The 114338-nt window shown below is 73.0% G+C and carries 104 protein-coding genes, 1 tRNA gene, 4 pseudogenes and 1 riboswitch (1 of these 110 running past the window's edge); of the genes and pseudogenes, 59 read left to right on the forward strand and 50 right to left on the reverse strand.

Annotation, left to right across the window (positions count from 1 at the left end; all coding sequences use genetic code 11):
- Positions 1-329 precede the first annotated feature (329 nt).
- The 4 genes from IG64_RS09500 to IG64_RS09515 all read left to right on the forward strand — a co-directional run bounded on the left by IG64_RS09500 (position 330) and on the right by IG64_RS09515 (position 4821).
- Entirely contained in the window at positions 330-2069 is a 1740-nt protein-coding gene (locus IG64_RS09500) for an MFS transporter (RefSeq protein ID WP_037854109.1), read from the forward strand.
- 162 nt (positions 2070-2231) lie between these two features.
- Entirely contained in the window at positions 2232-2894 is a 663-nt protein-coding gene (locus tag IG64_RS09505) for a class I SAM-dependent methyltransferase (protein WP_037854110.1), read from the forward strand.
- Positions 2895-2904: 10 nt separating this feature from the next.
- Positions 2905-3894, forward strand: coding sequence for an N-acetylmuramoyl-L-alanine amidase (locus tag IG64_RS09510; protein WP_078883911.1), 990 nt, complete (start codon positions 2905-2907; stop codon positions 3892-3894).
- Between the two features lie 156 nt (positions 3895-4050).
- Entirely contained in the window at positions 4051-4821 is a 771-nt protein-coding gene (locus IG64_RS09515) for a hypothetical protein (protein WP_199811554.1), read from the forward strand.
- Positions 4822-4908: 87 nt separating this feature from the next.
- Here the strand turns inward: IG64_RS09515 and IG64_RS09520 are convergent, their stop codons facing one another.
- Positions 4909-5490, reverse strand: a complete 582-nt coding sequence (locus IG64_RS09520) for a hypothetical protein (RefSeq protein WP_037854113.1) — start codon at positions 5488-5490, stop codon at positions 4909-4911.
- Between the two features lie 171 nt (positions 5491-5661).
- Between IG64_RS09520 and IG64_RS09525 the strand changes: the two genes are divergently transcribed.
- The gene (locus IG64_RS09525) at positions 5662-5955 is read left to right on the forward strand and encodes a hypothetical protein (RefSeq protein WP_037854114.1); all 294 of its coding nucleotides are present in this window, start codon (positions 5662-5664) and stop codon (positions 5953-5955) included.
- 19 nt (positions 5956-5974) lie between these two features.
- Here IG64_RS09525 and IG64_RS09530 read toward each other — a convergent pair whose 3' ends face one another.
- Genes IG64_RS09530 through IG64_RS09540 form a run of 3 tightly spaced genes read right to left on the reverse strand, consistent with a single transcriptional unit; the run spans position 5975 to position 9254 of the window.
- Positions 5975-7060: a prenyltransferase/squalene oxidase repeat-containing protein gene (locus tag IG64_RS09530; protein ID WP_037854117.1), complete on the reverse strand. Its 1086-nt coding sequence runs from the start codon at positions 7058-7060 to the stop codon at positions 5975-5977.
- Positions 7057-7791 (reverse strand): class I SAM-dependent methyltransferase, encoded by a 735-nt coding sequence (locus IG64_RS09535; protein ID WP_037854118.1) that lies wholly within the window; start codon positions 7789-7791, stop codon positions 7057-7059. The genes IG64_RS09530 and IG64_RS09535 overlap by 4 nt, the downstream gene beginning before the upstream one ends.
- Positions 7785-9254 carry a glycosyltransferase family 4 protein gene (locus IG64_RS09540; protein WP_037854120.1) on the reverse strand — a complete coding sequence of 490 codons (1470 nt, stop codon included), beginning with the start codon at positions 9252-9254 and terminating at the stop codon, positions 7785-7787. Before IG64_RS09540 ends, IG64_RS09535 begins: the two co-directional genes overlap by 7 nt.
- 450 nt (positions 9255-9704) lie before the next feature.
- Here IG64_RS09540 and IG64_RS09545 point away from each other — a divergent pair, with 450 nt between their 5' ends.
- The 8 genes and pseudogenes from IG64_RS09545 (at position 9705) to IG64_RS09580 (ending at position 18063) form a co-directional block, all read left to right on the forward strand.
- Positions 9705-10343: a TetR family transcriptional regulator gene (locus IG64_RS09545; RefSeq protein ID WP_037854123.1), complete on the forward strand. Its 639-nt coding sequence runs from the start codon at positions 9705-9707 to the stop codon at positions 10341-10343.
- Between the two features lie 400 nt (positions 10344-10743).
- Positions 10744-11204: pseudogene (locus IG64_RS09550) on the forward strand (nuclear transport factor 2 family protein).
- A gap of 29 nt (positions 11205-11233) precedes the next feature.
- Positions 11234-11305: riboswitch (cobalamin riboswitch) on the forward strand.
- A gap of 131 nt (positions 11306-11436) precedes the next feature.
- A complete protein-coding gene (locus tag IG64_RS09555; RefSeq protein WP_037854124.1) occupies positions 11437-12729 on the forward strand; it encodes a prenyltransferase/squalene oxidase repeat-containing protein in 1293 nt (430 codons plus the stop codon).
- 53 nt (positions 12730-12782) lie between these two features.
- Positions 12783-13460 (forward strand): SCO2322 family protein, encoded by a 678-nt coding sequence (locus IG64_RS09560; protein ID WP_037854498.1) that lies wholly within the window; start codon positions 12783-12785, stop codon positions 13458-13460.
- Positions 13453-14670 carry a CbiQ family ECF transporter T component gene (locus tag IG64_RS09565; protein WP_234438455.1) on the forward strand — a complete coding sequence of 406 codons (1218 nt, stop codon included), beginning with the start codon at positions 13453-13455 and terminating at the stop codon, positions 14668-14670. The genes IG64_RS09560 and IG64_RS09565 overlap by 8 nt, the downstream gene beginning before the upstream one ends.
- Positions 14667-16430, forward strand: a complete 1764-nt coding sequence (locus tag IG64_RS09570; protein WP_037854126.1) for an ABC transporter ATP-binding protein — start codon at positions 14667-14669, stop codon at positions 16428-16430. Before IG64_RS09565 ends, IG64_RS09570 begins: the two co-directional genes overlap by 4 nt.
- Complete coding sequence (locus tag IG64_RS09575; protein ID WP_037854128.1) at positions 16427-17284, forward strand: ECF transporter S component; 858 nt, start codon at positions 16427-16429, stop codon at positions 17282-17284. The genes IG64_RS09570 and IG64_RS09575 overlap by 4 nt, the downstream gene beginning before the upstream one ends.
- A gap of 362 nt (positions 17285-17646) precedes the next feature.
- Complete coding sequence (locus tag IG64_RS09580) at positions 17647-18063, forward strand: transglycosylase SLT domain-containing protein (protein WP_037854129.1); 417 nt, start codon at positions 17647-17649, stop codon at positions 18061-18063.
- A 123-nt stretch (positions 18064-18186) separates the two neighbouring features.
- Here the strand turns inward: IG64_RS09580 and IG64_RS09585 are convergent, their stop codons facing one another.
- Positions 18187-19479 (reverse strand): alpha/beta hydrolase, encoded by a 1293-nt coding sequence (locus tag IG64_RS09585; RefSeq protein WP_234438456.1) that lies wholly within the window; start codon positions 19477-19479, stop codon positions 18187-18189.
- Between the two features lie 104 nt (positions 19480-19583).
- On the opposite strand from IG64_RS09585, the gene IG64_RS09590 reads away from it, so the two are divergent.
- A complete protein-coding gene (locus IG64_RS09590; protein ID WP_037854131.1) occupies positions 19584-20285 on the forward strand; it encodes a YoaK family protein in 702 nt (233 codons plus the stop codon).
- Between the two features lie 484 nt (positions 20286-20769).
- On the opposite strand, the gene IG64_RS41530 is transcribed toward IG64_RS09590, so the two are convergent.
- The 4 genes from IG64_RS41530 to IG64_RS09610 form a co-directional block, all read right to left on the reverse strand.
- On the reverse strand, positions 20770-21558 hold the full coding sequence (locus IG64_RS41530) for a hypothetical protein (protein ID WP_037854132.1): 789 nt from the start codon (positions 21556-21558) through the stop codon (positions 20770-20772).
- Positions 21559-21762: 204 nt separating this feature from the next.
- Positions 21763-22332 (reverse strand): isochorismatase family protein, encoded by a 570-nt coding sequence (locus tag IG64_RS09600; protein WP_037854133.1) that lies wholly within the window; start codon positions 22330-22332, stop codon positions 21763-21765.
- A complete protein-coding gene (locus tag IG64_RS09605) occupies positions 22329-22589 on the reverse strand; it encodes a DUF397 domain-containing protein (RefSeq protein ID WP_037854135.1) in 261 nt (86 codons plus the stop codon). The genes IG64_RS09600 and IG64_RS09605 overlap by 4 nt, the downstream gene beginning before the upstream one ends.
- Positions 22570-23397: a helix-turn-helix domain-containing protein gene (locus IG64_RS09610; protein WP_037854137.1), complete on the reverse strand. Its 828-nt coding sequence runs from the start codon at positions 23395-23397 to the stop codon at positions 22570-22572. Before IG64_RS09610 ends, IG64_RS09605 begins: the two co-directional genes overlap by 20 nt.
- A 90-nt stretch (positions 23398-23487) precedes the next feature.
- On the opposite strand from IG64_RS09610, the gene IG64_RS09615 reads away from it, so the two are divergent.
- Positions 23488-23934 carry an ATP-binding protein gene (locus IG64_RS09615; protein WP_037854139.1) on the forward strand — a complete coding sequence of 149 codons (447 nt, stop codon included), beginning with the start codon at positions 23488-23490 and terminating at the stop codon, positions 23932-23934.
- Between the two features lie 62 nt (positions 23935-23996).
- On the opposite strand, the gene IG64_RS09620 is transcribed toward IG64_RS09615, so the two are convergent.
- Entirely contained in the window at positions 23997-25016 is a 1020-nt protein-coding gene (locus IG64_RS09620; protein ID WP_037854140.1) for an aldo/keto reductase, read from the reverse strand.
- Between the two features lie 167 nt (positions 25017-25183).
- On the opposite strand from IG64_RS09620, the gene IG64_RS09625 reads away from it, so the two are divergent.
- Positions 25184-25864 carry a TetR/AcrR family transcriptional regulator gene (locus tag IG64_RS09625; RefSeq protein WP_078883912.1) on the forward strand — a complete coding sequence of 227 codons (681 nt, stop codon included), beginning with the start codon at positions 25184-25186 and terminating at the stop codon, positions 25862-25864.
- A 45-nt stretch (positions 25865-25909) separates the two neighbouring features.
- On the opposite strand, the gene IG64_RS42070 is transcribed toward IG64_RS09625, so the two are convergent.
- Positions 25910-27523 carry a glycosyltransferase family 39 protein gene (locus IG64_RS42070; RefSeq protein ID WP_078883913.1) on the reverse strand — a complete coding sequence of 538 codons (1614 nt, stop codon included), beginning with the start codon at positions 27521-27523 and terminating at the stop codon, positions 25910-25912.
- Position 27524: 1 nt separating this feature from the next.
- A complete protein-coding gene (locus IG64_RS09635) occupies positions 27525-29558 on the reverse strand; it encodes a bifunctional glycosyltransferase 87/phosphatase PAP2 family protein (protein WP_037854142.1) in 2034 nt (677 codons plus the stop codon).
- Positions 29559-30304: 746 nt separating this feature from the next.
- Here IG64_RS09635 and proP point away from each other — a divergent pair.
- Both proP and IG64_RS09645 read left to right on the forward strand, forming a co-directional pair.
- Positions 30305-31681, forward strand: coding sequence for a glycine betaine/L-proline transporter ProP (gene proP, locus IG64_RS09640; RefSeq protein WP_037854144.1), 1377 nt, complete (start codon positions 30305-30307; stop codon positions 31679-31681).
- Between the two features lie 231 nt (positions 31682-31912).
- Positions 31913-32584 (forward strand): O-methyltransferase, encoded by a 672-nt coding sequence (locus IG64_RS09645; protein WP_037854146.1) that lies wholly within the window; start codon positions 31913-31915, stop codon positions 32582-32584.
- Positions 32585-32643: 59 nt separating this feature from the next.
- Here the strand turns inward: IG64_RS09645 and IG64_RS09650 are convergent, their stop codons facing one another.
- Positions 32644-33036, reverse strand: coding sequence for an FHA domain-containing protein (locus tag IG64_RS09650; RefSeq protein WP_037854148.1), 393 nt, complete (start codon positions 33034-33036; stop codon positions 32644-32646).
- Positions 33037-33186: 150 nt separating this feature from the next.
- Between IG64_RS09650 and IG64_RS09655 the strand changes: the two genes are divergently transcribed.
- Together IG64_RS09655 and IG64_RS09660 are read left to right on the forward strand one after the other, a co-directional pair.
- Entirely contained in the window at positions 33187-33609 is a 423-nt protein-coding gene (locus IG64_RS09655; RefSeq protein ID WP_037854150.1) for a DUF1992 domain-containing protein, read from the forward strand.
- Between the two features lie 218 nt (positions 33610-33827).
- On the forward strand, positions 33828-34532 hold the full coding sequence (locus tag IG64_RS09660; protein WP_078883914.1) for a GNAT family N-acetyltransferase: 705 nt from the start codon (positions 33828-33830) through the stop codon (positions 34530-34532).
- Here the strand turns inward: IG64_RS09660 and IG64_RS09665 are convergent.
- Positions 34523-36682 (reverse strand): MDR family MFS transporter, encoded by a 2160-nt coding sequence (locus IG64_RS09665; protein WP_107474210.1) that lies wholly within the window; start codon positions 36680-36682, stop codon positions 34523-34525. The genes IG64_RS09660 and IG64_RS09665 overlap by 10 nt on opposite strands.
- A 163-nt stretch (positions 36683-36845) precedes the next feature.
- Here IG64_RS09665 and IG64_RS41535 point away from each other — a divergent pair, with 163 nt between their 5' ends.
- The 3 genes and pseudogenes from IG64_RS41535 to IG64_RS38605 form a co-directional block, all read left to right on the forward strand.
- On the forward strand, positions 36846-38180 hold the full coding sequence (locus IG64_RS41535) for a peptidoglycan-binding domain-containing protein (protein WP_234438457.1): 1335 nt from the start codon (positions 36846-36848) through the stop codon (positions 38178-38180).
- A gap of 261 nt (positions 38181-38441) precedes the next feature.
- On the forward strand, positions 38442-38966 hold the full coding sequence (locus IG64_RS09675; RefSeq protein ID WP_037854152.1) for a hypothetical protein: 525 nt from the start codon (positions 38442-38444) through the stop codon (positions 38964-38966).
- A 2-nt stretch (positions 38967-38968) separates the two neighbouring features.
- Positions 38969-40064 (forward strand): annotated as a pseudogene (locus IG64_RS38605) (sensor histidine kinase); the annotation flags it as partial.
- A gap of 7 nt (positions 40065-40071) precedes the next feature.
- Here the strand turns inward: IG64_RS38605 and IG64_RS09685 are convergent.
- Positions 40072-40731, reverse strand: coding sequence for an HAD-IA family hydrolase (locus IG64_RS09685; RefSeq protein WP_037854153.1), 660 nt, complete (start codon positions 40729-40731; stop codon positions 40072-40074).
- Positions 40732-41143: 412 nt separating this feature from the next.
- Positions 41144-41686: pseudogene (locus IG64_RS09690) on the reverse strand (TMEM165/GDT1 family protein); the annotation flags it as partial.
- 384 nt (positions 41687-42070) lie between these two features.
- On the opposite strand from IG64_RS09690, the gene IG64_RS09695 reads away from it, so the two are divergent.
- The 3 genes from IG64_RS09695 to IG64_RS09705 all read left to right on the forward strand — a co-directional run bounded on the left by IG64_RS09695 (position 42071) and on the right by IG64_RS09705 (position 45216).
- Positions 42071-42742 carry an HNH endonuclease family protein gene (locus IG64_RS09695; RefSeq protein WP_037854154.1) on the forward strand — a complete coding sequence of 224 codons (672 nt, stop codon included), beginning with the start codon at positions 42071-42073 and terminating at the stop codon, positions 42740-42742.
- Between the two features lie 1068 nt (positions 42743-43810).
- Positions 43811-44263, forward strand: a complete 453-nt coding sequence (locus tag IG64_RS09700) for a DoxX family protein (RefSeq protein ID WP_037854513.1) — start codon at positions 43811-43813, stop codon at positions 44261-44263.
- A gap of 314 nt (positions 44264-44577) precedes the next feature.
- On the forward strand, positions 44578-45216 hold the full coding sequence (locus tag IG64_RS09705) for a DedA family protein (protein ID WP_037854155.1): 639 nt from the start codon (positions 44578-44580) through the stop codon (positions 45214-45216).
- A gap of 61 nt (positions 45217-45277) precedes the next feature.
- Here IG64_RS09705 and IG64_RS09710 read toward each other — a convergent pair whose 3' ends face one another.
- Positions 45278-45511 carry a DUF2277 domain-containing protein gene (locus IG64_RS09710; protein WP_037854156.1) on the reverse strand — a complete coding sequence of 78 codons (234 nt, stop codon included), beginning with the start codon at positions 45509-45511 and terminating at the stop codon, positions 45278-45280.
- Positions 45512-45524: 13 nt separating this feature from the next.
- Positions 45525-46073 (reverse strand): GNAT family N-acetyltransferase, encoded by a 549-nt coding sequence (locus tag IG64_RS09715; RefSeq protein WP_037854157.1) that lies wholly within the window; start codon positions 46071-46073, stop codon positions 45525-45527.
- 113 nt (positions 46074-46186) lie between these two features.
- Here IG64_RS09715 and IG64_RS09720 point away from each other — a divergent pair, with 113 nt between their 5' ends.
- The 4 genes from IG64_RS09720 to IG64_RS09735 all read left to right on the forward strand — a co-directional run bounded on the left by IG64_RS09720 (position 46187) and on the right by IG64_RS09735 (position 49510).
- Positions 46187-46549 (forward strand): hypothetical protein, encoded by a 363-nt coding sequence (locus tag IG64_RS09720; RefSeq protein WP_037854159.1) that lies wholly within the window; start codon positions 46187-46189, stop codon positions 46547-46549.
- Positions 46550-46648: 99 nt separating this feature from the next.
- Positions 46649-46720, forward strand: a tRNA-Val gene (locus IG64_RS09725).
- Between the two features lie 236 nt (positions 46721-46956).
- Positions 46957-47727: a DUF4097 family beta strand repeat-containing protein gene (locus tag IG64_RS09730; protein WP_037854161.1), complete on the forward strand. Its 771-nt coding sequence runs from the start codon at positions 46957-46959 to the stop codon at positions 47725-47727.
- Positions 47728-48217: 490 nt separating this feature from the next.
- Positions 48218-49510, forward strand: a complete 1293-nt coding sequence (locus IG64_RS09735; protein ID WP_037854163.1) for a hypothetical protein — start codon at positions 48218-48220, stop codon at positions 49508-49510.
- Between the two features lie 118 nt (positions 49511-49628).
- On the opposite strand, the gene IG64_RS09740 is transcribed toward IG64_RS09735, so the two are convergent.
- The 3 genes from IG64_RS09740 to IG64_RS09750 form a co-directional block, all read right to left on the reverse strand.
- Positions 49629-50762 carry an amidase domain-containing protein gene (locus IG64_RS09740; protein WP_234438467.1) on the reverse strand — a complete coding sequence of 378 codons (1134 nt, stop codon included), beginning with the start codon at positions 50760-50762 and terminating at the stop codon, positions 49629-49631.
- Positions 50763-50937: 175 nt separating this feature from the next.
- A complete protein-coding gene (locus IG64_RS09745; protein ID WP_037854167.1) occupies positions 50938-52233 on the reverse strand; it encodes a lipoprotein in 1296 nt (431 codons plus the stop codon).
- A 95-nt stretch (positions 52234-52328) separates the two neighbouring features.
- Positions 52329-54743, reverse strand: coding sequence for a transglycosylase domain-containing protein (locus IG64_RS09750; RefSeq protein WP_420709907.1), 2415 nt, complete (start codon positions 54741-54743; stop codon positions 52329-52331).
- A gap of 471 nt (positions 54744-55214) precedes the next feature.
- Here IG64_RS09750 and IG64_RS09755 point away from each other — a divergent pair, with 471 nt between their 5' ends.
- Positions 55215-55430: an FmdB family zinc ribbon protein gene (locus tag IG64_RS09755; protein WP_037854168.1), complete on the forward strand. Its 216-nt coding sequence runs from the start codon at positions 55215-55217 to the stop codon at positions 55428-55430.
- A 44-nt stretch (positions 55431-55474) separates the two neighbouring features.
- On the opposite strand, the gene IG64_RS09760 is transcribed toward IG64_RS09755, so the two are convergent.
- From IG64_RS09760 to IG64_RS09770, 3 genes are read right to left on the reverse strand one after another with little or no spacing between them, the layout of a single operon-like run.
- Positions 55475-56287: a hypothetical protein gene (locus IG64_RS09760; protein ID WP_037854169.1), complete on the reverse strand. Its 813-nt coding sequence runs from the start codon at positions 56285-56287 to the stop codon at positions 55475-55477.
- Positions 56287-58788 carry a phosphoribosyltransferase gene (locus tag IG64_RS09765; protein ID WP_037854171.1) on the reverse strand — a complete coding sequence of 834 codons (2502 nt, stop codon included), beginning with the start codon at positions 58786-58788 and terminating at the stop codon, positions 56287-56289. The genes IG64_RS09760 and IG64_RS09765 overlap by 1 nt, the downstream gene beginning before the upstream one ends.
- Positions 58789-58838: 50 nt before the next feature.
- A complete protein-coding gene (locus IG64_RS09770) occupies positions 58839-60023 on the reverse strand; it encodes an HpcH/HpaI aldolase/citrate lyase family protein (protein ID WP_037854172.1) in 1185 nt (394 codons plus the stop codon).
- A gap of 170 nt (positions 60024-60193) precedes the next feature.
- Between IG64_RS09770 and IG64_RS09775 the strand changes: the two genes are divergently transcribed.
- Positions 60194-61033: a TerD family protein gene (locus tag IG64_RS09775; RefSeq protein ID WP_037854174.1), complete on the forward strand. Its 840-nt coding sequence runs from the start codon at positions 60194-60196 to the stop codon at positions 61031-61033.
- A gap of 27 nt (positions 61034-61060) precedes the next feature.
- Here IG64_RS09775 and IG64_RS09780 read toward each other — a convergent pair whose 3' ends face one another.
- From IG64_RS09780 to IG64_RS09815, 8 genes are all read right to left on the reverse strand, one after another.
- Positions 61061-61408, reverse strand: coding sequence for a hypothetical protein (locus tag IG64_RS09780; protein ID WP_037854175.1), 348 nt, complete (start codon positions 61406-61408; stop codon positions 61061-61063).
- Positions 61401-65273: a polymorphic toxin-type HINT domain-containing protein gene (locus IG64_RS09785; RefSeq protein WP_234438459.1), complete on the reverse strand. Its 3873-nt coding sequence runs from the start codon at positions 65271-65273 to the stop codon at positions 61401-61403. The genes IG64_RS09780 and IG64_RS09785 overlap by 8 nt, the downstream gene beginning before the upstream one ends.
- A 542-nt stretch (positions 65274-65815) precedes the next feature.
- Positions 65816-66553 (reverse strand): TerD family protein, encoded by a 738-nt coding sequence (locus tag IG64_RS09790; RefSeq protein ID WP_037854178.1) that lies wholly within the window; start codon positions 66551-66553, stop codon positions 65816-65818.
- Positions 66554-66691: 138 nt separating this feature from the next.
- Positions 66692-67840 carry a DUF475 domain-containing protein gene (locus IG64_RS09795; RefSeq protein WP_037854180.1) on the reverse strand — a complete coding sequence of 383 codons (1149 nt, stop codon included), beginning with the start codon at positions 67838-67840 and terminating at the stop codon, positions 66692-66694.
- Positions 67841-67890: 50 nt separating this feature from the next.
- Positions 67891-68469, reverse strand: a complete 579-nt coding sequence (locus tag IG64_RS09800; RefSeq protein ID WP_037854182.1) for a TerD family protein — start codon at positions 68467-68469, stop codon at positions 67891-67893.
- A gap of 97 nt (positions 68470-68566) precedes the next feature.
- Positions 68567-69142: a TerD family protein gene (locus IG64_RS09805; protein ID WP_037854183.1), complete on the reverse strand. Its 576-nt coding sequence runs from the start codon at positions 69140-69142 to the stop codon at positions 68567-68569.
- Positions 69143-69302: 160 nt separating this feature from the next.
- Complete coding sequence (locus tag IG64_RS09810; RefSeq protein ID WP_037854184.1) at positions 69303-69761, reverse strand: peroxiredoxin; 459 nt, start codon at positions 69759-69761, stop codon at positions 69303-69305.
- 147 nt (positions 69762-69908) lie between these two features.
- Complete coding sequence (locus IG64_RS09815; RefSeq protein WP_037854185.1) at positions 69909-70346, reverse strand: DUF3052 domain-containing protein; 438 nt, start codon at positions 70344-70346, stop codon at positions 69909-69911.
- Between the two features lie 443 nt (positions 70347-70789).
- Between IG64_RS09815 and aceE the strand changes: the two genes are divergently transcribed.
- Positions 70790-73537 carry a pyruvate dehydrogenase (acetyl-transferring), homodimeric type gene (aceE, locus tag IG64_RS09820; protein ID WP_037854186.1) on the forward strand — a complete coding sequence of 916 codons (2748 nt, stop codon included), beginning with the start codon at positions 70790-70792 and terminating at the stop codon, positions 73535-73537.
- A gap of 91 nt (positions 73538-73628) precedes the next feature.
- Here the strand turns inward: aceE and IG64_RS09825 are convergent, their stop codons facing one another.
- Both IG64_RS09825 and IG64_RS09830 read right to left on the reverse strand, forming a co-directional pair.
- On the reverse strand, positions 73629-73937 hold the full coding sequence (locus tag IG64_RS09825; RefSeq protein WP_037854518.1) for a hypothetical protein: 309 nt from the start codon (positions 73935-73937) through the stop codon (positions 73629-73631).
- A 286-nt stretch (positions 73938-74223) separates the two neighbouring features.
- Positions 74224-75840: an MFS transporter gene (locus tag IG64_RS09830; RefSeq protein WP_037854187.1), complete on the reverse strand. Its 1617-nt coding sequence runs from the start codon at positions 75838-75840 to the stop codon at positions 74224-74226.
- Between the two features lie 123 nt (positions 75841-75963).
- Between IG64_RS09830 and IG64_RS09835 the strand changes: the two genes are divergently transcribed.
- From IG64_RS09835 to IG64_RS09845, 3 genes are all read left to right on the forward strand, one after another.
- Positions 75964-76644 carry a TetR family transcriptional regulator gene (locus tag IG64_RS09835; RefSeq protein ID WP_037854189.1) on the forward strand — a complete coding sequence of 227 codons (681 nt, stop codon included), beginning with the start codon at positions 75964-75966 and terminating at the stop codon, positions 76642-76644.
- 139 nt (positions 76645-76783) lie between these two features.
- Positions 76784-78001 (forward strand): alpha/beta hydrolase, encoded by a 1218-nt coding sequence (locus tag IG64_RS09840; protein WP_037854191.1) that lies wholly within the window; start codon positions 76784-76786, stop codon positions 77999-78001.
- Between the two features lie 66 nt (positions 78002-78067).
- Positions 78068-78919, forward strand: a complete 852-nt coding sequence (locus IG64_RS09845) for a DUF4429 domain-containing protein (protein ID WP_037854193.1) — start codon at positions 78068-78070, stop codon at positions 78917-78919.
- 111 nt (positions 78920-79030) lie between these two features.
- Here the strand turns inward: IG64_RS09845 and IG64_RS09850 are convergent, their stop codons facing one another.
- Complete coding sequence (locus IG64_RS09850; protein ID WP_063758781.1) at positions 79031-79531, reverse strand: MerR family transcriptional regulator; 501 nt, start codon at positions 79529-79531, stop codon at positions 79031-79033.
- Positions 79532-79638: 107 nt separating this feature from the next.
- Between IG64_RS09850 and IG64_RS09855 the strand changes: the two genes are divergently transcribed.
- Both IG64_RS09855 and IG64_RS09860 read left to right on the forward strand, forming a co-directional pair.
- Complete coding sequence (locus tag IG64_RS09855; protein WP_037854195.1) at positions 79639-80109, forward strand: GNAT family N-acetyltransferase; 471 nt, start codon at positions 79639-79641, stop codon at positions 80107-80109.
- Positions 80110-80211: 102 nt separating this feature from the next.
- Positions 80212-81036, forward strand: a complete 825-nt coding sequence (locus tag IG64_RS09860) for a serine hydrolase domain-containing protein (RefSeq protein WP_037854196.1) — start codon at positions 80212-80214, stop codon at positions 81034-81036.
- Between the two features lie 155 nt (positions 81037-81191).
- Here the strand turns inward: IG64_RS09860 and IG64_RS09865 are convergent, their stop codons facing one another.
- Complete coding sequence (locus tag IG64_RS09865) at positions 81192-81851, reverse strand: pirin family protein (RefSeq protein WP_037854521.1); 660 nt, start codon at positions 81849-81851, stop codon at positions 81192-81194.
- A gap of 140 nt (positions 81852-81991) precedes the next feature.
- On the opposite strand from IG64_RS09865, the gene fasR reads away from it, so the two are divergent.
- From fasR to IG64_RS09890, 5 genes are all read left to right on the forward strand, one after another.
- The gene (gene fasR / locus IG64_RS09870; protein ID WP_037854197.1) at positions 81992-83197 is read left to right on the forward strand and encodes a fatty acid biosynthesis transcriptional regulator FasR; all 1206 of its coding nucleotides are present in this window, start codon (positions 81992-81994) and stop codon (positions 83195-83197) included.
- A gap of 89 nt (positions 83198-83286) precedes the next feature.
- Positions 83287-84204: an ACP S-malonyltransferase gene (locus tag IG64_RS09875; RefSeq protein ID WP_037854198.1), complete on the forward strand. Its 918-nt coding sequence runs from the start codon at positions 83287-83289 to the stop codon at positions 84202-84204.
- A gap of 28 nt (positions 84205-84232) precedes the next feature.
- Positions 84233-85264, forward strand: coding sequence for a ketoacyl-ACP synthase III (locus IG64_RS09880; protein ID WP_037854523.1), 1032 nt, complete (start codon positions 84233-84235; stop codon positions 85262-85264).
- Positions 85265-85362: 98 nt separating this feature from the next.
- The gene (locus IG64_RS09885) at positions 85363-85611 is read left to right on the forward strand and encodes an acyl carrier protein (RefSeq protein WP_037854199.1); all 249 of its coding nucleotides are present in this window, start codon (positions 85363-85365) and stop codon (positions 85609-85611) included.
- 87 nt (positions 85612-85698) lie between these two features.
- Entirely contained in the window at positions 85699-86979 is a 1281-nt protein-coding gene (locus IG64_RS09890) for a beta-ketoacyl-[acyl-carrier-protein] synthase family protein (protein WP_037854200.1), read from the forward strand.
- A 96-nt stretch (positions 86980-87075) separates the two neighbouring features.
- On the opposite strand, the gene IG64_RS09895 is transcribed toward IG64_RS09890, so the two are convergent.
- The gene (locus IG64_RS09895; protein WP_037854201.1) at positions 87076-87570 is read right to left on the reverse strand and encodes a DUF3145 domain-containing protein; all 495 of its coding nucleotides are present in this window, start codon (positions 87568-87570) and stop codon (positions 87076-87078) included.
- Positions 87571-87818: 248 nt separating this feature from the next.
- Here IG64_RS09895 and IG64_RS09900 point away from each other — a divergent pair, with 248 nt between their 5' ends.
- Complete coding sequence (locus IG64_RS09900; RefSeq protein ID WP_037854202.1) at positions 87819-88715, forward strand: SGNH/GDSL hydrolase family protein; 897 nt, start codon at positions 87819-87821, stop codon at positions 88713-88715.
- Positions 88716-88730: 15 nt separating this feature from the next.
- On the forward strand, positions 88731-89711 hold the full coding sequence (locus tag IG64_RS09905; protein WP_037854203.1) for an aldose epimerase family protein: 981 nt from the start codon (positions 88731-88733) through the stop codon (positions 89709-89711).
- 135 nt (positions 89712-89846) lie between these two features.
- Here the strand turns inward: IG64_RS09905 and IG64_RS09910 are convergent, their stop codons facing one another.
- The 4 genes from IG64_RS09910 to IG64_RS42080 form a co-directional block, all read right to left on the reverse strand.
- Positions 89847-90032, reverse strand: a complete 186-nt coding sequence (locus IG64_RS09910; protein ID WP_037854204.1) for a hypothetical protein — start codon at positions 90030-90032, stop codon at positions 89847-89849.
- Positions 90033-90247: 215 nt separating this feature from the next.
- The gene (locus IG64_RS09915; protein WP_037854206.1) at positions 90248-90637 is read right to left on the reverse strand and encodes a RidA family protein; all 390 of its coding nucleotides are present in this window, start codon (positions 90635-90637) and stop codon (positions 90248-90250) included.
- A 14-nt stretch (positions 90638-90651) separates the two neighbouring features.
- On the reverse strand, positions 90652-90969 hold the full coding sequence (locus IG64_RS42075) for a hypothetical protein (protein ID WP_234438460.1): 318 nt from the start codon (positions 90967-90969) through the stop codon (positions 90652-90654).
- Positions 90966-91484, reverse strand: a complete 519-nt coding sequence (locus IG64_RS42080; protein WP_234438461.1) for an NAD(P)-dependent oxidoreductase — start codon at positions 91482-91484, stop codon at positions 90966-90968. The genes IG64_RS42075 and IG64_RS42080 overlap by 4 nt, the downstream gene beginning before the upstream one ends.
- 49 nt (positions 91485-91533) lie before the next feature.
- On the opposite strand from IG64_RS42080, the gene IG64_RS09925 reads away from it, so the two are divergent.
- The gene (locus IG64_RS09925) at positions 91534-92550 is read left to right on the forward strand and encodes a LysR family transcriptional regulator (RefSeq protein WP_078883916.1); all 1017 of its coding nucleotides are present in this window, start codon (positions 91534-91536) and stop codon (positions 92548-92550) included.
- 229 nt (positions 92551-92779) lie between these two features.
- On the opposite strand, the gene IG64_RS09930 is transcribed toward IG64_RS09925, so the two are convergent.
- The 3 genes from IG64_RS09930 to IG64_RS09940 all read right to left on the reverse strand — a co-directional run bounded on the left by IG64_RS09930 (position 92780) and on the right by IG64_RS09940 (position 95356).
- Complete coding sequence (locus IG64_RS09930) at positions 92780-93649, reverse strand: EI24 domain-containing protein (RefSeq protein WP_078883917.1); 870 nt, start codon at positions 93647-93649, stop codon at positions 92780-92782.
- 139 nt (positions 93650-93788) lie between these two features.
- On the reverse strand, positions 93789-94208 hold the full coding sequence (locus IG64_RS09935; RefSeq protein WP_037854208.1) for an organic hydroperoxide resistance protein: 420 nt from the start codon (positions 94206-94208) through the stop codon (positions 93789-93791).
- 125 nt (positions 94209-94333) lie between these two features.
- Positions 94334-95356 (reverse strand): NADP-dependent oxidoreductase, encoded by a 1023-nt coding sequence (locus IG64_RS09940; RefSeq protein WP_037854209.1) that lies wholly within the window; start codon positions 95354-95356, stop codon positions 94334-94336.
- Between the two features lie 120 nt (positions 95357-95476).
- On the opposite strand from IG64_RS09940, the gene IG64_RS09945 reads away from it, so the two are divergent.
- A complete protein-coding gene (locus IG64_RS09945; RefSeq protein ID WP_037854210.1) occupies positions 95477-95920 on the forward strand; it encodes a MarR family winged helix-turn-helix transcriptional regulator in 444 nt (147 codons plus the stop codon).
- Positions 95921-96163: 243 nt separating this feature from the next.
- On the opposite strand, the gene IG64_RS41540 is transcribed toward IG64_RS09945, so the two are convergent.
- The gene (locus tag IG64_RS41540) at positions 96164-97003 is read right to left on the reverse strand and encodes an SCO2400 family protein (protein WP_037854211.1); all 840 of its coding nucleotides are present in this window, start codon (positions 97001-97003) and stop codon (positions 96164-96166) included.
- A gap of 347 nt (positions 97004-97350) precedes the next feature.
- On the opposite strand from IG64_RS41540, the gene IG64_RS09955 reads away from it, so the two are divergent.
- The 7 genes from IG64_RS09955 to IG64_RS09985 all read left to right on the forward strand — a co-directional run bounded on the left by IG64_RS09955 (position 97351) and on the right by IG64_RS09985 (position 106231).
- Entirely contained in the window at positions 97351-98514 is a 1164-nt protein-coding gene (locus tag IG64_RS09955) for a mandelate racemase/muconate lactonizing enzyme family protein (RefSeq protein ID WP_037854213.1), read from the forward strand.
- Entirely contained in the window at positions 98511-99524 is a 1014-nt protein-coding gene (locus IG64_RS09960; RefSeq protein WP_037854215.1) for a zinc-dependent alcohol dehydrogenase, read from the forward strand. Before IG64_RS09955 ends, IG64_RS09960 begins: the two co-directional genes overlap by 4 nt.
- A gap of 224 nt (positions 99525-99748) precedes the next feature.
- A complete protein-coding gene (locus IG64_RS09965; RefSeq protein WP_037854217.1) occupies positions 99749-100717 on the forward strand; it encodes a hypothetical protein in 969 nt (322 codons plus the stop codon).
- A 325-nt stretch (positions 100718-101042) separates the two neighbouring features.
- Positions 101043-102155 carry a multiple monosaccharide ABC transporter substrate-binding protein gene (gene chvE, locus IG64_RS09970; protein ID WP_037854221.1) on the forward strand — a complete coding sequence of 371 codons (1113 nt, stop codon included), beginning with the start codon at positions 101043-101045 and terminating at the stop codon, positions 102153-102155.
- A gap of 40 nt (positions 102156-102195) precedes the next feature.
- A complete protein-coding gene (mmsA, locus tag IG64_RS09975; RefSeq protein WP_037854222.1) occupies positions 102196-103755 on the forward strand; it encodes a multiple monosaccharide ABC transporter ATP-binding protein in 1560 nt (519 codons plus the stop codon).
- Positions 103752-104993, forward strand: a complete 1242-nt coding sequence (gene mmsB, locus IG64_RS09980; protein ID WP_037854223.1) for a multiple monosaccharide ABC transporter permease — start codon at positions 103752-103754, stop codon at positions 104991-104993. The genes mmsA and mmsB overlap by 4 nt, the downstream gene beginning before the upstream one ends.
- A 71-nt stretch (positions 104994-105064) precedes the next feature.
- A complete protein-coding gene (locus IG64_RS09985) occupies positions 105065-106231 on the forward strand; it encodes an aldose epimerase family protein (protein ID WP_037854224.1) in 1167 nt (388 codons plus the stop codon).
- A 56-nt stretch (positions 106232-106287) separates the two neighbouring features.
- Here IG64_RS09985 and IG64_RS09990 read toward each other — a convergent pair whose 3' ends face one another.
- Together IG64_RS09990 and IG64_RS09995 are read right to left on the reverse strand one after the other, a co-directional pair.
- Positions 106288-106485 carry a hypothetical protein gene (locus IG64_RS09990; protein WP_037854228.1) on the reverse strand — a complete coding sequence of 66 codons (198 nt, stop codon included), beginning with the start codon at positions 106483-106485 and terminating at the stop codon, positions 106288-106290.
- A 61-nt stretch (positions 106486-106546) separates the two neighbouring features.
- Positions 106547-107035: an ATP-binding protein gene (locus tag IG64_RS09995; RefSeq protein ID WP_037854230.1), complete on the reverse strand. Its 489-nt coding sequence runs from the start codon at positions 107033-107035 to the stop codon at positions 106547-106549.
- A 229-nt stretch (positions 107036-107264) separates the two neighbouring features.
- Here IG64_RS09995 and IG64_RS10000 point away from each other — a divergent pair.
- The 4 genes and pseudogenes from IG64_RS10000 to IG64_RS10010 all read left to right on the forward strand — a co-directional run bounded on the left by IG64_RS10000 (position 107265) and on the right by IG64_RS10010 (position 109008).
- Positions 107265-108001: pseudogene (locus IG64_RS10000) on the forward strand (Scr1 family TA system antitoxin-like transcriptional regulator).
- Positions 107998-108180, forward strand: coding sequence for a DUF397 domain-containing protein (locus tag IG64_RS10005; protein WP_037854231.1), 183 nt, complete (start codon positions 107998-108000; stop codon positions 108178-108180). The pseudogene IG64_RS10000 and the gene IG64_RS10005 overlap by 4 nt, the downstream one beginning before the upstream one ends.
- Positions 108181-108369: 189 nt before the next feature.
- A complete protein-coding gene (locus IG64_RS41110) occupies positions 108370-108636 on the forward strand; it encodes a hypothetical protein (protein WP_158771522.1) in 267 nt (88 codons plus the stop codon).
- A 90-nt stretch (positions 108637-108726) separates the two neighbouring features.
- Complete coding sequence (locus tag IG64_RS10010) at positions 108727-109008, forward strand: type II toxin-antitoxin system Phd/YefM family antitoxin (protein WP_037854527.1); 282 nt, start codon at positions 108727-108729, stop codon at positions 109006-109008.
- A 134-nt stretch (positions 109009-109142) separates the two neighbouring features.
- On the opposite strand, the gene IG64_RS10015 is transcribed toward IG64_RS10010, so the two are convergent.
- A complete protein-coding gene (locus IG64_RS10015) occupies positions 109143-109610 on the reverse strand; it encodes an RrF2 family transcriptional regulator (RefSeq protein WP_037854530.1) in 468 nt (155 codons plus the stop codon).
- 78 nt (positions 109611-109688) lie between these two features.
- Between IG64_RS10015 and IG64_RS10020 the strand changes: the two genes are divergently transcribed.
- Complete coding sequence (locus IG64_RS10020; RefSeq protein WP_037854232.1) at positions 109689-112514, forward strand: glycoside hydrolase family 35 protein; 2826 nt, start codon at positions 109689-109691, stop codon at positions 112512-112514.
- Between the two features lie 37 nt (positions 112515-112551).
- On the opposite strand, the gene IG64_RS10025 is transcribed toward IG64_RS10020, so the two are convergent.
- Positions 112552-114057 carry an alpha-N-arabinofuranosidase gene (locus tag IG64_RS10025; RefSeq protein WP_037854233.1) on the reverse strand — a complete coding sequence of 502 codons (1506 nt, stop codon included), beginning with the start codon at positions 114055-114057 and terminating at the stop codon, positions 112552-112554.
- Positions 114058-114098: 41 nt separating this feature from the next.
- A protein-coding gene (locus IG64_RS10030; RefSeq protein ID WP_037854234.1) for a carbohydrate ABC transporter permease crosses the window boundary here: on the reverse strand, positions 114099-114338 show its final stretch. Its footprint extends 618 nt past the window's final position; the window shows 240 of its 858 coding nt (coding positions 619-858); its start codon lies beyond the right edge, outside the window; the stop codon is at positions 114099-114101.

A 114338-nucleotide genomic window follows, 5' to 3' on the forward strand; every position in this document is an offset into this window, starting at 1 on the left:
CCTCCCGGCACCCTGCCCTCCCACCCCGGACACCGCCTGCTCCCCCCGGCACCCTGCCTTCCCACCCCGGACACCGCCTGCCCCCCGGCACCCTGCCTTCCCTCCCCCGGCGCCCGCCGCTCCTGCCTCCGGCGTCCCCCGCCCCTCCTTGGACCCTGCCGTGACCGGCCCTCCACCTGACGTCCAGTCAGATTCTTTCGGAACGGTCAAGAATTCGTTAGTACGCCGAAGCATCGGAATAGGTGCCTCGGCGAACGAGGTTTACCCACCACTTATCCCGCACGGATGATCACCGATCTTCTCGACTCAAGGCCTGGAGGCCGCCCTCAATGACGCTCACGACGACCAACCGGCCCACCCGGAGCGCGAGCGGGGCCGTCGTCCCGGTGCTCGCCTTCGCGGGCATCGTTGTCGCGGTGATGCAGACCCTGCTCGTCCCGGTCATCAAGGACCTGCCGCAACTGCTGGGCACCTCGCCCAGCAACGCCACCTGGGTCCTGACCTCCACCCTCCTCTCGGGCGCCGTGGCCACGCCGATCATGGGCCGCCTCGGCGACCTGTACGGCAAACGCCGGATGCTGATAACCAGCCTCGCCGTCATGGTGGTGGGCGCGCTCGTCAGCGCCTTCACCGACGCCCTGCTCGTCATGATCGTGGGCCGCACGCTCCAAGGCTTCGCCATGGGTGCGATCCCGCTCGGCATCGGTCTGATGCGCGACATGCTGCCCCGCGAGAAGCTGGGCTCGGCGATGGCCCTGATGAGTTCCTCGATCGGCGTCGGCGGCGGTCTCGCGCTGCCCGCCGCCGCCCTGGTCGCCCAGCACACCGACTGGCACGCCCTCTTCTACGGCGCCGCAGGGCTCGGTGTCCTCTCCATCGTCCTCACCCTCCTCACCGTCCCCGAGTCCCCCATGCGCGCCGAGGGCTCCTTCGACCTGCCGGGCGCGCTCGGCCTGTCCGCCGGACTGGTGCTGTTCCTGCTGCCGATCACCAAGGGCAGCGACTGGGGCTGGGCGTCCGCCACCACGCTCGGCCTGTTCGCCGCCGCCGTCGTCGTCCTGCTGCTGTGGGGCCTGATGGAGCTGCGCAGCAAGGCCCCGCTGGTCGACCTGCGCACCACGGCCCGCCGCGAGGTACTGCTCACCAACCTCGCCTCGATCATGGTCGGCGTCGCCTTCTACGTCGTCTCGCTCGTCCTGCCCCAGCTGCTCCAGCTGCCCGCCGCCACCGGCTACGGCCTCGGCCGGTCGATGGTGGTCGCCGGTCTGTGCGTGGCCCCGCTGGGCCTGACGATGATGTTCACCGCGCCCGTCTACGCCCGTCTGTCCGCCCGTTACGGCCCCAAGGTCACCCTGATCACCGGTCTGCTGATCATCGCCGTCGGCTACGGCGGCGGCCTCGGGCTGATGAACGCGGCCTGGCAGACCGTCCTCACCTCGGTGCTGCTGGGCGCCGGCATCGGCCTGGCCTACTCCTCGCTGCCCGCGCTGATCGTCGGCGCGGTCCCGGCGTCCGAGACCGGCGCGGCCAACGGCCTCAACACGCTGATGCGGTCCATCGGCACCTCGGTGTCCAGCGCCGTGATCGGCATGGTGCTGGCCAACACCGCGCACCACGTGAACGGCGTCGCGATCCCGACCATGCACGGTTTCCGCGTCTCCTTCCTGATCGCCACCGCCGCGGTCGCCCTCGGTCTGGTGCTCGCCCTGTGCCTGCCCCGGCCGAACCGTTCCACCACCACGCAGCTGCGCGCCAGCAGCGAGGAGGACGCCAACCTGGCGCACGCCGAGGAGGTGCTGCGGGGCTTCCGCGGCCGGGTGCTGGACGCCGGCGGTGCCCCGGTCGCCCGCGCCAAGGTCACCCTGATCGACCGGCACGGCCGCCAGGCCGGTGCCACGCTCTCCGCGGCGGACGGCCGCTACACCCTCGCGGTGCCGGCCCAGGGCCCCTACGTCCTGGCCGCCCGCGCCGCCGGTCACGGCCCGCATGCCTCCGCGGCGACCCACGCGGGCGACGACCGCCCGGTCGACATCGACCTCGCCCTCCCGGCCGAGACGGTCACGGCCTGACGGACACCGCCCGGCCCGGCGGACACCGCCCGGCCGGGCCGTCCCCGGACCGCCGCGTACGCGCGGCTGAGACGTACGCCACCGCACCCGCTGTCGCCCGCCCGGCAGCGGGTGCGGCAGCATGGGCGCCCTGAACGCCGTACGACCGGAAGGACCCGCTGCATGACCGCGGCACCGAAGCCCGACATCCTGGCCGCCTTCGAGGCCGCGAAGGGGTTCATGCCCACGGACGAGGGGCTGGCGCTGTACGCGGCGGCGGTGGACGCGGGCCGGCTGGGGCTGCCGCTGCTGGAGGTCGGTACGTACTGCGGACGGTCCACGATCCTGCTCGCCGACGCCGCCCGCGGCGCCGGGGTCACCGCACTCACCGTCGACCACCACCGCGGCAGCGAGGAGCAGCAGCCCGGCTGGGAGTACCACGACCCGGAGACGGTCGACCCCGAACTCGGCCTGATGGACACCCTGCCCGCCTTCCGGCGCACGCTGCACCGGGCCGGTCTCGAGGAGCACGTGGTGGCGCTCGTGGGGCGTTCCCCGCAGGTCGCCGCCGTGTGGAACACCCCGCTCGGCCTCGTCTTCGTCGACGGCGGGCACACCGACGAGCACGCGGGCGCGGACTACGCGGGCTGGGCCCCGCACGTCGCCGAGGGCGGCCTGCTGGTCATCCACGACGTGTTCCCCGACCCGGTGGACGAGTTCACCGGACAGGCGCCGTACCGCGTGTACCTGCGGGCGCTGGAGTCCGGCGGGTTCACCGAGGTCTCGGTGACCGGCTCGCTGCGCGTCCTGCGGCGAACCGGCCCGGCCGCCCCGGCCCGCGGTTAGGGTCGCGGTCGTGTCGTACGCAGGCCCCGAATTCGAACCCCCGCGTCCGGACCCCTCCGGACGGTCCGGACGGCCGCGCCGCAGCGCGGCCCTCGCCGTGGCCGCGCTGGTGTGCGGCGGGCTGCTGTGCTGGCTCGGGTACGAGGCGGTGGGCGCCCCGGACGGCGCCGACGCCGCCTCCCCGGGCGCACCGTCCGCCTCCGCTCCGGCGTCCTCCCCGGGGGGCGGGCCGCCGGGGAGGCCGTCCGCGGAACCGTCCGGGAGCACCTCGTCCCCGGCCGCTCCCGGTGACGACGGGAAGCGGCCCGGCGGTGCGGCGGGCCCGCTGGAGGGCAAGGTCGTCGTCATCGACCCGGGCCACAACCCGGGCAACTTCCGGCACACGTCCGAGATCGCCCGCAAGGTGGACATCGGCACCAACTGGAAGGAGTGCGACACCACCGGCACCGCCACGAACGCCGGTTACGCCGAGGCCCGGTTCACCCTGGACGTCGCCCACCGGCTGCGCACCCTGCTGGAACGGCAGGGCGCCACGGTGAAGCTGACCCACGACGACGGCTCCCCCGCCTGGGGCCCGTGCGTGGACGAACGCGCCCGGATCGGCAACACCGCGCACGCCGACGCGGCGATCTCCGTCCACGCCGACGGCGCGGCGCCCGGCGACCGCGGTTTCCACGTGATCCTCCCGGCGGCCGTCCACGAGGGGGCGGCCGACACCCGCGCCGTCGCCGCCGCCTCCCGCGACCTGGGCGAGCGCGTGGCGGGCAACTTCCTGCGGGTCACCGGCGAGCCGCCCTCCAACTACCTCGGCGGCGGCAGCGGACTCGTCACGCGGAAGGACCTGGGTGGTCTCAATCTGTCAACGGTTCCCAAGGTGTTCATCGAGTGCGGCAACATGCGCGACAGCACGGACGCGGCCCTGCTGACCAGCGGAACGTGGCGGCAGAAGGCGGCCGAGGGGATGTCTGAGGGAATCGTGAGTTTCCTGCGCGGGTCCTGACCGGCGCCGCCGTCCCGGCGGACAGGCCGACCGTACGGGCGATAGTGTCACCCGTACGATGAGGGGCCACCCCCGCGCTTCACGCCAGGACCCGGCAACAGCGACCTGGTGACAGCGACGCCTCTACCGACGACGAGACGACCTGAAGGACCTGAAGTGAATATCCGCTCCCTCACTCGGGGCGACGGCGTGGTGATCGGAGCAGCGGTGTTGCTGTTCATCGCGTCGTTCCTCCACACCCACGACTACCTGACTTCCACCGCCTGGGACGGCCTCGGCATGGGGCTCGGCGTCTACGTGGGCGGATTGGCCGGCGCCGCGCTGGTCGTCGTCAACCGGTGCCTGCCCCAGCCGCGCAAGGTGGCCGGGCTGGAACTGGGCACGGTGGGCACGGCGTTCACGGTGCTCGTGGCGTGGATCCTGTTCTGGGACCTGGTGGACCCGGGCATGTACGGCGCGGGTTCGGGCCTGGTCCTCGGCTTCATCGCGGCCCTCGTCCTCGCGGGCGCGGCGGTCGCGACCCCGCTGGTCCCCGCCCTGCAGGCCGCGCTCGTCCCGGCACCGAGGCCGGCCGCCCCGCACCCCTACGGCGCGCAGCCGCAGGCCGGTTACGGCTACCCGGGCGCCCCGCAGCCGTCGTACGGCGGCCAGCCGCAGCCCGGCGCGTCCTTCGGCGGTCAGCCGCAGCCGGGCCAGCCGGCCCCGGCCGCCGGTGGCCAGCCGGCGCCCCCCTTCTCGCCGTTCTGGTTCGCCGTCCCGGCGCCGCGTCCGCTGTTCGCGGAGGACGGTTCGCCCGCGCCGATCGCCGAACTCGCCCCGGGTACCTGGTACCTGGCGGTGGATCAGCGCGGTCAGGGCCTGCTGACGGAGATGCAGGACGGCCGCCGCGGTGTCCTCCAGGACGCCTCGAACATCCAGCGCGGCTGACGGCCGCCTGCGGCGCCGCGAACCCCGCGGCCCCTCGTCCTCGCGGGCGGGGGGCCGTCGCCGTGCTCGGGCGGGCCGGGCCTCCTGTCAGGAACCGGACCGGGCGCCGTTCTTCAGCTCGGAGGGCGTGGGCACCTTGTCCTTGACCGGTGCTCCCGCGCTCTTGCCCGCGTCCTTCACCTTGTTGAGGGTGTCGTTGAACGCGTTCGCCGCCGACCCATCGCCCTTGCGGAGCTTGGCCGGCAGGTCCTTCAGCCCGGCGATGGCCGCGTTGAGCGGTTCGAGCGCCTTGGAGAGGGTCGGGTCGCCCTGGGCGTTGTGCACGGCCGCCTTGAGCCGGTTGTAGGTGAACGCGCCGGCCAGACCTGCCTTGACCAGGGTGGCCTTGCGGTGCTTGGTGCCCTTCTTGAACTTGCCCTCCTTGTACGGTTTCCAGATCCACTGGTAGGTGGCTCCGGCCGCGAGGGCCGCGTTCGCCACGAAGCGTGTCTTGGCGAACTTCTGCCGCTCGGCGGAGGTGGTCGGGCTGGGCGTGGCCGCGGCGCCCGCGACCGTGGGACTGGTCTGCCGCCCGTCGCCCTGGCCGGTGGCCCACGCGGTGGTGGATCCGGCGAGCAGGGCGCAGCACAGGGTGAGCGCCACAGCGAGGCGCCGTATCGGTACGGGCACGGTGTCCTCCCGAAGGTGTTGCTCCGGTCCCGGAAGGTGCTGCTCCGGGTACTCCAGGGGTCCGTGTGAACCGGGCCGCGGCGCCCGAAACAGGGCACCTTCCGTGCGGTGCGCCTGACTTTCCGTAGGCGCGCGGGTTTCGAACGGCCGCGCGCGGCCAGACGCAAGGGCATGTCCCCTCGATATCGCACGGGTTCCGGCTCCGCCGGGACGGTCATCGCGGTGGTCGCCGACATCATGGCCGTCATCCTCGGACTGTGGATCCTGATGTACCTGCTGGACGCGAACCGGGCGAACGACCTGGTGCGGTTCGTCCATCACGCGGCCGACTGGCTCGCCGGCTGGTCGCGCGACCTGTTCACCTTCGACGAGGCCTGGGCGCGGGTGGTCGCCGGGTACGGCCTGGCCGCGGTCGTGTACCTCTTCGTCGGCCACGCCATCGCCAACCGCATCCACCGCGGCTGACCCCGGCGGGCCGGACGCCTCAGCCGCCGGCGGTCGTGCCGCAGCAGTCCGGTTCCAGGCCCCTGGGCAGGCCGTCCTGGGCGAAGACCGTGCAGGTGGCCTCGTGGCCGCCGAGCGCGGCGACCGCGAGGAGCAGCGAACCGGCCGTCCAGGTGGTCAGCTCGCGCGGCCATATGGCGTCGTCCTCGAAGACGTACCCCGTCCAGTACAGGCCGCTGTCCGCGTCGCGCAGGTGCTGGACGGACTTCAGGACGTCGAGCGCGCGGTCGGACTCGCCCGCCGCCCACAGGGTGAGGGCGAGTTCGGCCGACTCGCCGCCGGTCACCCACGGGTTGGGCACCACGCAGCGCACCCCGAGGCCGGGCACGACGAAGCGGTCCCAGCCGGCCTCGATGCGCGCCTTGGCCTCCGCACCGGTGACGGCACCGCCGAGCACCGGGTAGTACCAGTCCATCGAGTAGCGGTCCTTGTCCAGGAACCGCTCCGGGTGCCTGCGGATCGCGTGCCGCAGCGCGCCGGCCGCCAGCTCCCAGTCGGGCTGCGGCTCCTCACGCTGCTCGGCGATGGCGAGGGCGCAGCACAGCGCGTGGTGGACGGAGGAGGAACCGGTGAGCAGGGCGTCCGCGGTGCCCGTCCCGTCGTCCTCGCGCTTCCAGCCGATCTGCCCGCCGGGCTGCTGGAGGCGCAGCACGTACTCGACGGCCCCGTAGACGACCGGCCACATGCGGTCCAGGAAGGTGTCGTCGCCGGTGGAGAGGTAGTGGTGCCAGACGCCGACGGCGACGTAGGCGACGAAGTTGGTCTCCCGGCCGCGGTCGGTGACGTCGTCGTGGGCGCCGTCGGCGTAGGCGGCGTACCAGGAGCCGTCGGGCAGCTGGTGCCGGGCCAGCCACTCGTACGCGCGTGAGGCGGCCTCGTGTTCGCCCGCCGCGTCCAGCGCCATCGCCGCCTCGGTGTGGTCCCACGGGTCGAGGTGGTGGCCGCGGAACCACGGGATGGCTCCGTCCTCCCGCTGGGCGGCGAGGATGCCGTCCACGGTCGCGGCGGCCTGCTCGGCGGTGAGGACCCCGGGCAGGACGAGGTGTTCTGTCCGGGGGGTGGTCACTTGGCGTCCGCCCGGGGCAGGTGGGGCTTGGTCGCGTAGGCCACGAAGCTCTTGCCGATCAGCGGGTTCAGCGCCCGCTCGGCGACCCGGGTGGCCAGCGGCTTCTTCATGATGTCCCAGACCAGCAGCTTGTGGTACGCCTTCACCGGCAGCACCTGGTCGTTGTCGACGCCGAAGGCGCACTTGAGCCACCAGTACGGCGAGTGCAGGGCGTGCGCGTGGTGGGTGCCGTACGGCTTCAGGCCCGCCTCGCGCATCTTCGCGAGCAGTTCGTCGGCCCTGTAGATGCGGATGTGGCCGCCCTCGACCTCGTGGTAGGCGTCGGACAGGGTCCAGCAGACCTTCTCGGGTCCGTAGCGCGGCACGGTGACGGCGATCCGGCCGCCCGGCCTGAGCACGCGCACCATCTCGGCGAGGACGCCCTTGTCGTCGGGGATGTGCTCCATCACCTCGGAGATGATGACGACGTCGAAGGACTCGTCGGGGAAGGGCAGGGCGAGGGCGTCGCCCTCCATGGCGGTCGCGGTGGCCCCGGCGGGTGCCTCCCCGGCCTCCTTCATCGCCGCGAACCACTTGGCGACCTCGCGGATCTCCTCGCCGTTCTGGTCGAGGGCGACGACCTGGGCGCCGCGCCGGTAGCACTCGAACGCGTGCCGCCCCGCGCCGCAGCCGAGGTCCAGGACGCGGTCGCCCGGGGCGAGCGGGAACCGGGAGAAGTCGACGGTCAGCACGTGGCCCTGCTTTCGTATGCGTCTGCGGCGGGTGCGCCTGCTGCTGGTGCGGTCGGGGCCGCCTCGGCCGCCGCCGGTGCGGTCGGGACCGCCTCCGTCGCCGCCGGGGCGGTCGCGGGGCGGTACGGGGACCGCCGTGCGGGGCGGGGGCGTGCGGAGTCCGCGATGGCCTCGCGGTAGCGGGTCACGGTGCCCTCGGCGGCACGGGCCCACGTGAAGCGGCGCAGCACGCGGGCGCGGCCGGCCGCTCCGAGCCTGGCCCGCAGCTCCGGGTCGCCCAGCAGCCGGGTCAGGGCGGCGGCCAGCGCTCCCGCGTCGCCCGGCGGCACCGCCAGGCAGGTCTCGCCGTCCTCGCCGGCGACCTCGGGGATCGCGCCGCCGGTGGTGGCGACCAGCGGGGTTCCCGTGGCCATGGCCTCGGCGGCGGGCAGCGAGAAGCCCTCGTACAGCGAGGGCACGCACGCGACCTCGGCCGAGCGGACCAGGTCGACCAGTTCGGCGTCGGAGATGCCCTTGACGAACTCGACGGCGTCCTTGAGTCCGTAGCGCTCGACGGCCCGCGCGACCGGGCCCTCGGCCGGCTGCTTGCCGACGACGACCAGGTGCGCGCCGGGGTGTTCGGCGCGGACCTTCGCCAGGGCCTCCACGAGGAAGACGAGACCCTTGAGGGGGACGTCCGCGCTGGAGGTGGTCACGATCCGGCCCGGCACCTGCGGCACGGACGGGTCGGGCGAGAACAGGTCGGTGTCGGCGCCGATGTGGACGACGTGGATGCGGTCGGGGCGTACGCCGAGGTGGTCGACGATCTCCTGCCGGGACGTGCCGGAGACGGTGAGCACGGACGGCAGGCGGCGCGCGACCCGCTTCTGCATCCGCGTGAACGCGTACCAGCGGCGCACCGACCACTGCCGCTGCCGGGTCGTCGCGGCGTCCAGCTCCAGTTGCCGGTCCACGGTGATGGGGTGGTGGACGGTGGTGACCAGGGGGGCGCCGACGTCGCCGAGGAGGCCGTAGCCGAGGGTCTGGTTGTCGTGGACGACGTCGAACTCGCCGCGGCGGGCGCGCAGGTGGCGGCGGGCGCGCAGGGAGAAGGTCAGCGGCTCGGGGAAGCCGCCGGTCCACATGGTGGCGACCTCCAGCGCGTCGACCCAGTCGCGGTACTCGTCGCGCTTGGGGGTGCGGAAGGGGTCGGGCTGGCGGTACAGGTCGAGGCTGGGCAGCTCGGTCAGGCGCAGCGCGCCGGCGTACTCCTCGTCCTCGTCGAGGACGGGATAGGGCTGGGAGCCGATGACCTCGACGTGGTGGCCGAGGCGGGCCAGTTCGCGCGAGAGGTGCCGGACGTAGACGCCCTGGCCGCCGCAGAACGGGTTTCCCTTGTAGGTGAGGAGCGCGATCCTGAGCGGTCGCCCTCCGTCCGCGGCGAGGTCCGCCGGGGACCCGGCCTGACTGGCCTCAGCGGTCACTCTGGCCCCCTTCTGACTGCACCGTCCCGCGAGATTACGCCGGGACGCTAATCTAGAACAAGTTTCAGACTTGATCGTCTTGATCGTTCAGGAGGCTCCGAATCTACCGGCAGGTAGCCGCGCTGTGAGCAGTGAAGCGGGTGATTCGCGCCACGGCTCGGGCCCCGGCCCCGCCGCCCCGGCCCACCACGAGTCCACCGCGAGTCGGCCCGGTTCAGGCCCACCCGGCCCGTCCAGGCCCGCTCCGGGTCCGGCCGGTCCGTCCCGGCCGTTCCGGGTCCCGCCCCGTCCGCCCCGGGCCGGTGCCAGCCGGGGGCTCGCGCCGGGACGGGCGGGCGGGCGCCGGGCACTCGGCCGCACGCCCGGACGTACGCCGGGTCGCGCGGCGCCCCGCGCCCCTGCCACGCTGTCCGACCGCCCGCCCCCACCGACCGCCATGGAGCGCGACCCATGCCTGCGCACGCCAGTACCTCCCGGCCGCAAGCCGGCACCTCCCGGTCGGACGCGCCGCCGCTCACCGAGCGGCAGGAGGCGCGCCGCCGCCGCATCCTGCGCGCGAGCGCGCAGCTCGCCTCCCGGGGCGGTTTCGACGCGGTGCAGATGCGGGAGGTCGCGGAGTCCTCGCAGGTCGCCCTCGGCACGCTGTACCGGTACTTCCCGTCCAAGGTGCACCTGCTGGTCGCCACGATGCAGGACCAGCTGGAGCGGCTGCACGGCACGCTGCGCAAGCGGCCCCCGGCCGGTGACAGCGCGGCCGAGCGGGTGGCGGAGACGCTGATGCGCGCCTTCTGCGCCCTCCAGCGCGAGCCCGATCTGGCGGACGCCATGGTCCGCGCCCTGACCTTCGCCGACCGCAGCGTGAGTCCCGAGGTCGACCAGGTGTCCCGGCAGACGACGGCGATCATCCTGGACGCGATGGGCCAGGACGACCCGACGCCCGGGCAGCTCTCCGCCGTCCGGGTCATCGAGCACACCTGGCTGTCGGCCCTGATCACCTGGCTCTCGGGCCGCGCCTCCATCGCGCAGGTCCAGGGGGACATCGAGACGGTGTGCCGGCTGATCGGCCTCGCGGAGAGCGGGCGCAAATAGCCCGATTTTCCCGGCTTGGGGTATTGCGTCAGGCCGCAGGCGTTCTATCCTGAAAGAGCCTACGAGGCGAGTGAGGGAGTCCGACCGGAGTAGCCGACTTCCGCGAGACGCCGAGGCATCCTCGAGATGCCGAGGCATCCGCCGGGGCCGACGTCGACGGTAGGGCTGAGAGGCCGGAAGGTTCGCAGCAGAGAACCGGAAGGCGACCCCCATCACCTGATCCGGACCATACCGGCGAAGGGAACCCGTCTCGTAGGTTTTCGCATGCCTCCGTCCCCTGCGGGGCTTCCCGCGGGGTCTCCTGCGTGCCCGCGCCCGTGGGCCGCTGCTGTGCGGGGCCCATGGATCCTCTTGAACGGATCCTCTTGAACGCCTCCGCGCCGAGCGCGCCTGCGAGCGCCTGGTCGTCGGCTTCGTCCACCGCCTGGACCTGGGCGACCCTCCTCCGTGGCCGAGCTGTTCGTGCCGGACGGGGTCTGGGAGTGGCCCCCTCCCGGTGACGGCAGGCGCGTCGAAGGGCGCGAGGCACTGCGGGCGTACTTCGGCTCCCGGCCGGGCGGACGGCTCTCGCGCCGGGTCATGTCCACCCTCCCCGTCACGGTGACCTCGGCGGACACGGCGACGGCCACCTCGTACCTCACCACCTGCCGCGTCGACGGCCGCACCGGCGCCCACGGCATGGTGCCGACCGGCCCGCCCGTCCAGGCCGGCGACTACACCGACGTCTTCCGCAGGACCGGCGGCGACGAGTGGCTCCTGGTCTCCCGGGCCCTGCGCCTGCCGTTCGGCGGGCCCACGCCCAGGGCGTGGCCGCAGGGCCGCGCACAGCCGCCCGGCGGCCGCTTCCGGCCGGGCCGGTAGAGTGGCCCGGTCGTTTCACGCCTGTCCGGGGGGAAGCCGGTGCGAATCCGGCGCTGACCCGCAACCGTAGGCCGCCCCCGTGGCGGCGAGCCGGAATGCCCCGGGCGCGCGCGTGAGCGGCTCGCGTACGCCGGCAGCCCGCCGCCGTACGGCACCGTCGAGGGACACGGAGCCGAGCCGCCGGGGTGTCCCGTGCTGTCCGGCTCCCCGCAGGGAGAGGCATCCGCCGATCATGAACATACGCCGCAGCGCAGCGGCCCTGGCCGCCGTCGCCGCCGTCGCCGTGATCGGTGCCCCGGCGCAGGCCGCCGTCACCGGCTCCTCCCCGGCCCCCTCCGCCTCCCCCGCGCTGCCGCCGGGCCTCTACGGCAGCTCCGACCCGAAGTACGACGGGGTCTGGCGCCAGTCCCTCGCCCTGCTCGCGCAGCACACCGTGGGGGTGCGGCCCGCCGCGCAGGCCGTGGACTGGCTGGCCGGGCAGCAGTGCGCGAGCGGCGCGTTCGCGCCCTTCCGCGCCGACCTGTCGCGCGCCTGCGACGCCAGGACGGCCGTCGACTCCAACAGCACGGCCGCCGCCGTCCAGGCGCTCGCCGCGCTCGGCGGCCACGACGCGGTGACCGGCAAGGCGGTGTCCTGGCTGAAGTCCGTGCAGAACAAGGACGGCGGCTGGGGGTACACGCCCGGCGGACCCAGCGACGCCAACTCCACCTCGGTCGTCGTGGGCGCCCTCGCCGCCGTGGGCGACCGGCCCGCCTCCGTCGTCAAGGACGGCAAGTCCCCCTACGACGCCCTGCTGAAGCTGGCCCTGCCGTGCTCGGGCGACGGCGCGGGCGCCTTCGCCTACCAGCCCGACCAGCACGGCAAGCTCGCCGCCAACGCGGACGCGACCGCCGCCGGTGTGGTCGCCGCGCTCGGCCAGGGCCTGGCCGCCACACCGCAGGGGAAGACGGGCGGTACACCGCGGGGGAAGGCCGGCAGCGCAGCCCGCTGCACCGGCTCCGGTGCCGCCACCCCGGCGCGGGCCGCCGCCAACGGCGCCGCCTACCTCGCGCACGCCGTCGCCGAGGACGGCCACCTCACCTCCGCGCTGCCCGGCGCCACCGCCCAGCCCGACTACGGCAACACCGCCGACGCGGTCGTCGCGCTCGCCGCGCAGGGCGGTGCCGGGCAGGCACGGAAGCCGCTGGAGTGGCTGGAGAAGAACGCCGGGAAGTGGGCGGCGCAGAGCGGCCCGGCCGCGTACGCCCAGCTGGTCTTCGCGGCCCACGCCACCGGCACCGACCCGCGCGCCTTCGGCGGCCTCGACCTGGTCGAGGCGCTGAACGCGACCGGCCCGGCACCGCAGGCGCCCGTGACGGGCAGCACCAGCGGCGACGCGACGGAGAAGGGCGACAGCTCGTCGCACACCGTCTGGTGGATCGCCGGCGGTGCCTGCCTGGTCGTCGTCCTCGGCGCCGTCGCCTGGGCGGCCGGCCGCAGGAAGAGCGGGGCCGGCGGCGACAGCGCCGAGAGGCAGCAGCCGTGACGTACCGCCGCCCGCGCGCCCTGCCCGCGCCGCCCGCCGCCTCCCCGCCGGCCATGCCGTCCGCGCTGTCCGCACTGTCCGTGCTGCTCCTGGCCGCCGTGTTCCTGCTGGCGGCGGGCGTCGCCCCGGCCCAGGCGGCCGGGTACCGGTACTGGTCCTTCTGGGACCGCGACGGCGCCCGGTGGACGTACGCCACGCAGGGGCCGTCCACGGCCCGGCCCGCCGACGGCGACGTGCAGGGCTTCCGCTTCGCGGTGAGCCAGGACTCGCAGGACGCGGCCCGGCCGCGCGGGACGGCGGACTTCGCGGCCATCTGCTCCGGCACCCCGGCCCGCGACGGCGCCAAGCGCGTCGCGCTGGTCCTCGACTTCGGCACCCGGGCCGACGCGCCCTCCGGGGAGACCCCGCCCGCCCCCCGCACGGCCTGCGCCCGCGTGCCCTCCAACGCCACCACGGCGGAAGCCCTGGCGGCCGTCGCCAAGCCCCTGCGGTACGACACGAACGCGCTGCTGTGCGCGATCTCCGGATACCCGCGCCAGGGCTGCGGCGAGCAGGTCTCGTCGGACGGCGGCGCGAAGGCCCCGGGCGGCGAGCCGGCCTCGGACACGGCCGGCACGGACGGGAGGAAGGACGACGGCGGGCCGTCCGTCGGCCTCGTCGCGGGCGGTGCCGTGGTCGTCGTCCTCGCCGGGGCGGCCCTGTGGCAGGCCAGGCGGCGCAGGAATGCGTGACGGGGCCGGGGCCGGTGGCGCGGGCGCCCACCGGCCCGGTCCCCGCGCCCGCGAGTCCGCTCCCCGCTCCCGTGGACCCCGGGTCCACGCGGGCGCCTGGTGGCTGTGGGCGCTGGCGCTCGGCACCGGCGCCACCCGCACCACCAACCCGCTGCTGCTCGCCCTGCTCCTCACGGTCTCCGGCTACGTCGTCGTCACCTGCCGCCCGGACACCCCCTCGGCGCGCTCCTACTCCGCCTTCCTGCGGCTGGCGCTCGCCGTCCTCGTCATCCGGCTCTTCTTCGCCGTCGCCCTCGGCTCCCCCATCCCCGGCACGCACGTGCTCCTCACGCTCCCCGAAGTCCCGCTGCCGCACTGGGCGCAGGGCATCCGGCTGGGCGGCCGGGTCACGGCCGAGGCGCTGCTGTTCGCCCTGTACGACGGCCTGAAGCTGGCCGCGCTGCTGATCTGCGTGGGCGCCGCCAACGCGCTGGCCGCGCCCGCCCGGCTGCTCAAGTCCCTGCCCGGCGCGCTGTACGAGACGGGCGTGGCCGTCGTCGTCGCGCTCACCTTCGCCCCGCACCTGGTGGCCGACGGGCGCCGGCTGCGGGCCGCCCGCAGGCTGCGCGGGCGGCCCGACCGTGGCGTGCGCGGGCTGCTGCACGTGGGACTGCCGGTCCTGGAGGGCGCGCTGGAGCGTTCGGTGGCGCTCGCCGCCGCGATGGACGCCCGCGGTTACGGCCGCACCGCCGAGGTCGCGCCCGCCGTGCGCCGCACCACCGCCGCCCTCACCCTGGGCGGGCTGCTCGGGGTGTGCGCGGGAACGTACGGGCTGCTCACCGCCGAGGGCGGCAGCTACGGGCTGCCGGTGCTGCTGGCCGGGGTCGCCGCCGCGCTGGCCGGGCTGTGGCTCGGCGGCCGACGCTCGGTGCGCACCCGCTACCGCCCCGACACCTGGAACCCGCGCTCCTGTCTCGTGGCCGCTTCCGGCATCGCCGTGGCGGTGCTGCTGACGCTGGCCGCCGCCCGCGACCCGCAGGCACTGCACCCCGGTGTCGTCCCGCTGACCGCCCCCGGCCTGCCGGTGTGGCCGGCGGCGGCCGTACTGCTCGGTCTTGTCCCCGCGTTCGTGGCCCCCGCGGGCACCGCCGCACGCAAGGATGCGCCCGGCGCCCCCCGCCAGGGCTCGCGCGAAAACGCGCGCAAGAACGCACGCAAGGAGCCGTCGTGATCCGTTTCGAGGACGTCTCTGTGACGTACGACGGTGCCGCCGAACCCACCGTCCGCGCCGTGGACTTCGAGGTACCCGAGGGTGAACTCGTGCTGCTGGCGGGCCCGTCGGGGGTGGGCAAGTCCACCGTGCTGGGCGCGGTGAGCGGGCTGGTGCCGCACTTCACCGGCGGCACCCTGCGCGGCCGGGTCACCGTGGCCGGACGCGACACCCGCACCCACAAGCCGCGCGAGCTGGCCGACGTCGTCGGCACGGTCGGGCAGGACCCGCTGTCCCACTTCGTCACCGACACCGTCGAGGACGAACTCGCCTACGGCATGGAGTCGCTGGGACTCGCCCCGGCCGTCATGCGGCGCCGGGTGGAGGAGACCCTGGACCTGCTGGGCCTGGCCGCGCTGCGGGACCGGCCCATCGCCACGCTCTCCGGCGGCCAGCAGCAGCGGGTCGCGATCGGCTCGGTGCTCACCCCGCACCCGCAGGTCCTCGTCCTGGACGAGCCGACCTCCGCCCTCGACCCGGCCGCCGCCGAGGAGGTCCTCGCCGTCCTCCAGCGCCTCGTGCACGACCTCGGTACGACGGTCCTCCTGGCCGAGCACCGCCTGGAACGGGTCGTCCAGTACGCCGACCAGGTCGTCCTGCTGCCCGCGCCGGGCGCCGCCCCACTGCTGGGCGCCCCGGCCGACGTCATGGCCGTCTCGCCGGTGTACCCGCCGGTGGTGGACCTGGGCCGGCTCGCGGGCTGGTCGCCGCTGCCCCTGACGGTCCGGGACGCCCGGCGCCGCGCCGGGGACCTGCGCGAGCGCCTGAGCGGCCGCGAGCCCGCCCCGGCACCGCTCCCGCCCACCGCACCGCCCGCACCCGCCACCTCCACGGCACCCGGCGCGCCGGGGACACCCCGAACAGCTGGGACGGCTTCCACAACACCCGGGACGGTCCGCCGGCCGGGTCTGCGCGGACTCTGGCGCAGGGGCGCGACCGGGGCCGCGACGGCGTCCCCGGCCGCCGGTGCCCCCGTAGCCGAGGTCCGCGCCCTCGGCGTCCGCCGCGACGGCGTCCAGGCGCTGCGGCACGTCGATCTGACCGTCGCGCCCGGTGAGACCATCGCGCTCATGGGCCGCAACGGCGCCGGGAAGTCCACCCTGCTCGGCTCGCTGGTCGGCCTGGTGGAGCCGCGGAGCGGAGTGGTCCGCGTCGGCGGGACGGTGCCGCACCGCTCCTCGCCCCGTGAGCTGGTGCGCCGAGTGGGTCTGGTCCCGCAGGAGCCGCGCGACCTGCTCTACGCCGACACGGTCGCCGCCGAGTGCGAGGCGGCCGACCGGGACGCGCACGCGGCGCCCGGCACCTGCCGCGCCCTGGTCCACGAGCTGCTGCCCGGCGTCGCCGACGCCACCCACCCGCGCGACCTGTCCGAGGGCCAGCGTCTCGCGCTCGCCCTCGCGGTGGTCCTGGCCGCGCGCCCGCCGCTGCTGCTCCTGGACGAGCCGACCCGCGGCCTGGACTACGGCGCCAAGGCGCGCCTGGTAGCGGTGCTGCGCGGCCTGGCCGCCGAGGGGCACGCGATCGTGCTGGCCACGCACGACGTGGAACTGGCCGCGGAACTCGCCCACCGGGTCGTGCTGGTCGCCGAGGGCGAGGTGATCGCCGACGGCCCGACGGCCGAGGTCGTCGTCTCCTCCCCCTCCTACGCCCCGCAGGTCACCAAGATCCTCGCCCCGCAGCACTGGCTCACGGTCTCCCAGGTCCGCGAGGCGCTGACGTGACCGCGCCCTCCTCCCTCCGTGCCCCCGCCCCCGCCGCCACGGCAGGCAGGCAGGCGCGCGCGGTCCGTCTGGGCCCGCGCTCCCTGGCCGCCCTCGTCCTGGTCAGCGCCGTCGGTGTCGCCGCGTTCACCTGGCCGTTCCTCGCCCCGCCGACCGCCCAGCTCAGCGCGCACGCGCAGGACGCGCCCTGGCTCTTCGCGGGTCTGCTCGTGCTGCTCGTCGCCGTCGTCGCCGCGACGATCTCCGAGTCCGGTCTCGGCCCGAAAGCGGTCGCCATGCTGGGCGTGCTGGCGGCGACCGGGGCGGCGCTGCGCCCGATCGGCGCCGGGACGGCGGGCCTGGAGCCCATGTTCTTCCTGATGGTGCTGAGCGGACGGGTGCTCGGGCCGGGCTTCGGGTACGTGCTGGGCTCGGTGACGATGTTCGCCTCCGCGCTGCTCACCGGCGGGGTGGGCCCGTGGATGCCGTTCCAGATGCTGGCGATGGGCTGGTTCACCATGGGCGCGGGCCTGCTGCCGGGCCCCGACCGGCTGTGCGGCCGTGCCGAGCTGCTGATGCTGGCCGTGTACGGGTTCCTCGCCGCGTTCGCCTACGGCACGGTCATGAACCTCGCGGGCTGGCCCTTCATGGGCACCCTCGCCTCCACGATCGCCTTCGACCCGCACGCGGCGGTCGGCGCCAACCTGGCCCGTTTCCTCGCGTACTGCCTGGCCACCTCGCTCGGCTGGGACCTGGGCCGGGCCGTCGTCACGGTCGCCTTGACCCTCGTGGTGGGTCCGGCGGTGCTGCGGGCGCTGCGGCGGGCCACCCGGCGGGCCGCGTTCGAGACGCCGGTCACCTTCGACGGCCCCTGACCCCGGCCGCGCGGTGAACCGTCGGTGAGCCCCGCCGATCCCACGGTGACGGCCCCGGTGAGGCGCCCCACATGACGTGGGTCACCTACGATGCCGGGCCGTAGCCGCAAGCGGCTGTCATGCACGCGACTTTACCCGCGCCGACCTGGGCTTTGAGACGCCGCTCACACGGGGACGGATCACCCGGGATGCGACGACCACTAGTAAAAGGGGTGCTTGCGGACGGATTTCCCGGCTGCTTCTCTGGACGACGTCGCAAGGAGCCGACGGTCCCCCGGGGCCGCGGCACCAGGCAGCTCCTCCCCCGCTCCCGCGGGCTCCGGCTGTCCGCGGCCCCCCGTCCCCGACGCAAGAGGTTCTCCGTGTCCGTCTCCTTCATCCGCCGCATCGCCACTCCGAAGAAGGCCCTCTCCACCGCCGCCGTGGCCGCCGCCACCGTCGGCATGGCCCTCACCGCCGCCCCCGCTCACGCGGCCACCGCCGGCTCGGGCGCCGACGCGAAGACGATCGCGCACCAGATGATCCCGGACGCCGCCCAGTTCAACGCCTTCAGCCACATCGTCGAGCACGAGAGCGGCTGGAACCCGCACGCCACCAACGCCTCCTCCGGCGCCTACGGTCTGGTCCAGGCGCTCCCGGCCTCGAAGATGTCCTCGGCCGGCGCCGACTGGAAGACCAACCCGAAGACCCAGATCAAGTGGGGTCTGGACTACATGAACTCCCGCTACGGCAGCCCGGCCGCCGCCTGGAACTTCTGGCAGGCCAACGGCTGGTACTGAGCCGGCCCCGCAGTGTGAGCCCCCGGATGCGACCCATCCGGCGCGGGCCACCGCACCGCAGTCGTGAAGGCGGCGGCCCCGATCCCCGGGCCGCCGCCTTCACCATGTCCGCACGCGCGGCACTCACCTGGTGCGGTCGGTCTCCAGCGCGCCGAACCAGCGGGCGACCTTGGGCAGCGAGGCGAACGCCGAGCCGTTGTGGTCGACGTCCCCCTGGTTCATCACCGGCGCCGTCACCCCGTGCGCCGCCAGGGCCCTGGAGCAGCTGCGGGCGTTGCCGATGGGCACGTCCGTGTCCCCGTTCCCCGCGTACAGCCGCACCGGCACCGCCGGCTTCCAGTCGCAGGTGCCGTCGTTGGCCTTCAGCGCCTCCGCGAGTCCGCCCCTCGGGCGGGTGAGCTGCGCGTAGAAGTCCTCCGTCAGCAGTTCCCGCACGTTCGGCGCGAGCTGCGGGATGACCTGCTCCTCGGTGTGCCGCCCGTCGAAGAGTGCTTCGACCCGGTCCGCGTAGGGCGCGCGGAAGACCTCGGCCGGGTCCTTGTAGATGGGGTGCAGCCGGTTCTGCGCGACGAGGAAGTACGACATGTAGAACACACCGCTGATGTCGTTGACCCGGCCGTCGGTGAGCGCGGGCATCTCCGCGCCCGCGAGGTCGTAGGGCCCGCTGACCGGCGCGAGCGCCCGCAGCCTGAAGTGCCGGTCGGCACCCTCCTGGAGGGCCCGGCCGAGCGCCATGGCGACCTGCCCGCCCTGCGAGAACCCGGTCACGTACACGTCCCCGGTCACTGTCCGCCCGAGTCCGGCCGCCGCCGTACGCGCGGCGCGCAGCATGTCCACCGAGGCGGTCACGGCCGACCGCGTGTCCATGTACGGGTGGACGCCCGGCCCCATTCCGAGCCCGAGGTAGTCGGGCGCGGCGACCGCGTGCCCGGCCGACGCGAACAGGTACGACTGCGCCCGGTTGTCCTCCGCCACGGACGGCGCGTAGTCCCGGTCGACCATGGTCCCGTGCGTGTCCGACACCAGGCTCAGCCGCCGCCCGCCGCCCTCGGGCAGGGTGAGCAGCCCGGTGGCGGTGGTGGGGCGGCCGTACGGGTCGACGGTGCGGTACGTCAGCCGGTACGCCCTCACGCCGTACCGCACGGTGCCGGTGTCCATGGGGAGGGCGGCCAGGTACCGCACGACCCCGGCGCGGCTGTGCGCGGCGACGGGGACGACGGAGAGGAGCGTTCCCCGGGCGCCGTGGGCGGAAGAGGCGGTGCGCACGTCGGCCGTGGCGGCGGAGGCAGCGGTCGCCGCAGTGGCCGCGGGGGCGACGGCGAGGGAGGCGAGCAGCAGCGCCGCCGAGGCGGCGAGCCCGCGCCGCACTCGCCAACCGCCCTGCGATGTACCCGTGTTGTTCATGCGCTTCGTCATGTCCCAGACGCTACGGACACGCGGGGCGCCCCGGCATCCGAGACTCCCCCGCCTCCATGGTGGACTTGGGAACACCCCTGACCGTCCAGGTGACCGGAGGTTCGATGACAGCGGAGGGCGCACAGGACGCGCGGCCGGACGACGCCGACCCCGAGGCGCGGGGGCTGCCCCTGGTGCCGGTGCTGCTGGGACTGACCGTGGTCAGCGGGATCATCGACGCGGTGAGCTACCTCGGGCTCGGGCACGTCTTCACGGCCAACATGACCGGAAACGTGGTCGTCCTCGGCTTCGCTGCGGCCGGCGCCCCCGGCTTCTCGGTGCCGCACACCCTCACCTCACTGGTGTGCTTCCTGCTGGGCGCGCTGGCCGGCGGCCGGGTCGCGGTCCGCTACGGCGGCGGCTCACGCCGCACCTGGGCACGGGTGACGCTGGCCGCGGAGGCGCTTCTGGTCGGGGCCTCGGCGGTGGTGGCGTTCACCGTGCCGGACGCCACCACCACGACGTACGCGCTGATCGCGCTCACCGCCTTCGCGATGGGCCTGCGCAACGCGACGGTCCGCAAGCTGGGCGTGGCGGACCTGACGACGACGGTCCTCACGATGACCCTGACGGGCCTCGCCTCCGACTCCCGCGCGGGCGGCGGCTCCGGCCACCGCTCCCCCCGCCGCACGGCATCGGTGTTCGCGATGCTGGCGGGCGCCACGCTCGGCGCCTGGCTGGTCGTCCACCGCGACCTGGGCACACCACTGCTGATCGCGGCGCTGGCGGCGGGGGTGCTGGCGGTGGTTACTTCGGGGCGGGAGTGAGGCTGCCGGTAAACCAAGGAACGCGAACCGTTACCGTTTCACACAGCGCGCGCCCCGAATAATACACCTTCGATGCCAGGAACAGACATGGGCTCGATGCCAGGAAAATACAGAATTAATCCATCGGTCGGCTATTCGAGTCGAGCAATCCACTGACGGCATACATCAACAGTAACCGGCGCGAACAGCTCTGGTGTCGACACCTCGAAGAGGAACTGCGTCAACAACTCGACCTCCTCGTCTTGGATCTCTACACGATCCAGCATATGCACCGCGCCAGCCCATTTGGGCAATTCTCGAACATCCAGCTCCCCGGATATACACCTGTTCAGGACACGCGTCACAGTCGGGCGATCCAGACACACCGAAGGTCCCTCACTGAGGTCGCATCGATTTGCAGCTGCAATCGCGTGGTCCAGTCGACCATCCCAGCGAATTAGTCCAGCTAGCGCCCCATGCGCTCCTGAGTTCATACGATCACACCTCACTTAAAGTTAACATGAGCAATAGTTCCGCCTGGGAGCCAAGTCGTCTTATGTGCCAACTCCGTAACGCCCTCGACATCGACTCGCTTTCGATAGATGGCAAACGATCCCGGAACCCTTCCAGGGACTTTGTAACTGAACTCAGCGCCACCTTCGGGAAGGCGGATTATCTCGGGGATCTCGGCATCTCCAGGGCTCTTCTTCATGAATCCGGTCAGGCTCTTCCTCAGCGCCGGCGAGAGATCGTCCACCCCAGCAGCCGCAGCTACCTTTTCACGGGCTTGGTGGCGCAGCCGTCGCCCGTGGTCCAGGCCTCGCTGAGGCGGCGCGCCCAGTCGTAGGCGAAGCACTGGTCGTCGACTACGGTGCCGTCGCTCTGGTCGTCGCGGACCCGGGGTGAGGTTTCCTACCGTGTCGTAGGAGTACTTGATGTTCGACAGGGTCTTCGGGCCCGCGGCCTGGCGGTCGGTGATCGAGGTGGCCAAGCGCTGGGTGACGAGGTCGTAGCCGAGGGTCTGGGTGACGAGGGTGCCGAGGTTGCCGAGCTGGGCCTGGGCGAGCTGGCCGAACGGGGTGTACGTAGCGCCGCGCAGGTATGCCTGGTTCAGGGTGCTGTCGACGATGGAGAGCTGGTCCTGCACGTAGTGGTCGGTGACCGTTTCCGCGGGCAGGGCCGTGGTCGCGTTGGTGTTGGTGGTGCTGTGGGCGGTGGTCGCGGACAGGCCGTTGACGGGGGTGGCGGTGGTGGCGACGGTGTAGGCGCCGGCCAGCTTCTCTTCCCCGGCCACGGAGGGCACCGTCACCTTGGTGCCGGTCGGCCTGCCCGTGGCGTCATAGCCCGTGACTTCCGACTTGTAGGCGGCGGCAGGGCTGACGGACGTGTCGTAGCGGGTGGAGGTGGCCGGTAGTCCCTTGCCGCCGGTGACGGTGTCGTAGGACAGCCGGAGGGAATGGGCGACGATACCGAGGGCCGGGAGTGATCGCGTGAGCGGTCACTCCCGGCCCGCGGCGCCCCCGAAGTCCACGTCCGCGCTGTTGACCGTCCCGCCCGTGCGGCCCGGTGCCGCCTGGTGGCTCCAGTACAGGTTGGTGTGGGTGATCACCTGGTCCGCGGGCGGGGCGCCCCAGCGCGTCAGGTCCTGCGTGGTGTGGGCGTCGCCGACCAGAACCGTGTCGTACCCCCGCACGAACGCGCCGTGCAGGGTCGAGCGGATGCAGGCGTCGGTCGCCGCGCCGGCCACGAAAAGCCGGCCGACGCCGAGGTCCGACAGCACGGACTCCAGGGTCGTGTCCTCGAAGGAGTCGCCGTAGTTCTTGTGGACGAGGGGTTCCCCCTCCGCCGGCGTCAGCTCCGGGACGATCCGCCAGCCGTCGCTGTCCTTCACCAGTTCGTCGTCGGAGTGCTGCACCCACACGACGGGCACGTCTTCCCGCCGGGCGCGCTCGACCAGGGCCGCGATGTTCGCGACGACCGCGTCCCGTGCGTGGGCCTCCTTGACGACGTCCACCTGGACGTCGACGACGATCACTGCGGTGCCGGGCCGGTTCTGGAGCGTGGTCATCGCTGCCCCGCCTCCGAGACCCAGCCCACGAAACCGGTGAACGCTCCGGGCCGGAAGGTGAGCACCGGTCCGGCGGCCACCTTCGAGTCGCGTACGGCGACGGAGGCGCAGGGGGTGCCGGCGACCTCGACGCAGGAGCCGCCCTGGTCGCCGCTGTACGTGGACTTGCGCCAGGCCAGGGACCCGAGCGGCGCGCACTCCACGCAGTCGCCGCCCTGGTCGCTGCTGTAGCTGGACTTACGCCAGTTGCTCTCCATAGCGGTCCTCCATCACGCGCCGGATCAGCTCCGCCGAGTCCTTCACGGAGAGAGCGGCAGCTTGGAGATGATCGTAACGGAGCAAGCAGTCTTTGACGGTGTCCGGGTTGGCGGTTGGGTGTCCAGTTCCGTAGCCCTCTGTGTAGAGAATGTCGGGGTCGTTGGCGAAGTGGAAGAGGTCGAATGAGCCCTGCAAGCCCGCGTGGGCTCCGGCCGAGAAGGGCAACACCTGGACGTTGATGCTCGGATTGCGTGCAAAGGTCAACAGGTGGGCCAGCTGCTCCCGCATGGTGGTCCCATCGCCGATCTGGTGATGCAGAACGGCCTCACCGACTACCGCCCAGAACACTGGCGGTTCACTCTTCTCGAAGATGCGCTGCCGCGCCAGGCGTACCGCTGTGCGGTCCTCCAGGTCAGTCTCGTCCAGGGCGCCGAGGACGGCGCTCGCATAAGCCCTCGTCTGCAACAACCCGTGCACCAGGTGCGTGTGAAAGGTGTGGATCCTGACCGCCCGCGTCTCCAGCTCCGCCACCTGCTGGAACCAAGCCGGAAGCTGACTTCTCATCACCAGCGCGACGAGCCGGGACAGCGTCCCGCCCGTCCCCAGCGCCGCGTCCACCCGCTCGCTGAACTCGGCGGTCGGCAGCTTCCGCGCCGTCTCCACCTGTCCCACCAGCGACGCCGTGTAGTTGACGATCTCCCCCAGCTGCCGCTGGGTCAGGCCCGCGGTCTCCCGCAGCCGCCGCAGCTCGTAGCCGTAGTAGTCCAGCGGCGAGGCCCCCGGGTCGAGGACATTGATGTTGGTCACGCGCGGTCCCCTTTCCACGGGACGCCCACGGGCGGACCCGTTGTGTCCGTTCCGTGGCACAGCGTAGTGACAGCACGTCAGTCTCGTCCCGTGAACGATTACTTCCCCTCGGTCCTGGCCGGTCCCCGCCCCGCCCAGTACCGCATGACCTTCACCGCCGGTGAGCACTCGGCGCGGCACATCCGCCGTATCGTCCGCTCGTACCTGGCCGAATGGGACCTCACCGAGCCGGCCGACGCCGTGGAGCTGGCCGTGACCGAGCTGGTCGCCAACGTCGTACGGCACGTCCCGGACCGCCGCTGCACGCTGCTGTTGCTGCGGCAGACGGCCGGGGTACGGGTGGAAGTCACCGACAGCTCGCCCGAACTGCCCGCGACGCCGGGGGACTTGTCGCCGGACGCGGAGGGCGGGCGCGGTCTGCTGCTGCTCGACGCGGTGGTGGACAAGTGGGGGGTGGAGCGGATGCGGCAGGGCGGCAAGACCGTGTGGTTCGAATGCGGTCCCGCGCCCCGCCGCCTCGCTGAACCCAGTAGCTGAACCGCTGGATCTGCGCGTCGTACGGGCCGCACGTCCAGAAGCGGCCGCCCCGGCCGGTCCGGTCAGCGGCGCCGCAGCGAGGCGTCCAGCAGGGACGGCGGGGTGTCGAACTTCTCGTGCGGGGCGAGGTCGGTGCCGGGGGCGACGATCCCGTCGACGGCGTCGAGGACGTCGGCGGGCAGCACGGTGTCCGCGGCGGCGAGCTGCGCGCGCAGGTGGTCCAGGGTGCGGGGGCCGATGAGGGCGCTGGTCACGGCGGGGTGGGCGGTCACGAAGCCGAGGGCGAGCTGGATCATCGTCAGTCCGGCCTCGTCGGCGACCCGGGCGAGTTTCTCGACCGCGTCGAGGCGGGCCTGGTTGGCGGGGACGCTCAGGTCGAAGCGGTCCGGCAGGAGGCCGGAGCGGTGGGTGGTGATGTCACGGCCCGCCCGGACGGCGCCCGACAGCCAGCCGGAGGCCAGCGGGCTCCACGCCAGTACGCCGAGGCCGTACTCCTCGGTGACGGGCAGGACGTGGGCCTCGATGCCGCGCTGGAGCAGGGAGTAGCTGGGCTGTTCGGTGACGTAGCGGCTCAGGCGGTGCTCGCGGGCGGCCCACTGGGCCTGCACGATGCGGTGGGCGGGGAAGGTGGAGGAGCCGAAGTAGCGGATCTTCCCGGCGCGTTGCAGGTCGGTCAGGGCCGAGAGGGTCTCCTCGTCGCCGGTGGCCGGGTCCCAGCGGTGGAGCTGGTAGAGGTCGACGTGGTCGACACCGAGGCGGCGCAGGCTGTCCTCCAGCGCGGTGACCAGCCAGCGGCGGGAGCCGCCGCGGTGGTTGCGCTCGTCGCCCATCGGCATGCCCACCTTGGTGGCGAGCACGATGTCGTCGCGGCGGCCGGCGATGGCCTTGCCGACCATCTCCTCCGACTCGCCGTCGCCGTACATGTCGGCGGTGTCGATGAGGTTGATCCCCGCGTCGAGGGCGGCGTCGACGAGGGCGGTGGCCTCCTCCTGGGTGGTGCGGCCGATGGAGCCGAAGTTCATCGCGCCGAGCGCGAGGGAGCTGACCTGTACGCCGGTACGACCGAGGGTGCGGTACTGCATGAGCTGGTTCCTCCGGGAGGGGAGCGGGGGCGGGCAGGGGTGGCCGGAGGGGCGCCGTTCTGGCATCATGAACAAACGGAACGACGCTCCGGTAAGCCCTGACGAACGATACGGAACATCGTTCCGTTTTGGCAACCCGCAATCCCGGCAGGGAAGGACACGGCACGGTGAACGAGAGCGACAAGGGGGCGGGGGGCGCAGCGGGTGCGCGCCCGGGTGGCGCGGCTGCGGCGGGCGCCGCGAGCGCGGGCTCCAAGGGCGCGGGCTCCGGGGGCGCGGGCTCCGGGGGCGAGCGGGTCAAGCGGGCGGACGCCCGGCGCAACAAGGAGACCCTGCTCGACGCGGCCGCCGCCGTCTTCGTCACGTCGGGCGTGGAGGCGCCGGTCCGTGACATCGCGGCGAAGGCCGGTGTCGGCATGGGCACCATCTACCGCCACTTCCCCACCCGGGCCGACCTGATCGTCGCCGTCTACCGGCACCAGGTGGAGGCCTGCGCCGAGGCGGGCCCCGCCCTGCTGGAGGGCGGCGCGAGCCCGCACGCCGCGCTGGCGCGGTGGATCGACCTCTTCGTCGACTTCCTGGTCACCAAGCACGGCCTGGCCGCCGCGCTCCAGTCCGACGACGCCGGGTTCGAGACGCTGCACGCCTACTTCCTCGACCGCCTCGTCCCGGTCTGCGGCGAGCTGCTCGACGCGGCGGCGGCCGCCGGCGAGATCAGCCCCGGCGTGGCGCCCTACGAGCTGATGCGCGGCGTGGGCAACCTCTGCATCGGCGCGGAGAACGACCCCCGCTACGACGCACGCCGCCTGGCCCAGCTCCTGGTCGCGGGGCTGCGGCGGGCCGACTGAGCCAGGAGGGAGGCCCGGGCCGCCGCAGGGTCCGGGCGGCCCGTCTCAGCGTGCGCAGCGGCCGGCGGGGGCGTAGACGATCACCTGGGCGCCGTGGACACGGGTGCGGGCGCAGACCTCGAAGCGGCGGCGCAGGACGTCCCGTTTGACGGCCTCCTGCGGGTAGGGGTCCAGGGGCTGTCCGGCCGGGTCGGCGAGGGCGACGACCCGGCGGGCCGCGAGGAGGCGCCGCCGGATCGTCGCGGCGGGCAGTTCGGTGCCCTCCAGGGTGCCCGAGGACGCGGGTGACTCGGCCAGGGCGAGGTCGTCCAGACCGGCGTAGAGGCGGGGGCGGGAGAGCAGCCACTCACGGCGCCGGGCGGGCAGGAACAGGACGGCGTCCCCGGGCCGGGCGAGATCCCGGACCGCGCGGGAGACGGCGACCACGTCGTCCTTGCGGCTCTGCGGGGAGCGGACCGACAGCGACCAGGGCAGCAGGACGGCCACCGCCGTGACGGCCGCCAGGCAGGCCGCCGGGACCCGGATGGCCGGAGCAACCCGGAAACGGGCGGCGAGCGCACGGTCCAGGGCCGCGCCCGCGAGCAGGGCGGCGCCCGTCATGCCGTAGATCACGTACCGGTCGACGTACCAGGGCTTGGCGAGGGACACCGTCATCAGCAGCCCGGCCGGGGCCACCGCGAGCCACAGGCCCAGCCACACGAGGGTCCGGCGCCCGCTGTCACCGTGATCCCCGCCGTCAGCCTCGTCCCCGGCGTCAGCCTCGTCCCCGGCGTCACCCTCACCCCCGTCATCCCGGATGCCCTCGCCGTCCCGGCCGCCGCCATCCCGGGTGATCCCGCCGTCCCCGCCGGCACGGGCCGGGCCGCGCGGCAACAGCAGCCGGGCCAGCAGGACGCAGACCACCGCGACGGCCGCGTACGCGAGCCACTGGCCGGTGCTCGGGCGGCCCAGCCAGCCCAGTTGCCGGTCCGCCTGGCGGGCGCTCACGACGGCCAGGGGCAGCAGCGCGGCGAGCACGGCGGCCGACGCGACCGCCCAGCGGCGCAGCACCCGGCGCGGCACCCGCAGCCGCCACAGCGTCAGGGCGTGGGCCGCGAGCGCGAGGACGGCGAACTCGTGCAGCCAACAGGCCAGGGCCAGGACCGCCGCGTACCCCGCCCACCAGCGGCGGCGCGCCGAGCCGGTGCCGCGCAGGAAGAGGTACGTGGCCCAGGTGACCGCAGCGGTGACCAGCGCGTAGGACCGGCCCTCCTGCGCGTACTGCTGGGTCACCGGGAGCAGGACGAGGACCAGGCCGGCCAGGACACCGGTCCGTCGGCCCGCCAGCCGCGCGCCGATGACCCCGGTACCCGCCGCCGCCATCGCCGTAGCCAGCATTGAGGGCAGCCGCAGGGCGGGCAGGCCGCCGTCCCACACGGCGAACACCGCGTGCATGAGGAGGTAGTACAGGCCGTGCACCGCGTCGATGTGGCCCAGCAGGTGCCACAGCTCACCCGTCGAACGGTGGGCCACCTGGTAGGTGACGGACTCGTCGCGCCACATGCTGTCCCGCCGGCCGATCCCCCACAGACCCAGGACCACGGCGAGCACGGCGGGCACGAGGGCGGGCGCGCGGCAGGCAGGCCCGCGCACCGTCCGGCGGCCCCCCTGCCGCGCCATGTCAGCTTCCGACCGGTGCGGCTCTGGGCTCCTCGGCGGCCCGGGCCGGGCGGGGCTCCGCCGCCGCGCGGGGCCCCGACAGCAGACAGGTCAGGGCGAAGCCCGCGCCGACCACGGCGGCGCCGCCCACCGCGTCGAGCACCCAGTGGTTGGCGGTGCCCACGATCGCGCAGACCGTGAACAGCGGGTGCAGCAGCCCGAGGGCCTTCATCCACCACCTCGGCGCGACGACGGCGATCACCAGACCGCACCACAGCGACCAGCCGAAGTGCAGCGACGGCATCGCCGCGTACTGGTTGGTGAGCGCGGTCATCGCACCGTAGTCCGGCTTCGCGAAGTCCTGGGCGCCGTGCACCGTGTCGATGAAGCCGAGACCCGGCATGAGCCGGGGCGGGGCCAGCGGGTAGAGCCAGAAGCCGAGCAGGCCGAACAGCGTGGCGCCGCCCAGGGCGGTGCGCGCCCACCGGTAGTCCACCGGCCGCGCGACGTAGAGCACGGCGAGGACCGCCACCGGCACGACGAAGTGGAACGTCTCGTAGTAGTAGCTGAGGAAGTGGTCGAGCCAGGGCAGCCGGACCATCATGTGGTTCGCCCGGTGCTCGACGTCGAGACGCAGGGCGTGTTCGAGGGAGTGGATCTGGTGGCCGTGGTGCTCGGCGGTGGCACGGCTGCCGCGGGCGGCCAGCCGCACCTGGGAGTAGGCGGCGTAGGTGACGCGGATCAGGAGGAGTTCGAGCAGGAGGCTGGGGCGGGTCAGCACCCGGCGCAGGAACGGGACGAGCGGCACGTGCCGGAACCGGGCCGGGACCGGGGCCGCGTAGCGGGTGGGGACCGGGGTGCGGTAGTGGTCCGAGGCCCGGGACAGGAACGGCACGGAGGTCGCCGCCGCCAGCGCGGCCACCAGGACGGTGTTCTCGCGCACCAGGTGCAGGACCGGCATGTCCGGCAGCAGCAACCTCGCCGGCAGGGTCATCACGAGGACGACCGCGACCGGCCAGACGTACCGGTCCGAGGCGCGCCGTCCGGCCCGGCCCGCGATCGCGAGCAGCACCCACAGCAGCTGGTGCTGCCAGGCGGTGGGCGACACGGCGATGGCGGCGCAGCCGGTGACGGCGACCGCGAGCAGCAGCTGGCCGTCGCGGGCGTAGCGCACCGCCCGGCGCAACGCGAGGACGGCGACGGCCGCGCCCAGGGCCAGGAACAGGCCGATCTCCAGCGGTCCGGTCAGGCCCAGGCGCAGCAGCGCGCCGTGCAGGGACTGGTTGGCCAGGCCGTCGGCGCGGCCGCCCAGGCCCGTCCCGGCGATGTGGTGGATCCAGTACGTGGCGGAGTCGTGCGGTATGGCCGCCCAGGCGAGGGCGGTGCCCGCGGCGAAGGTGCCGCCGGTGACGGCGGCCGCCCGTCTGCGGTCGGTGCGCCACAGCAGGGGCACGAACAGCAGCACCGCGGGCTGGAGGGCGGCGGCGAGACCCACCAGGACGCCGCAGGCCCGCTGCCCGCGCACCACGAAGAGGCCGAGCAGCACCAGCAGGACCGGGATGACGCCGCTCTGGCCGAGCCAGAACGCGTCGCGCACCGGCAGCGACAGCATGAGCAGGCTGATCGCCACGGGCGCGGCCGTCAGCGGGGCGCGGCGCCCGGCCGGCTGGGGCAGCGCGCGGGCGGCGATCAGACCGAGGGCGACGACGAGCAGGAGGGTGCCGAAGATCCAGCTCCAGCCGAGTGCGTCCTCGGCGGCCTTCGTCAGCGGTTTGAGGACGAGACCGCTGAAAGGGGTGCCGGTGAACCGGGTCGAGTCGTACAGCGACCCGTTGACGTGCAGGACGCCGCCCGGCCCTGCCCAGGTCTCCAGGTCCGTCAGCCGTTCCCCGCGGGGGGTGGCGAGGACGGCGGCCACCTGCCGTGCCGCGAGGACCCCGGCGATCAGCCAGAGGCCCAGGCGGGCCGCCCGCAGCCGCGCTCCGGCCGGGGCGGCGGCAGCCGCCGCGCCCGGGAAGGCCGCCCCTGGTCCGCCGCTGTGCTCCGCATCCGCCACGCCCCGTCGGCCTCCCGCCCCACTCGCTCCACGTCCCACACGTCCGGGATCTCCTCGTTCTGTCCCGGTACGAACCCTATGGGGCGCGCGACCCGGCGCGAGAAGACCGCTGTGCGCCGGTTTCCACCCGCCTCCGGTGCGCTCCCCACGCCCGGAACGCGCCGGCTGCCGGACGGCGACGGGGCTCCGAGAGGGTGGTCGGCGGTGGCGGAGGGTGTCCGGCGGGTGTTTCGGCGCGGTGCCCCGGGGGCGCGGGGAACGTCCGCGGTGTCCGTGGGGCGCGCGAGAGCCCTCCCGGCGGCGAGAAAGCGTGCGCCGGCGGCCGTGGGCGCGACAAGGATCACAGCGCGGGCGCGTGCGCGGCGGCCGACGGCGGGCATACGTACCTGCGTATCGGGCATTTAGCTGCACTGCGCATCCGCTTGCTCACGATACGCAAGGGGACCAACCGGTCGTATGGTCGATTTCTGGCCCGCCGCGGTGGTCACTTTCCGGCCACGCGGTAAGGAGGGCCGTCCCGTTCGGTCCGTGACGCACACGGGCCGCCCGGTTCGCGCCCGGCGCGGACCGGTTCGGTCCGTCGTCCGCGCGGGCCGGTTCGGTCCGTCCCTCGACGGGCCGGTTTCGGTCCGCCCCAGTGCGGGCCGGTTTCGGTCCGCGTTCGGCGCGGGCCGGTTTCGGTCCGCCGACAGCGCTGCCGCGTGGGCCGTGTCCCTGCCCCCGTCGAAAGGTAGGCGAGCGAAGCCTTGTCGGCTGCCACCGTCACCGCGCCCCGTTCCGTGTCCCTCACCAAGAACCGCTCCGACCGCTCCCACGCCACCGTCACGGACCCGGCACTCGTCCGGCGCGCCGTGAAGGCCGCCGCGCTGGGCAACGCCATGGAGTGGTTCGACTTCGGTGTCTACAGCTACATCGCAGTGACCCTGGGCAAGGTCTTCTTCCCGTCCGGCAACCCCACGGCACAGCTGCTCTCCACCTTCGGCGCCTTCGCCGCGGCCTTCCTGGTCCGCCCGCTCGGCGGCATGGTCTTCGGTCCCCTCGGCGACCGGATCGGCCGCCAGAAGGTGCTGGCCGTCACCATGATCATGATGGCCGCGGGCACCTTCGCCATCGGCCTGATCCCGTCGTACGGGACGATCGGCGTCGGCGCCCCGATCCTCCTGCTGGCCGCCCGGCTGGTGCAGGGCTTCTCGACCGGCGGGGAGTACGCCGGCGCGTCCACCTTCATCGCCGAGTACGCCCCCGACCGGCGGCGCGGCTTCCTCGGGAGCTGGCTGGAGTTCGGCACGCTCGCCGGGTACATCGGCGGCGCGGGCCTGGTGACCCTGATGACGGCCCTGCTCTCCACGGACGACCTGACGTCCTGGGGCTGGCGGATCCCGTTCCTGATCGCGGGCCCGATGGGCATCATCGGCCTGTACCTGCGGATGCGCCTGGAGGAGACCCCGGCGTTCGCCGCCCAGGTCGAGAAGGCCGAGTCGAGCCGTCCGAAGGTCCCGCTGCGCGAGATGGTCACGGGCCAGTGGAAGACGCTGCTGCTGTGCATGGGCCTGGTGCTGGTCTTCAACGTCACCGACTACATGCTGCTGTCGTACATGCCGAGCTACCTGACCAGTCAGCTGAAGTACGACGAGACGCACGGCCTGCTGGTCGTGCTGGCCGTGATGGCGCTGATGATGATCGTCCAGCCGTTCGCCGGCGCCCTCACCGACCGGGTCGGCCGCCGCCCGGTGATCGCGGCGGGCTGCGCGGGCTTCCTGTTCCTGTCGATCCCGGCGCTGCTGCTGATCCGCCAGGGCAGCCTGCTGGCGGTGGGCCTGGGCATGGCCGCGCTCGGCCTGCTCCTGGTCTGCTTCACCGCGGCGATGCCGTCCGCGCTGCCCGCGCTGTTCCCGACCCGGGTGCGCTACGGCTCCCTGTCGATCGGCTTCAACATCTCCGTGTCGCTGTTCGGCGGCACGACCCCGCTGGTCGTCACGGCGCTGATCGGCGCCACCGGCAACATGATGATGCCCGCCTACTACATGATGGCGGCGTCGCTGGTCGGCGGCGTGGCCGTGTGGTTCATGACGGAGTCGGCGGGACGCCCGCTGCCCGGCTCCCCGCCGTCGCTGGAGTCCTGACGAGAGCGGAAGGGGTGGGCGCGGCGCTGCCGCGTCCACCCCTTCCGTATGCCCGGCCCGCCCCCTTCGGCACGCCCTCCCCACCCCCTTCCGCACGTCCGCGTGCCTGCGCGCCCCCGCGCCCCGCGACGGAAATTCCCCGAAACTGTTCCCTGCGGTCTCCACTCCGGGGCTATATTCGTTAGCGCAGCTAGTTAGCGCATCTAACTAGGCACACGAAAGGCATGGTGCATGAGCGACTCGCAGCTCTGGGACGACGTGGACGCCTACTTCACCGCCCTGCTCTCCCCGGAGGACGAATCCCTCCAGGCCGCGCAGCGCGACAGCGACACGGAAGGCCTGCCGCACATCAACGTCACGCCGAACCAGGGCAAGCTGCTCCAGCTCCTCGCCTGCCTCCAGGGCGCCCGCAACATCCTGGAGATCGGCACCCTGGGCGGCTACAGCACCATCTGGCTGGCCCGCGCGCTCCCCGCCGACGGCCGCCTGGTCACCCTGGAGTACGACGCCCACCACGCCGACGTCGCCCGCCGCAACCTCGCCCACGCCGGCCTGGACCGGATCGCCGAGGTGCGGGTGGGCCCGGCCCTGGAGTCGCTGCCCAAGCTCGCCGACGAGAACCCGCCCCCCTTCGACCTGGTCTTCGTCGACGCCGACAAGGTCAACAACCCGCACTACGTGGAGTGGGCGCTGCGCCTGACGCGCACCGGCAGCCTGATCGTCCTGGACAACGTGGTGCGCGGCGGGCGGGTGACCGACCCGGCGAGCACGGACCCGAGCGTGCTCGGCACCCGGGCCGCCCTCGAACTCATCGCGGAACACCCCCGCCTGGACGGCACCGCGATCCAGACGGTCGGCAGCAAGGGCTACGACGGTTTCGCCATCGCCCGCGTACTGGACTGACCGGGCCGGGCGCCCCGCGCACGGCCCCGGACCCCGTCAGGCCTGCCGCCTGCCCGCGCTCAGACCTCGTGGTAGAAGCCCACGTTCACGCTGCGCGGGCTGGTGCGGTCCTGGACGACGATCTCGCCCGAGCCGCCCCGCGGCAGCGCCGCCGTGGCGCCGTAGCCGAGGGGCTGCGCGTGCTCGCCGAACGTCAGTCGGACCTCGGAGGACGGCTCGGGCTGCGAGCCGCGCAGCCAGGTGACCTGCCAGGAGCCCTCGGCCCCGCAGCGGAACTCCAGGTGGACCCGGGAGACGAACAGCCAGTCGTCGGGCGTCACCAGGCGGCACGCGGTCCCGTCCCGGCCCACGCGCAGCACGGCGCCCGGATCGCTGGGCGCGTCGGCCATCAGCATGCCGGCCGTGGCGCCCGCCTCCGTCCCGGAGACGGAGGCCATGGTGAGTTCGAGCACGTGCGCTCCTCGTGGTTCGGGGCGCCCCGCGCCGCTGCCTTCGCCGCGTGCCCGGCCGTGCGCGCCAACACCGGTGACGGAGCGCCCGGTTGACGCACCGCGGCGGAATGATAAATCGCCTGGGCCGGGCGTGTCCGGCACAATGGCCTCATGACCGAGCGAAAGCCACCGGGTGTGCCGTTCGAGTCCTGGGTCGAGAAGGAGATCCGTGACGCGCAGGGGCGCGGTGACTTCGACCGGCTGCCCGGCGCGGGCAAGCCCCTCCCGGACGACACCACCTACGACGAACTGTGGTGGGTCAAGCGCAAGATGGCCCGCGAGGGCCTGTCCGTCCTGCCCCCGTCCCTCGCCCTGCGCAAGGAGGCCGAGGACGCGCTGGCGGCGGCGTACGCCGCCCCCTCGGAGAGTACCGTCCGGAAGATCATCGCGGACATCAACACGAAGATCCTCGACATGATGCTCAAGCCGCCGCCGGGCCCGCCCCTGGGGCTGAAGCGGTACGACGTGGAAGAGGTCGTCCACGAGTGGCGCACCCGACGCGGACCGCACGGCACCCGCACGGCGAGCGACTAGCGGCGAGCGGGCAGCGGCCGGGTGCGGCAGGGGGCCGACGCGGCAAGCGGGCGGCGGGGCCGTGGGGCGAGGGGGCCGACGCGGCCGGCGGCGACGGGGGCCCAGGGGCCGTGGCGCACGGGAGCGGCAACGGTCGCCGGGGCCGTACGGGCCGTGGGCGGCGCGGCTCGTGGATAACCGGTTGCGCGGCCCCGCCGCCCCCCGCCGAGAATGTCCGCATGCCGCCCAGGACCGATCCCCCGCCCTCCCACGCGCCCACGTCCGCACCCCTGGCCGGGCCCGCGTCCGCGCCCGCGCCGGCCGGCGGGGCCGGATCCGCGTCCTGGACCGTGGCCCCCGAGCCCTACGACTCCCCCGTCGCCCTCGCGCTCTGGCGGGCGTACTACACCGAGGTCAGCGACCGCTGGTACCTGCTGCACGAAGGCCGCCGCACCGGCGCGGCCGAGCTGGAGCGGGAGATCGCCGCCCACACCGGCTCCGAACTCGCGCCGCCCACCGGCCAGTTGCTGGTCGCCCGGTACGGCGGCCGCCCTGCGGGCACGGCGGGCGTACGGCTGCTGGACGCGGCCACCGCCGAGCTGACCCGCGTCTTCCTGCGCGCGGAGGCACGCGGCAGGGGCGGCGCGGCCCTGCTGGTCACCGCCGCCGAGGACGCGGCCCGCGCGCTCGGCGCCCGGCGGATGATCCTGGACACCCGCGGCGACCTGGTGGAGGCCCGCGCCCTGTACGCGCGGCTGGGCTACACGGAGAACGCCCGGCACAACGACGACCCGTACGCCGAGCACTGGTTCAGCAAGCCGCTCGGCGTCGGCGAGCACGACGCCGGCCGGGTCGTGGCGGACGGCCGGCCGGCGCGGCACGTCGGCGTCGGTGCCCCGGCCGCACAGGACCGGGACGGCCCGAGCCGGCCGGGTCACGCGTAGCGGGACGTCTGCCGGTTGACCGCCCGCTCGTCGTGCGGCCGTTCCGCGTCGGAGCCGCACAGCTCCCCCGTCAGTTCCTTCACCAACTGCGCCAGGTCGGTCGGCCGGTCGGGCCCCCACCAGTCGCCGAGCAGTTCGGCGAGCGACTCCTCGCGGGCCCGCGCCAGCCGCTCGGCGACCTCGCGCCCCCGGTCGGTCAGGACGAGGTCCAGACCGAGCCGTTCGGCCAGGTGCCGCTCCTCCACCTGACGGGCCGCCTCCAGGATGACGGTCAGCGGGACGGGCACCCGCTCGGCCAGCAGGGCGGGCTCCACCCAGCCGTACCGTTTGATGCGCAGCACCAGCCAGCTCGTGGCGGGCAGCAGGTCGGAGCCCGCCCGCGCGGTGATCGTCCGGTAGATCTCGCGCCGCCCCTCGCGGGTGCCCAGCACCGACAGCGCCCGGCACACCTCGTCGTAGGAGGACCGTTCGACCGGGTTGGTGGCGAGCGTCTGCGTGCCGTCGGGCGCCGTGACCGAACCGCGCAGCTTGTCCTCCTTCAGGAACCAGGCCAGCACGAAGGCGAGGAGGGCCACCGGAGCGGCGTAGAGGAAGACGTCGGTGATGGCGGAGGCGTACGCGTGCAGGGCGGCCGGGCGCAGCCCGGACGGCAGGGCGGCGATGCCGCGCGGGTCGGACTTGAGGGAGTCCGCCGAGACGCCCGGCGGCAGGTGGGCGCCCCGGAAGGCGGCGGCGAGCTGGTCGGCGAGCCGGCTCGCGAAGACCGTGCCGAAGATCGCCACGCCGAAGGACGCGCCGATGGAACGGAAGAAGGTGGCACCGGAGGTGGCGACGCCCAGGTCCTCGTAGCTGACGGCGTTCTGCACGATGAGGACGAGCACCTGCATGACCAGGCCGAGCCCCAGGCCGAAGACGAAGAAGCAGCCGCTCATCTCGGCGGTGGAGCTGTGCTCGTCGAGGCGGTGCAGCAGGAGCAGGCCGATCGTGGTGACGGCGGTCCCGGTCACCGGGAACACCTTCCAGCGGCCGGTGCGGCTGACGATCTGCCCGGACCCGGTGGAGGCCAGCAGCATGCCGACCACCATCGGCAGCATGTGCACGCCGGACAGTGTCGGCGAGATGCCCCGCACGACCTGGAGGAACGTCGGCAGGTACGTCATCGCGCCGAACATCGCGAAGCCGACGATGAAGCTGATGACGGCGGAGAGCGTGAAGGTGCGGATGCGGAACAGCTTCAGCGGCAGCACCGGCTCGGCCGCCCGGCGCTCGGCGGCCACGAACGCCGCCACGAGGACGACACCGGCCACCACCAGGCCGATGATCTGCGGCGAGCCCCACGGCCAGGTGGTGCCGCCGAGCGAGGCGACCAGCACCAGGCAGGTGGCGACCGAGGCGATCAGCAGCGTGCCGAGGTAGTCGATGACGTGGTGCTGCGCCTTGCGCGGGATGTGCAGGGCGGCGGCGATCACGGCCAGGGCGACGATGCCGACGGGCAGGTTGACGTAGAACACCCAGCGCCAGCTGAGGTGCTGGGTGAAGATCCCGCCGAGCAGCGGTCCGAGCACACTCGTCGCACCGAAGACGGCGCCGAACAGCCCCTGGTACCGGCCGCGTTCACGCGGTGAGACGACGTCGCCCACGATGGCCATGGACAGCACCATCAGCCCGCCGCCGCCCAGGCCCTGCAGCGCCCGGAACGCGATCAGCTCGGGCATGTTCTGCGCCATCCCGCACAGCGCCGAGCCGATCAGGAAGATCACGATGGCGGTCTGGAACAGCTTCTTGCGCCCGTACTGGTCACCGAGCTTGCCCCACAGCGGGGTCGCGGCGGTCGAGGCCAGCAGGTAGGCGGTGACCACCCAGGACAGGTGCTCCAGGCCACCTAGGTCGCTGACGATGGTGGGCAGCGCGGTGGACACGATCGTCTGGTCCAGCGCGGCGAGCAGCATGCCGAGGAGCAGCGCGCCGATGGAGACGAGCACGTTGCCCGAGACGTGCTCGGACTCACCCGGGTCGGCGCCGTGCGGAGGCGGCGGTACGGACGGGGGTATGGGCGATCCCGCCGTTCCCCCCGTTCCCGCCGCTGCGGCCGTCGTCGGCACCCCGGGCGTCTCCGACGTGCCGGCCCTGCCTTGTCCATCCCCGGCCATGAAGACCTCCCGACGCTCTCGTGACCTCTTCCATCGTCACCGGTGTGTCCCGGTATGGCCTGTCGAGTCCCCCCTTCGGGGCCGCCGTTCCGGGGGCTTCGGGGAGAAGGTGTGGAGAGGATCTGCATAATCCTTGGAGTCCGGACTGGGAGGGGACCCACGCGTGGAAGAGCCGAAGGGGCATGTCTGCCCGGAGTGCGGAGCGCCCCGGAGCGCGGACAACTCCCCGTCGTGCGCCTGCCGGCAGCGAGCCGCCGACGCCCTGCGCGACGCGCGGACGGCGGAAGCGGCAGCGGCGGAGGACTTCGATCCGCTGCGCATACGGCCATACGTGGACTATGGGGACTATGGGGACTCCGGGGGCTCCGCGGGCGAGGGGGACTCCTGGGGCCACGGCGGCGACACCGGCCGGGGCCGCGCGGACGCAGGCGGCACGCGGGGCACGCACGGCACTGCGGCCCGGGAGGACTCGGGCGCGCCCCTGACGCCGGGAAACCCGCAGGCCGCCTCGGGTGCCGGACCGGACACGACCACGACGACGCCCCCGGCCCCCAAGCCGACGCCGACGCCGACGCCGACCAACGGGACGGACGCGCCGAACAGGACAGGCCCGGCGCACCCGGCCGGCACCGGGCACACCGGCGGGACGGCGGCCGGTGCCCGCACGGAGGCGCCGACGCGGACCGTCCCCGCCGTCGAGGCCACCATGCCGCTGCGGGCCGTCGCGCTCCCCGCTCCGCTGACCCCCCGGGCGGACGCGCCGAGCGCGACCGACCTGAGCCTGTTCGACGCCGGCGGCACCCGCGCCTTCGAGGGCGCGGCGGGCCACGGCGGCGATGCGGACGGCGAAGGCGCTGCCCCGGAAGGGCGCCGTCGCGGCCGTCGCCGGCCCGCCGCCCTGCTCGCCGTCTCGGCGGCGGTGGTCGCGCTCGCGGCGGCGTGCGCGTACGCCGGGGGCCTGTTCTCGTACGAGTCCCCGGCCCGGGACGGCGCCGCCCAGGAGGTACGGGAGGGCATCCCCGACGCCCCGACGTCCGCCGCGCCCGCGACCCCGCCGAGGAGCCCCGCCGCCGCACCCTCTCCCAGCGTGTCCGCGTCGGCGAGCGCGTCGCCGTCGGCCACCGCGAGCCCGTCCGCGTCTCCGTCACCCTCCGCGACGGGCGCCTCCCCGTCACCGTCCGGGTCCACGGGCGCCGCCGCGCCGGGGCTCGCTTCCACCACCCCCGCCCCGACCGCCTCCGCGTCCCCTCCGGTCACGCGGACGCCCCTCCCCCCGGCCACACTGCGCCGGGGCGACCGCGGACCCGAGGTGAGCGACCTGCAGGAGCGCCTGGCGCGGCTGTACCTCTACACCGGCCGGATCGACGGCTTCTACGACCAGCACGTGGAGAACTCGGTGCGGACCTACCAGTGGGCCCGCGGCATCACCTCGGATGGTCTCGGCGTCTACGGCCCGGCGACGCGGGCGAGCCTGGAGGCGGAGACGTCGCACCGGTGAGGCCCGGTCCGGTCCACCCTGGTCCACTCCGGTCCGGCCCGTCTGGTCTACCTGGCCCGTCGGGTCCGGTCCGTCTGGTCTCCCTGGTCCGTCTGGTCTCCCTGGTCCGTCTGGTCTGCCAGGTCATGTGGGGGCAGGCCCGGAAGTCCCTTGAGGCGAGAGCGGCTTGGGGGGGTGGAGACGGGGAGGCGGTGGATCTCCACCCGCGATTCCACCCGTGGGTCCAGGTGCCGCAAGCCTTTTCGCCGCAGTCTTGACGGCATGACAGCGACCGAGTGGATCACCGACATCGCCCTCATCCTCGTCGTCTTCCGGCAGCTGCGGGAAGACCGGCTCGACCTCAAGACCTTCCTGATCCCGCTGGGGATCGTGGCCTACGTCGCCTACTCGTACCTGGACGGCATCCCCACCGCGGGCAACGACCTGGTGCTGGTCACGGCCCTGACGGGCGTGGGCGCCGCGCTGGGCGTCGCCGGTGGCCTCTACACGCGGATACGGGCGGTCGACGGGCACCTCCTGATCAAGGCCGGGGCGGTGTCGGCGGTCCTGTGGGTCGTGGGCATGGGGGCCCGGATGGGTTTCCAGATGTGGGTCGAACACGGCGGCGGCGCCGACGACGTCGCCCGGTTCAGCGCCGCTCACCACATCACCGGTGACCAGGCGTGGGTGACGGCGTTCGTGCTGATGGCCCTCACCGAGGTGGTCACCCGGTTGGCCACGATCCACCTGCGCGGAAGGATCCGGGCGGTGGCCCGTCCCGTGCCCGTCCTCGACCGTGCGGCCTGACCGTGCGGTGTCTCCTGCCCGTGACCGCGACTCCGAGCGCTCCCACTCCCGGGAAGGCCGCGCACCGGGACGCGGCCCTGGCGGCGGACCGGGCGACGGACTCCGGGCACCGTCCCGGACAGGACCCGCGGCCGGTTCCCGGGCAGGGCCCGCGCACGCACTGGGTGCTGACCCTCGCGGTCGTCGTCGCCGGCATCGTCACCGCCCGGCCCGTGGGCCTCAGCGGCCAGGGCCTGGCCGTCGCCCTCCTCCTCGCCGTCGGCTCCGCGGCGCTCCTGGCCCGGCACCTGCCCGAGGGCAAGTCCCCCAGCGTTCCGCCGTCGTCCGGCTCACGCTCGGCGTCCTCGCGGCAGCGGCCCTGATCGCCGTCAGCCGCTCCGGAACGGGTTGTCTCTTCGCCCACTTCCCCGCCGGGCACCACGGACACCGGCTCGCCACCAGACCGGCCCTCGTGCTCGCCGCGTTCTGCGGCCCGCTCTGCGGCGCCGTCCTGTATGCGCGTCCCGGGCCGGGCTGCCCCCTGCTGCCTTGGACGGTCGGTCTCACCGCCGGCGCCCCTGTCCTGATCGGCATCGTCGATCACGGTCAGCGCCGCGCCGTGCGGGCGGCGATCGAGGCGGCCGACTCGGCCGAACGCGCGGCGCGCGCAGAGGCGCGGACCGCCGTGCTGACCGAGCGCAGCCGGATCGTCCGGGACGTGCACGACGTCCTGGCGCACTCGCCGGCCGGGATCGACATGCAGCTGGAACCGGCCGACGCGCTGCTCGGCACGGGTGACCTGGAAAAGGTCCGGGCGGCCGACGACAAGGCGCACGACCTGGTCAAGGAGAGTCTGCGACAGGCGCAGTGGACCGTGCACGCGCTGCGCGAGGACTCGCTGCCCCTGCGGGAGAGCCTGGCCGCGATGCTCGCCTCGTCAGGCCACCGTGAGGTTCTCACCGTCACGGGGACCGTCCGCGCGGTGCCGCCCCGGGTGACCCAGGACCTCCTGCGGACCGCCCAGGAGGCGCTGAGGCGCTGCCCGACACTGCCCGGCACGCGCCCGGAGGAGAGGTCGGCGTGGAGCCGACGTACGCCCGGACCTCCCCCACAGGCAGGGGGCCGGTCAGCCCACGTGCAGGCGGACCGTGCCGTCCGCGGCCGGCTCGACCCGGACCTGCGTGAGGTCGCGCACCACCGCGTCGGGCCGGTGCAGGGCGGCGCGCGGGCCGATGCCGATCACCCGCATCCCGGCGGCCCGCCCGGCGGCGATGCCCGCGCCGGAGTCCTCGAAGACCACGCAGTCGGCGGGGGCGATGCCGAGTTCGGCGGCGCCCTTCAGGAAGCCCTCCGGATCGGGCTTGCTCGCGCCGACGGACTCGGCGGTGACGCGCACGTCCGGCAGGGGCAGGCCCGCGGCGGCCATCCGGGCGGTGGACAGGGCCACGTCCGCCGAGGTCACGAGCGCGTGCGGCAGGCCGCGCAGCGCGGCCAGGAACTCCGGCGCGCCGGGTACCGGCACCACGCCCTCCATGTCCGAGGTCTCCTCGGCGAGCATGCGGGCGTTCTCGGCGAGGTTCTGCTCCTGGGGCCGGTTCGGCAGCAGCAGCGCCATCGAGGCGTGTCCCTGCCGGCCGTGGACCACCTTCATCACCTCGTCGCCGTCCAGACCGTGCCGGTCGGCCCAGCGCCGCCAGACGCGCTCGACGACCGCGTCCGAGTTGACGAGGGTGCCGTCCATGTCCAGCAGGAAGGCTCGGGCGGTGAGCACGGCGGTGGCCGTCATCGGCAGCTCCAAGGCGCGCGGAGGGGCGTGGGGTGGGCCCCGGGGTGACCCGCCGGGACGTTCCGGGTGTGGGGGACAAGGCGACCCCGCCCGCCGGTCAGGGAGTGCGGGCGGGAGCCACTTTGTTTCTCCACGGTACAAAACAAGTCGGGCATCACGCCACCGCCGGGCGAAACCTTCATCCGGAGTTCAGCTCCGCGCCGACTCCCGGGGCACGCCCAGCGGCGGGCACACCACCCCGCGACCAGGCGCCCGGGCCGCAGCGAACGGCAGCCCCCGGCCGCAGCGCGGAACGGCACTACGGCGGACGCAGCGCCGAGCGGCAGCGCCAGGGCCGTACAGCGGAGCGGCAACACCCGGACCACAGCTCTGAGCGGCAGCGCCAGGGCCGTACAGCGGAGCGGCAACACCCGGCGAGCATCAGCACGGCCGCGACCTTGGTGATCAGGTTCAGCGGCACGCGCCGCATCAGCGCCTTGCCGCCGACGATGCCGAGCCCGGCGACCGCCCAGAGGGCCAGGACCGCGCCCAGTCCGACGGAGACGGGGTCGTCGTAACGCGCGGCGAGGTTCGCCGTCATGATCTGGGTGAGGTCGCCGAACTCGGCGACCAGGATGAGCATGAAGCCGGTCCCCGCGACCCGCCAGAAGGACTGGTCCTGCGGCTGCCGGATCTCCTCGTCGTCGTCGCCCTTCTTCAGCAGCAGCACGGCCGCGCCGCCGAGGAACAGCACGCCCGTCAGCGCGTGCACGATCCGCTGCGGCAGGAGCGTCAGCACGCTGCCCGCCGCCACGGCCAGCACGACGTGCAGCAGGAAGGCTGCGGCGACTCCGGCGAAGACGTAGGAGGCGCGGTAACGGGTGCCGAGGACGAGTCCCGCCAGGGCCGTCTTGTCCGGCAGCTCGGCGAGGAAGACGACGCCGAAGACGAGCGCCAGGACGCTGAGACTGATCACTGTCCCTCAATCGGTCGGGCCACCCCGCCGAGAGTGCTGCGATCCGTGCGACCAGAGCCTCGGCAGGGCAGCGCACGGATGCACCCGTGCCGTACGCACGGGCGTGCACTGCTGTGCCGAAGGTCTCGCTGGCCGCCCCCGGACCCTGTCCGAGGCCTGCCTCCGGGCGCCGGCTCAGCCCAGCTGAGCAGTATGTCGACGGTCCGGCGAAGAGCTACTCCCCTTCTGCGCCGTCCATCCTACGCGACCGGAAGTTCCGTCACGGGCCTTGTCATGTCATGCACGCGTCACTAACTTCTCACCGCGCGCACACCTCCCCGCAACGCGCCGCCGCGAGCATTCCCACACTCGCGCCGAAAGCCCCCACGAATCAAGGGAGTTCACATGGTCCGCAGGTTCCGCAGGTCTTCCCGGCCCGCGTTCTACGCGCGTCGACGACTGGGCATACTCACGGCCCTCACCGGCCTCCTCGCCACCGCCGCACTGATCAACTCCCCGGCCGCCTCCGCCGCCCTCCCCACACCGGTCAGCGCCGCCACCGCCCGCGGCTACCTCGCCTCCCTCACCGTCGCCACCGAGAACCGCACCGGTTACAACCGCGACCTCTTCCCGCACTGGATCACCATCAGCGGCAGCTGCAACACCCGCGAGACCGTCCTCAAACGGGACGGCTCGAACGTCACCACCGACTCCTCCTGCGCCGCGACGAGCGGCAGCTGGTACTCGCCCTACGACGGCGCGACCTGGACCGCCGCCTCCGACCTGGACATCGACCACCTCGTGCCGCTCGCCGAGGCCTGGGACTCCGGGGCGAGCAAGTGGACCACGGCGCAGCGCCAGGCCTTCGCCAACGACCTGACCCGCCCGCAGCTCATCGCCGTCACCGACAACGTGAACCAGGCCAAGGGCGACCAGGACCCGGCGACCTGGGTGCCGTCCCGGTCGGCGTACGTCTGCACGTACGTGCGCGCCTGGGTCCAGGTGAAGTACTACTACGACCTGTCGGTCGACTCCGCCGAGAAGAGCGCCCTCCAGGGCTACCTCGCAAGCTGCTGACAGGACCCCTCCGCCCCGCCACGGGCCCCCGCCCACGGCCGCCCGTCACCCGTCCCATTCGGCCCCGCCCTCCGCCCGCCCTCCCCCGCGCACGCCCGTAGGGGCCGACGGAGGAGGGCGGGTTCCGCCGGCCGGCCACCGTCGCCCGGCCCGCCGTCGCCCGCCCCGCCACCGCCGTCCGGGCACCGGCATCCGGTCAACGCCACCCGCCACCGCCACCTGGTCACCGGCATGCGGGCACCGCCACCCGGTCAGCGCCGCCTCGCCGCCACCGTCCGGCCACTGTCGCCCGGCCCGCCGTCGCCCGCCCCCGCCATCGCCGGTCACCGCCATCCGCCACCGCCACCCGGTCAGCGCCACCCGGTCACCGCCACCCCGCCGCCACCGTCCGGTCACCGTCGCCCGGCCCGCCGTCGCCCGCCACCGCCATCCGGCCACCGGCGTGCGGTCACCACCGCCCGCCACCGCCGCCCTGCCGCCGTCCGGCCTCCGCCACCCGGCCTCCGTCACCCGTCGCCCGCTGTCGTCCCGTCGCTTCGCCCGGCCGGACACCCCGCCGTTGCGAACGGGACGGGAGCGGCGGAATCGTGTCCGGCCGGACACGGTCCGCCCGCCTCCGCCCGCCCGTCCGCGGATGGCTGATCCGAGCCATCGGCCGCCCGGTGCCGCACCCGGCTTTTTTGGTTCGGTCATGTGTTCGTCAACTCGACGCCCGTCAGCGTGCGGCCGGCCGCACCGGCGGCGGCCCGGGGTGCAGGCCGCGACCGTCGGCCGGGCCGGCCGGGAGCCGGAGCGGAGTCCCGCGCGGCCTCCGGGGCGCCCGGTGGTCCACCTGGTGGCACACCCCGTTATTCACCAGGTTGTCCGACCCGTGGAAGGTTCGCGCACTTCACCCAATCCGCTGCGTACCGCGTCAAACGGAACCCGGGCGGGATCGTCACTCTGGCCAGATGTTGAACTTGCAAGTACAGATTAGGCCGACCTAACCTAGGTCACCCGTTCGGACGCGTCCCCCAGCCGGCCCCTCCCCGGGCCGGCCTGACCGAAGGAGCACCCCCCATGACCGGCTTGACCGGACGTCTCAACTCCGCGCAGCCCTATGTCCTCGGCCTCTTCCGCATCGTCGTGGGACTGGTCTTCTTCTGCCACGGCGCCGCGTCCCTCTTCGGCGTGCTCGGCGGCGCGCCGGGCACCCACGGCGGCACGCTCGCGGCCGGCACCTGGCCGAACTGGTACGCGGCGGTGATCCAGGTGGTCGGCGGCGCCCTGGTGATGCTGGGCCTGGGCACCCGCGCCGCCGCGTTCGTCGCCTCCGGCTCCATGGCCTTCGCCTACTTCGACGTGCACCAGAAGGCGGCGCTGTGGCCGATCCAGAACGGCGGCGAGATGCCGGTGATGTTCTGCTGGGCCTTCCTGCTGCTGGTCTTCACCGGGTCCGGCGCGTTCGCCCTGGACGGGCTGCTCGCCCGGCGCTCGGCGCAGCAAAGCCCCGCCGCCGAGCAGACACCGGTCGCGGCCTGACGGCCTCCCGGCCCGCCTCCGGCCGCGGCCCCGGCACGGCACCCGCTCGGCGCGGCACCCGCCCCCGCCGCGGCGCGCACCGAGGCCGGGCGCGGGGCCCGGCCGCCTCGCGCTCCTTGAGCCGCGTGGCCTGCCGGCTCCCGCGAACGCTCGATCCTCGCCCCCCTGCTCCCCGCACGAACACCTGAGCCCCCCGTGGACCTCCTGTCACACCGCAGGCGTACGCTGTATGGCTGTTCACAGACCGCCCCTGCCGCTCCCCCGCGACATCGCGGCACACGGTCCGGTCCACGGGGGAGTTCAGGGAGTTCGCGGTGCTGGAGAGTGTGGCGAGGGTGGGGGCGCTCACCGGCACTCCGTGGATCTATGTCGCGGTGACCCTCTCGGTGCTGCTCGACGTCTTCCTGCCGGTGCTGCCCAGCGGTGTCCTGATCGTGACGGCCGCCACGGCGGCCGCCGCCGGCACGGGCGCCGCGGCCGGGCACGTCCCGCACGACGTGCCCGACATCCTCGCGCTGATCCTGTGCGCCGCCACGGCCTCGGTGCTGGGCGACCTCTTCGCCTACCGCCTGGCCCGGCGCGGCGGCGAGCGCCTGGACCGGGCCATCGCCCGCTCCCGCAGGCTCAGCACCGCGCAGGAACGGCTCGGCGCGGCCCTCGCGCGGGGCGGCGGCGGTGCGCTCGTGGTGATCGCCCGGTTCGCCCCGGCCGGCCGCTCGGTCGTCTCGTTCAGCGCGGGCGCGGCGCACCGCCGGGTGCGCGAGTTCCTGCCCTGGTCCGCGCTGGCCGGCCTGTCCTGGGCCGCCTACAGCGTGGCGCTCGGCTACTTCGGCACCCGCTGGCTGGGCGCCGCCTGGCTCGCCACCTGCGTCTCCGTGGCGGCCCTGTTCGTGGCGGGCGCCGGGGCCGCGTACCTGATGCGCCGCACCCCGGAACACCCGAAGGCGTCCTAGGCGTCCCAGGCACCCTCGGCGCCGTCAGCGGTCTCCGTCCGCCCGGCCCGGCGGGCGGCCCTCACCCGGCCGCCGCGCGCGTCCCCTGTCCCCGCACCTCCAGTCCCGCGAGCAGTTCCTCCGTGGCCGCCGCGATCACCTCGACCGCGTGGTCGAAGACCTCGCGGTTGTGCGCGGCGGGCGCGCGGAACCCCGACACCTTGCGGACGTACTGCAGCGCGGCGGCGCGGATCTCGTCACCCGTCGCCTCCTCGGGCAGGGCGGGCGGACGCAGCGTCTTGATGCTCCGGCACATGTCTCCAGTCTCCTCACTGCGGGCCGTCGGGCCGGCCCGCCGGTGCCGTCAGGTCGAGGCACCAGTCGTTGGTCGTGATCCAGTGGCCCTCGGGATACTCGAACTCGACCGCTCCCAGCAGGGTGAAGCCGGCCCGGCGGCAGACGCCGTTGGAGGCGGGGTGGTCCACGCTCGGATACGCGTGCAGGCGGCGGTGCGTGCCGGCGGCACGCGCCTGTGCCACCAGCGCCGACGCCGCGCGCGCCGCCAGCCCCCGCCCCTGGAAGGCGGGCGATATCGCCCATCCCGTCTCCCACACGGTCTCGCCCCGCCAGGACCGCTCCCAGAAGCCGATCGAGCCCACGGTGCGACCGTCGCCCGCCGACACCACCCGGTACATCCGGCCGGCCGGCAGCTCCAGGTAGCGCCGGTGGCGCTCGGCGAGCTTCTCCTCGCTCTCCGGACCGCCCAGGTGCGCGGTCATCGCGGGGCTGTTGTGCAGCCGCAGCAGCCACAGGTCGTCCTCGCCCCAGGGTTCCAGCCGTACCGCCGCCGTGTCCGTGCCACCGTCCGTCTTCTCCATTCCGCCACCGTAGGACAGGGGTCTGACAACGGGCCGCGACCGGCGATTTCTCGAACGGATGAGCCCACCGAAGCGAGTCGCGACCCAAAATCGAACAGGCGTAGCATTGCGCCGTGGCTACGCCCTATGACTTCCCGAGTGACCTCCTCGCCGGCCAGGAGGAGCTGCATCAGGTCCGGGCCGAGCTGTCCGCCCTGCTGAAACGGCTGCCGTGGTCGGTCGAACCGCTGGACGGGTTCAGCGACGACGGCGGCTGGCGCAAGGTGGAACGCCCCGCCTCCCCGGGCTGGACCGCCGACGAACAGGCCGAGGTGGAGAAGCTCCGCCGCCGCGAGCACGAGCTGGCGGTGTTCGTCACCACCCACCGGTACTGGTCCGAGTTCACCGGCACCGACGCCGTCACCGCCCGCAGCCGGCTCAAGCACGCCCGCGAGGACGCCGGGCCCGGAGGCGAGGCCGGGGACGACGGCGCATGATCCGCCGCCGCCCGGCCCGGAGCCGCGGCACCGCGCCCCGGGGCGCACAACGGGTTTGCGGGGCAGTCCCCCTGGCAGGGTAGGCTGTCCACTCGTCCCGGGTGCGTAGCTCAGGGGTAGAGCGCCTGCCTTACAAGCAGGATGTCGGCGGTTCGAAACCGTCCGCGCCCACCGGTCTCGGACACGAGCGAAGGCCCGGCTCCACGGGGTGTCCCCGAGGAGCCGGGCCTTCGGCGTCCCCGCGGCGCACGCACCGGGCACGGGGGTTTTCCCCACCCCCGATCCGCCGGTGCACCGGATTCTCCGCCCCGCCCGCTCCCCCTACGGTCGATGGTGACCACAGCGGAACACACCGTCCGCAGCCGTCCGCGTCAGCCCGTACCGGCCTGTCCCAGGGGGAGACCGTCATGTCCCGAACCGTTCCCGTCCGTGCCGCCGCCGTCACCGGCGTGGTCGCGGCCCTGCTCGCCACGGCGACCGCCTGCGGCGGATCGGCCGGGGACGACAAGGACCCCGACCACCGCTCCTTCGCCCTGCACGGCCGCACCCTGACCGTGGACTCCGACGACTCGGCGCTGGAGATCGTCGCCGCCGACGACGTCAAGGCGCGGACCGTCCGGGTCACCCGGTGGTTCAAGGGCCACGTGCTGGTGGGCGACGACCCGCGGGTGACCTGGTCCATGAGGGACGACCGGCTGGTGCTGCGCCTGAAGTGCTCCGGGATCGTCGCCGACTGCGACGCAAGGCACCGGATCGAGGTACCGCGCGGCGTCACCGTGAAGGTGCGGGAGAAGGACGGCAGCGTGCGGGCGCACGGCTTCAGGGATCCGCTGGACATCCGCACCTCGGACGGGTCCGTGCGCGTCACCGGCAGCACCGGACCGCTGGAACTGCGCACCCACGACGGCTCCGTGCGGGCGGAGGTCTCCTCGCGCCGGGTGCGGGCCACCACCGTCGACGGCTCGGTCCACCTCGACCTGGGCGCCGTGCCCGACCTGGTCGACGCGCACACCTCCGACGCCTCCGTCACCGTGGCACTGCCCCGGGCCCCGTACCGGGTGACGACGAAGACCCACGACGGCTCCACCCATGTGTCGGTGCCCCGCGACGGCTCCAGCGCCCACGTCGTGTCCGCGCGGACCGCCGACGGAAGCATCACGGTGCGTACGGCGAACTGATCGGCCCGTGTGTTCGTCCTGCACAGGTGGGAGAATGATTTCCACGCTGATTCCACGCGGGGCGGACGACGGCACGGGGAGAGGGATGACGGCCACACCGGCGGCAGGGGCGACACCACCCACTCCGGCTGCTCCTGTCACGCGGACAGGACCGGCCTCTCCACCGGCACCGGCCACCCCGACCGCACCGGCCACGGTCACGGCAGCGGCCACCCCGGCCGCAGCGACCACGGTCACGGTCACGAAGGCATCGGCCGTCCCGGGCGCACCGGCCCCGGACACGACGGCATCCGCCGCACCGGCCACTGCGCGGCGACCGGCCGCCGCCCCGCCAGGACCGGCCACCGCGCGGAAACCAGCCACCCCGGCAGGACCAGCCACCCCGGCAGGACCGGCCACCCCGCCCGCGTCCCGCCCATCCAGCCGGCCGCGCGCGGCCTCCCGGCGGTCCCGCTCCGGGGCCCGGCCCGCCGGCGACGTCCTCGCCCTCGTGGCGCTGCCCCTGTTCGCCGTGTTGGCGCTGCCCGGCGCCTTCGCCGGCGGCGGCACCCGGCGCTGGTTCGGCGGCCGGGCCGAGAGCCAGCGGGCCGAGGCGCAGGCGGCCAAGGACGCGGCGGCGTCCGCCTTCTACGAACTGGACACCGCCCAGCGCGACCTGCGGATCTCGATGGAGACCATCACGGCCGTCGACGCCTCGCCGGCCGCCCGCCGCGCGGTCGCCGACTTCGAGGCGCTGGGCCTGCGGATCGACGAGGCCAGCCGGCGCTACATCCAGGCCGTCGACGCGACCGATCTGGACCGCGACGACCTGGAGGCCTCCGCCGCCGCCCGGGCCCGCGCCGACCTGACCGCCGCGAAGGACGAACTGCTGAACGTCAAGCGCGAGCTGGACCGTTTCAGCAGTGGGCTCGGGCCGCTGCTCGGCAAGGCCGAGACCCAGCTGGCCCGGCTCGCGCCCGCCGTCGAGCGCGCCCGGCAGGCACTGCTGGCCGCCAGCGACGCGCTGGACGCGGCCCGGGGCGCCGGGCTCAGGGCGGACGACCTCGCGGCCCGGCTGGCCGCGCTCGCCCCCGAGCTGACGAAGCTGAACCAGGGTGCGGGGCAGCACGGCGTGCAGGCGACGCTGGAGCGGGCCGAGCGGGTGTCGCGGGAGGCGGAGGCGATCCGGGCCGAGGCCGGGCGGCTGCCGGAGAAGGCCGCCGAGATCGACCACCGGCTGGTGTCCCTGCGCACCCGGGCGCAGGCGCTGACCACCCGCAGCGGTCAGGTGGAGCCGGTCCTCAGCGAGCTGCGGCGGCGGTTCACGGCCGCCTGCTGGCAGGACCTCCAGCACGTCCCCGAGCAGGCCGCGCAGAACGTGCGGCAGGCCGAGGCGAGACTGAAGGAGGCGCAGGCCGCCCGGGACGCGCAGCGCTGGCCGGACGCGACCGCGCTGCTGTCGACGGTGCGCGCGCTGCTGAACACCACCGACGAGGCGGTCTCGGCGGCCGGGGACCGGCTGACGCGGCTCAACGCCGTGCAGAAGGACCCGCAGGGAGAGATCGAGAAGACCCGGTTCGCGATCCGGGACGCGCAGCGGCTCGCGATGACGGGCCGTACGACGCCGGATCCGCGGCACGCACGTCCGCTGGACGACGCGGTGGCCCGGCTGGAACGGGCGGTCACGGGCCTGGAGGGCCGCCATCCGGACTACTGGCACTTCCTGACGGAGACCGACGCGGTCCGGCGGACGGCGGCCCGGGTGGTGTCGCAGATCCGCGAGGAGCGGGGAGCCGGTCACTGAGGCCGGGGCCCGCGGCGGCCCGGCTCCCGCTCCGTCGAGAGCCGCGGACAGAAGTGGTGCCCGCCGGGGCCCGCTTCTGTCCGGGGCTCTAAGACACCGGTGGTGGCACCGGTGGCGGTCACGTGCGGTAGGCGTAGTAGTACGCGTTCGGGTACGACGCGATGAGGCTCGCCACCGACCTGTTGTAGGTGTTGGTGGAGTGGTACGACACGTACGGCACGCCCTGCGGGCTGCGGTAGGTGACGATCATGGAGTGGTCCTTGGACCCGTCCCGGTTGAAGTCCACCTGCAGCACGTCACCGACGTCCATCTGGTAGACGTACGGCAGGCTGGTGACCCGCTTGGAGGACAGGGCGAACCAGGAGAACTCGTTGACCCCGATGAACGAGTCCGACTGGATCTCGTTGTTGCCGAACCACTTGTGGAAGTCGGTCGTGTAGCCGGGGACGTGCTTCCAGCCGCCGGCCTTCAGGGACTGGCTGACGAAGTTGGTGCAGTCGCCGCCGGCCCCCTGCCCGTTGAAGTTCGGGTAGTCCGGGTTGTAGTTGCTCCAGTACTTCTTCGCGTACGCCGCCATGGCCTGGTAGTCGTACGTGCCCGAAGTGAGGTTCTTCTTGTTGGCCGGGGCGCTCTTCGCCGTCGACGAGCGCGGCGCGTCCGGCGGGTTGCCGTCGTCGGCGGCCGTGGCGGGCTTCGCGGCCGGCGGGGCGGCGGGCTGGTTCACGGCCACGCCGTCGTCGGTGTCGCGGATGCCGGTGAGCTGCCAGTCGCCGTGCTTGTCGGCGTGGAACGACAGTTCGTGGTGCGCCTGGAAGCCGGTGTTCTTCGGCTCGTTGCCGCGGACCTTCTCGTAGGTCAGGGTCGTGCTCTCGGTCACCGCGACCTTGGCGTCGTGGCCCTTGACCTGGGTGGCGTCCAGCGTGACGGTGGTGTTGCCCGCGCTGTACTTCTCGCCGAGCTTCTCCAGACGGTCCTTGCGGCCGCGCAGTTCGGACAGCGCGGAGTCCTCGTGGTGGGACTGCGTGCCGGACATGCGGACCTTGCCGGAGAAGCGCGAGGACAGCCGCTCGTGGTGCCCCTTCTTCCCGTGCTCGCCGCCGGTGTCGCCGTCGACCAGGGCCTGGGTGCGGTCGGTGAAGACCGCGTCCGCGAGCTTCTGGAAGGTGGCCTTGGTGGCCGCGTCCACCGTCGGGTCGTCGGTGACCGCCGCGCCCGCGCTCCAGTTGGGCACCAGGGCCACGCCCGCGACCACCGAGGCGGCAGCGGCGGTGACTATGGTGGCGCGACGCCGCTTACGGCTCAGTTTTCTGGATTTCAATGATGTTCCCCTCTACGCCGGTACACCTACCGGGCGGTCGCATCTTCGCATGACGTGAGCGCCGGTTGTGAAGAGGGTGTGCGCAAGTGCAACCAAGGGGTTACCGGGCTCACTTGACCACCGAGGACCAGTCGGGCGACTGCGCCGGATCCAGTCCGCGCAGGGCCTGCAGCGTCTCGGGCTTCTGCACGTCCATCCAGTCCGCCAGCTCCCTGAACGACACGCACTTGACGCCCTCTTTGGTGCAGACGTTCTTGATGACCTGGTCGATGGACTTCATGTAGATGCCGCCGTTCCAGTCCTCGAAGTGGTTGCCGATGAACAGCGGTGCCCGGCTGCCGTAGTAGGCGCGGTTGAAGCCCGCCATGTAGGAGTCGACGGTCTGCTTCTCCCACTGCGAGTACTTGGCGGGGTCGCCCTTGGTCTCGCCCGCGGACTGGTTGTAGAGGAAGTTGAAGTCCATGGACAGGCCCTGGTACTTGCCGGACTCGTAGGGCAGCATCTGGAGCGGGAAGTCCCAGATGCCGTTCTTCTTCGCGGGCCAGATCTGGAAGTCACCGGGCGAGGAGGCGTCGTAGCGCCAGCCGTAGTCCTTCATCGCCTTCAGGAGGTTGGGCTGGCCCTCCAGGCAGGGCGCACGGCCGCCGGTGACCTCCTTGCGGAAGTCGAAGGGCAGCGGCGCGACGTCCTTGAACCCGGTGTTGGTCTTCCACTTCTCCACGAAGTCGTAGAACTGGTCGATCTCGCTCTTCCACTCCTCGACGCTCCAGTCGCCGCCGCCCTTCTTGCCGCAGAAGTGGCCGTTGAAGTGGGTGCCGATCTCGTTGCCCTGCTCGTAGGCGAGGCGCAGTTGTCCCAGGGTGTCGCGGATGTGCTCGTCGGTGGCGTAGTCGATGGCGGCGTCACCGGGGTTGTGCATCGGCGGGTGGTAGAGGCTCTTCTTGCTCTTGGGCAGCAGGTAGATGCCCGTGAGGAAGAAGGTCATGTGGGCGTTGTACTCCTTGGCCAGCTCCCGGTAGTGGGAGAACAGGTGGTCGCTGCCCTCCAGCGCGCCGTCCCAGGAGAACACCACGAACTGCGGCGGCTTCTCGCCCGGTTTGAGCGGTACGGGCTTCAACTCGCCCTTCTGCGGCCCGGTGTAGGAGGTGGAGCCGTCGCCGAGGACCTTGACCTTGCCGTCCCACTCGGGCTCCTTGCTCGCCGTGGGCGAGGGCGCGGGGCTCTCGCGGGCGGTGCCCTTCACCCCGTCCGAGGCGGTCGGCGTGGTGGAGTCGGGGCGGGTCAGGGCGAGGAAGCCGGCCACCACGGAGGCGACGACCAGGAAGGCGGCCAGGGTGATGAAGTGCGGTCGGGAGGGGCGGCGGCGCGCGGGGGCCTTGCGACGGCGGCCGGGGGGCGGCTTCATGGGCGGCTCGAATCTGCGTGGGGAGGGCTGCGGGAGGCTGCCGCAGGCTCCGCTGGGCGGGGGACGCCGGCAGCGGGGGCGGCTCACGAGACGGGTCAGCCGAGTGGCGTCATGGCACCCTCCCAGATGGAGTACGGGACGCTGCCGGTTCCGGCGGTGTCGATCCCCTTCAGCGGCAGCGGTTCCAGGCTCTTGGCCAGGTCCATGCGGTAGAGGACGACCGCCGTGGTCACCTTCCGGGCGCTGCCCACGTACCAGGCGGCGGTGTCGTCCTCGGTGGTGCCGGCCTTGCCGGTGACCCTGGCCGCTGCCGGGGCCGCCCCGGGGTGGGCGGTGCGGAAGGCGTCGGCGAGCGCGTCGGCGACCTGCTGGGCGACGCGGGTGCTGACCGCCTGCCCGCTCAGCGGGCGGTCCACCGGCACGGCGGAGCCGTTGCGGGTGATGCGGAGCACCGAGTACGGCTCGGTGTGCACGCCCGCGGCGTCGAAGGTGGCGTAGCCGCTGGCCATGCGGATGGCGCTGGGCCGCGCGTTGCCCGTGGACAGGGCGGGCACCTGCGGTCCCATGCTGGAGGACAGCAGCCCGGAGGCGACGGCGGTCTCCTTGACCTTGTCCAGGCCGGTGTCCATGCCGAGCTGCATGAACGGCGTGTTCACGGACTGCGCGAGCGCCTTGCGCAGGGTGACGGGTCCGAAGGACTTCTTGCCGTCGTTGTGGGCGGCGACCTTGCGGCCGCTGCGGTCCCAGTAGGGGCCCTCGGGCGTGTGGACGGGCACGGCGTCGTCCCCGTCGTAGACGGTGTCCGGGGAGATCTGCACGCGGGGGGCGTCGCGCTGTTTGACGACACCGTGCTCCAGGCCGGCCGCGTAGACGAACGGCTGGAAGGCCGAACCGGCCGGGACGGTGGCGGCGTTGGACTCGTTGTAGCCCTGCGTACGGTGGTCGGGGCCGCCGTAGACGGCGACGATCCGGCCGTCGGCGGCCACCGATGCGGCGCCGTAGTGCGCGCTCTTCGCCGTCTTCGGGTCGCTCTCCCGGGCCTTCTTGCGGGCCTTGGTGACGACGTCTGTGAGGGCGGTCTCCCGCTTGCGGTCGAAGGTCGTGTAGATCTGGTAGCCGCCCAGGTCGAAGTCCTTGTCGGACAGGTGCGCGGTGTCCTTGGCGTACTGCGACGCCAGTTCGACCAGATAGTCGCTCTGCTGGCCGGTGTCGGAGAGCGGGTTGCGCTTGAGCGGCTCGGGGAACGTCGTGTACTTGGCGCGCTCGTCCTTCGACAGCTTGCCGATCTTGACCATGCGGTCCAGGGTCCACTTCCAGCGCTTGACGGCGCGGGCGTGGTTCGCCGGGCCGAGCGTGGGGTCGTACAGACCCGCGCCCTTGAGCAGGGAGGCGAGGAACGCGGCCTCGCTGGCGTTGAGTTCGCTGACGTCCTTGCCGTAATAGGCCTGGGCGGCGCGCTGGATGCCGTAGGTGCCGCGGCCGAACCAGCTGGTGTTCAGATAGCCCTCGAGGATCTTGTCCTTGCTCATCTTGTTGTCGAGCTTGAGGGAGATCATCGCCTCGGTGAACTTGCGGCTGACGGTCTGGTTCTGCGTCAGGTAGACGTTCTTGACGTACTGCTGGGTGATGGTCGAGCCGCCCTCGGTGTCACCCTTGCCGACGGTCCGCCACAGGGCGCGGGTGATGCCCTTGAAGGAGATGCCCGGGTCGCTGTAGAAGCTCTCGTTCTCGGCGGCGAGCACCGCCCAGCGGACGTCCTCGGGTATGTCCTTCAGGGGCATCGCCTGGCGCTGCACCCAGCCGGTGCGGGCCATGGGGGTGCCGTCGGACCAGAAGTAGACGTTGTCCTGCTGGGTGGCGTACGAGTTCAGGTTCTCCGGTATGTCCGTGGCGGCGTAGGCGACGACGAGGAAGACGGTGGTCAGGCCGATGCCGGAGAAGGCGAGGCCGATCCACTGCCGCCAGGAGGGCATCCAGCGGCGCCAGCCGGTGCGTCCGCGGCGGGGGTAGACCGGTTTGAGCTTGCGGGCCCAGGGTGCGAGCACCGCGAGGAAGGGCGCCAGACGCCGGGCGACGGGGTCGGTGACGCGGGTGACGGCGTGCGGCAGGATGCGCGGCCGGCTCGGCTTGCGGCGACCGGCCCGCCGCCGGGGCGTGCGGGCGCTGTCCGAGGCGCGGGACGCTTCGGACGCAGGGGCGTCCTCGGACGCGGGGGACGCCTCGGAGGCGCGGGTCGGGTCCGGTGCGCTCGGGTCGGAGGCGCGGGTCGGGTCCGGCTTCGGCCGGAAGACGCGCAGTTGCATGGTCTCGTGCGGCTGCGACTGAGGCCCGTCCGGTTCCCGCGGACCCCTGCCGTCCGGTCCCCGCGTGCCCCGGCCGTCCGGTCCCCGTGTGCCCCGCTCGTCCGTCTCCCGCCGGCGCGGCTCGCCGGATTCCCGCTCGCCGCGCTCCTGCGGCCGCCGCGGGCTTCCGGGCGTACGCGCGCGCAGGGCGTCGACCTTCAGCTGCATCGTCTCGTCCGGGCGCGGTGCGGCACCGGAGTCCTGCCGTGCCGCGCGCTCCTCGCGGCGCAGCGCGTCGACGTTCAACTGGACGGTCTCGTCCGCGCGTTCCCGCTTCCCGGGTTCGCCCCCGCCCGTGTCCTGCCCGCCCGTGTCCTGCCCGTCCGGGGCGCTGCCCGGCCCGGCGCGGCGCGCCCGGGGTGGGCGGCCTTCCTCCGGAAGGCCCTCCCCCTGCCCTGCCTCGCTCACGACTGCGTCTCCCTCCGCACCCCGTGTTGCTCGCGCGGGTCGACACAGCCGCCGCAACCGCGGCCGCCTGCCCCCTCACTCCCAGCCGCTTCGCGGCCCTCACGGCGAGACAAAATTATCAGCCGTCTTTTCAATTCCTCCGCATGAGAACGGGACAGAAGCGAACACACAAGAACCACCAAGCTTTGTGTCTCCGGTCACGCCCGTCGGGGCCTGTCCTAACCTGGACGCATGCCTCGCTACGAGTACCGCTGCCGCAGTTGCGGCGACACCTTCGAACTGAACCGTCCCATGGCGCGGTCCGCCGACCCGGCGACCTGCCCCGCCGGGCACGACGACACCGTCAAGCTGCTGTCCACGGTCGCGGTGGGCGGCTCCGCGAGCGCCCCGCGCGCCCAGGGACCGGGCGGCGGGGGCGGCTGCTGCGGCGGGGGCTGCTGCGGCTGACCGGCGCGGTCGGCCGGGCGGCGTCCGCACCCGCCCGGCCCGTGTCAGCGCGGTGCGGCGGCCGCCGCGAGGAACTCCCGTACGATCCGCTCCCCCGCCAGCACCCCGCGCTCGGGCAGCGCGCTGATTCCGGGGGCCGTCCAGCCCGTCTCCGCCAGTTCCCCGTGGCCCGGCCGCCAGCCGCGGTCCACGGCCAGCAGCAGGTCGGCGTCCAGCAGCGCGTCGCCCGCCCCGAGCACCAGATCGGCCCCGGTGCGGCGGGCGACCTCGCGGACGGCGGCGCCCTTGGTGAGCGGCTCGGGGACGGCGTAGAGCTTGCGGCCCTGGAGCGAGACCGTCCAGCCGCGCTGCCCGGCCCACGCCACCAGTTCCTTCACCCACTGCTCGGGCAGCAGGTCGCGCTCCACGACGAGATAGGCGAACAGGTCCTCGGCGGTGCGGTGCTTGCGCACCCACGCCGGGTCGGCGGTCCGCAGCAGGTGCTCGCGCACCTCGCCGAGCGGCGCGCACTCCTCGGCCAGCCGGCCGGTGACCTGCCGGTGCCAGTCCTGGTCCCAGACGCCGTCGGCCAGCAGGTGGCCGCCGTTGGCGCAGACCGCGTAGGCCGGGGCGGGGCCGGGGAGGCTGACGCGCAGGTACTGCTCGCGGGTGCGGGTCGTGGCCGGTACGAACAGCGCCGTTTCCCCGAGGCCGCCGAGCAGCCCGGCCGCGGTCTCCGTCATGAACGACAGCGGTCTTCCCTCGTACACCTCCACGCACAGCAGCCGCGGCGCCCGCTCGTCCGGGACGGCCAGGGCCAGCGCCCCGGCGGAGTAGATGAGCGTGCGGTCGAGGTCGCTGGCCACCAGTACCGGCATCAGAGGGCCACCGCCTTCCCGTCGGCGCCGGTCGCCCCGCGCGTGTAGCGGGGGTGGATCAGCCCCACGCAGGTGTACGGCAGTGCGTCCACCTCCTCGACGGGCACCCCGCGCTGCCCGGCCAGCAGGCGCACGTGGTCCAGGTCCGCGCCGGCCCCGGCCCGCGCCAGGATCTTCCACGGCACCCGGCGCAGCAGTACGCGCGTGGTCTCGCCGACGCCCGGCTTGACCAGGTTCACGTCGTGGATGCCGTACTCCTCGCTGATCCGCTCGACCGCCGCCCAGCCCGCCCAGGTCGGTGCGCGGTCGCCGGCCAGCAGTTCCTTGACGGTCACCTCGACGGCGTCGGCGACCTCGCCGAAGCGGGCCGTGACGGTGTCGAGGAAGACGCCGGACAGGTCGGCGCCCGCCAGGTCCCGGTAGAACTTCGCACCGTGGAAGTCGTGCGGTCCGACCAGGTCGGCGCGGAGCACGGTGCGCGAGACGAGCCCGGAGACGGTGGAGTTGAGGCAGGCGGACGGGATGAGGAAGTCCTCCCGGGTGCCGTAGGTGCGTACGCACGAGCCCGGGTCGGCGAGCACGGCGATCTCCGGGTCGAAGCCGGTGGCGCCGCCCGCCTCCTCGAACCGGCGGACCGCCTCGGCGAGTTCCCGGGTGATGGCGCCCTTGCCGGTCCAGCCGTCGACGAAGACGACGTCGGCCGGGTCGTGGTGGGCGGCCAGCCAGCGCAGCGCGTTGGCGTCGATGCCCCGGCCGCGCACGATCGAGACGGCGTAGTGCGGCAGTTCCAGGCCGTGCCGGAAGGCGGCCCAGCGGCGCATCAGCACACCGACGGGCGTTCCGGCGCGGGCCAGGGAGACGAGGACCGGGCGGGGAGAGCGCTCGGCGAGGACGAGTTCGGTGACCGCGCCGACGGCCTGGGCGAGCCGGCCCGCCGAGGCGCCGAGGGCCGCGTGGAACAGCTCCTGGTACTGGGCGCTGGGCTGGTACTCCACCGGCAGGGACTCGGCGTAGTGGGCGCCGCCGCTCTGGATGGCCTCCTCGCGCTCCTCGGTCGGCGCCTCCAGGGTGACGTCCGAGAGGTCCTGGAGCAGCCAGCCGACCTCCTCGGGCGCGTACGAGGAGAAGGCGGGGCCGCGCAGGGGCTCGGGCAGCATGGTGGGACTTTCCTGACTCTCCTGGGCTCCCCGGGCCGGCCGGGGTCCCTCGGCGAAGGCGGGGACGTAGGACGGCACGACCGTGAGCAGGACGTGCGGGGTGTGGTCGGCGAGGCGGGCCAGCAGGCCCCCGGGCGCGTGCAGGGACGGGGTGTCGGCGGCCGAGTCGACGACGACGAGGACGGCGTCGAAGCCGGCGCCCGCCACGTTGTAGGCGTAGCGCTCGCCCGGACCGTCGGCCGGGTCGTCGTGCGCGGGGAAGACCAGGCGGCTGCGGATGGCGTAGCCGGGGTCGTCGACGGCGAGGACGGGTGAGCGGGTGGTGGTGGAGGAACGCACCTCGGCGCCGGTGGCCCGCTCCAGTTCGTGGGCGAGCCGCAGCGGCGCGTACATCAGTTCCTCGCAGCCGAGGACCAGGATCCGGCGGGCGCCGGCGGGCAGGGCGCGCCGCAGCCGGTCCGCCATGGCGGGCAGGGCGCGCTCCAGCCGTTCGCGGTGCGCCGGGGTGAAGCCGTGCCGGGCGCCGTCCGGCAGGCCGCGGGGCCAGTCCAGTCCGACCCGGACGACCTGGCCGGGCGTGTGCCGGGCGGGGGGCGCGGCGGGCTCCTGGGCGTGCGGCGCCGCCTTCTCGTACCGGGCGACCAGTTCCTGTCCCTTCGCCAGGACGCCCTCGGGGAGGCGGACCGTGCCCGAGGCGGCGGCGACGAGGTCGACGCGGGCGCCGATGCCGCGGGCGAAGTCGTCCAGGCGGGCGGTGTCGGCCGCCGAGCGCATGTCCACCAGGGCGACCACCACGTACCGCGTGCGCGGGTGGCGGGCGTGCAGGTCGCGGATGGTGTTCAGGACGGTGCTGCCCGTGGAGAACTCGTCGTCCACCAGCACCAGCGGGCCGCTCGTGGCCAGCAGCGCCGGGTCCTCCGGCAGCAGCAGGTGGGAGGTCGCGTGCGAGTGGGACTCCTCGAAGCCGCCGGCCGGCCGCACGCCGGGGACGGGCCTGCGGGTGGAGTGCAGGTAGGGGACCGCTCCCAGGCCGTCGGCGACCGAGTGGCCCAGGCCGGTCGCGGTCTCCGCGTATCCGAGGACGACGGCACGGGCGGCCTCGCCCTCGCCGAGCAGGTCCCGGACGCGGCGGCCCAGGTCGAGCCCGTGCCCGTAGACCACCGACGGCGACTGCGGTACGTGCTTGCCGAGGACGTGGGAGACCAGGAGGTGGGCGCGCTTGGGGTTGCGGCGCAGCGCGAGTCCGAGCAGGCCGGTCAGTTCGCCGCCGCCCACGAGTTCCACGCCGAGCCGCTCGGCGACCCAGGTGCCGGACCATATGCCGTCGTGCACTGCCTTGTTCATGCGTTCCTTGGGGTGGGGGGCAGGGTCGGGGTGGCCGGGGCGGGCGGCGGTCAGGGGGCGGCCGGGCCGCCGGGGATGCCCGCGGCGAGCAGTTCCACGAAGCCGACGTCCTCCCGGGCGACGCCGAAGACCTCGGCGCGCAGCAGGGTCCGCTCGGCCCAGGCGCGGTGCGGCTTCACCTCGTTCATCTTGTTGGTGTACGCCGACCTGAGCACGCCCCCGCCGCCGCGCTCGGGCCGCAGGATGTCCGCCGCGTCGCTGTACTCCTCGTGACTGACGACGGACAGCGCGTGCACGGGGAGCACGTGCGAGGGGTGGATGCAGGTCTTGCCCAGCAGCCCGTTGGCCTGGTCCAGGGAGATCTCCCGCAGCAGCCCGTCCATGGCGTGCTCGATCAGTGTCTCGCGCAGCCCGGCCGCCTGCACCTCAAGGAAGGGGCTCTGCCGCAACTGCGGCTTGAACATGCGCTCCTGCGCCCGGAAGTACTCCCACACCGGGCCGGTCACGGTGAACCCGGTGCCGTCGGCGCGGCCCAGCATGTTGACGACGTCGGCGATGACGGAGGCGACGATCTGGACGTCGTAGGCCGTCATGTCGGGGGCCCGGCGCAGCCCGTAGGAGGAGCAGAAGTCGGTGACGCCCAGGCGCAGGGCGAGGACCCGGTCGCGGTACTTGTCGACCGCGCGGAAGATCCCCTCCAGGGTCTCCACCCGGCTCTCCCTGTAGAGCAGTTCGGGCGACTCCAGGACGGGCATGGCGAACAGCCGCCGTCCGCAGGCCGCCTCGGCGGCCTGCACCGCCTCCAGGAACGGCAGTCCGCGTTCGCCGGTGAACTTCGGCAGGACGAATCCGGACAGCAGCCGGACCGCCGGTCCCAGGCGCCGCACCAGGTCGGGTATCTGCCCGGCGGTGCGGACCCGGACGAACAGCAGCGGGAGCGCGGCGGGCGCGGGGAGCGCGGCCAGGGCGGCGAACTGCCGCACGAGGTTCGCCTCGCCCTGCTCCACCTCCGCGTCGTCGATCGAGTCCTCCAGGCACAGCACCATGGAGACCACGCCGCGGGCGGCCTGCTTGACGACGTCGTCGGCCAGGTGCGGGCGGGTGGCCGGGCTGTAGAGGGTGGCGCCCAGGGCGGCGGAGAGCAGCCGCGCCGGGGAGTCGGCGGTGAACTCCCCCGGCTCCCGGTGGAAGAGGCGCTGACGCACCTGCGGAGTGAGGTGCCCGAAATGACGCATGTAGCTCCCCCGTGGTGGCGCGCGACGTGGAAAAGGTGGCCGGTAATAGTACGTACGGGTCGGTGTCGGTGGTTCCCGGGGGGCATGAACTTCTGGTAACGGGGCGAGGGCGGCCGTGCGGTGTCCGGGCCGCGTTGTCGTGGCCAGGACCGAGAGGGCAGGATGACCGCATGACGCGCGCGATGCTGAAGGGGTCGAACGTCCCGCTGGAGGCCGCCACGGTACGGGCCGTGGTGCGGTGGACGCCCGGTCAGGGGGTGCCGGACGTCGATGCGTCGGCGCTGCTCCTCGGCCCCGGCGGCCGTGCCCGCTCCGACGAGGACTTCGTCTTCTACAACCAGCCGCGGCACCCCTCGGGGAAGGTCTGGCGGCTGGGCAAGCGACGGACCGCCCAGGTGCTGACCGACACGATCCAGACGGACCTGCTCGGTGTGGAGCCGGAGGTGAGCCGGATCCTGCTGGTCGCCTCGGCGGACGGCATGGCCTTCGAGCGGGTGCGGGAGCTGAGCATCCTGCTGTACGACGCGGCGGCCGCCGACACCGAGCCGCTGGCGTCCTTCGACATCAAGCCCGAGACGGGCCAGGAGACCGCGCTGATCTGCGGTGAGCTGTACCGCCGGGGCGAGTCGTGGAAGTTCCGCGCGCTGGGCGAGGGCTACTCGAACGGGCTGATGGGCCTCGCGACGGACTACGGCATCTCGGTCGACGAGACGGAGGAGCCCGCCGGGAGCGGCGGCACGGACGGCACGGCGGCGGGGGCGGCGCCCTCGGCGGCCCAGCCGCTGCCGCCCGAGCAGCCCCCCACGTACGCGTATCCGCCGCAGCCGCCGGCGCCGCAGTCACCTCCGGCCACGGCGCCGCAGCCGGCCTACGGGTATCCGCAGCCGGCCTACGGCCCCGGCCCGCAGCCCGCGGGGGCACCCTCGGGGCACGGGTACCCGCCGCCGGCGGCGGTCCCCGACCCGGACTTCCGGCTGCCCCCGCAGGGGCCGCAGTTCATCGGACGGTGACCCGCCGGTGAACCGCGGCCCCGGCGCTCACGCCGTCCGGGCGAGCGCCGCGAGCAGCCGGACCATCCGCTCCAGCGCCTCGGTGTACGCCCGGTAGTCGCTCACCAGCCGCGCCTCGTCCGCCCCGTGCGGGGTGATCGAGTCGAGGTCCCGCCGGAGGGTCTCGGCCTCCAGGACCAGCGCCCCGGTGTCGGGCACCTCGGCGGCGCCGATCCGGCCGTCGTACACCCGTGTCGCGTACCCCGCGACGTACCCGTCGAGGTCGAGCAGGCGGGAGTTCCAGTCACGCAGCTCCTCCTCACGGGGGCGGTCGGGGTAGGGCAGGGCCCGGAAGGCCTCGAAGGCCGCGCGGAACCCGGCTGCTGTCTCAGTCATGCCAGGTGACGATCTTCCCGTCCTTGGTGTAGATCCCCTCGCCGCCGAACAGGCCGCCGCGGATCTTCCACCCCATCTCGCCGTTCCTCAGCTTCCACGGGATGCGGTCCTCGGGCTTGGTCTTGTTCCAGAGATCCATCGCTTCCTTGGTGTACTCGGCGAGGGTCCTGCCCTTGCCGTGCTTGTCGAGATGGTAGACCGCGGTCTCCTCCGCGCTGCTGAAGGTCGCCTTGTCCCAGTGCTGGAGCGCGTCCGCGTCGGCCCCGCAGAACTTGCCCGCGTTGTGGACCAGCACCGCGGTGTCGCCGGCGAGGACGTAGTAGGTGTGCAGTTCGGCGACCGTCAGGTTGTAGACCCGCTGGTCGGGGGCGGTCCAGGCGCGGGTCGCCGTGATCCGCGCCCGCTTGCCGGCGTCGGTGCGCAGCCGCATGCCGGGGGTGAGCCGGTCCGCGTCGCGCCAGGCGCCGCGGCCGTCCGCCACCCAGAAGGGGTGCTTGTCGGTGCTGACCACCGTGCCGCCGTGCCCGGCCGCCGACCGGCCGACCGTGACGTCGACGAGTGCCTTGCGTCCCCTGCCGGTGACGGTCGCCTCGACGGGCTCGGCCACCGTCCGCCCGGACTCCGGGTCGGTGGCCACCACGCGGTCGCCGGCCCTGACGTCCTCGATGGGCTTGGTCCGCCGGCCGGCCAGCAGCACCCGGGTGCCGGGCGCGAAGCTGTTGCACGGCGACTTCCTCAGGAACTTGTACCTGAGAGCGTGCAGCGCGAGGTCCTTCATGCACGACGAGTCGAACTTGTCGAAGCACTTCTCGATCTCGTCGATGCCCACGTACCAGGCGATCAGGCGGTCCAGGTAGGTGGTGGTGATGCAGCCCATGCCGCCGGCGCCGTCACCGCCGCACACCAGGATGGTGTCGCCGGCCTTGATGTCGCCGTTGAAGGCGTGCTCCCTGCGGAACTGGAACAGCCGCTTCTCCAGGGCCTTGCGCAGTTCCTTGTCCGAGAGCGGCTTGCTCGGGTCCTTGGACTCCTCCTGGACCTGCGCCTTCAGCTCCGCCACGAGCTTGTCGGCGGCGATCTTCAGCGCTTCCGAGGAGGCCTTGGCCGCCGCCGCGGCGTCCTTGCCTGCGGCGCTCGCGGAGGCCGCCGCCTGGTACGCGGCCGTGCCGGCCTGGGCGGAGTAGCCCGAGGCGACCGCCGCGGAGTGCTCAGCCTGCTGGGCGGAGTGGGCGGCGGACTGGGCGTCCTTCTGGGCCGAGGCCGCCGCGTTCCTGGCGGTCTTCGCGGACTCGGCGGCGCGGGTGGCGGAGGCCGCCGCGTCGTCGGCCGACTTGTCGGCCTGCGCGGCGTAGTCGGAGGCCTGCTCGGCCGAGTGCTTCGCCTTGTCGGCCCACTCCAGGGCCTTGGCGGCGTCCTTGCGGGCGAGGGCGGCCACGCGCTGTGCCTCGGCGGCGTCCGCGTGGGCGAGCGCGGCCGACTTGTAGGCGGCGCTCAGCAGGGTGTTGATCTCCGCGATGTGGGACGCGGCGTTGGCGTCACGCTGCCGCGCCCGGTACAGGCCCGTCTGGAGGAAGGAACGCAGGCCGGCCGGCGGCCCGGTCAGCGCCGCCTGCGCGGCGGCCTGGACCTCGGGTCCGCCGCTCGCCAAGGCGGCGGAGACGGCGACCCGGTCGTCGTCCTCGCGCGCCTTGTACTGGCCGGTCTCCAGGAACTCCTGGAGATCGGCGGCGGTGCCGTCCAGCGCCTTGCTGCCGGCGGCCTTCACGCCCGGGCCGCCCTCGGCCATGATCTTGCCGACGGCGATCCGGTCGTCGTCCTCCTTGCCCGGGTAGGCGCGGGTGCGCAGGAACTCCCGGACCTGGTCGATCGGCTTGTCCAGCACGTCCAGCGCGGCCTGCCGCTGCGCCGGCTTGTCGCTGGTCTCGGCGATGTTCGCCGCGCTCACGCGGTCGTCCTGCTCCAGGGCGACGTCCAGCCCGGTGCGCACGAACTCGGCCACGTCCTCGTCGGTGCCGGTCACGGCCGTCTCGGCCGCGTCCTTCACCCAGGTGCCCCCGCTGGTGAGCAGGTTGACGGCGGCCTGCCGGCCCTTGGCGGCCGTGACCTGCGGGTCGGTGGAGGCGGCGGCGTCCTGCACGAGCTGCCGGGTCTCGGCGTCCAGTCGCTGGACCCGGCCCGCCTCCCACGTGGCCTGGGCGACCTGCGCCTCGTGCTCCTTGTTGGCCTCCTCCGCGGCGAGGACGTCCTCGTCCTGCTGCTCGGCGAGCCGCTCGGCGTCCGCCTTGCGGGCCAGGTCGGCCACGGTCGCCGCCTGGTCGGCCGCGGTCTGCGCGTCGTCGGCCGCCTTGCTCGCCTCGTTCGCCGCGTCCGTCGACGCCTTGGCGGCGTCCACCGCCTTGCCCGCCTCGTCGGCGGCCTTGTCGGCGGCCGTCGCGGCGGCCTCGGCGTGCGCGGCGGCGGCGTTGGCCGCGTCCCGCGACTGCCGTGCCGCCGTCGCGGCCTGGTTGGCGTTGGCCTGCGCGGCACCGGCCGCCCGGGTGGCCTGGTCGGCCAGCCGCTTGGCCCGCGCCGCCGCCTGCTGCGCCTCGGTGCTCTTGGAACCCGCCTCGCCGGCCCACCGGCCCGCGTCCGCCGCGGCGGCGGCTGCGGCAGCCGCGTTCGCGCCGGCCGACGCGGCGGCACCGGCCGCCTTCGCCGCGTTGTCCGCGGCGATGCCCGCCTGGTCGGCGGCGTCCGCCGCCTTCTTGGCGCCGGAGGCGGCCTTGCGCGCGTTCTCCGCCGCCTCGCGGGCCTGCTTGGCCTGGTTGGCGTCACCGGCCGCCGCCGCGGCGGCCGCACGCGCCGAGGACGCGGCGCTGCCCGCGCGCGAGGCCGCGTACGCCGCCTGCGCCGCGGCGCTGGCGGCCACCCGGGCCGTCCGGTTGGCCGCAGCCGCCGCCGACACCGCCGTACGGGCCGCCTGCGCCGCCCGGTCCGCCGCCGCCGCGGCGCGCGAAGCCGCCGCGGCCGCCTTCCCGGCGGACGACTTGGCCTCCAGCGCCTCCTGCGCTGCGGTCAGGGCCGCCGCCTTGGCCGCCTCGGTGGCCGCCGCCGCCTTGGCCGCCTCCTCCTTGGCCTGGTCGGTCAGCTCCTTGGCCTGCTTCTGCGCGTGGTCCGCCAGGTCGGCCAGCTGGGCGACGGTCAGCGTCTCCTGGTCCCGGGCGGAAGCGACCTGCCACCCGTCGTCCAGGAACGCCTGCACGTCCTCCGGCGTCCCGTCCAGCGCCTGCTGCGCGACCTGCTTGACGTTCGGACCGCCCATGGACATCAGCCGCAGGACCTGGATCCGGTTGTCGTCCTCACGGGGCCGGAACTGGCCCTTGTCGATGAACGCCTGCCAGTCGTCGGGCGTCCCGTTCAGCGCCGTGTTCCCCGCGGCCTTCACGCCCGGACCGCCGTACGCCATGATCTGCGCGACCTGCACCCGCAGGTCCTCGTCGTACGGGGCCTCGAAACCCTCGTCGAGGAACGCCTTGAGCTGGTCGGTCCCGCCGCTGAGCGCGGTGTTGGCCGCCGCCCGCACGCCGGGGCCGCCGATGGCCATGACCTGGGCGACCTGGACCCGCAGGTCCTCTTCCTCCAGGACGGGCAGGTCCTTGCCCATGAACGTCTGGATGTCCTGGTCGGAGCCCACCAGGGCGGCCTCCGCCGCCCGCTTCACGCCCGGGCCCGCGGTCCCCCACACCTCCAGGACGTCCGCTCTGCCGTACGCCGGCGCGGTGTCGGCCGCCGCCGGGCGCAGATCCAGTCCCAGGAGCAGCGCCAGGGCCACGAGCGTCACCACGACGCCACGCCCGCCCGGCACAGCCCGGAATCCGGTTGCCAATGCCTTCTCCTTCTCCCTGACCGTCCACCGCGGTGTGCGGCGGACGGGGAGCGGTTCAGGGGGCCCGGCGGCGCGGCGCTTCCTGGAGGGTGCCTTGCGGCCAGGAATCCGGTCGATCACCGACAGTCCGTGCGGCACCGTGTGTGTTCCCCCGTGTGCGAACCGCCTCGACCCGCACCCCCCTGCCCCGGCGTGCGCGAGCACACGGGAACAGGCACAGCAAACTTGGTGATCATTACCTGCGCTTGATCATGTGCACAGCAACTTATCAGCCAGAACCGGCCATGCCGTGGCCGAATATGACCGGCAGCGGCGGTCTCGCGCCGCCTTCCGGAGGTGAGCGGACCCAGCGGTCCGCCCGGCGCCGCGCGGCCTGCTGCTGTGGCCGGGAAGGCCTGCCGGGAAGTTCGCGGCGTCCGGTGCGGTGGATTGGATCGCAGGGCGGAGCACGACCCGCGTACTGGAGTACTCGGGTGATGCGACAACGCGGCGAGGTGCCGTGCGGCACGTCGCGAGCCGGTGAACCCTCCCCCCTCGCCGTACTAGCGGTCCGCCTTCGACTTGTAGCCCCTGCCCCACTGGAGCCCCCACCCGTAGAGCCGGTCCAGCTCCGACTGGAAGCCGTAGACGAACTTGACCTCGCGGCGGACGGTGAGTTCGCCCTTCACGTTCTCGATGAGGACGACCGCGCAGGAGCGTGCCTGGGGGTGGCGCTCGTCGAGGCCGATCTCGATGCGCGGGCCGTTGCTCGGGTAGAGCGTGACGATCGCGTGGGTGCGGTCGAAGGCCGGGGTCTGGTCGTAGATGTAGACGAAGACCAGCAGCCGCCTGATGTCGTCGCGGTGGTCGAGGTTGACGTAGATCGTCTCACCGGAGGCGGAGCCGAACCGGTCGTCGCCGCTGAGCTTGACGTACGGCGGCGCGTTGACGTCGCCGAGGAGGCCGCCGAGGGGCTGGACGACGCCCTTGGTGCCGTCCGCCAGCTCGTACAGGCAGCCGAGGTCCAGGTCGACGTTGACCATCGACTGGCTGTGCCCGAGCACCTCCGGCGGCTTCAGCGCCTTGAAGGGGTGGCGCAGCAGACTCTGCCGGGCGGCGCCGCCGATGTCCGAGGTGCGCATCCGCCAGTTCAGGTTGATGCGCAGGTTGCCGGTGGCCGCGCCCTGTCTGGTCAGCGACACCTGGCTGTGCCGTTTGGTCAGTTCGATCGCGTTGGACGCGGCACTGCCCGAGTCGAACTCGGCCAGGCGTCCGCCCCGCAGACCGTCGAAGAAACCCATCTCCTGCCCCCACCTTCACCGCGTTCGGCCACCCCCGCACGCATGGAGCGGGACGGCCGGTGCGGAGCCACCCGGCCCGGCTCGCCGTGTGGTCCCGTCGGCCGCCCCGCTCAGAGCGTTCCCGTACCGGGTGGGGCGTCACACCCCGGACTCGACCTCAGTCTTCTCTCCCGAGCCCGCCGCTTTTCCCTCGGCCGCCTCCAGGGCCTTGTTGCGGCGGACGGAGGACCAGAAGGACCAGGCGATCAGGACGACACCGACCAGGCCGGTGATGACCTCGTTGATCTCGTACTGGATGGTGACCATGAGGATCACCGCCAGGGCGCCGATCGCGTAGTGGGCGCCGTGCTCCAGGTAGACGTAGTCGTCGAGGGTGCCCTGGCGGACCAGGTAGACGGTCAGGGACCGGACGTACATGGCGCCGATGCCGAGGCCGAGGGCCATCAGGACGATGTCGTTGGTGATGGCGAAGGCGCCGATCACGCCGTCGAAGGAGAAGGACGCGTCCAGGACCTCCAGGTAGAGGAACATGAAGAACGCGGCCTGGCCGGCCAGCTTGACCGCCGAGCGCTGCTTGCCGCTGCGGGCGGCCTCTTCCTCCTCCTCGTGCTCACGCTCCTCCTCTTCCTCCAGCCGGTCCTCGAAGAACCCGGACAGACCGCCCACGATCATGTACGTGATCAGACCGGCGATCCCCGCGATGAGGACCGTCTGCGCCTTGTCGGCGTGTGCGCCGCCGTGCTGGTGGGCGTGGGTGGCGAAGGTGAAGGAGGTGATCAGCAGGACGATCAGGGAGATGCAGACCGACAGCATGTCGACCTTGCCGAGCTTGGCCAGCGGCCGCTCGATCCAGCGCAGCCACTGGATGTCCCGGTCCTCGAAGATGAAGTCGAGGAAGATCATCAGCAGGAACATGCCGCCGAAGGCGGCGATCGACGGATGGGCGTCGGTGACCAGTTGCTGGTACCGGTCCTTGTCGTCGAACGCCAGTTTGACGGCTTCGATGGGCCCCATCTTGGCGGTGATGGCGACGATGACCACCGGGAAGACCAGCCGCATGCCGAAGACGGCGATCAGCACGCCCACCGTGAGGAAGATCTTCTGCCAGAAGGCATTCATCTTCTTCAGGATCCCGGCGTTGACCACGGCGTTGTCGAACGAGAGCGAGATCTCCAGGACCGCGAGGATCGCCACCACCCCGAAGGCGGTCCAGCCCCCGTAGAACACCGCCGCGATCAAGCCGAGCACGGTGATCGCGAACGACCAGCCGAAGGTTTTCAGAAGCACTGGCTACCCAATCAGTTGTGTACGGGTCTCCCCCGTCGCCGTACCCGGCTTTACGAAACGTTGACTCCGAAGTCTAGAGCGATACCGCGCAGTCCGGACGCGTACCCCTGTCCCACGGCCCGGAACTTCCATTCGCCCTGGTAGCGGTAGAGCTCACCGAAGATCATCGCCGTTTCGGTGGAGGCGTCCTCGCTGAGGTCGTAGCGCGCGAGTTCCTGCCCGTCGGCCTGGTTGACCACGCGGATGAACGCGTTGCTCACCTGTCCGAAGGTCTGCCCGCGCTCGTCGGCCATGTGGATCGAGACCGGGAAGACGATCTTCTCGCACTGGACGGGGACCCGGGAGAGGTCCACCAGGATCGACTCGTCGTCGCCCTCGCCCTCACCCGTGAGGTTGTCGCCGGTGTGCTCGACCGAGCCGTCGGGACTGGTGAGCTGGTTGTAGAAGACGAACCACTCGTCGCCCAGCACCCGGTTGCCGGCGCCGCACAGCAGCGCGCTCGCGTCGAGGTCGAAGGGGGCTCCGGTGGTGGAGCGAGCGTCCCAGCCGAGCCCGACCATGACGTTGGTCAGGTTGGGTGCGGCCTTGGACAGGGAGACGTTGCCTCCCTTGGCGAGCGTGACGCCCATGATCTGGTCCTCCCCGTGGATGGTGCGTGTGTGGGTTCCTGCGCGTCCGGCGCCGCGCGAGAACGCGCGGCGCCGGACGGCGGGGGTGCTTCGTCGCTCAGACGTTGACGCCGAAGTCCTGGGCGATGCCGCGCAGGCCCGAGGCGTACCCCTGGCCGATGGCGCGGAACTTCCACTCCGCGCCGTGCCGGTACAGCTCGCCGAAGACCATGGCGGTCTCGGTGGAGGCGTCCTCGCTGAGGTCGTACCGGGCGATCTCCGCGCCGCCGGCCTGGTTCACCACGCGGATGTACGCGTTGCGGACCTGGCCGAAGGACTGCTGGCGGTTCTCGGCGTCGTAGATGGAGACCGGGAAGACGATCTTGTCGACGTCGGCGGGGACGCCCGCGAGGTTGACCTTGATCACCTCGTCGTCGCCCTCGCCCTCACCGGTGAGGTTGTCGCCGGTGTGCTCGACCGAGCCGTCGGGGCTCTTGAGGTTGTTGAAGAAGACGAAGTTCTGGTCGTTGCCGACCTTGCCCGAGTTGTTCAGCAGCAGGGCGCTGGCGTCGAGGTCGAAGTCGGTGCCGGTCGTCGTGCGGGCGTCCCAGCCCAGACCGACGAGGACCGCCGTCAGGCCCGGCGCCTCCTTCGAAAGCGAAACGTTGCCGCCCTTGCTGAGGCTGACTCCCACGAGTCCTCCATTGGTGTCCGGGGGCGGGGAGCCCCGTCGTGCATCGGATATGGGATCAACGTGTCGATCCTAGTGACGGGTTCCCGCCCCACGCAGGCCCTGTGGCCGAAGATTCCCAGGTGTCGGGTCCCCCGAACCCCGGGCCGGCGCACAGGACGGCTCACAGGGTGCCGAGCGCCTTCACGTACTCGTTCAGGTCGCGCGCGTCCGGCAGTCCGTTGACCACGGTCCACCGCACGACGCCCTCCTTGTCGATGATGAAGGTCCCGCGCACGGCGCAGCCCTTGTCCTCGTCGAAGACGCCGTAGGCGCGCGAAGTGTCGCCGTGCGGCCAGAAGTCGCTCAGCAGGGGGTACTCCAGGCCCTCCTGCTCGGCGAAGACACGCAGGGTGTGGATGGAGTCGTTGGAGACGGCGAGCAGCTGGGTGTCGTCGTTGACGAACTTCGGCAGGTTGTCGCGCAGCGCGCACAGCTCGCCGGTGCACACGCCGGTGAAGGCGAAGGGGTAGAAGAGCAGCACCACGTTCTTCTCGCCGCGGAAGTCGGACAGCCGCACGGTGCGGCCGTGGTTGTCCTTCAGCTCGAAGTCGGGTGCCTTGTCGCCGACCTGGATCGCCATCGTGCTGCTTCCCTTCGGTGGGGCTGTTCGGGTGAGACCACCCTACGCAGCGATCACCGCGGGCCTGCGGACGGGCCGACACGAGGCCGGCCCGTCCGGGGGCGCGCCCGGGCCCCGGACACGGGGTCCGGGGCGGGCGGGCGAGGGCTACTTCTTGGGCTTGGCGACCTTGGGCGTCAGCAGCCTGGTGCCGTTCCAGTCCTTGCCGACGCTGACGCTCTTGGTCTGCGACAGGCCGGCCGTCGTCGCGGCCTCGCCGATGTCGCTGGGCTCGACGTACCCGTCCCGGCCGGTCTTCGGCGTCAGGAGCAGGATCACGCCGCCCTCCTCGAGGAACCCGAGGGCGTCGACCAGCGCGTCCGTCAGGTCGCCGTCCTCGTCGCGGAACCACAGCACCGCGGCGTCGGCCACGTCGTCGTAGTCCTCGTCGACGAGTTCGCTGCCGATGACTTCCTCGATGGACTCGCGGAGCTCCTGGTCGACGTCTTCGTCGTAGCCGATCTCCTGGACCACCTGCCCGGGCTGGAATCCCAGCCTGGCGGCCGGGTTAGTCCGCTCCTCCGCGTGGTCCGCGGTCGCGCTCACGGGTTGCCTCCTGATGGTGTTGCGATTGGGTCTTCAGCCCCGCGCGTGCGCGAAGCGTTGGCCGTAGTCCACACGGGCGGGCCGGATCGCGCAAGTACCCGGCGGTCCGGACCGCCGAAACGGTGACGTTCCCGGCTGTGTCGCCGCAACTCCTGACACGGTATCGCGATCAGCGGTGACACACACCACACCCTTCTGCCCGCTTTTGCGTGTTTGGGAACCCTCCCCCGGCAGGAGATCGGGAAGGAGACCCCCGAATCCGGGCCCGGCGGCGCCCGCAGCCCCTGTTACCGGTGAGTAAAGATGACGTTTGCCTCACCCGAGGTACACGATGGGGAACGGTGCAGGCACACACTGGCAGACCGACGCAAAACCCAGGAAATCAGCAGGAAAAGCCTCAGAACGCCCGAGACATGTCATCCCTCTGACAGGTAAGGAACAGCGTGGCTTCCGGATCCGATCGAAACCCGATCATCATTGGCGGCCTTCCGAGTCAGGTTCCTGACTTCGATCCCGAGGAGACCCAGGAGTGGCTCGACTCGCTCGACGCCGCCGTCGACGAGCGGGGCCGCGAACGGGCCCGCTACCTCATGCTCCGGCTGATCGAGCGCGCGCGTGAGCGGCGCGTGGCCGTGCCGGAGATGCGCAGCACGGACTACGTCAACACGATCCCCACCAAGAGCGAGCCGTTCTTCCCGGGCAACGAGGAGATCGAGCGCAAGATCCTCAACGCCACCCGCTGGAACGCCGCGGTGATGGTCTCCCGCGCCCAGCGCCCCGGCATCGGCGTCGGCGGCCACATCGCGACCTTCGCCTCCTCCGCCTCGCTCTACGACGTCGGCTTCAACCACTTCTTCCGCGGCAAGGACGACGGCCGCGGCGGCGACCAGGTCTTCTTCCAGGGCCACGCCTCACCGGGCATCTACGCGCGCGCGTACCTGCTGGACCGGCTCGGCGAACAGCACCTGGACGGCTTCCGCCAAGAGAAGTCCAAGGCCCCGTACGCCCTCTCCAGCTACCCGCACCCGCGCTCCATGCCGGACTTCTGGGAGTTCCCGACGGTCTCCATGGGCCTCGGCCCGATCGGGGCGATCTTCCAGGCCCGGATGAACCGGTACATGCAGGCGCGCGGCATCGCGGACACCTCCGGCTCGCACGTGTGGGCGTTCCTGGGCGACGGCGAGATGGACGAGCCGGAGTCGCTCGGCCAGCTGTCCATCGCCGCCCGCGAGGGCCTGGACAACCTGACCTTCGTGGTCAACTGCAACCTCCAGCGCCTGGACGGCCCGGTGCGCGGCAACGGCAAGATCATCCAGGAGCTGGAGTCCGTCTTCCGCGGCGCCGGCTGGAACGTGATCAAACTCATCTGGGACCGCACCTGGGACCCGCTGCTCGCCCAGGACCGCGACGGCGTGCTGGTCAACAAGATGAACACCACGCCGGACGGCGCGTTCCAGACCTACGCCACCGAGTCCGGCGCCTACATCCGCGAGCACTTCTTCGGCGACGACCACCGGCTGCGCCAGATGGTCGAGAACATGACCGACCAGCAGATCCTGCACCTGGGCCGCGGCGGTCACGACCACCGGAAGATCTACGCGGCGTACAAGGCGGCCCTGGACCACAAGGGCCAGCCGACGGTGATCCTGGCCAAGACGGTCAAGGGCTGGACGCTGGGCCCCAACTTCGAGGGCCGCAACGCCACCCACCAGATGAAGAAGCTGACGGTCGACGACCTCAAGCGCTTCCGGGACCGCCTGCACCTGCCGATCTCCGACAAGGAGCTGGAGTCCGGCGCGCCGCCGTACTACCACCCGGGCCGCGACTCGGACGAGATCCAGTACATGCACGACCGCCGCAAGGGCTGCGGCGGCTACGTCCCGACCCGGATCGTGCGTGCGAAGCCGCTCGCGCTGCCCGACGACAAGGCGTACGCGTCCGTGAAGAAGGGCTCGGGCCAGCAGTCGATCGCCACCACCATGGCCTTCGTGCGGCTCCTGAAGGACCTCATGCGGGACAAGGAGATCGGCCGCCGGTTCGTACTGATCGCGCCGGACGAGTACCGCACGTTCGGCATGGACTCGTTCTTCCCGAGCGCGAAGATCTACAACCCGCTCGGCCAGCAGTACGAGTCCGTCGACCGCGATCTGCTGCTCGCGTACAAGGAGTCGCCGACCGGGCAGATGCTGCACGACGGCATCTCCGAGGCGGGCTGCACGGCCTCCGCCATCGCGGCCGGTTCGGCGTACGCCACGCACGGCGAGCCGCTGATCCCGGTCTACGTCTTCTACTCGATGTTCGGTTTCCAGCGCACCGGCGACCAGTTCTGGCAGATGGCCGACCAGCTTGCGCGCGGTTTCGTCCTGGGCGCGACCGCCGGGCGCACGACCCTGACGGGCGAGGGCCTCCAGCACGCGGACGGCCACTCGCAGCTGCTCGCCTCGACCAACCCGGCGTGCGTGGCCTACGACCCGGCGTACGGGTACGAGATCGCGCACATCGTGCAGGACGGCCTGCGCCGGATGTACGGCGGCGACGAGCAGCACCCGCACGGCGAGGACGTCTTCTACTACCTCACCGTGTACAACGAGCCGATCCGTCAGCCGGCCGAGCCGCAGGACGTGGACGTCGAGGGCATCCTCAAGGGCGTCCACCGGATCAGCGAGGGCACCGGCGGCGAGATCCCGGCCCAGATCATGGCCTCGGGCGTGGCCGTGCCCTGGGCGCTGGAGGCGCAGAAGATCCTCGCCGAGGAGTGGAACGTCAAGGCGGACGTGTGGTCCGCCACCTCCTGGAACGAGCTGCGGCGCGAGGCCGTGGCCTGCGAGGAGCACAACCTGCTGCATCCGGAGGAGGAGCAGCGGGTGCCGTGGGTGACGCGGAAGCTGAGCGGCGCGCAGGGGCCGTTCGTGGCCGTCTCGGACTGGATGCGGTCGGTGCCGGACCAGATCGCGCGCTGGGTGCCGGGCCCGTACCAGTCGCTGGGCGCCGACGGCTTCGGCTTCGCCGACACCCGTGGGGCGGCCCGGCGGTTCTTCCACATCGACGCCCAGTCGGTCGTGGTGGCCGTCCTGACCGAACTGGCCCGCGCGGGCAAGGTGGACCGCTCGGCCCTCAAGCAGGCCGTCGACCGCTACCGGCTGCTCGACGTCACGGCAGCCGGTCCCGGAGCGGCCGGGGGCGACGCGTAGGGGTTCCGGAAAACACCGCGGGGGCGGTGGAGCTGTCGCTCCACCGCCCCCGCGGTGTTCACCCGATGCGCGCGGGGACCGGCCGGCCGGGTCAGAGCACGCCGTGGCCCCAGGCCGCCGCTCCGGCGAGCGCGACCAGGGCCAGGAGCGTGTCGACGGCGCCGAGCGCCACGGCGACCAGGGCTGGGACCGAGCGGCTCGCGCCCGCCCAGCTGCGGCCCATGGCCAGCCAGCCGCAGACCACCGCCACCGGGCCGAGCACGATGCCCAGGGCGAAGAAGCCCGCGACCGCGCAGACGGTTCCGATGATTCCGAGCGTCGCGCGGTCCGGCCCCTCCCGGTGCCACATCCGGCCCCGTGAACGGGGGTACCCGCGCGTTCCGTGTCCGAAGCCCGCCATCATCAACTCCCTGAACCCCGGGTCGGGTTGGAGTTCCATCGGGGTTCATCCCTGCGGGTACCCGGGTCCGGGCGGACTATCGCACCGCCGTCCGCGGCGGGCTGCCCGGCGCGCTGCCCCCCTCCAGCAGCGCGCCGCAGCCGTCGCCTCCGTTCCCCTGCGGAGGACTTGACCCACTGTCACCTGCGGCACGGACCGGAGGCGACGCTTCCGGGGTGCGGTCACCCTGATAGGGGAACCGCACCGGCCCGCGCCGCACCGGCCGCGCCGCCCCGGACCGCACCGGTCAGATGTGCCCGACGCCCGCGCCCGCCTCGGCGTTGGCCCCGCGCTTGGTGAGCAGGGCCACCAGGACGGCCACCACCGCGACACCGGCGGCGACCAGCGAAGCGAGGCTCATGCCGGAGATGAACGTGTCGTGCGCGACGGAGGTGATCTTCGCGGCGACCTCCGCCGGAACACCCTTCGGCACCGGCGCGACGCCGACCTGGACCGCCTCGGAGGCCTGGGCCGACTGGGCGGCGGTCAGCGGCGGGAGACCCGCGTCCTTCCAGTTGCCGGCGAGGTCGTTGTCGACCTTGGAGGCCATCACGGCGCCCAGCACGGCCGTACCGAGGCTGCCGCCGATCTGCATGGCGGCCTGCTGGAGACCGCCCGCCACGCCGGACAGCTCCATGGGCGCGTTGCCGACGATGACCTCGGTGGCGCCCACCATGACGGGGGCCAGGCCGAGGCCGAGCAGGGCGAACCAGAGCGACATGGTGGCACTGCCCGTGCCCGTGTCCAGGGTGGACATGCCGAACATGGCGGCGGCGGTCAGGGCCATGCCGCCGGCCAGCGGGATGCGCGGGCCCGCCTTGGTGATCATCGCGCCCGCGAGCGGCGAGCCGACGATCATCATGCCGGTGAGCGGCAGCAGGTGCAGGCCGGCGCTGATCGGGCTCAGCCCGTGCACGTTCTGGAGGTAGAAGGTGACGAAGAACAGGCCGCCGAGGAACGCGATGGCCATGAGGACCATCAGCACGACGCCCGCGGACAGCGGCACCGAACGGAAGAGGCCGAGGGGGATCAGCGGTTCCTTGACCTTCGTCTCCCAGACGGCGAAGAGCGCGAAGCCGAGGACGGACCCGGCGAGGAACGCCCACGTCTTGCCGTCGCCCCAGCCCCAGGCGGGAGCCTTGATGAGCGCCCACACCAGGCAGAACATCGCGGCGGAGAGCAGCACGATGCCGAGGATGTCGAAGGAGCGCGGCGCGTTCTCGGCGCGGTGGTCGAGCAGGATCAGCGTGCCCAGGACGAGGGCGAGGGCGCCGACCGGCACGTTGATGAAGAACACCGACTGCCAGTTGACGTGCTCGACGAGGACTCCGCCGAGGATCGGGCCGCCCGCGGTGGAGGCACCGATGACCATGCCCCAGATGCCGATGGCCATGTTGAGCTTCTCGGCCGGGAAGGTGGCCCGCAGCAGGCCGAGCGCGGCCGGCATCAGCAGCGCGCCGAACAGTCCCTGGAAGACGCGGAAGGTGACGACCATGGCGATGCTGTCGGACAGGCCGATGGCGCCGGAGGCGGCGGCGAAGCCGGTCACGCCGATCAGGAAGGTCTGGCGGTGCCCGAAGCGGTCACCGAGCTTGCCCGCGGTGATCAGCGAGACCGCGAGCGCGAGGAAGTAGCCGTTGGTGATCCACTGGACGTCGGCGAAGCTGGCCTTCAGGTCCTTCTGGATGGCCGGGTTGGCGATGGCCACGATGGTCCCGTCGAGGGCCACCATCATGACCCCTACGGCGACGGTGATCAGCGTGAACCACGGGTGTCCGCGCATCCCCTTGGCCGGTGCGGGGTCCGACAGGGCTGACGCCTTGTCCCCCGGCCCTGTCGTGTCGACGGTGGTCTGACTAGTCATACATTCGAGGCTAATGTCAGCCGCTGACAAATGACAAACCAATTCACAAGTCGGTAACTGACACGTCACCCTCCTATAGGCTGAACTGGGGAAACAGTTCGCTGGAGAGGTCCGGAGAGGTACATGGAGACGGCGGGTTCCGCCGAGGCGGCACCACGCCCGGGGCTGCGCGAGCGCAAGAAGCAACGCACCCGGGACGCCCTGCTGCGGGCCGCGCTGGAGCTGTTCACCACCGTCGGCTACGAGCGCACGACCGTGGACGACATCGCGGAGGCCGTCGGCGTCTCCCAGCGCACCTTCTTCCGCTACTTCCCCGGCAAGGAGGAGGCCGCCTTCGCCGTGCAGGACATGGTCGAGGCGCACTTCGTCGAGTCGCTGCGCGCCCGTCCGCCCCACGAGGCCCCGCTGGAGGCGCTGCGCCGCGCGGTCCTGGAGGGCTGGGACACGATCAGCGACGCCGTGCTGAGCGTCGTCCCCGTCGCGCTGTACCTGCGCATGTTCCAGGTGATCGAGTCGACCCCCGCCCTGCTCGCCTCCCACCTGCGCCGTTCGGTGGAGACCGAGGAGCAGATCGCCCGGCTGCTCGCCGCCCGCGAGGGGCTCGACGCGGACACCGATCCGCGCCCGCGGCTGCTGGTGGCCGTCTTCGGCGGCGCGATGCGGGTGACGGGCCGTCAGTGGAGCACGGGCCCGGACCTCAGCCTGGAGGCGATCCGCGCGCTCACGGCCGCGTACCTCGATCAGGTGGGACCGGCGCTGACCGGGAACTGGCGTACCACCGGCGCACGGCCCTGCGGCACTTGAACACCGGATCATGAACTTCCGTACGCACCACCGATCTTGAACGTGTGTACGGTCGGAGAACTTCGTCACGCCACACGAAACGTGATCCCCATCACTCGGTTAACGCGAGACCGCCTCGTTCTCCTAGTGTGTCCTCCCAGTGACTTCCTTCGAGACCTCCCCGCAGCTCAACGTCTGGCGCGCGCTGCTCGCGCTGGCCGTGGTCTTCGTGATGCTGGCGACCACCGGCTGGACCGCCGTGCGCCACCACCGCGGGACCACCGCCCTCCAGGCCTCCCTGACCGCCTGGGACTCCGGCCGGCTGCACGGGCACCGGCTGCCGGACCCGGACGCCGACCCCGCCGGGCTGACCCGCTTCTTCGCCTCGCTCACCGCCCAGGACCGCGCCCGGCTCGCCCACCGCTACCCGCTCGCGGTCGGCAACATGAACGGCGCCCCGGTCCCGCTGCGCTACCTGGCCAACCGCATCGCGCTCGGCCAGGCGCGCGACGCCGAGCGGGAGCGCACGCACGACAGCAGGCTGTCCCCCGCCGGACAGCGGGCCGCCGGCCGGCGGATGCACCGCTTCGGCAACCTGATGACCCCGGGCCGCCAGATCCTCGCCTTCGACCCGTCCGGCTCCGGCCGCATCGCCGAGGTCTTCGGGGACCTGCCCCGGGCCCAGCGGATCTCCGTCGTCGTCCCCGGCGTCGACACCGACCTGGTCACGTTCCGCAAGACGTACCGCCCCTACTCGGCGCCGTACGGCATGGCGCAGTCGCTGTTCGCCGCCGAGCGCACCGCCGCCCCCGGCACCCGGACGGCCGTGATCGCCTGGGCCGACTACACCGCGCCCAGCGGGATCGGCGTGGACGCGGCCACCGCGATGCGCGCCGAGGAGGGCGCCGTCCGGCTGAACGGGCTGCTGCGCGGGCTGCCCGGCACCTCGCCCGTCGCCCTGTTCTGCCACAGCTACGGCTCGGTGCTCTGCGGCGTCGCCGCACGCGCCCTGCCCGGCCGGGTCTCCGACCTGGCGGTCGCCGCGAGCCCCGGCATGCGCGCGGCGAGCGCCTCCCGCCTGCGCACCTCGGCGAACGTGTGGGCGATGCGGGACGCCACCGACTGGATCCGGGACGTGCCCTACCTGGAACTCGGCGGCCTCGGCCACGGTGCCGATCCGGTCTCCCCGGCGTTCGGCGCCCGGGTGGTGTCGGCCGAGGCGGCCCAGGGCCATGCCGGCTACTTCGAGCCGGGCACCGACAGCCTCGTCAACCTCGCCGACATCGGTGTGGGGGCCTACGGGTCGGTGCAGTGCGCCCATGACAACGACGGTTGCCGGGCGGGTCTGCCCGCCACGACGACGGCCGGACGCGCGTAGAGACAGCAGGAAGTGCGCTCTGCGCGGGGAGGGACGGAGCAGCTCGTGCCGCCTACGATGAGCCGCATGGGTGACGTACTGACCGGATTTCACGCTGCCTGGGAGTTCGAGTCCGATTCCGTGCTCATCCGCTACGAACGGGGGATACGGACACCGAAGCTCTTCCAGGCGCTCGGCGAGCGCCGCGTTCCGCTGGCCGCGCTCGCGTCGGTGACACTCACGCCGGGCCGGCGCGGGACCGTGGTCCTGCGCGCCGAGCCGCGGCCGGGCGCCGACCCGCTGATGGACGCGGCCGACGGCCAGCTCAAGGAGCGCAGCGACCCCTACCGGCTGGTGCTGCCCGCCGAACACGAGGCGCTCGCCGGGCACTACGCCGGCGAACTGCGCCCCCGGCTGGGCGGGAGCGGCCCGGCCGACCGCCACCTGGTGGCCGCGCCCGAACCGCCGCTGCAGTTCAAGGCGTACGACGGCAAGGCGTCCTTCGACGGCGGCGCGGTCCGCTTCCGCTGGTCGTGGACGGGCGCGTCGTCGACGAAGTGGAAGACCGGCGACCAGAGCTTCCCCGTCGACGAGCTGGGCGGGGTGCAGTGGCGCTCGCCGGAGGTGTTCGAGGGGCACCTGCGGCTGCTGCCGCGCGAGGCGGACAGCGCACCGGCGCCGCAGCCGGACCAGGACCCGGCCGCGGTCGTCTTCGGGCTCGGGTACGGGCCGGTGCACGAATCGCTGCCGTTCGCGGCGGCGGTGCTGGCGGCGGTGCGCGTGGCCGCGCCCGCCCCGGCGATGTCCCTCACGGCGGGCCGCCGCGACCCCGCCGACATCGCCGAGCGGATCCGCCACCTGGGGGAGCTGCACCAGGCGGGGCTGGTGACGGACGAGGAGTTCTCGGTGAAGAAGGCGGAACTGCTCGCCGAGCTGTGAACACCCCGGCGCCGCCGGCGGGTCCGGGGAGACGGGCCGGCGCGCTCAGGGGTCCCGCACGCGCAGAGGGTCCGCACGCTGGGAGCCCCGCACGCTCAGGGGCCCGCACGCTCAGCGGGCCCGGCTCCCGGCCTCGCCGTAGAACATGATCTTGCGGTCCAGCACGGAGAGGGTGTCCTGGAGTTCGGCGATCCGGGCCAGGACGTCCCGGCGGGTCGCCTCCAGCAGCTCGAACCGCTCCGCGTACGTGCTCTCGCCCTCGCGCACCAGCTCGGCGTACCTGACCATGTCGGCCACCGGCATGCCGGTCAGCCGCAGCTTGCCGACCAGGTCGAGCCAGTCCAGGTCGCGGTTGCTGTAGCGGCGCTGCCCGGTGTGCGAGCGGTCGACGTGCGGCATCAGCCCGATCCGCTCGTACCAGCGCAGCGTGTGGGCCGTCAGCCCGGTGAAGGCGACGACCTCGCTGATCGTGTAGCTGTCCTGTCCGTCGGGGCGCGGATGCCGCCGGGGCGGGCCGGAGCAGAGGTCGGCGCGGCTGAGCGCGCTCGCGGGCACGTTCTCGGGCTCCTGCGCGTCCCGGATGTCCACGGCCGTGGTCTGCGTCACCGTCATGCCCTCCACGCTATGGCCTTCGAGTGCACTCCAGGCAAGGAGAACCCGTCAAGTCCGTGGAGAAAGCGCAGGACACGGCCCGGCCTCGGTGGCTAGCGTGCGGAGTCATGAGTCTCGTACGACGTGCCGAACCCGCGGACGCCGAGGAAGTGCTGCGCCTGCGCCAGGTGATGATCGACTCGCTGTTCCAGGCCGACCGGTCCACCGGCTGGCACACGGAGTCGCTGCCCACACTGCGCTCCCGCCTGGGTGACGCGGAGGGCGACTTCGCCGCCTTCGTCATCGACCACCCCGAACGGCCGGGGACGCTCGCGGCGCTGGTGGCCGGGACGATCGAGTACCGGATCGGGAGAGCCGGCAACCCCACCGGCGCGGTCGGCTTCGTCTTCAGCGTCGCCACCGACCCCACCGCCCGCAGGCGCGGGTACGCGCGCGCGTGCATGGAGACGCTCCTGGAGTGGTTCCGCGCGCGCGGCGCGCTGCGGATCCAGCTCACCGCGTCCGCGGAGGCGGCGCCGCTGTACGCCTCGCTCGGTTTCCTCCCGAAGCCGGACCCGCTGCTGGAGCTGCGGCTCTGAGGGCTCGCGGCCGCGGCACCGGCGGCCGGGCAGGGCCTCGCCGCCGGACCGGCCCGGCGCCCCACCCGAGGCGTCGCACGCTCCTCGTCGTAGGCTCGGGCCATGTCGTTGAACAGCCTGGCGTCGATCGAGAACTGGCCCGTTCCCACCGCCGCGGCGGGCGTGGTCCGCGCGGACGGCACGGTCGCCGGCACCCACGGCCCGGCCGGGCACCGCTTCCCGCTGGCCTCGGTGACCAAGCCGCTGGCGGCCTACGCGGTGCTGGTCGCGTACGAGGAGGGCGCCGTCGAGCTGGACGAACCGGCCGGTCCGCCCGGGGCCACGGTCCGCCACCTCCTCGCCCACACCTCCGGCCTGGCCTTCGACGAGCACCGGGTGACGGCCCCGCCCGGCGAGCGGCGGCTGTACTCCAACGCCGGTTTCGAGCAGCTCGGCGACCACGTGGCCAAGGCGACGGACATCCCTTTCGCGGAGTACCTGCGCCAGGCGGTGCTGGAGCCGCTGGGCATGGCGGACACGTCGCTGGACGGCTCCCCCGCGAAGGACGGCGTCTCCACCGTCGACGACCTCCTCCGCTTCGCCGCCGAACTCCAGGCCCCGCGCCTGCTCGATGCGCGCACGGTCGCCGAGGCGATGACCGTCCAGTACCCCGGCACCAAGGGCGTCCTGCCGGGCTACGGCCACCAGAACCCCAACGACTGGGGCCTCGGGTTCGAGATCCGCGGCGCCAAGTCCCCCCACTGGACGGGGACTTCCTCCTCCCCCCGCACGTTCGGCCACTTCGGCCAGTCCGGTACGTTCCTGTGGACCGACCCGGACGCGGGCGCGGCCTGCGTGGCCCTGACCGACCGCGCCTTCGGACCTTGGGCCATCGAGGCGTGGCCGGTCTTCACGGACGCGGTGCTGAGGGAGCTGCGCGGGGCCTGAACCCCGCGCTGCCAAGGGAAGGGCAGCGCACACGCATGCGCGTGAGGCCGTCGTCGGCGGGCAGGGCGCTGTCCTCCGGCGCCCTCGGCGCGCCGCCGGCCGTCCGCCCTCCGGCGGCGGACGCCCCGGACACGACCGGGGCTGACGGTCCGCGCCTACCCCGCCGGCATCTCCCACACCAGCACCTCCGCCGCGCTCACCGCCACCGCCTCCGGGCCCCGGTCCGCGTCCGTGATCCGGGCCGCGTCACCCGGGCCCAACCGCTCACCGGCCAGCTCCACTTCGCCGCGCACGACGTGGACGTGGACGGACGCGGCCGGTGGCAGGGCCGTGTGGCCGCCGGGCGCCGGGCGGTGGACATGGAGGGCGGCTCCCGCCGCCGGGACCGGGTACGGCGTGGCGTCCGCGAGGGCGCGCACCACCTCGTAGCGGGGCTCGCCGCCGGGCTCCCGCGGGGCCAGCCACATCTGGACGAAGGTCAGGGGGGCGGTGCCGTCGTTGCGTTCGGTGTGGCGGACGCCGGCCGCCGCCGACAGGTGCTGGAGGTCGCCGGGGCGGATCACCGTGCGCCGGCCCGTGGAGTCCTGGTGGGTCAGTTCCCCCTCCACCACCCACGTGACGATCTCCGTGTGGCTGTGCGGGTGTTCGGCGAAGCCGGCGCCGGGGGCCAGGTGTTCCTCGTTGCAGGCGATCAGGGCGCCGAAGCGGACGTTGTCCGGGTCGTAGTGGGGTCCGAAGGAGAAGGCGTGCCGGGTGGTGATCCCGGCGCTCTCCTCGCCGCCCCGGTAGCGGTCCGCCGCGCGTCGTACGTCGATCCTCACGGGCCCCACCGTAGGCCCTGCCCGCCGGTTCCCGCCCGCCCCCCGGCCCCCGGCCCGGCCCCTGCCGGCCGGGGTGCGGGCGCCCAGTCCGACCCGCGGCACGCACGCACGTCCGGATAAGGCAGTCTTGTCCCGTGCCCGAACCCGAATCCCACAGCCCCGAAGCCGCAGCCCGCCCCGCCCATTCGCACTCCGCGACCCTGAAACGGCTGGAGAAGTCCTCCGGGTCGCTCGCCGCGCAGGCGATCGCACGGATGGACGAGACGCTGCCGTGGTACCGGGCCATGCCTCCGGAGAACCGGTCCTGGATCGGGCTGGTGGCCCAGGCGGGGATCGCCGCGTTCACCGAGTGGTTCCGGCGCCCGGACGCCCCGCAGGCGATCTCCACCGACGTGTTCGGGACGGCCCCGCGCGAGCTGACGCGGGCGATCACGCTGCGGCAGACCGTGGAGATGGTGCGGACCACCATCGAGGTCATGGAGTCCGCCATCGACGAGGTGGCGGCGCCCGGCGACGAGTCCGTGCTGCGCGAGGCGCTGCTCGTGTACGCCCGGGAGATCGCCTTCGCCACCGCGCAGGTCTACGCCCAGGCCGCCGAGGCACGCGGTGCCTGGGACGCGCGGCTGGAGTCGCTGGTGGTGAACGCGGTGCTGAGCGGGGAGGCCGACGAGGGCGCCGTGTCCCGGGCCGCCGCCCTCGGCTGGAACTCGCCCGAGCACGTCTGCGTGGTGCTGGGCACCGCGCCCGACGGGGACTCCGAGCTGACCGTGGAGGCCATCCGGCGGGCCGCCCGGCACGCCAAGCTCCAGGTGCTCACCGGGGTCCTCGGGGACCGCCTGGTGGTGATCGCGGGCGGGAACGACAATCCGCTGGCCGTCGCCAGGTCGCTGATCGGCCCGTACGCGGCGGGCCCGGTGGTGGCCGGGCCGATCGTGCCCGACCTGCTGGCCGCCACCCGCTCCGCGCAGGCCGCCGCGGCGGGCCTGAAAGCCTGTTACGCCTGGCAGGACGCGCCGCGCCCGGTGCTCGCGGACGATCTCCTGCCGGAGCGCGCCATCGCCGGTGATCCGGGCGCGCGGGACCAGTTGGTAGAGGAGATCTACAGACCGCTGGAGGAGGCCGGGTCCGCGCTCCTGGAGACGCTGAGTGTCTATCTGGAACAGGCGAGCAGCCTGGAGGGCGCGGCCCGGATGCTCTTCGTTCACCCGAACACCGTGCGCTACCGGCTCCGACGTGTGACTGACGTCACCGGGTGGTCGCCCTCCGATGTACGATCCGCGTTCACCCTGCGGATCGCGCTCATCCTGGGGCGTCTGGCCGATGGAGATCCCCAGGCCTAGCCTTTTGTCGAGGGTCCACAAAACCCCTCCGTGTTCTTCGTCCCTGTCCCCACGGGCGGCCGTGCCCGTCCCCAAGAGAGAGTGTGAGAGTGCTCGTACTCGTCGCTCCCGGCCAGGGCGCCCAGACGCCCGGCTTCCTGACCCCCTGGCTCGAACTGCCCGGTGCCGCCGATCGTGTGGCCGCCTGGTCGGACGCCATCGGCCTGGACCTCGTCCACTACGGGACGCAGGCCGACGCGGACGCCATCCGTGACACCGCGGTGGCGCAGCCGCTGCTCGTCGCCGCCGGGATCCTGTCGGCCGCGGCGCTCGGTGACGTGGCACCCGATGCCGTCGCCGGCCACAGCGTCGGTGAGATCACCGCCGCCGCCTTCGCGGGCGTGCTGGGCGACACCGCCGCGCTGACCCTGGTGCGTCGCCGTGGTCTGGCGATGGCCGAGGCCGCCGCCGTCACCGAGACGGGCATGTCGGCCCTGCTCGGCGGGGACCCGGAGGTCTCCGTGGCGCACCTGGAGAAGCTGGGCCTGACCCCGGCGAACGTCAACGGTGCGGGCCAGATCGTGGCCGCCGGCACCATGGAGCAGCTCGCCGCGCTGAACGAGGACAAGCCGGAGGGCGTGCGCAAGGTCGTCCCGCTGAAGGTGGCCGGCGCCTTCCACACCCACCACATGGCTCCCGCGGTCGACAAGCTCGCCGAGGCCGCCAAGGCGCTCGAACCGGGCGACCCGAAGATCACCTACGTCTCCAACAAGGACGGCCGGGCCGTGACGAGCGGCGCGGAGGTCGTGGAGCGGCTGGTCGGCCAGGTGGCCAACCCGGTCCGCTGGGACCTGTGCATGGAGACCTTCAAGGAGCTGGGCGCCACCGCACTGATCGAGGTGTGCCCGGGCGGCACCCTGACCGGTCTGGCCAAGCGGGCGCTTCCGGGCGTCCAGACGCTCGCGCTGAAGACCCCCGACGACCTCGACGCGGCCCGCGCGCTCATCACCGAGCACGCGAGCGCCTGACGACCGAAGGAGCCCACCGAACATGCCGATGTCGAAGATCAAGCCGAGCAGGGGCGCCCCGTACGCGCGCATCCTCGGCGTGGGCGGCTACCGGCCCACCCGGGTGGTGCCCAACGAGGTGATCCTCGAGAAGATCGACTCGTCCGACGAGTGGATCCGGTCGCGCTCCGGCATCGAGACCCGGCACTGGGCGGGCCCCGAGGAGACCGTCGCGGTGATGTCGATCGAGGCGGCGGGCAAGGCGATCGCGGACGCCGGGATCGAGGCCGCGCAGATCGGCGCGGTGGTCGTCTCCACCGTCTCGCACTTCAGTCAGACCCCGGCCGTCGCCACCGAGATCGCCGACAAGCTGGGCACGGACAGGGCCGCCGCGTTCGACATCTCGGCGGGCTGCGCGGGCTTCGGCTACGGCCTCACCCTCGCCAAGGGCATGGTGGTGGAAGGTTCCGCCGAGTACGTGCTCGTCATCGGCGTGGAGCGGCTGAGCGACCTGACCGACCTGGAGGACCGGGCCACGGCCTTCCTGTTCGGTGACGGCGCCGGCGCGGTCGTGGTCGGCCCCTCGCAGGAGCCGGCGATCGGCCCGACCGTGTGGGGCTCCGAGGGCGACAAGTCGGAGACGATCAAGCAGACCGTCCCCTGGGACCGCTTCAGGATCGGCGACGTGTCCGAGCTGCCCGTGGACAGCGAGGGCAACGTCAAGTTCCCCGCGATCACGCAGGAGGGCCAGGCGGTCTTCCGCTGGGCCGTGTTCGAGATGGCGAAGGTCGCCCAGCAGGCGCTGGACGCGGCCGGGATCAGCCCGGACGACCTGGACGTCTTCATCCCGCACCAGGCCAACGTGCGGATCATCGACTCGATGGTGAAGACGCTGAAACTGCCGGAGCACGTCACGGTCGCCCGTGACATCCGCACCACCGGCAACACCTCGGCCGCCTCGATCCCGCTCGCGATGGAGCGGCTCCTGGCGACCGGCGAGGCGAAGAGCGGCGACACCGCGCTCGTCATCGGCTTCGGGGCGGGTCTCGTCTACGCCGCGACGGTCGTTACCCTCCCCTAGGCACTCCGTGCCGGATCATGCTCCGGTACGGCACCGCCACACCTGCCGCTGCCGCGGCGGGCGCCACACCCTCTGGAACACTACGAAGGAGCGCCGACATGGCCGCCACTCAGAAGGAGATCGTCGACGGTCTCGCCGAGATCGTGAACGAGATCGCCGGTATCCCCGTCGAGGACGTCCAGCTGGACAAGTCCTTCACCGATGACCTGGACGTCGACTCGCTGTCCATGGTCGAGGTCGTCGTCGCCGCCGAAGAGCGCTTCGACGTCAAGATCCCGGACGAGGACGTCAAGAACCTCAAGACGGTCGGGGACGCCACCGACTACATCCTCAAGCACCAGAGCTGATCTACCGATCACTGCTGTGGGCTGACTGCCCCGCCACCCGGCGGTGGCGCCGTTTTTGATCCTCGTTCCGTTGGAGAAAGAATTCCCGTGAGCCCGACCAATCGCACCGTGGTCGTCACCGGTATCGGCGCAACCACACCGCTGGGTGGCGACGCAGCCTCTACCTGGGAGGGTCTGGTCGCCGGCAAGTCCGGCGTCAAGCCGCTGACCCAGGACTGGGCGGCCGAGCAGGCCGTCCGCATCGCGGCCCCGGTCGCCGTGGAGCCGACCGAGACCATTCCGCGGCCGCAGGCCCGCCGCCTGGACCGTTCGGCGCAGTTCGCGCTGATCGCCGCCCAGGAGGCCTGGAAGGACGCCGGTTTCTCCGGCAAGGCCGGTGAGGAAGGCAGCGACGGCGCCGTCGACCCCGACCGGCTCGGTGCGGTCATCGCCTCCGGCATCGGCGGCGTGACGACCCTGCTGGACCAGTACGACGTGCTCAAGGAGAAGGGCGTACGCCGCGTCTCCCCGCACACCGTTCCCATGCTGATGCCGAACGGCCCCTCGGCCAACGTCGGCCTGCTCGTGGGCGCCCGCGCGGGCGTGCACACCCCGGTCTCCGCCTGCGCGTCGGGCGCCGAGGCCATCGGTTACGCCATCGAGATGATCCGCACCGGCCGCGCCGACGTGGTCGTCGCCGGCGGCACGGAGGCGGCGATCCACCCGCTGCCGATCGCCGCGTTCGGCAACATGATGGCGATGTCCAAGAACAACGGGAACCCGGAGGGCGCCTCGCGCCCCTACGACGTCGACCGGGACGGCTTCGTCCTCGGCGAGGGCGCGGGTGTGCTCGTCCTGGAGTCCGCCGAGCACGCCGCCGCGCGCGGCGCCCGCGTCTACGCGGAGGCGGTCGGCCAGGGCATCTCCGCCGACAGCCACGACATCGTGCAGCCGGAGCCCGAGGGCCGCGGCATCTCGCACGCCCTGCAGAACCTGCTGGACCGCAACGACCTGGACCCGGCCGAGATCGTGCACGTCAACGCGCACGCCACCTCGACGCCTGCCGGTGACATCGCCGAGCTGAAGGCGCTGCGGAAGGTGTTCGGCGACGACGCGGACCACATGGCGGTCTCCGCGACCAAGTCGATGACCGGTCACCTGCTCGGTGGCGCGGGCGGCGTGGAGTCGGTGGCGACCGTGCTGGCCCTGTACCACCGGGTGGCACCGCCGACCATCAACCTGGACAACATCGACCCCGAGGCCGAGGCGAACGCGGACGTGGTCCGCGGGGAGGCGCGGAAGCTGCCCGTCGAGGGCCGGATCGCCGCCCTCAACGACTCGTTCGGGTTCGGTGGGCACAACGTCGTGCTGGCGTTCCGCACGATCTGAGTCCGAGTCGCCGTGAACGGCGCCGGCCCGGACCCCCTCGGGGGTCCGGGCCGGCGCCGTTCACGTGCGGGAGTCCCGCGGCCCCTTCGGGGGCTCTCAGACCACCTGGTGGAGCCAGCGGACCGGGGCGCCCTCGCCCGCGTAGCGGAAGGGTTCCAGTTCGTCGTCCCAGGGCTTGCCCAGGAGCTTGGCGATCTCGGCCTCCAGGTCGGTCTCGCCGCGCTGGGAGCGGGTGAGCGCCGCGCGCAGCCGGTCCTCGGGGATGAGGATGTCGCCGTGGATGCCGGTGACGGCGTGGAAGATGCCGAGGTCGGGGGTGCAGCTGTAGCGCTCGCCCTCGGCGGTGGCGCAGGGCTCGGCGGTGACCTCGAAGCGCAGCAGCTGCCAGCCGCGCAGCGCGGAGGCGAGCTTGGAGGCGGTGCCCGCCTCGCCCTGCCAGGAGAACTCCGAGCGCCAGGTGCCGGGGGCGGCGGGCTGGCGGATCCAGTCCAGGCTGACGCGCGTGCCGAGCACCCCCGCGACGGCCCACTCGACGTGCGGGCACAGCGCGCGCGGCGCGGAGTGCACGTACAGAACTCCACGTGTCGTCACCGGGACCTCCGGGCAGAGCGGGTCAGGGGCGGGCGGGCGGCAGTGGCGCGACGGCCACGTTGATGGCGAGGCTACCGTGCGACGGGGTGGGGAGTGTGACGTACCGTCGGTCCCGGGGTCCGGAAACACCCCGCATTCACCCAGGGGGACGCTTGTACGGGTGCGCGCGGTCACCTCGGGTGAGGCTGGGAACCCTCAGACGTTGTTCCGGAAGGGACCACCGCACGACGACCGAGGGGAGCACCGGCATGCGGAAGCGAAGTCACCGGCTGCGCGCCGTCCATGCGGTGACGGCGGCTGCCGTGCTGGCCGTGGCGGGCTGTGACGCGGCCGGTGCGGGTGTCTCCGGCGACCGGGAGGCGGGCGCCGGGGCGGCACCGTCCGCGTCGCCGACGCCGCTGTGGGACACCCACCCGGACTCCGTCGCGGCGGTGGGCGATTCCATCACCCGCGGCTTCGACGCGTGCATGGTGTTGACGGACTGTCCGGAGGTGTCCTGGGCGACGGGCAGCGACGCGGGTGTGGACAGCCTGGCCGTGCGGCTGCTCGGCGTGACGGGCGCGGCCCAGCGCAGCTGGAACGAGGCGGTGACCGGTTCCCGGATGGCCGATCTGCGCGGCCAGATGACCCAGGCGGTGCTGCACAGGCCGGAGCTGGTCACGGTGATGGCCGGAGCCAACGACGCCTGCCGCGACTCCACCGGCCAGATGACGTCCGTGGCGGACTTCCGCAGGCAGTTCCAGTCGGCGATGGACGCGCTGCGGCAGGCGCTGCCGAAGACGGAGGTGTACGTCTCCAGCGTGCCGAACCTGAAGCGGCTGTGGTCCGAGGGTCGCACGAACGCGCTGGGCAAGCAGGTCTGGAAGCTGGGCATCTGCCCGTCGATGCTGGGCGACGCGGACGCGCTGGACCCGGCGGCGACCCGGCGGCGGGAGACGGTGCAGGCCCGGGTGGTGGAGTACAACAAGGTGCTGGCCGAGGTGTGCGCGAAGGACCGCCGCTGCCGCTTCGACAAGAACGCCGTCTTCGACTACGAGTTCGACACGAAGCAGCTCAGCCACTGGGACTGGTTCCACCCCAGCCGCAACGGCCAGGCCAGGCTGGCGGAGATCGCCTACCGTACTGTCACCGCCAGGAATCCGTGACCTACAGTTTCCCCCATGAACGAACTTTTCGGCACACTTTCCGACGGCACACCGGTGCACCGCTGGACGCTCGAGCGGGCCGGAGTGCGGGTGCGCGTGCTGTCGTACGGCGGGATCGTGCAGTCGGTCGAGGTCCCGGACCGGGACGGGCGCACGGCGGACGTGGTGCTGGGCTTCGCCGGTCTGGACGGCTACCTCACCCATCCGGAGCCGTATCTCGGCGCCCTGATCGGCCGGTACGCCAACCGGATCGCCGGCGGCCGCTTCGAGCTGGACGGGCGGCCGTACACGGTCACGCCGAACGAGGGTGCCAACACGCTGCACGGCGGCGAGCGCGGGTTCGACAAGCGGGTGTGGGACGTGACGCCGGTCGAGCACGGCGTGCGGCTGTCCCGGGTCAGTCCGGACGGCGAGGAGGGCTTCCCCGGCCGTCTGGAGGTCACCGCGACCTACACGCTGGACGCCTCGGGCGCCCTGCACCTGCGCTACGAGGCGGTCACGGACGCGCCGACCGTGTTCAACCCGACCAACCACTCCTACTGGAACCTGGGCGGCGCCGGCTCCGGCGAGGCGGCCGGGCACGAACTGCGCCTGGCGGCCTCGCGTTACACCCCGGTCGACGCGCGGCTGATCCCCGAGGGCGCTGCGGCGGACGTGACGGGGACCCGTTTCGACTTCCGCCGGGCGCGCACGGCGGGCGCGGGCTACGACCACAACTTCGTCCTGGACAAGGGGGTCACCGAGCGGGCCGAGGAGGCCGCCGAGCTGTACGACCCGGTGTCCGGGCGGGTGCTGACGGTGGCGACGACCGAGCCGGGCCTCCAGCTCTACACCGCCGACCACCTGTCCGCCGGCCCCTTCGCGCCCGGCGCCGGGATCGCCCTGGAGACCCAGCACTTCCCCGACTCCCCCAACCGCCCCGACTTCCCGAGCACCGTACTGCGTCCGGGCGAGGCGTTCCGCTCGGAGACGGTGTACGGCTTCTCGGTGCGGTAGGGCCGCCCGCCCGGCGTGCAGAACGGGCGGGCAGAACAGGCGGGCGGGCACGCCGGCCTCGGGTCGCGTCACGCCGCCGTCGGGCGGTCTCCCCGCCGTGCGGCGCTCTGCTCGCCGTGCGGCGTCAGGTCGTCGTCAGACGGTCTCGCCGCGCATCCGCGTGACCGCCCGGCCGAGCAGGGCCACCGCGCCCGCGCAGACCAGCAGCACCGCGCCGCCGGTCGGCCCCGGCCCCTGCGCGCAGGGGCCGTGCGCGGACGGGCCCTGTCCCTGGTTCTCCTGCTGCCCGGACGGGCCCGGTGGCCCCTGCCCCGGATGCACGTGCGTTCTCCCCGGACGTCCCCCTGAGCCGCCGTCGGCGGCCGTACCGGGCCGGGGGTCTGCCACATCCGGCCGGGACGCCACGAGCCCCGGTCCAGGGGTCAGGTCCCGGGCCGGGGCTGTACGTGGGGGGCTTGCCCCGGATCCGACCCTAATCGCCGCGGGACCGCGACGGCCGGGCGGGAGGCGCCCGGCCGGAACCTCGTACGAACCCTTCACAAACGGCCGGGCACGGCGGCCACCACCTCCACCTCGATCTGCGCCCCGGGCCGGAACAGCCGGGGCACCTCGACGGTCAGGCTGGTGGGCGGGGTGCCGGTGAGGTAGCGCTGCCGCACGGCTCCGTACTCGGCGAGCCGGCTGATGTCGGTGAGGAAGGTGCGCACGCCGATGACGTCCGCGAAGCTCGCGCCGTGCGCCTCCAGCAGCGCGGCGACGGCCTGGAAGACGCCCTCGCTCTGCTCGGCGAGCGTCTCGCCCTCGGCGATCTGGCCGGAGAGGAACAACAGGGCGCTGCCGTCGGCGTGTTCGACTCTGGCGACCTGGGAGTAGTAGGGGCTGAGCGGCTGGGGGGCGCCGGCGGGGTTGTCGAGGGTGATCTGCACGGTGCTGCTGCTCCTCACGCGGTCGTGGTGGTGCGGGTACGGATCCGGGCTGCGGCACGGGACAGGTCGGCACCGGCGGGCCCCGGCTCCCCGGCCGCCTGCCGCAGGGCCGCCGACACGGCCTGCACGGCGGGGAGCGGGGCGGTGGCCGTGGCGAGCGCGAGGTCCTTGGCGGCCAGCGCGGTGGCGAAGCGGGCGTCCTCGGCGAAGGCGGGGGCGACCGCCCCGGCGAGCGGGCCGCCGGCCGGCGCGGTGCGGGCCGTCTCCCCGTCGACGCCGAGCGTGTCGGCCAGTCGCAGTGCCTCGGCGACGAGGACGACGCCGCTGATCACCGCGGTGTTGACGACCAGTTGAGCGCGGCCCCGGTGCCGAGGGGGCCGGTGCGGGTGACGGTGCCGAGGCGGGCCAGGATGTGCTCCGCCCCGGCCGTCGCGCCGCCCGCGAGGATGCCGAGGCTCCCGTCGGCGGCCCGGTCGGTACCGCCGGTGACCGGGGCGTCCACGAGGACGGCCCGGCCGTCGAGGCGGACGGCCAGCGCGCGTACGGCGTCCGGGCCGACGGTGGGCATCTCCACCCGGCGCGCGCCGTCGGGCAGGGCGGGCAGGACGGCGTCGGCGACCTCGGCGAGCGCGTCCGGACCGGCCAGCATCGTGATGACCACGTCGGCGTCCCGGACGGCGTCGGCGGGGCGGTCCGCGGGCTCGGCGCCCTCCGCGGCCGGCGGGCCGGTCCTGGCCGCCGTGCGGTTCCAGACGGTCAGCGGGTGCCCCGCGGCGAGGAGCCGGCGGGCCATGGGCGTGCCCATACGGCCGAGCCCCAGAAAGGCGATCTTCTCCCTGTGCTGCATGCCGTCGACGCTAAGGTCGGGCACGTGATGCGACAAGCGAATCAATGGCATGGCTGACATGCCGAACATGCATGGCGAGGATGGCCCCGCCGGGTCCGGGCGCGACGACGCCGTCCCCGATCTGTCCACGCTGTGGCTGCGGGTGTTCCTGGAGGTGGACCGGTGCGGGTCGTTCACCGTGGCGGCGCGGACGCTGGGCTGGACCCAGTCCGCGGTGTCCCGGCAGGTCTCCGCGCTCGAGGCGGCGCTCGGCGGCGCCCCGCTGTTCGACCGGCTGCCGCGCGGGGTGCGGCTCACCGAGGCGGGGCGCACGCTCGTCCCGTACGCGCGGGCCGTCGCCGAGTCGCTGCACGGTGCCGTGCGCGAACTGGCGGCGTTGCGCGAGGCGACGGGCGGGCGGCTGCGGTTCGGGGCGTTCGCCTCGGCCGACGCGGCGCTGGTGCCGTGGGCGCTGGCCGCCTTCCGGGCCCGCCGTCCGGGCGTCCGGGTCACCCGCGAGGAGGGCCTGACCGCCGGGCTGCTGGAACGGCTCACCGCCGGGCACCTCGACCTGGCGGTGGTCTCCACCACCGGGCGGGCGCCGCTGGAGGCGTACACGCTGCACCACCTGCTCGACGAGTCCCTGTACGTCGCCGTCCCGGCCCGGCATCCCCTGGCGGACCGTCCCGGACCCGTGCGGCTGCGTCAGCTCGCCGGCGCCGACTGGGTGTCGGGCAGCGCCCGCCCGGAGGGCACCCTGCTGGACGCGGCGCTGCGGGCGGGGTTCCGGCCGCGGATCGCCCACGTCGTGGCCGAGTGGACCGCCAAGCAGGGCTATGTCGCGGCCGGTCTGGGGGTCGCCCTGGTCCCGGCGCTCGCCGCCGCGTCCGTACGGCCGGACGTGGCCCTGCTCCCGGTGCGCGACGAGGACGCGCCGGCCCGCGCGGTGTACGCGGCGACCGTGAGGGGGCGCTCGCCTTCACCGGCCGCGGAGGCGTTCATCGGCGTGCTGCGGGAGGCGGCGGAGGCGGTGGGTGCCACGGCCCGTCCGGCGGCGGTTCACGCCACGGACGGTCAGGCGCCGTGAGTTCCCTGCGACCTGATCGGCCGGACAGACAGCAGCCAGGAACAAGGCCTTGTCGTCAGGTTCCCGCCTGCCCCGCGACACCCGGCACGCTCTCTCGCCGCACCGGGCGAAAGCCCGAGTTGCCCGAGTGCGCCCGAGTACGCGGGCTTCCGCCCGGCACGCCGGGAGCACGCACCGGGCGCCGCGGGGCCCGCCCTTCGGGCGGACGGCGCCACTTTCGAAACACGCCCTAGGCCGGCCGCGGGTGCCGGTCACGGGTGAGCGCCGGGCCGCCGTCCGCCTCCCCTTCGCCCGCCTCCGCGTCCGGGCGCTCGCCCCGCCGCCCGTCCGGCTCGCCGTCCGCCCCTTCGCCCGTCCCCTCGTCCAGCAGGTCGCGGGCGAGCAGGGTGGCGCCCGCGACCGCGCCCGGCATGAGGAACACGGCGACGAACGGCACCAGGAAGGCCAGGCCCAGCGGGGTTCCGAAGCCCCAGACCAGGGTCTTGCGGGAGCGCAGGAGGCGCAGGCGGGCGCGGAGATCGACGCCGCGGCGCTGGAGGGCGACGGCGGCCAGTTCCTCGGTGAGGAAGAAGCCGGTGACGAAGAACCCGATCACCGGGACGACGGTCTGCCCGACGAAGGGCAGGAAGCCGAGGCCGAAGAGCAGGACGCCCCACAGGGCGGCGCGGACCAGGACGCGGAGGCTGTCGCGCCCCGAGATCCACAGTTCGCGCCAGAGCGGCAGGCCGGACTCGGGCGCGGTGCCGTCCGGGGAGACGTCCCGGTCGACCTGTTCGGAGAGGCTCTCGTAGAACGGCTGGCCGATCAGCAGGGTGACGGCGGTGAAGGTGACGACGGCCAGGAGCAGGCCGAGGGCGAACAGCACCGCCGTGAGGAAGCCGCGGAAGAGACCGAGCCAGGGGCTCGGCCAGCCGTCGGCGAAGGGGGTGGCCCAGCCGACGGCGTCCGTGCCCCACAGGGCGAGCGCGGTGAGCGCCGCGGCGTACAGGACGAGGGTGATCAGTCCGGGGAGCAGGCCGAAACCGTACGACCTCCGGTGCCGGGCCATCCACCGCTGGCCCTTCAGGAGATAACCGAACCCCACCCCGAGATCACGCATGGGGTCACTGTAGCGAGGGGCGGCGGCCCGGCCCCGCCCGTGGGTGCGACGGCGGCCCGGTCCCGCGCCGGCGCGCGACGGCGGCGGCCGCACCCCACGTCCAGAGGTGCGACCGCCGCCGTACGGGGCAACGACCGGTTCAGGCCAGCGTCACGGTGATGTTGCCGCGGGTGGCCTTGGAGTACGGGCACACCTGGTGCGCCTTTTCCACCAGGCTCTTCGCGGTGGCCGCGTCGACGTTCGGGATGGCGGCCGAGATCTCCACGATGATCCCGAACCCGTCCTCGTTCTTGCCGATGCCGACCTTGGCGGTGACGGTCGAGCCGGAGATGTCGGCGCCCTCCTGGCGGGCGACCACGCCGAGAGCGCCCTGGAAGCAGGCGCTGTAGCCGGCGGCGAACAGCTGCTCGGGGTTGGTTCCGGTGCCGCTGCCGCCCATCTCCTTGGGCGGGTTCACGACGACGTCGATCTTGCCGTCGTCGGTGGCGACCCGGCCGTCGCGTCCGCCCTCGGCGGTGGCGACGGCGGTGTACAGGACGTCGGACTGCTGGATGGCCATAGCGTGCGTTTCCTCCTCGGTCCGCCGCGACTCGCGCCCACGGTCGCCAGCGGTTTCGGAAAGAAGTTACCGCATGTCGGAAATCCAGGGAACGCCTGCCGGGCCGGCCGGGACCGCGGCCCCGCTCAGAGCTTGACGATCATCTTTCCGGTGTTGTCGCCGCGCAGCACCCCGAGGAACGCCTCCAGCGTGTTCTCCACCCCTTCGACGACCGTCTCGCGGTACTTCAGCTCACCCGAGCGCACCCACGGGCCGACCTCCCGCACGAACTGCGGCTGGAGGTCGTAGTGGTCGCCCACCAGGAAGCCCTCGATCCGGCCTCGGGTCTGGATCAGCCGGGCCAGGTTCCTCGGGCCGGGGGCGGGCTCGGTGTTGTTGTAGACCGAGATGGCGCCGCAGATCGCGATCCGGCCGCCCCGGTTGAGGGAGCCGATGGCGGCCTCCAGGTGGTCGCCGCCGACGTTGTCGAAGTACACGTCGACACCGTCGGGGGCGGCGGCGCGCAACTGCTCGGAAACCGGGCCGTCCTTGTAGTTGAAGGCGGCGTCGAAGCCGTACTCGTCGACGAGGAGCTTCACCTTCTCGTCGGACCCGGCCGAGCCGATGACCCGCGAGGCGCCCTTGAGCCGGGCGAGCTGCCCGACCTGGCTGCCGACCGCGCCGGCCGCGCCGGAGACGAAGACGGCGTCGCCCTCCTTGAAGGAGGCGGTGCGCAGCAGGCCGGCGTAGGCGGTCAGGCCGGTCATGCCGAGCACGCCGAGATAGGTCGACAGCGGCGCGGCCTCCGGGTCGACCTTGACGGCCTGGGCGGCGTCCACGGCGGCGTACTCGCGCCAGCCGCCGAAGTGCAGGACGTGCTCGCCGACCGCGACGCCCTCGGCGCGGGAGGCGACGACCTGTCCGACGGCCCCGCCCTGCATGGGCTCGTTCAGCTCGTAGGGCGCCACGTACGACTTGGCGGCACTCATCCGGCCGCGCATGTACGGGTCCACGGAGAGGTACTCGTTCCGTACGAGGACCTGGCCCTCGCCCGGCTGCGGCAGCTCGGCCTCCACGAGGGCGAAGTCCTCGGGCTCGGGCCAGCCGACCGGGCGGCTGAGCAGGTGCCACTCACGGCTGACGGCGGGAAGTGTGGGGGTGTCGGACACGGGGGGCGCCTCTCGTCGGTGCGGCTCGGCCCGTCCGGACGGAGCCGAATACTTCAGTACCTGAAACAACCATGCTCCTGGATATTTCAGGTTGTCAAGTAAGCGGGTACGCTGGTCGCCATGGCCACCACTGACCCGCACCCCCGCCGCCCCGACGCCCTGGCCCTGGAGGTCGTCGAGCTGATCGGTGACGTCGTGGCCCGGTTCTACGCGGACTACGAGGAGGCCGCGGGCGAGCACGCGCTGACCGGCCCGCAGGCACGGCTGCTGAGCCTGCTGTCCGTGGAACCGCTGCCGATGCGCAAGCTCGCGCAGAAGCTGAAGTGCGAGCCGTCGAACGTGACCGGGATCGTGGACCGCCTGGAGGCGCGCGGGCTCGCGGAGCGGCGGCCCGATCCGGCCGACCGCCGGGTGAAGCTGGCGGCGGCGACGGAGGAGGGGCGCCGGGTGGCGCGCGACCTGCGCGAGGGACTGCGCTTCGCGCGGGAGCCGCTGGCGGGACTGAGCGACGACGAGCGGCGCGTGCTGCGCGATCTGCTGCGACGCATGGTGGCGGGCGCCTGATCCAAGGGGCCGCCCGGGCGCAGGGCCGGGCCTGGGACCGGCGGGCGCTGGGGGCATCCGGGGCAGGAGGTCGCGGGTCCAGCCGCAGCTTTCATCGGCCTCGTCGGCTTCGTCCGCCCGTGGGTCCTGTCTGCCCGTGGGCCCCGTCGGACTTGTCCGCCCCGTTCGCCTCCGGCCGCGTCCGAGTGACGCGCGCGGCTGCGGCCGGGTGCCGCGCGCCGCCGGCCGCGGCTCTTCACCGGGCTACGTGCACCACCACAGGAAGCGGTTGCACGTGTGCGTCGGGGTGGGGGTCGGGTGCGGGGCCGGGGGTGAGGAGGCCGGCGCGGCCGGGGACTGGGGTGCCTGCGGGGCCTGCGAGGACGGCGCGCCGCCCCCCGCGGTGCCGCCCGCGCCGGTCACCGCGCCCGCCGAGGCCGGAGCCGGCCGCCCGGGGCCGGCCGAACCGCTCGCGCCCGGTCCGGGCGTGCGGCCCGTCGCCGAGGCGGACGGCGACGCCTGGCGCGAGGCCGACGCCGAGGCCCGGTCCGCGCTCGCGCTCGCGGTGCGCCCGGGCGCGTCGGCGATCGGCCGCGCCGCCCCCGTCGCGCCCGCCGCCGCGTCCGGGCTCGCACCGCCGTCGGCCGCCGCGTCGCCCGCGGTGTCGGGGCCCGGGCCGGAAAGGCCCGGCAGACCGGGCGCGTCGGAGCCCAGTTCGGCCAGGCTCAGCCCGCCCGCCGCCAGCACGAACCCGGCGGTGATCAGCAGGGCCCTGCGGCGTCGCCTGCGGTGGGCCGCCGCCTTGCGGTCGCGGCGGCTCGCACCGCCGCCGGCCGCCCGTCGCGCCGCCCTGCCGGCGGTCTCCTCGACGGGTGCGCCGCGACCCTCTTCCCGCGCCCTGCGGCGCGCCGCCCGCCCCGGGGCCGGAGCACGGCCGGTGTCGCCGTCCTCGCGCTCCGGCTGCTCCGCCGCCGCGAACTCGGCTTCCTGGAGCGGGTGTTCGGCCTGATCCGCGTCCGCCGGGAGGGATTCGGCCGGGGTGCCGCACCCCGGGCAGGCGAGAGCGCCGTTGAGATGCCGTCGGCACGGGTGGCAGTAGTTCATGACGCGGGAAGACTAAGTTCCGGGCGGGCGCCGTTCCTAGGGGCGTCTGTGAAGGTTCCGTGGGGGAACGCGAGAACTCCCGGAAGGCTTGCCGAAACCGTTACCTGTCCGCCCCATTGACACCCCCCCTGGCGCTTCCTTACTGTCACGCCAGCATTTCGAACGCGTGACGAAATCTCGAACGGACCGTTTCGGACCGGACCCGCGCCGGTCCGGACCAGGACGTGCCGGACCGGACCGCAAGCCCGGACCAGGCCGTCCGGACGGGACCAGGCCGTCCGGGCACCTTGCAACAGTCATCTCGAACAGCCAGTACAGCAATCGCGAACAGCTGAGGGGCAACTGCCGTGCGCATCACCGGAATCAGCACACACGTGGTCGGGACGCCGTGGCGCAACCTGACCTACGTCCAGGTGCACACCGACGAAGGGATCACGGGGGTCGGCGAGACCCGGATGCTGGGCCACACCGACGCACTGATCGGCTACCTGCGGGAGGCCGAGGCCAACCACATCCTCGGGTCGGACCCGTTCGCCGCCGAGGACCTGGTGCGCCGCATGAAGTACGGCGACTACGGCCGCGCGGGCGAGATCGTCATGTCCGGCATCGCGGTCGTGGAGATGGCCTGCTGGGACATCAAGGGCAAGGCCCTCGGTGTCCCGGTGTGGCAGCTGCTGGGCGGGAAGGTCACCGACAAGGTCAAGGCGTACGCCAACGGCTGGTACACGACCGAGCGCACCCCGGAGGCGTACCACAAGGCCGCGCAGGGGGTCATGGAGCGCGGCTACCGGGCGCTGAAGATCGACCCGTTCGGCACCGGGCACTTCGAGCTGGACCACGAGCAGACCCTGTACGCCGTCTCGCTGATCGAGGCCGTACGCGACGCCATCGGCCCGGACGCCGAGCTGATGCTGGAGATGCACGGCCGCTTCTCCCCCGCCACCGCCGTGCGGCTGGCCAAGGAGATGGCGCCCTTCAAGCCGGCCTGGCTGGAGGAGCCGGTGCCGCCGGAGAACCTGAAGGCGCTGGAGAAGGTCGCCGCGAAGGTGGACCTCCCGGTCGCCACGGGCGAGCGCATCCACGACCGGATCGAGTTCCGCGAGCTGTTCGAGAGCCAGGCCGTCGACATCATCCAGCCGGACGTCGGCCACATCGGCGGCATCTGGGAGACCCGCAAGCTGGCGGCCACCGCCGAGACGCACTACATGCTGGTCGCCCCGCACAACGTCGGCGGGTCCGTGCTGACCGCCGCCTCCCTCCAGGTCGGCTTCACCTCACCCAACTTCAAGATCCTTGAGCACTTCAACGACTTCGCGGACGCGGAGATCAAGAAGGTCGTCAAGGGCGCCCCGCAGGTCGACCCGGAGGACGGCTGCTTCCACCTCTCCCAGGCGCCCGGTCTCGGCGTGGAGCTGGACGTCGACGCGGCGGCCGAGTTCCCGCAGCAGCAGGCCCGTTTCGACCTGTGGGCCGAGGGCTGGGAGACCCGCAAGCCCAAGGGCACGAAGTGAGCGCCGCGACCGCCGTCGTCGTCGACGCGCCCGGTGAGCACCGGCTCGTGCCGCACACGCCGCGCGAGCCGGGTCCGGGCGAGGCGCTGGTCGCCGTGCACGCGGCCGGCGTCTGCGGCAGCGACCGCGAGGTGTACCAGGGCAACCGGCCCGAGGGGTACGTCCGTTACCCGCTGACGCCCGGCCACGAGTGGTCCGGCACGGTGCAAGCGGTGGGCGCGGGCGTACCCGCCTCCCTCACCGGCCGCAAGGTCGTCGGGGAGGGGTTCCGCAACTGTCAGGTCTGCGACCGCTGCCACGCCGGACAGACGACCCTGTGCACCGCGGGGTACGAGGAGACCGGCTTCACCCAGCCGGGCGCGATGGCCGGCACGCTCACGCTGCCGGCCCGGCTGCTGCACGTCCTGCCCGACGACGCCGACCTCACCGCCGCCGCCCTGCTGGAGCCCGCCGCGTGTGTCGCCGCCGCCGTGCTCAAGGCCGGAGCCCGGCCGGGCGAGCGGGTCGCCGTGGTCGGCACCGGCACGCTCGGCATGTTCGCCGTGCAGTTCCTGAAGGCGCTCTCGCCGGCCGACCTGCTGGTGGTGGGCACCCGCCGCGACCGGGAGGCGCTGTCGCGGCGGTTCGGGGCGACGGACTTCCGCACCAAGGACGATCCCGCGCTCCCGGGCGGCTTCGACGTGGTCGTCGAGACCGCCGGGTCCGCCGACGCGGCCGGCACCGCCGCCGCACTGCTGCGGCGCGGTGGACGACTGGTCCTGACGGGCATCCCGGCGCCCGGCGCCGACGGGCTCGACCCGACCGACCTGGTGGTCCGGCAACTGGAGGTGCAGACCGTCTTCGGAGCGCCGCCGGAGGCCTGGGCGCACACCGTCCGGGTGTTCGCGGCCGGCCTGCTCGACCCCCTGCCCCTGGTCACCCACGAACTCCCGCTCACCGACTTCGCGCACGCCGTCGAGCTGGCCGGGTCCGGTGATCCGGAGGTCGGCAAGATCCTGCTCCGCCCGTGACCGCACGCCGGTCCGCCCGCGCGCGGGCACCGGGCCGCCCGGGGCCCGCGCGCGGGCGCGGACCGGTCCGTTCCTGACCGGACGCCGGCCGCGGGACGACCTGACGGCCCCGCGGCCGGTGCGCCGCCCACCGCCACCTCTCCGACGCTTCCACGCCATGAGCCCCGAACCCTGTCCGAGACACCGGACGCGCCACGCGGCTCGCTCGACCCGAAGGACAGCTTGTGACCGACGCCCCCGACACGGCAGCCCGCAGGCCCGGTGAGCCGGCGCTCACCGCGCTCGGCCTCGCCGCCCCCGCCCCCGACCCCGCCGACGCCTCCCCGCACACCTTCCCCGGCGGGGGCCGCTGGCGCACCGAGATCCCCTCGTGCGAGGGCCCCGAGGCGCTGGCGGCGGTCCTGAAGGAGTCCTCCCGGCTCGACGTGCCGATCCACCGGATCAGTCAGGGCAGCGGCGTGTGGATGCTGACCGACGCCGAGATCACCGAGATGGCCGAGGCGACCGCCGAACGCGGCATCGAGCTGTGCCTGTTCACCGGACCGCGCGGCACCTGGGACACCGGCGCCTCGGTGCGCACCGACTCGCGCGGGGCGGGGCTGCGCGCCCGCGGCCACGACGCGGTCGCCGGATGCGTGGAGGACGCGGTGCGGGCGACGGAGCTGGGGGTCAAGTGCCTGCTCGTCGCCGACGAGGGCGTGCTGTGGACGCTGCACCGGGCGCGGCTGGCCGGCATCATCCCGGCCGACACCACCCTGAAGGTGTCCGCGCTGATCGGTCCGGTCAACCCTGCCTCGTACGCCGTCTACGAGCACCTGGGCGCCGACTCCGTCAACGTGCCCAGCGACCTGACGCTCGCCCACCTCACGGAGATCCGGCGGGTGTCGGCCGCGCCGATGGACATGTACATCGAGGCGCCGGACGACCTCGGGGGCTATGTGCGGATGTACGAGGTGGCGGAGCTGATCCGGCGCGGTGCGCCGCTGTACCTGAAGTTCGGGCTGTCGAAGGCGCCGGGGATCTACCCGTACGGGCACCAGCTGCGCGAAGTGACCCTGGCGACCGCGCGGGAGCGGGTGCGGCGCGGCAGGCTGGCGCTGGACCTGCTGGAGCGGCACGGAGCGGGCGGTGACATGGCTCCGCTGGGCTCCCGGCTGCCGGGCGCGCTGACCCGCTTCGACACACCGGCATAACGTTCCGGAAACTGAGCTTCACAGAAGCCCACACAGCCGCGCACAATCCCACACATCTGTTTCCGGTCCCCGGCGGACCGTTCGCCGCACCACTGCCCGGCACGACCCACCTGGCACCACGGCACCACCGGATCCACGCACCACCGACGCCACCAGCACCAACGGCACCCCCGGATGCACGCACCACCGGCACCACCGGATCGACGGCACCACCGGATCCACCCGCACCGCCTCCGGGACCACGGCACCACCCCGGCGCCGCCGCACCGTCCGCACCGCCCCGCACCGCCGGACCGACCCCGCACCCACATCGAGGATGATGACCATGCGCAACCGCAGAGCCGCACTCGCCGCGACCGCCACCGCCGCCACCCTCGCCCTGGCCCTGTCCGCCTGCGGGCAGAACAGCGAGGGCGGCAGCAAGGAGGACAAGAGCAGCAGCAAGGGCGGCACGATCGGCATCGCGATGCCGACCAAGTCCTCCGAGCGGTGGATCTCCGACGGCAAGAACGTCGTCAAGGACCTGGAGGCCAAGGGCTACAAGACCAAGCTGGTCTACGGCGAGGACGACCCGGACACCCAGGTCTCGCAGATCGAGAACCTGATCACCCAGGGCGTCAAGGGCCTGATCATCGCGGCCATCGACAACAAGTCCCTGAACAACGTGCTCCAGCAGGCCGCCGACGCCAAGATCCCGGTGATCTCCTACGACCGGCTGATCCTCGGCACCAAGAACGTCGACTACTACGCCTCCTTCGACAACGAGAAGGTCGGCCGGCTCCAGGGCACGTACATCGTGCACCGGCTCGGCCTGGACAGCGGCAAGACGGGGCCGTTCAACATCGAGCTGTTCGCCGGCTCCAACGACGACAACAACACCCGCTACTTCTTCAACGGCGCGATGAGCGTGCTCAAGCCGTACATGGACAAGAAGCAGCTGGTGGTCAGGTCCGGCCAGACGCAGCTCAACAAGGTGACCACCCTGCGCTGGGACGGCGCCACCGCCCAGCGGCGCATGGACGACATCCTCACCTCCTCGTACAAGAGCGAGAAGGTCGACGCGATCCTCTCGCCGTACGACGGCATCTCCATCGGTGTGCTGTCCGCGCTGAAGTCGGACGGCTACGGGTCCGGCAGCAAGCCGCTGCCCGTCATCACCGGGCAGGACGCCGAACTGGCCTCCGTGAAGTCGATCATCGCGGGCCAGCAGACGCAGACCGTCTACAAGGACCTCCGCAAGCTCGCCGACGTCGCCTCGACCATGGTCGACGACCTCATCAACGGCAAGAAGCCGCAGGTCAACGACACCAAGTCGTACGACAACGGCACCAAGGTCGTGCCCGCCTACCTGCTCCAGCCGGTGAGCGTCGACAAGAGCAACTACGAGGACGTCCTGGTCAAGGGCGGCTACTACACCGACGCCCAGCTGGGCAAGTAACCCGCCGCACCCACCGAACCACCGACTGGAAGGCACGACCATGGCGGGACCCGTCCTGGAAATGCGCTCGATCGTCAAGACCTTTCCCGGTGTCAAAGCGCTGTCGGACGTCACCCTGACCGTCCGTCAGGGCGAGGTCCACGCCATCTGCGGGGAGAACGGCGCCGGCAAGTCCACCCTGATGAAGGTGCTCTCCGGCGTCCATCCGCACGGCAGTTACGAGGGCGAGGTCCTCTTCGAGGGGGAGGTCTGCCGGTTCCGGGACATCCGGGCCAGCGAGCAGCACGGCATCGTCATCATCCACCAGGAGCTGGCGCTCGTGCCGTACCTGTCCATCGCGGAGAACATCTTCCTCGGCAACGAGCACGCCAAGCGCGGGTTCATCGACTGGAACGGCACGCTGCAGCACGCCACCGAACTGCTGCGCCGGGTCGGCCTCGCCGAGCACCCGGAGACCCGGGTCTCCGACATCGGCGTGGGCAAGCAGCAGCTGGTGGAGATCGCCAAGGCGCTGTCGAAGTCCGTGAAACTGCTCATCCTGGACGAGCCGACGGCCGCCCTCAACGACGAGGACAGCGACAAACTCCTCGACCTCATCCTGGAGCTGAAGAACCAGGGCATCACCTCGATCATCATCTCCCACAAGCTCAACGAGATCCGCAAGGTCGCCGACTCGGTGACGATCCTGCGCGACGGCCGCACCATCGAGACCCTCGACGTGAAGGCGGCCACGACCACCGAGGAGCGGATCATCGCCGGCATGGTCGGCCGCGACCTCGACAACCGCTTCCCCGAGCGCACCCCGCACCGGCCCGAGGAGGGGGCGGCGCCCGCGCTGGAGATCCGCAACTGGACCGTGTTCCACCCGATCGACCAGCAGCGCAAGGTGGTCGACGACGTGTCGATCCAGGTGCGGCGCGGGGAGATCGTCGGCATCGCGGGCCTGATGGGCGCGGGCCGCACCGAGCTGGCCATGAACGTCTTCGGCCGCTCCTACGGACGCTACGCGGGCGGCACGGTCCTCAAGGACGGCACCGAGATCCGCACGAAGACCGTCCCGGAGGCGGTCGCGCACGGCATCGCGTACGTCACCGAGGACCGCAAGCACTACGGCCTGAACCTCATCGACACCATCAACCGCAACATCTCGCTGACCGCCCTGCGCAAGGTCGCCCGGCGGGGTGTGGTGGACGAGCACGAGGAACGCCAGGTGTCCGAGGGCTTCCGCACCTCCATGAACATCAAGGCGCCCACCGTCTTCGAGCCGGTGGGCAAGCTGTCCGGCGGCAACCAGCAGAAGGTCGTCCTCAGCAAGTGGATCTTCTCGGGTCCCGACGTGCTGATCCTGGACGAGCCCACGCGGGGCATCGACGTGGGCGCCAAGTACGAGATCTACACGGTCATCGACCAACTGGCCGCCCAGGGCAAGGCGGTCGTCTTCATCTCCTCCGAGCTGCCGGAGCTGCTCGGCATGTGCGACCGCATCTACACCATGTCCGCCGGCCGGCTGACCGGCGAGGTGCCACGGGCCGAGGCCACCCAGGAAGTGCTGATGCGTCGGATGACGAAGGACACCCAGGACAAAGAGGTAACGCGATGAGCACGGATGTGACCGCCAAGAGCCCGGCCCCGGCGCCGCCGGGCGGCAGCGGAGCGGCCGGCGGCGGCCTGCTCCAGATGATGCTGAACGGACTGCGCCGCAACATGCGCCAGTACGGCATGCTGATCGCGCTCGGTCTGATCGTCATCCTCTTCGAGGCGTGGACCGGCGGCGACCTGCTGCTGCCGCGCAACGTCTCGAACCTGGTCCTGCAGAACAGCTACATCCTGATCCTCGCGATCGGCATGATGCTGGTGATCATCGCGGGGCACATCGACCTGTCGGTCGGCTCGCTCACCGCGTTCGTCGGCGCCTTCGCGGCCGTGCTGACGGTGGAGCACCATGTGGCCTGGCCTCTCGCACTGGTGCTGTGCCTGGTGGTGGGCGCGGTCGCGGGTTCCGTCCAGGGATTCCTGATCGCCTACTTCGGCATACCGTCGTTCATCGTGACGCTCGCCGGGATGCTGATCTTCCGGGGCCTGACGGAGATCCTCCTCGCGGGACAGACCCTCGGCCCCTTCCCGAACGGCCTGCAGAAGATGGGCAACGGGTTCCTGCCCGAGGCCGGCCCGAACACCAACTACCACAACATCACCCTGCTGCTGGGCCTCGTCCTGATCCTCTTCACGGTCGGGCAGGAGGTCCGCGACCGCCGGCGCCAGCAGGAGTTCGCCCTCGACGTGCCGCCGTTCAAGCTCTTCCTGCTCAAGCTCGTCGCGATGGTCGCCGCGATCCTCGTCGTCACGATGCTGCTCGCCAGCTACAAGGGCGCGCCGATCGTGCTGCTGGTCCTCGGTGTGCTGGTGGTCGGCTACGGCTACGTGATGCGCAACGCGGTCTTCGGCCGCCACATCTACGCGATCGGCGGCAACCTGCCGGCCGCGAAGCTGTCCGGCGTGAAGGACAAGAAGGTCACCTTCTACGTCTTCCTGAACATGGGCGTGCTCGCGGCCCTGGCCGGTCTGGTGGTCGCGGCCCGGCTGAACGCGGCGTCGCCGAAGGCGGGCCTCAACTTCGAACTGGAGGCCATCGCCTCCTCGTTCATCGGCGGTGCGTCCATGAGCGGCGGTGTCGGCACCGTGCTCGGCGCGATCATCGGCGGTCTCGTCCTCGGCGTGCTGAACAACGGCATGAACCTCCTCAGCGTCGGCACCGACTGGCAGCAGGTCATCAAGGGCCTCGCCCTGCTGGCCGCGGTCGGGTTCGACGTGTGGAACAAGCGCAAGTCCGGTTCGTAGCTCAGCCGGGCCCCGCCGGACCTCCTCCGGCGGGGCCCTTTCCTTTCGACGTCCTTCCACGGGAGCCGTACATGGAACTGAACAGACGCACGGTCATCGCCGGAGCCGCGGCGGCGGGCGTCGCCGCGAGCGCGCTGGGCGGCACCGCCCACGCCGCCGGGCGGGAGTCCTCCTCCGGGGCCCGGAAACCGGTCAGGGAGCACTTCGGCACCCTCGCCGACGGCACGGAGGTCCACCGCTGGTCGCTGGCGAACGGCGGCACCCGGCTGAAGGTCCTCTCCTACGGCGGCATCGTCCAGTCGCTGGAGATCCCCGACCGCCACGGCCGCTACGCCAACGTCTCCCTCGGCTACGACGACCTGGACGCCTACGTCGCCGGCACCACGTTCTTCGGCGCCACCATCGGCCGCTACGGCAACCGCATCGCCAAGGGCCGCTTCACCCTGGACGGCAAGGACTACCAGCTGTCCGTCAACGACGGCGAGAACAGCCTGCACGGCGGTGCGCAGGGCTTCAACACGAAGGTGTGGGACGTCGAGCCCTTCACCTCCGGCACCGACGTCGGCCTGCGCCTGCGCTACGTCAGCCCGGACGGCGAGATGGGCTACCCGGGCACGCTGCGCACGAAGGTGACGTACACCCTCACCCGGCACGGGGACTGGCGCATCGACTACGAGGCGGTCACCGACCGGCCGACCGTCGTCAACCTCACCAACCACACGTACTACAACCTGGCGGGCGAGGGCAGCGGCAGCATCTACGGCCACGAGCTGTGGCTGGCCGCCGGGCGCTACACCCCGACCGACGCGGGCCTGATCCCCACCGGCGAACTGGCCCGGGTCAAGGGCACCCCCTTCGACTTCACCCGCCCCAAGCAGATCGGCCGGGACATCCGCACCGGCCACCCGCAACTGGTCACCGCAAAGGGCTTCGACCACAACTTCGTCCTGGACAAGGGCGTCACCGCGCGCCCGGTCCACGTGGTGACCCTGCGCGACACGGACTCCGGCCGCACCCTGCGCATCTCCACGGACCAGCCCGGCGTGCAGTTCTACTCGGGCAACTTCCTCGACGGCACCCTGGTCGGCCCCTCCGGCCACACCTACCGCCAGGGCGACGGCCTGGCCCTGGAGACCCAGCACTTCCCGGACTCCCCGAACCACCCGGCCTTCCCGTCGACGGTCCTGCGACCGGGCCGGACCTACCGGACGACCACGGTCCACTCCTTCGACGCGTGAAGCCGCCCGCGCCGCCGGTGAGCTGAACACTCCCGGCGGCCCGCCGAAGCGCCCCCTCAGTCCCCCCGCACGTCCACGGCGTAGCCGTCACCGCAGCCCTCGAAGATGCTCGGGGTGCCGTGCGTGACGACCAGGACGTAGGAGTCCGGGATGAGGGGGCACTCGACCTCGTGCCACTGGACGGCCAGGAAGGTCCAGATGACCACCAGGACCAGTCCGACAACCCCTCCGACGCTGTACCGCCGCTCCGTCATACGGGCCCCCCTCCCCCTCGGGCCCGGACCCGGGCCCAGCCACCATGCTGGGGGCCGCGGCTCACCCCGGCGCAAGAAGCCCGCGCGCCCGGCGCCGGCCCGGTGGCAGGTCGACCTCCGCGCGGACGGTCTTGCCCGGGGGCGGCACCCGGTCCACCACCTCCCACCGGTCGGCGTACGCCTCGACCAGCACCAGCCCGCGCCCGCTCTCCGCGAGGCCGTCCGGTTGCGGTACGTGGCCCGGGCCGGGCGGCAGCGGCGGGCCCACCCGGGTGTCGCTCACCTCGATCCGCACGCTCCCGGTGACGAGTGAGAGCCGCAGCTCGAAGTCACGGCCCGGGATCCGGCCGTGCGTCACGGCGTTCGCGGCCAGCTCCGCCACGATCGCGGCCACCGCCTCCGCCGGCGCCGACCCGTACGGGATCCCCCAGGCGTCCAGTTGGTTCAGGGCGAGGTGACGGGCGAGGCGCGCGCCGCGCGGCGTGGCACTGAGCCGCTGCGCGAACGTACGTACGGTGGCGGCTGCTTGGGGAGTGGATGGTGCGGTCATGGCTTCAATCTGCGGCCTGGATCCACCCCTTCACCAGCCCTGAGCCGCGTACGCTGCGCCTGCGTACACGGTCACCGACTGGACAGTACCGATGACCGACCGTGAGCATGTTCGCGGGAGGTGACGCACAGTGGCGGATGCTGGGGCGGGCAGGGGCGGTGAACCGGAGTCTTCGGACAGTCTGCGTACGTTCGGGGCGATGGTCCAGGGACTCCGGGAGCATGCGGGGCTGAGCCGGGAGGAGTTCGGCAGGCACGTCGGCTTCTCCAAGCACACGGTGGCATCGGTCGAGCTGGGCAGGCGCATGCCGGACGTGGACTTCGTCGAGGCGGCCGAGGGCGTGCTGGGGAACACGGGGGCGTTGCGTCGGGCGGCGGGCTTTTTGGAGCGGCAGCCGGGTCTCGCTTCCTGGTTCAGGCGCTGGGCGACCTTGGAGAGGACCGCTATCAGCCTTTTCAACTATGAGTGCCGGATGATCCCCGGACTTCTCCAGACAGAGCCGTACGCAAGGCAGTTGTTCACCGACGAGCTGCCACCGCTCACGGACCAGCAGGTCGAGGACAGTTGGGCTGCGCGGGCCGAACGCCAGCGCTTGTTGCGGGAGCGGCCGAACACCGCTTTCAACTTCTCATCGAAGAGCACGTTCTCCTCCGCCGGACCGGCGGGTCGGAAGTTACCAAGGAGGCGGTCGACCACCTTCTTGAGTCGGCCGAACTGCGGAACGTCGAGATCCAGATCATGCCGCTGGTACAGACGTCCCATGCTGGACTGCACGGCCCCATCGCCCTGCTCGAAGCCCCCGCGCACAAGTGGTTCGGGTACAGCGAAGGGCAGGAGAGTGGTCAGTTCATCTCCGACCTGAAGGTGATCAGCGTGCTCCAGGGCAGGTATGCCAGGATGCGTTCACAGGCACTCACCATGCAGGACTCCGTGAGCCTGTTGCAACGGATGCGAGGAGACCTATGAGCACCGCGGAACTGGCCTGGTTCAAAAGCAGCTACAGCAGCGGCTCCGGCGACAACTGCATCGAAGTTGCCCTCACTCCGGTCGCCGTCCACGTCCGCGACACCAAGGACCGCCCCCGAGCCGCACTCGCCCTCTCCCCCGCCGCCTGGAACGCGTTCCTCGCCCACGCCGCACGCTGACTCCTCGGTCTCCGCGTCGGCAGTCCCGGCCCGCGCCCTCCTGCGGGTTGGCAGCGGGGTCGCGGGACAGTTGAATACCCAGGTGACGGACTGGAGGCAGGTGGCTGACAGTCACGGGGCGGCCAGCCGGGTGCCGCTGCTCCTGGATCAGGTGGAGCGAGGGGAATCCCCGGAGGCCTGGAACGAGTTGTGGGACCGTCTCTGCGCTGCTCGGCCATCCGGGCCTGGGACCGAGGCGACATCGGGCGGCGGCCACTGCGCCCCGCCCCGGCCGAGGAACTTCGCGACCCGGGCCGGTGGATGCAGGCCACCGCCGGCCGGGACGGACAGCAGCGGCTCGCCGAGGGGATCAGACACCTCTTCGGCCGGGCGGAGTGCCCGGCCTGCGGCAGCGCGTTCGACATCGCGGAAGCCCACACCACCGCGAACCTCCCTCCAGCCCTCGAGACGTACTGAACAGGGAGACGCCGCCGGGCCGCTTTCGGCGGTCTCGACACGGTCGGCGTCACCACTGAGCGCTTCATGTGCATCTCTTACATTCAGAGCATGAGCGATCCCGTCGTCGAATCCATGGCCGAGGTGCGCAGCCACCTCGCGGACGTGATTGACCGTGCTCGTCGGGAGGGCACTCCGACGATCATCACCCGGCGCGGCAAGCAGGAAGTCGTCGTGATCGACATCCAGGAATACCAGCGCCTGGGCGAGATCGCGGAGAACGCGGAAGAGGTGTGGCTCAACCGGCTCGCCGACGAGGCCGAGTCCGAGGGCACGCAGGGGTCGGTCTCTCCGGAGGAGTTGGCCGCCTTGCTGCGCGCCCAGCAGGACTGACCCAGGGGTACGTCCCGCACTTCACTCCGCACGCACAACAGGACATGTCAGGTTCGTAGGTCCCTCCGCGTCGGCGGCGGTCCGCGTTCCTCGTTCACCTCACCCCCTGAGACCCGCGCGCCCGCAGTGCCCCCTCACGGGTTCTCCCAGGCCGACGGTTCCGCCGCCAGGGTGCGGACGGGGGCCGGGAGGGTGCCCGACGCCATGTCGGCGATCGTGACGCCCTCCAGGATGCGGCGGACGTTGGCGCGCAGGGCGATCCACAGGGGCAGCAGGGGCTCGGCCGAGCCCGTGTAGGTGAGGCCGGTGGGGCGTTCGCCGCGGACGGAGACGATCGGGCCGTCCACCGCGCGGATCACGTCCGCCACCGTGATCCGCGCCGCCTCCCGGGCCAGGGCGTAGCCGCCGCCCCCGCCGCGCCGGCTGGTGACCAGGCCCGCGCGGCGCAGGTCGCCCAGGATGCCCTCCAGGAACTTGTGCGGAATGCCCTGTTCCGCGGCGACCGCCTCGGCCTTCACCGGGCTCGCCGGGTCCGCTTCCTGCCGTACGGCCAGTTCCAGAACCGCCCGTACCGCGTAGTCCGCCCGTGCCGAGATCCTCATGGCGTCCATTGTGGCGTCCGGGACAGTGGAGAATGGCGGGACCCGCGCCCCGTAATATCCGCCCGGGAGGCACACACCTTGGCGCTCAGCAGACGTACATTCAGCGCCCTCGCGGGCTCCGCCGCGCTCGGTCTCGCGCTGGGCGGCAGCGGCGGGCCGGGGGCGTCGGCGGCGTTCGCGGTGCGCGGTGTGCCGACCGGGCCCCCGCCGCCCGTGCCGTCCGCCGACGGGCGGCGCCACACCGTGGGCTTCGACCACTACTCGCTGCTGGTGGACGGTCGGCGGCTGGTGCTGTGGGCCGGTGAGATGCACCCGTTCCGGCTGCCCAGCCCCTCGCTGTGGCGGGACGTGCTCCAGAAGATGCGGGCCCACGGCCACAACGCGGTCAGCGTGCGCCTGGCGTGGAACCTGCACTCCCCCGCGCCGGGGGCGTACGACTTCACGGGGGTGCGGGACCTGGGTCTGTTCCTGCGCACCGCCGCCGAGACGGGGCTGTACGTCGTCCTGCGGCCGGGTCCGCGCATCGGCGCCGACGTCGACGGCGGGGGGCTGCCCGGCTGGCTGGCGGCCACGGCGAGGACCGCGGGCGCCGACGGCCCGGACCACCTCACGCACGCCGACGAGTGGCTCGGGCGCGTGAACGCCATCGCCGCCCGCCACCTGTTCACCAAGGGTGACGGGACCGTGCTGCTGTACCAGCTGGAGGACCAGGCCACCGGGGCCGCCGGGGCCGCCGCCGTGTCCCGGCTGTACCAGAAGGTCCGCGCCGACGGCATCGACGTGCCCCTCTTCCACGGCGACGGGAGCGGCGGCCGGTGGGCCCCGGCGTCCTTCCCGCGGCCGTCGGGGTTCCTGCCGGAGTCCGGCGGCGGTGCCGACCCGTGGGGCGGGGCCGTCTTCGGAGGCGAGGGGTACGCCGGGGCGCGGCGCACCCGCGACGCGGCCCACGAGCGGCGCACGCTGCTGACCGACCTCGCCCACGGACTCGCCCTGCGCACCACGTACATGGCCTTCGGCGGCACCTCCTGGGGCTGGCTGCCGGCCCCGCAGGTGTACACGTCCTACGACTACGGTGCCGCGATCGACGAGGGGCGGCAGGTCACCGGGAAGGCGGTGGCGACGCACCAGATCGGGCACATGCTGCGGTACGTCCCCGACCTCGCCAAGCTGGACCGGGTCGAGGGCGGCACCGCGCGCGGGCTCACCACGTACCACCTGAGCAATCCGGACACGGGCGCCCGGGTGCACGTCCTGCGCAACGACACCGGCGAGGACGTCACCACCACGCTGCCCGCCGCCGGCGAGCACCTGCCGGTGACCGTACCGGCCCGGGACGCCCGGCTCGCGCTGTCCCGGATGCGGCTGGGGCTGCTGAGACTGCGGTACGCCACCGCCCAGCCGATGGCCTACCTCACCGTCGGCCGGCAGGACATCGTGGTGTTCTGCGGGCGGCGCGGGGACTCGGCCCGGCTGGCCCTGGAGGCGGCCGGGGAGCCGATGGTCACCCGGCTGAGCCAGCAGGTCGCCTATGTGTACGAACGCCGGCTGGTGCGGATCACCGTCCCCTTCGGCGCGGGGCTGGCCGGGGCGCGGGTGGAGGCGGGCGAGACCGTCGACCGGGCGGTGCTGATGCTGTTCGCCGACGACCGGACGTCCTCGCGGCTGTGGCCGTGGGAGACGCCGTCGGGCTCGCTGCTGGTGTGCGGGCCGAGGCTGCTGCGCTCCGCGGTCGTCGAGGGCGCGACGCTGCACCTGACCGGTGACACCGTGGAGGCCGCGAAACTGGAGGTCTGGGCGCCGCGGGGCGTGACGGCGCTGACGTGGAACGGGCGTCCGGTGCGCACCGTGCCCACCGGCACCGGCAGTCTGCGCTCGCTCGCGCCGCTGGAGGGGGCGCCCGCGGTGGAGCTGCCCGTGCTGGGCGGCTGGCGGGCGCGCGCGGAGAACCCCGAGTCCGCGCCCGGTTTCGACGACTCCGCTTGGCGGAAGGCCGATCTGACGTCCTCGTACGGCACCACGCCCGTCCCCGAGGGGCAGCCGGTGCTGTCCGCCGACGACTACGGCTTCCACTACGGCGACGTCTGGTACCGGGGTGCCTTCACGGACGCGTCCGGCATCGAGTCGGTGTCCCTGGCCCACAGCACGGGCACCCAGGGGCTGCTGATGGCGTGGCTGGACGGTGAGCCGCTGGGCACGCACCGCATGCCGGTGCCGCGCGCGGACGCGGCGGGCCGGGGGACCTGGACGGACACGGCCGTCCTCGCCGTGCCCGAGCGGCTGCGCACCGGCGGCCGGCACGTGCTGTCGGTGCTGGTGCGGCCGATGGCGCACGAGCAGGGCGGCGCCGGGCAGGACGCGTTCGGCGCCGCGCGCGGGCTGACGGCGGTGTCCTTCACCGGGGGCGCGCCGCGGGTGCGCTGGCGCATCCAGGGCGCGGGCGCGCCCGACCCGGTGCGCGGGCCGCTCAACAACGGCGGGCTGTACGGGGAGCGGGAGGGCTGGCACCTGCCCGGCTTCGCGGACGGCGACTGGGAGCGGGTGTCCTTCCCGCGTGCCGTGCGGCGCCAGGGCGTGACCTGGTACCGGACGACGTTCCGGCTGTCGGTGGACGCGGGGGTGGACGCCTCGGTGGGGCTGACCCTCCGGGACGAGCCGCACCGCTCCTACCGGGCGCAGATCTTCCTGAACGGCTGGAACCTGGGCCAGTACGTCAACGACGTGGGCCCGCAGCACACGTTCGTGCTGCCGAACGGCGTCCTGCGCACCCGGGGCACCAACACGCTGGCACTGGCCGTTCTGTCCGGGGGCACGGGCGAGGCGGGTCCGGGACAGGTACGGCTGACGCTGCTGGGCCGCGCGGCCGGAGGGGTGCCGGTGGCACCGGTGTCCTCCCCCGGCCGCTGAGCCCGCGGCGCCTCGCGGTCCCCCGCCTCGGCGGGACTCACGCCAGGCGGATCACGTTCCAGGACAGGGGTTCCAGGGCCGCGGTCAGGGTGCCGTCGGTCAGGGCGGTGCCCCCGGCCGGGTGCGGGGTGACGCGGTCGGGTTCGGCGAGGGTGTTGCGGGCGTCGGGGTCGGCGTCCGCGAGGACGCTGTGCTCGACGACCCGGCTCAGGCCGAGGCCGTTCAGGGTGACCTCCAGGGGCAGCGCGGCGGTCCGGTCGCGGTTGACGGCGAAGACGGTGACGGTGCCGTCCCCGGCGCGGACCGCGGTGGCGTGCAGCAGGTCGGCCGCGCCGTACTTCTTCGTCTCGTACGCCGGGGAGTCCACGCGGACGTCGAGGACCTCGCCGCGGCCGTACTTCGAGGCCTGGGCGAAGGGGAAGAAGGTCGTCTGCCGCCAGGCCGGGCCGCCGGGCTCGGTCATGATCGGGGCGATGACGTTGACGAGCTGGGCGAGGCAGGCGACGGTGACCCGGTCGGCGTGCCGGAGCAGGGCGATGAGCAGGGAGCCGAACACGACGGCGTCGGTGACGCTGTAGTTGTCCTCGAGCAGGCGGGGGGCCTCGGGCCAGTCCAGGGCGCTGACCTCGGCCTCGGTCCGGGACAGGTACCAGACGTTCCACTCGTCGAAGGACAGGTTGATCTTCTTCTTCGACTTGAGCCGGGCGCCCACGTGGTCGCAGGTGGCCACCACGTTCTCGATGAAGGACTCCATGTCGACGGCGGAGGCCAGGAAGGAGTCGACGTCGCCGTCGAGCGGCTCGTAGTAGGCGTGCAGCGAGACGTAGTCGACGAGGTCGTACGTCTCCTTGAGGACCGTCGCCTCCCACTCGGCGAAGGTGGGCATGGCCTGGCTGGAGGAGCCGCAGGCGACGAGTTCGACGCCCGGGTCGATCTGGCGCATGGCGCGGGCCGTCTCGGCGGCGAGGCGGCCGTACTCCTCGGCGGTCTTGTGGCCGGTCTGCCAGGGGCCGTCCATCTCGTTGCCGAGGCACCACAGCCTGATGCCGAAGGGCTCCTTGTCGCCGTGGGCGACGCGCAGGTCCGAAAGCGCGGTGCCCGAGGGGTGGTTGGCGTACTCCTGGAGTTCCAGGGCCTCGGCGACGCCGCGCGTGCCGAGGTTGACGGCCATCATGGGTTCGGCCTGCGGGCCGATCTTCTTCAGGAACGCGATGTACTCGGACAGGCCGAAGCGGTTGGACTCGGTGGAGCGCCAGGCGAGGTCCAGGCGGCGCGGGCGGTCCTCCACGGGGCCGACGGAGTCCTCCCAGCGGTAGCCGGAGACGAAGTTGCCGCCGGGGTAGCGGATCGCGGTGACGCCGAGTTCGCGCACCAGGTCGAGGACGTCGGTGCGCAGGCCGGCCTCGTCGGCGGCCGGGTGGCCGGGCTCGAAGACACCGGTGTAGACGCACCGGCCGAGGTGTTCGACGAAGGAGCCGAAGAGGCGGGGGTCGACGGCGCCGACGGTGAAGGCGGGGTCGAGGGTGAAGCGGGCGGTGCGCATGGGGTCCTTTCGGTCGGCCGGAAGCGGTGCGGTGCCGGGGGTCACTGGCCCGCCAGGCCCGTGTGGGCGACGCCCCGCACGATCTGGCTCTGGAAGAAGACGAAGACGATGATCAGCGGCAGGCCCGCGATGAGGCCGCCGGCCATGAGCTGGGGCCAGACGATGCCCCAGGCGTTCTGCACGGTGGCGATGCCGTTGGGCATGGTCATCAGGTCGGGGTTGTTCGTCACCATGTACGGCCACAGGAAGTTGTTCCAGGAGGCGATGAAGGTGAAGATGCC

The organism is Streptomyces sp. NRRL S-340, from assembly GCF_000720185.1.
Lineage (GTDB): Bacteria > Actinomycetota > Actinomycetes > Streptomycetales > Streptomycetaceae > Streptomyces.

Bases quoted from the DNA above. Each gene is read 5' to 3' on its own strand.
- IG64_RS10025 (WP_037854233.1), bottom strand. From the start codon at position 114,057: ATGCGCACCGCCCGCTTCACCCTCGACCCCGCCTTCACCGTCGGCGCC.
- IG64_RS09885 (WP_037854199.1), top strand. From the start codon at position 85,363: ATGGCCGCCACTCAGAAGGAGATCGTCGACGGTCTCGCCGAGATCGTG.
- IG64_RS09590 (WP_037854131.1), top strand. From the start codon at position 19,584: ATGACAGCGGAGGGCGCACAGGACGCGCGGCCGGACGACGCCGACCCC.
- IG64_RS09675 (WP_037854152.1), top strand. From the start codon at position 38,442: ATGACAGCGACCGAGTGGATCACCGACATCGCCCTCATCCTCGTCGTC.
- IG64_RS09600 (WP_037854133.1), bottom strand. From the start codon at position 22,332: ATGACCACGCTCCAGAACCGGCCCGGCACCGCAGTGATCGTCGTCGAC.
- IG64_RS09745 (WP_037854167.1), bottom strand. From the start codon at position 52,233: ATGAAGCCGCCCCCCGGCCGCCGTCGCAAGGCCCCCGCGCGCCGCCGC.
- IG64_RS42080 (WP_234438461.1), bottom strand. From the start codon at position 91,484: ATGCAGCACAGGGAGAAGATCGCCTTTCTGGGGCTCGGCCGTATGGGC.
- IG64_RS09850 (WP_063758781.1), bottom strand. From the start codon at position 79,531: ATGACGGTGACGCAGACCACGGCCGTGGACATCCGGGACGCGCAGGAG.
- IG64_RS09995 (WP_037854230.1), bottom strand. From the start codon at position 107,035: ATGACCGCACCATCCACTCCCCAAGCAGCCGCCACCGTACGTACGTTC.
- IG64_RS10005 (WP_037854231.1), top strand. From the start codon at position 107,998: ATGAGCACCGCGGAACTGGCCTGGTTCAAAAGCAGCTACAGCAGCGGC.
- IG64_RS09525 (WP_037854114.1), top strand. From the start codon at position 5,662: ATGTCCCCTCGATATCGCACGGGTTCCGGCTCCGCCGGGACGGTCATC.
- IG64_RS09620 (WP_037854140.1), bottom strand. From the start codon at position 25,016: ATGCAGTACCGCACCCTCGGTCGTACCGGCGTACAGGTCAGCTCCCTC.
- IG64_RS09685 (WP_037854153.1), bottom strand. From the start codon at position 40,731: ATGACGGCCACCGCCGTGCTCACCGCCCGAGCCTTCCTGCTGGACATG.
- IG64_RS41540 (WP_037854211.1), bottom strand. From the start codon at position 97,003: ATGAACTACTGCCACCCGTGCCGACGGCATCTCAACGGCGCTCTCGCC.
- chvE (WP_037854221.1), top strand. From the start codon at position 101,043: ATGCGCAACCGCAGAGCCGCACTCGCCGCGACCGCCACCGCCGCCACC.
- IG64_RS09555 (WP_037854124.1), top strand. From the start codon at position 11,437: ATGAACATACGCCGCAGCGCAGCGGCCCTGGCCGCCGTCGCCGCCGTC.
- IG64_RS09755 (WP_037854168.1), top strand. From the start codon at position 55,215: ATGCCTCGCTACGAGTACCGCTGCCGCAGTTGCGGCGACACCTTCGAA.
- IG64_RS09715 (WP_037854157.1), bottom strand. From the start codon at position 46,073: ATGGAGAAGACGGACGGTGGCACGGACACGGCGGCGGTACGGCTGGAA.
- IG64_RS09655 (WP_037854150.1), top strand. From the start codon at position 33,187: ATGACCGAGCGAAAGCCACCGGGTGTGCCGTTCGAGTCCTGGGTCGAG.
- IG64_RS09935 (WP_037854208.1), bottom strand. From the start codon at position 94,208: ATGGCCATCCAGCAGTCCGACGTCCTGTACACCGCCGTCGCCACCGCC.
- IG64_RS09930 (WP_078883917.1), bottom strand. From the start codon at position 93,649: ATGCGTGATCTCGGGGTGGGGTTCGGTTATCTCCTGAAGGGCCAGCGG.
- IG64_RS09900 (WP_037854202.1), top strand. From the start codon at position 87,819: ATGCGGAAGCGAAGTCACCGGCTGCGCGCCGTCCATGCGGTGACGGCG.
- IG64_RS09505 (WP_037854110.1), top strand. From the start codon at position 2,232: ATGACCGCGGCACCGAAGCCCGACATCCTGGCCGCCTTCGAGGCCGCG.
- IG64_RS09830 (WP_037854187.1), bottom strand. From the start codon at position 75,840: ATGACTAGTCAGACCACCGTCGACACGACAGGGCCGGGGGACAAGGCG.
- IG64_RS09825 (WP_037854518.1), bottom strand. From the start codon at position 73,937: ATGGCGGGCTTCGGACACGGAACGCGCGGGTACCCCCGTTCACGGGGC.
- IG64_RS09545 (WP_037854123.1), top strand. From the start codon at position 9,705: ATGCCTGCGCACGCCAGTACCTCCCGGCCGCAAGCCGGCACCTCCCGG.
- IG64_RS09800 (WP_037854182.1), bottom strand. From the start codon at position 68,469: ATGGGCGTCACGCTCGCCAAGGGAGGCAACGTCTCCCTGTCCAAGGCC.
- IG64_RS09730 (WP_037854161.1), top strand. From the start codon at position 46,957: ATGTCCCGAACCGTTCCCGTCCGTGCCGCCGCCGTCACCGGCGTGGTC.
- IG64_RS09645 (WP_037854146.1), top strand. From the start codon at position 31,913: ATGAGCGACTCGCAGCTCTGGGACGACGTGGACGCCTACTTCACCGCC.
- IG64_RS09765 (WP_037854171.1), bottom strand. From the start codon at position 58,788: ATGAACAAGGCAGTGCACGACGGCATATGGTCCGGCACCTGGGTCGCC.
- IG64_RS09810 (WP_037854184.1), bottom strand. From the start codon at position 69,761: ATGGCGATCCAGGTCGGCGACAAGGCACCCGACTTCGAGCTGAAGGAC.
- IG64_RS10010 (WP_037854527.1), top strand. From the start codon at position 108,727: ATGAGCGATCCCGTCGTCGAATCCATGGCCGAGGTGCGCAGCCACCTC.
- mmsB (WP_037854223.1), top strand. From the start codon at position 103,752: ATGAGCACGGATGTGACCGCCAAGAGCCCGGCCCCGGCGCCGCCGGGC.
- IG64_RS09695 (WP_037854154.1), top strand. From the start codon at position 42,071: ATGGTCCGCAGGTTCCGCAGGTCTTCCCGGCCCGCGTTCTACGCGCGT.
- mmsA (WP_037854222.1), top strand. From the start codon at position 102,196: ATGGCGGGACCCGTCCTGGAAATGCGCTCGATCGTCAAGACCTTTCCC.
- IG64_RS09945 (WP_037854210.1), top strand. From the start codon at position 95,477: ATGGCCACCACTGACCCGCACCCCCGCCGCCCCGACGCCCTGGCCCTG.
- IG64_RS09780 (WP_037854175.1), bottom strand. From the start codon at position 61,408: ATGACTGAGACAGCAGCCGGGTTCCGCGCGGCCTTCGAGGCCTTCCGG.
- IG64_RS09905 (WP_037854203.1), top strand. From the start codon at position 88,731: ATGAACGAACTTTTCGGCACACTTTCCGACGGCACACCGGTGCACCGC.
- IG64_RS09985 (WP_037854224.1), top strand. From the start codon at position 105,065: ATGGAACTGAACAGACGCACGGTCATCGCCGGAGCCGCGGCGGCGGGC.
- IG64_RS09665 (WP_107474210.1), bottom strand. From the start codon at position 36,682: ATGGCCGGGGATGGACAAGGCAGGGCCGGCACGTCGGAGACGCCCGGG.
- IG64_RS09500 (WP_037854109.1), top strand. From the start codon at position 330: ATGACGCTCACGACGACCAACCGGCCCACCCGGAGCGCGAGCGGGGCC.
- IG64_RS09790 (WP_037854178.1), bottom strand. From the start codon at position 66,553: ATGGGTTTCTTCGACGGTCTGCGGGGCGGACGCCTGGCCGAGTTCGAC.
- IG64_RS09775 (WP_037854174.1), top strand. From the start codon at position 60,194: ATGACGCGCGCGATGCTGAAGGGGTCGAACGTCCCGCTGGAGGCCGCC.
- IG64_RS42070 (WP_078883913.1), bottom strand. From the start codon at position 27,523: ATGGCGCGGCAGGGGGGCCGCCGGACGGTGCGCGGGCCTGCCTGCCGC.
- IG64_RS09750 (WP_420709907.1), bottom strand. From the start codon at position 54,743: ATGCAGCTGAAGGTCGACGCCCTGCGCGCGCGTACGCCCGGAAGCCCG.
- IG64_RS09560 (WP_037854498.1), top strand. From the start codon at position 12,783: ATGCCGTCCGCGCTGTCCGCACTGTCCGTGCTGCTCCTGGCCGCCGTG.
- IG64_RS09585 (WP_234438456.1), bottom strand. From the start codon at position 19,479: ATGACGAAGCGCATGAACAACACGGGTACATCGCAGGGCGGTTGGCGA.
- IG64_RS09880 (WP_037854523.1), top strand. From the start codon at position 84,233: ATGTCGAAGATCAAGCCGAGCAGGGGCGCCCCGTACGCGCGCATCCTC.
- IG64_RS09760 (WP_037854169.1), bottom strand. From the start codon at position 56,287: ATGCCGGTACTGGTGGCCAGCGACCTCGACCGCACGCTCATCTACTCC.
- IG64_RS09770 (WP_037854172.1), bottom strand. From the start codon at position 60,023: ATGCGTCATTTCGGGCACCTCACTCCGCAGGTGCGTCAGCGCCTCTTC.
- IG64_RS09860 (WP_037854196.1), top strand. From the start codon at position 80,212: ATGTCGTTGAACAGCCTGGCGTCGATCGAGAACTGGCCCGTTCCCACC.
- IG64_RS09925 (WP_078883916.1), top strand. From the start codon at position 91,534: ATGGCTGACATGCCGAACATGCATGGCGAGGATGGCCCCGCCGGGTCC.
- IG64_RS10015 (WP_037854530.1), bottom strand. From the start codon at position 109,610: ATGAGGATCTCGGCACGGGCGGACTACGCGGTACGGGCGGTTCTGGAA.
- IG64_RS09710 (WP_037854156.1), bottom strand. From the start codon at position 45,511: ATGTGCCGGAGCATCAAGACGCTGCGTCCGCCCGCCCTGCCCGAGGAG.
- IG64_RS09835 (WP_037854189.1), top strand. From the start codon at position 75,964: ATGGAGACGGCGGGTTCCGCCGAGGCGGCACCACGCCCGGGGCTGCGC.
- IG64_RS09855 (WP_037854195.1), top strand. From the start codon at position 79,639: ATGAGTCTCGTACGACGTGCCGAACCCGCGGACGCCGAGGAAGTGCTG.
- IG64_RS09990 (WP_037854228.1), bottom strand. From the start codon at position 106,485: ATGACGGAGCGGCGGTACAGCGTCGGAGGGGTTGTCGGACTGGTCCTG.
- IG64_RS09660 (WP_078883914.1), top strand. From the start codon at position 33,828: ATGCCGCCCAGGACCGATCCCCCGCCCTCCCACGCGCCCACGTCCGCA.
- IG64_RS09845 (WP_037854193.1), top strand. From the start codon at position 78,068: ATGGGTGACGTACTGACCGGATTTCACGCTGCCTGGGAGTTCGAGTCC.
- IG64_RS09605 (WP_037854135.1), bottom strand. From the start codon at position 22,589: ATGGAGAGCAACTGGCGTAAGTCCAGCTACAGCAGCGACCAGGGCGGC.
- IG64_RS09565 (WP_234438455.1), top strand. From the start codon at position 13,453: ATGCGTGACGGGGCCGGGGCCGGTGGCGCGGGCGCCCACCGGCCCGGT.